The 112034-nt window shown below is 69.0% G+C and carries 109 protein-coding genes, 1 tRNA gene, 3 pseudogenes and 1 riboswitch (1 of these 114 running past the window's edge); of the genes and pseudogenes, 50 read left to right on the plus strand and 63 right to left on the minus strand.

Going from position 1 to position 112034, the window contains the following annotated elements:
• From AO398_RS13100 to AO398_RS13115, 4 genes are all read right to left on the minus strand, one after another.
• A partial coding sequence (locus AO398_RS13100) for a metallophosphoesterase (protein ID WP_058192537.1) occupies positions 1–1013 on the minus strand: 1013 nt, incomplete at its 3' end.
• Between the two features lie 20 nt (positions 1014–1033).
• Positions 1034–2359: an MFS transporter gene (locus AO398_RS13105; RefSeq protein WP_058192538.1), complete on the minus strand. Its 1326-nt coding sequence runs from the start codon at positions 2357–2359 to the stop codon at positions 1034–1036.
• A 146-nt stretch (positions 2360–2505) separates the two neighbouring features.
• Entirely contained in the window at positions 2506–3903 is a 1398-nt protein-coding gene (locus tag AO398_RS13110) for a sigma-54 dependent transcriptional regulator (protein ID WP_058192540.1), read from the minus strand.
• Positions 3888–5351 carry a HAMP domain-containing sensor histidine kinase gene (locus tag AO398_RS13115; protein ID WP_058192542.1) on the minus strand — a complete coding sequence of 488 codons (1464 nt, stop codon included), beginning with the start codon at positions 5349–5351 and terminating at the stop codon, positions 3888–3890. The genes AO398_RS13110 and AO398_RS13115 overlap by 16 nt, the downstream gene beginning before the upstream one ends.
• Before the next feature lie 172 nt (positions 5352–5523).
• On the opposite strand from AO398_RS13115, the gene AO398_RS13120 reads away from it, so the two are divergent.
• Positions 5524–5871, plus strand: coding sequence for an Hpt domain-containing protein (locus tag AO398_RS13120; RefSeq protein ID WP_201025759.1), 348 nt, complete (start codon positions 5524–5526; stop codon positions 5869–5871).
• Positions 5872–5874: 3 nt separating this feature from the next.
• Here the strand turns inward: AO398_RS13120 and AO398_RS13125 are convergent, their stop codons facing one another.
• The 10 genes from AO398_RS13125 to AO398_RS13170 all read right to left on the minus strand — a co-directional run bounded on the left by AO398_RS13125 (position 5875) and on the right by AO398_RS13170 (position 16691).
• Positions 5875–7122 (minus strand): HWE histidine kinase domain-containing protein, encoded by a 1248-nt coding sequence (locus AO398_RS13125; RefSeq protein WP_058192543.1) that lies wholly within the window; start codon positions 7120–7122, stop codon positions 5875–5877.
• A gap of 258 nt (positions 7123–7380) precedes the next feature.
• Entirely contained in the window at positions 7381–9012 is a 1632-nt protein-coding gene (locus tag AO398_RS13130) for an AarF/UbiB family protein (protein ID WP_058192740.1), read from the minus strand.
• Positions 9013–9211: 199 nt separating this feature from the next.
• On the minus strand, positions 9212–9502 hold the full coding sequence (locus AO398_RS13135; protein ID WP_058192545.1) for a type II toxin-antitoxin system RelE/ParE family toxin: 291 nt from the start codon (positions 9500–9502) through the stop codon (positions 9212–9214).
• Positions 9499–9750 (minus strand): type II toxin-antitoxin system ParD family antitoxin, encoded by a 252-nt coding sequence (locus AO398_RS13140; RefSeq protein ID WP_058192547.1) that lies wholly within the window; start codon positions 9748–9750, stop codon positions 9499–9501. Before AO398_RS13140 ends, AO398_RS13135 begins: the two co-directional genes overlap by 4 nt.
• Before the next feature lie 160 nt (positions 9751–9910).
• On the minus strand, positions 9911–11233 hold the full coding sequence (locus AO398_RS13145) for an MFS transporter (protein WP_058192548.1): 1323 nt from the start codon (positions 11231–11233) through the stop codon (positions 9911–9913).
• A gap of 152 nt (positions 11234–11385) precedes the next feature.
• Positions 11386–12087, minus strand: coding sequence for a substrate-binding domain-containing protein (locus AO398_RS13150; RefSeq protein WP_058192741.1), 702 nt, complete (start codon positions 12085–12087; stop codon positions 11386–11388).
• A 29-nt stretch (positions 12088–12116) separates the two neighbouring features.
• Positions 12117–12956, minus strand: coding sequence for an NAD(P)-dependent oxidoreductase (locus AO398_RS13155; RefSeq protein WP_058192550.1), 840 nt, complete (start codon positions 12954–12956; stop codon positions 12117–12119).
• 16 nt (positions 12957–12972) lie between these two features.
• The gene (locus tag AO398_RS13160) at positions 12973–14268 is read right to left on the minus strand and encodes an MFS transporter (RefSeq protein WP_058192552.1); all 1296 of its coding nucleotides are present in this window, start codon (positions 14266–14268) and stop codon (positions 12973–12975) included.
• Positions 14269–14308: 40 nt separating this feature from the next.
• A complete protein-coding gene (locus AO398_RS13165) occupies positions 14309–15370 on the minus strand; it encodes a lactonase family protein (RefSeq protein ID WP_058192554.1) in 1062 nt (353 codons plus the stop codon).
• A 13-nt stretch (positions 15371–15383) separates the two neighbouring features.
• Entirely contained in the window at positions 15384–16691 is a 1308-nt protein-coding gene (locus AO398_RS13170) for an alpha-hydroxy acid oxidase (protein ID WP_058192556.1), read from the minus strand.
• A 183-nt stretch (positions 16692–16874) separates the two neighbouring features.
• Between AO398_RS13170 and AO398_RS13175 the strand changes: the two genes are divergently transcribed.
• The 3 genes from AO398_RS13175 to AO398_RS13185 all read left to right on the plus strand — a co-directional run bounded on the left by AO398_RS13175 (position 16875) and on the right by AO398_RS13185 (position 19471).
• Entirely contained in the window at positions 16875–17903 is a 1029-nt protein-coding gene (locus tag AO398_RS13175) for a LacI family DNA-binding transcriptional regulator (protein WP_244498762.1), read from the plus strand.
• 95 nt (positions 17904–17998) lie between these two features.
• Positions 17999–18670, plus strand: coding sequence for an aspartate/glutamate racemase family protein (locus AO398_RS13180; protein WP_058192560.1), 672 nt, complete (start codon positions 17999–18001; stop codon positions 18668–18670).
• A gap of 3 nt (positions 18671–18673) precedes the next feature.
• Positions 18674–19471 (plus strand): TIM barrel protein, encoded by a 798-nt coding sequence (locus AO398_RS13185; protein ID WP_058192562.1) that lies wholly within the window; start codon positions 18674–18676, stop codon positions 19469–19471.
• Positions 19472–19486: 15 nt separating this feature from the next.
• Here AO398_RS13185 and AO398_RS13190 read toward each other — a convergent pair whose 3' ends face one another.
• The 3 genes from AO398_RS13190 to AO398_RS13200 all read right to left on the minus strand — a co-directional run bounded on the left by AO398_RS13190 (position 19487) and on the right by AO398_RS13200 (position 24130).
• On the minus strand, positions 19487–21589 hold the full coding sequence (locus tag AO398_RS13190; RefSeq protein WP_082643276.1) for a TonB-dependent receptor: 2103 nt from the start codon (positions 21587–21589) through the stop codon (positions 19487–19489).
• 296 nt (positions 21590–21885) lie between these two features.
• Positions 21886–22920, minus strand: coding sequence for a hydroxyacid dehydrogenase (locus AO398_RS13195; protein WP_058192563.1), 1035 nt, complete (start codon positions 22918–22920; stop codon positions 21886–21888).
• 4 nt (positions 22921–22924) lie between these two features.
• Complete coding sequence (locus AO398_RS13200; protein WP_058192565.1) at positions 22925–24130, minus strand: amino acid aminotransferase; 1206 nt, start codon at positions 24128–24130, stop codon at positions 22925–22927.
• 231 nt (positions 24131–24361) lie between these two features.
• Here AO398_RS13200 and AO398_RS13205 point away from each other — a divergent pair, with 231 nt between their 5' ends.
• From AO398_RS13205 to AO398_RS13215, 3 genes are all read left to right on the plus strand, one after another.
• Positions 24362–25501: a branched-chain amino acid ABC transporter substrate-binding protein gene (locus tag AO398_RS13205; RefSeq protein ID WP_058192567.1), complete on the plus strand. Its 1140-nt coding sequence runs from the start codon at positions 24362–24364 to the stop codon at positions 25499–25501.
• Positions 25502–25714: 213 nt separating this feature from the next.
• Positions 25715–25990, plus strand: a complete 276-nt coding sequence (infA, locus tag AO398_RS13210) for a translation initiation factor IF-1 (RefSeq protein ID WP_007561169.1) — start codon at positions 25715–25717, stop codon at positions 25988–25990.
• Positions 25987–26955: a DMT family transporter gene (locus AO398_RS13215; RefSeq protein ID WP_058192569.1), complete on the plus strand. Its 969-nt coding sequence runs from the start codon at positions 25987–25989 to the stop codon at positions 26953–26955. Before infA ends, AO398_RS13215 begins: the two co-directional genes overlap by 4 nt.
• On the opposite strand, the gene AO398_RS13220 is transcribed toward AO398_RS13215, so the two are convergent.
• Positions 26925–27230: a hypothetical protein gene (locus AO398_RS13220; RefSeq protein ID WP_058192571.1), complete on the minus strand. Its 306-nt coding sequence runs from the start codon at positions 27228–27230 to the stop codon at positions 26925–26927. The two genes, AO398_RS13215 and AO398_RS13220, sit on opposite strands and share 31 nt — an antisense overlap.
• 162 nt (positions 27231–27392) lie before the next feature.
• On the opposite strand from AO398_RS13220, the gene AO398_RS13225 reads away from it, so the two are divergent.
• A complete protein-coding gene (locus AO398_RS13225) occupies positions 27393–27998 on the plus strand; it encodes a sulfite oxidase-like oxidoreductase (protein WP_058192572.1) in 606 nt (201 codons plus the stop codon).
• Complete coding sequence (locus AO398_RS13230; protein WP_244498763.1) at positions 27973–28710, plus strand: FAD-binding oxidoreductase; 738 nt, start codon at positions 27973–27975, stop codon at positions 28708–28710. Before AO398_RS13225 ends, AO398_RS13230 begins: the two co-directional genes overlap by 26 nt.
• On the opposite strand, the gene AO398_RS13235 is transcribed toward AO398_RS13230, so the two are convergent.
• Entirely contained in the window at positions 28711–29802 is a 1092-nt protein-coding gene (locus AO398_RS13235; protein ID WP_058192744.1) for a calcium:proton antiporter, read from the minus strand. It lies immediately after the preceding gene.
• Positions 29803–29915: 113 nt separating this feature from the next.
• Between AO398_RS13235 and AO398_RS13240 the strand changes: the two genes are divergently transcribed.
• The 3 genes from AO398_RS13240 to AO398_RS13250 all read left to right on the plus strand — a co-directional run bounded on the left by AO398_RS13240 (position 29916) and on the right by AO398_RS13250 (position 32490).
• On the plus strand, positions 29916–30173 hold the full coding sequence (locus tag AO398_RS13240; RefSeq protein ID WP_058192574.1) for a type II toxin-antitoxin system prevent-host-death family antitoxin: 258 nt from the start codon (positions 29916–29918) through the stop codon (positions 30171–30173).
• On the plus strand, positions 30170–30553 hold the full coding sequence (locus AO398_RS13245) for a type II toxin-antitoxin system VapC family toxin (protein WP_058192576.1): 384 nt from the start codon (positions 30170–30172) through the stop codon (positions 30551–30553). The genes AO398_RS13240 and AO398_RS13245 overlap by 4 nt, the downstream gene beginning before the upstream one ends.
• Positions 30554–30705: 152 nt before the next feature.
• Positions 30706–32490, plus strand: coding sequence for a DEAD/DEAH box helicase (locus tag AO398_RS13250; RefSeq protein ID WP_058192578.1), 1785 nt, complete (start codon positions 30706–30708; stop codon positions 32488–32490).
• Positions 32491–32541: 51 nt separating this feature from the next.
• Here the strand turns inward: AO398_RS13250 and AO398_RS13255 are convergent, their stop codons facing one another.
• Positions 32542–33402, minus strand: coding sequence for a hypothetical protein (locus AO398_RS13255; RefSeq protein WP_058192580.1), 861 nt, complete (start codon positions 33400–33402; stop codon positions 32542–32544).
• A 259-nt stretch (positions 33403–33661) separates the two neighbouring features.
• Here AO398_RS13255 and AO398_RS13260 point away from each other — a divergent pair, with 259 nt between their 5' ends.
• The 7 genes from AO398_RS13260 to AO398_RS13290 all read left to right on the plus strand — a co-directional run bounded on the left by AO398_RS13260 (position 33662) and on the right by AO398_RS13290 (position 39027).
• The gene (locus AO398_RS13260; protein WP_058192581.1) at positions 33662–35137 is read left to right on the plus strand and encodes an ATP-binding protein; all 1476 of its coding nucleotides are present in this window, start codon (positions 33662–33664) and stop codon (positions 35135–35137) included.
• Positions 35134–35808: a response regulator transcription factor gene (locus AO398_RS13265; RefSeq protein ID WP_007561188.1), complete on the plus strand. Its 675-nt coding sequence runs from the start codon at positions 35134–35136 to the stop codon at positions 35806–35808. The genes AO398_RS13260 and AO398_RS13265 overlap by 4 nt, the downstream gene beginning before the upstream one ends.
• Before the next feature lie 25 nt (positions 35809–35833).
• Positions 35834–36520, plus strand: coding sequence for a thiaminase II (tenA, locus tag AO398_RS13270; RefSeq protein WP_058192583.1), 687 nt, complete (start codon positions 35834–35836; stop codon positions 36518–36520).
• 16 nt (positions 36521–36536) lie between these two features.
• Entirely contained in the window at positions 36537–37319 is a 783-nt protein-coding gene (locus tag AO398_RS13275; protein WP_244498764.1) for a DJ-1/PfpI family protein, read from the plus strand.
• A gap of 108 nt (positions 37320–37427) precedes the next feature.
• A complete protein-coding gene (locus tag AO398_RS13280) occupies positions 37428–37889 on the plus strand; it encodes a TerB family tellurite resistance protein (protein WP_058192584.1) in 462 nt (153 codons plus the stop codon).
• 16 nt (positions 37890–37905) lie between these two features.
• On the plus strand, positions 37906–38307 hold the full coding sequence (locus tag AO398_RS13285; RefSeq protein WP_058192586.1) for a CidA/LrgA family protein: 402 nt from the start codon (positions 37906–37908) through the stop codon (positions 38305–38307).
• Positions 38308–38310: 3 nt separating this feature from the next.
• Positions 38311–39027: an LrgB family protein gene (locus AO398_RS13290; RefSeq protein WP_058192588.1), complete on the plus strand. Its 717-nt coding sequence runs from the start codon at positions 38311–38313 to the stop codon at positions 39025–39027.
• Positions 39028–39288: 261 nt separating this feature from the next.
• Here the strand turns inward: AO398_RS13290 and AO398_RS28315 are convergent, their stop codons facing one another.
• Together AO398_RS28315 and AO398_RS13295 are read right to left on the minus strand one after the other, a co-directional pair.
• Positions 39289–40392 carry a hypothetical protein gene (locus AO398_RS28315; protein WP_152997514.1) on the minus strand — a complete coding sequence of 368 codons (1104 nt, stop codon included), beginning with the start codon at positions 40390–40392 and terminating at the stop codon, positions 39289–39291.
• Between the two features lie 465 nt (positions 40393–40857).
• Positions 40858–41955, minus strand: coding sequence for an NAD(P)/FAD-dependent oxidoreductase (locus AO398_RS13295; RefSeq protein ID WP_058192590.1), 1098 nt, complete (start codon positions 41953–41955; stop codon positions 40858–40860).
• Positions 41956–42258: 303 nt separating this feature from the next.
• On the opposite strand from AO398_RS13295, the gene AO398_RS13300 reads away from it, so the two are divergent.
• Positions 42259–42666, plus strand: a complete 408-nt coding sequence (locus AO398_RS13300) for a MucR family transcriptional regulator (RefSeq protein ID WP_058192591.1) — start codon at positions 42259–42261, stop codon at positions 42664–42666.
• A 40-nt stretch (positions 42667–42706) separates the two neighbouring features.
• Here AO398_RS13300 and AO398_RS13305 read toward each other — a convergent pair whose 3' ends face one another.
• Together AO398_RS13305 and AO398_RS13310 are read right to left on the minus strand one after the other, a co-directional pair.
• Positions 42707–45358, minus strand: coding sequence for a hypothetical protein (locus AO398_RS13305; RefSeq protein WP_058192592.1), 2652 nt, complete (start codon positions 45356–45358; stop codon positions 42707–42709).
• An 87-nt stretch (positions 45359–45445) separates the two neighbouring features.
• On the minus strand, positions 45446–46111 hold the full coding sequence (locus AO398_RS13310; RefSeq protein ID WP_058192593.1) for an HAD-IA family hydrolase: 666 nt from the start codon (positions 46109–46111) through the stop codon (positions 45446–45448).
• Positions 46112–46276: 165 nt separating this feature from the next.
• Here AO398_RS13310 and trpA point away from each other — a divergent pair, with 165 nt between their 5' ends.
• The 4 genes from trpA to AO398_RS13330 all read left to right on the plus strand — a co-directional run bounded on the left by trpA (position 46277) and on the right by AO398_RS13330 (position 50536).
• Positions 46277–47116: a tryptophan synthase subunit alpha gene (gene trpA, locus AO398_RS13315; RefSeq protein WP_058192595.1), complete on the plus strand. Its 840-nt coding sequence runs from the start codon at positions 46277–46279 to the stop codon at positions 47114–47116.
• Positions 47117–47198: 82 nt separating this feature from the next.
• Complete coding sequence (accD, locus tag AO398_RS13320; protein ID WP_058192596.1) at positions 47199–48095, plus strand: acetyl-CoA carboxylase, carboxyltransferase subunit beta; 897 nt, start codon at positions 47199–47201, stop codon at positions 48093–48095.
• Between the two features lie 9 nt (positions 48096–48104).
• A complete protein-coding gene (locus AO398_RS13325) occupies positions 48105–49430 on the plus strand; it encodes a folylpolyglutamate synthase/dihydrofolate synthase family protein (protein ID WP_058192597.1) in 1326 nt (441 codons plus the stop codon).
• Between the two features lie 206 nt (positions 49431–49636).
• Positions 49637–50536: a porin family protein gene (locus AO398_RS13330; RefSeq protein WP_058192598.1), complete on the plus strand. Its 900-nt coding sequence runs from the start codon at positions 49637–49639 to the stop codon at positions 50534–50536.
• Positions 50537–50655: 119 nt separating this feature from the next.
• Here the strand turns inward: AO398_RS13330 and trxA are convergent, their stop codons facing one another.
• Positions 50656–50979: a thioredoxin gene (gene trxA, locus AO398_RS13335; protein ID WP_007561219.1), complete on the minus strand. Its 324-nt coding sequence runs from the start codon at positions 50977–50979 to the stop codon at positions 50656–50658.
• A gap of 356 nt (positions 50980–51335) precedes the next feature.
• The gene (gene addA, locus AO398_RS13340; protein WP_058192599.1) at positions 51336–54836 is read right to left on the minus strand and encodes a double-strand break repair helicase AddA; all 3501 of its coding nucleotides are present in this window, start codon (positions 54834–54836) and stop codon (positions 51336–51338) included.
• 111 nt (positions 54837–54947) lie between these two features.
• Here addA and minC (AO398_RS13345) point away from each other — a divergent pair, with 111 nt between their 5' ends.
• From minC (AO398_RS13345) to minE, 4 genes are all read left to right on the plus strand, one after another.
• Positions 54948–55703, plus strand: coding sequence for a septum site-determining protein MinC (gene minC, locus AO398_RS13345; protein ID WP_082643269.1), 756 nt, complete (start codon positions 54948–54950; stop codon positions 55701–55703).
• A 424-nt stretch (positions 55704–56127) separates the two neighbouring features.
• The gene (gene minC / locus AO398_RS13350; protein ID WP_058192601.1) at positions 56128–56856 is read left to right on the plus strand and encodes a septum site-determining protein MinC; all 729 of its coding nucleotides are present in this window, start codon (positions 56128–56130) and stop codon (positions 56854–56856) included.
• 30 nt (positions 56857–56886) lie between these two features.
• A complete protein-coding gene (gene minD / locus AO398_RS13355; RefSeq protein WP_058192603.1) occupies positions 56887–57702 on the plus strand; it encodes a septum site-determining protein MinD in 816 nt (271 codons plus the stop codon).
• Positions 57699–58040 carry a cell division topological specificity factor MinE gene (minE, locus tag AO398_RS13360; RefSeq protein ID WP_058192605.1) on the plus strand — a complete coding sequence of 114 codons (342 nt, stop codon included), beginning with the start codon at positions 57699–57701 and terminating at the stop codon, positions 58038–58040. Before minD ends, minE begins: the two co-directional genes overlap by 4 nt.
• Positions 58041–58168: 128 nt before the next feature.
• On the opposite strand, the gene AO398_RS13365 is transcribed toward minE, so the two are convergent.
• From AO398_RS13365 to AO398_RS13375, 3 genes and pseudogenes are all read right to left on the minus strand, one after another.
• Complete coding sequence (locus tag AO398_RS13365; RefSeq protein ID WP_058192607.1) at positions 58169–59605, minus strand: cytochrome P450; 1437 nt, start codon at positions 59603–59605, stop codon at positions 58169–58171.
• Positions 59606–59689: 84 nt separating this feature from the next.
• A complete protein-coding gene (locus AO398_RS13370; protein WP_058192609.1) occupies positions 59690–62338 on the minus strand; it encodes an ABC transporter ATP-binding protein in 2649 nt (882 codons plus the stop codon).
• Positions 62339–62621: 283 nt separating this feature from the next.
• Positions 62622–63322: pseudogene (locus AO398_RS13375) on the minus strand (SDR family oxidoreductase).
• 377 nt (positions 63323–63699) lie between these two features.
• Here AO398_RS13375 and typA point away from each other — a divergent pair.
• Both typA and AO398_RS13385 read left to right on the plus strand, forming a co-directional pair.
• Positions 63700–65526 carry a translational GTPase TypA gene (typA, locus tag AO398_RS13380; RefSeq protein ID WP_058192610.1) on the plus strand — a complete coding sequence of 609 codons (1827 nt, stop codon included), beginning with the start codon at positions 63700–63702 and terminating at the stop codon, positions 65524–65526.
• A 145-nt stretch (positions 65527–65671) separates the two neighbouring features.
• Entirely contained in the window at positions 65672–65896 is a 225-nt protein-coding gene (locus AO398_RS13385) for a hypothetical protein (protein ID WP_058192612.1), read from the plus strand.
• 81 nt (positions 65897–65977) lie between these two features.
• Here AO398_RS13385 and AO398_RS29055 read toward each other — a convergent pair whose 3' ends face one another.
• From AO398_RS29055 to cysK, 5 genes are all read right to left on the minus strand, one after another.
• Positions 65978–66130, minus strand: coding sequence for a hypothetical protein (locus AO398_RS29055; protein WP_201025760.1), 153 nt, complete (start codon positions 66128–66130; stop codon positions 65978–65980).
• Positions 66127–66441, minus strand: a complete 315-nt coding sequence (locus AO398_RS13390) for a hypothetical protein (RefSeq protein ID WP_058192614.1) — start codon at positions 66439–66441, stop codon at positions 66127–66129. Before AO398_RS13390 ends, AO398_RS29055 begins: the two co-directional genes overlap by 4 nt.
• Positions 66441–66779: a hypothetical protein gene (locus AO398_RS13395; RefSeq protein WP_058192616.1), complete on the minus strand. Its 339-nt coding sequence runs from the start codon at positions 66777–66779 to the stop codon at positions 66441–66443. The genes AO398_RS13390 and AO398_RS13395 overlap by 1 nt, the downstream gene beginning before the upstream one ends.
• A gap of 119 nt (positions 66780–66898) precedes the next feature.
• Entirely contained in the window at positions 66899–67402 is a 504-nt protein-coding gene (locus AO398_RS13400) for a hypothetical protein (RefSeq protein ID WP_058192747.1), read from the minus strand.
• A gap of 397 nt (positions 67403–67799) precedes the next feature.
• Positions 67800–68774 (minus strand): cysteine synthase A, encoded by a 975-nt coding sequence (cysK, locus tag AO398_RS13405; protein WP_058192618.1) that lies wholly within the window; start codon positions 68772–68774, stop codon positions 67800–67802.
• 281 nt (positions 68775–69055) lie between these two features.
• Here cysK and AO398_RS13410 point away from each other — a divergent pair, with 281 nt between their 5' ends.
• Positions 69056–70018, plus strand: coding sequence for a TAXI family TRAP transporter solute-binding subunit (locus AO398_RS13410; RefSeq protein ID WP_058192620.1), 963 nt, complete (start codon positions 69056–69058; stop codon positions 70016–70018).
• A 10-nt stretch (positions 70019–70028) separates the two neighbouring features.
• Here the strand turns inward: AO398_RS13410 and AO398_RS13415 are convergent, their stop codons facing one another.
• Positions 70029–70559: a GcrA family cell cycle regulator gene (locus AO398_RS13415; RefSeq protein WP_082643270.1), complete on the minus strand. Its 531-nt coding sequence runs from the start codon at positions 70557–70559 to the stop codon at positions 70029–70031.
• 430 nt (positions 70560–70989) lie between these two features.
• On the opposite strand from AO398_RS13415, the gene AO398_RS13420 reads away from it, so the two are divergent.
• Positions 70990–72177 (plus strand): patatin-like phospholipase family protein, encoded by a 1188-nt coding sequence (locus AO398_RS13420; protein WP_058192622.1) that lies wholly within the window; start codon positions 70990–70992, stop codon positions 72175–72177.
• Positions 72178–72228: 51 nt separating this feature from the next.
• Here AO398_RS13420 and AO398_RS13425 read toward each other — a convergent pair whose 3' ends face one another.
• The 3 genes from AO398_RS13425 to AO398_RS13435 all read right to left on the minus strand — a co-directional run bounded on the left by AO398_RS13425 (position 72229) and on the right by AO398_RS13435 (position 74491).
• Positions 72229–72357, minus strand: a complete 129-nt coding sequence (locus AO398_RS13425; protein WP_007561257.1) for a hypothetical protein — start codon at positions 72355–72357, stop codon at positions 72229–72231.
• Positions 72358–72441: 84 nt separating this feature from the next.
• Positions 72442–73854, minus strand: coding sequence for a pyruvate kinase (gene pyk, locus AO398_RS13430; RefSeq protein ID WP_058192623.1), 1413 nt, complete (start codon positions 73852–73854; stop codon positions 72442–72444).
• A gap of 139 nt (positions 73855–73993) precedes the next feature.
• Positions 73994–74491 (minus strand): SRPBCC family protein, encoded by a 498-nt coding sequence (locus AO398_RS13435; RefSeq protein ID WP_244498765.1) that lies wholly within the window; start codon positions 74489–74491, stop codon positions 73994–73996.
• 199 nt (positions 74492–74690) lie between these two features.
• Here AO398_RS13435 and AO398_RS13440 point away from each other — a divergent pair, with 199 nt between their 5' ends.
• The gene (locus AO398_RS13440; RefSeq protein ID WP_244498766.1) at positions 74691–75974 is read left to right on the plus strand and encodes a lytic murein transglycosylase; all 1284 of its coding nucleotides are present in this window, start codon (positions 74691–74693) and stop codon (positions 75972–75974) included.
• On the opposite strand, the gene AO398_RS13445 is transcribed toward AO398_RS13440, so the two are convergent.
• The 10 genes from AO398_RS13445 to AO398_RS13490 all read right to left on the minus strand — a co-directional run bounded on the left by AO398_RS13445 (position 75975) and on the right by AO398_RS13490 (position 85535).
• Entirely contained in the window at positions 75975–76763 is a 789-nt protein-coding gene (locus AO398_RS13445) for an aldolase (protein WP_058192624.1), read from the minus strand. It abuts the gene before it with no gap.
• A gap of 103 nt (positions 76764–76866) precedes the next feature.
• Positions 76867–77883: a biotin-dependent carboxyltransferase family protein gene (locus AO398_RS13450; protein WP_058192625.1), complete on the minus strand. Its 1017-nt coding sequence runs from the start codon at positions 77881–77883 to the stop codon at positions 76867–76869.
• Entirely contained in the window at positions 77880–78617 is a 738-nt protein-coding gene (locus tag AO398_RS13455) for an allophanate hydrolase subunit 1 (RefSeq protein ID WP_058192626.1), read from the minus strand. The genes AO398_RS13450 and AO398_RS13455 overlap by 4 nt, the downstream gene beginning before the upstream one ends.
• On the minus strand, positions 78614–79375 hold the full coding sequence (locus AO398_RS13460; protein WP_082643271.1) for a 5-oxoprolinase subunit PxpA: 762 nt from the start codon (positions 79373–79375) through the stop codon (positions 78614–78616). Before AO398_RS13460 ends, AO398_RS13455 begins: the two co-directional genes overlap by 4 nt.
• Before the next feature lie 184 nt (positions 79376–79559).
• Positions 79560–79943 carry a DCC1-like thiol-disulfide oxidoreductase family protein gene (locus AO398_RS13465; protein WP_058192628.1) on the minus strand — a complete coding sequence of 128 codons (384 nt, stop codon included), beginning with the start codon at positions 79941–79943 and terminating at the stop codon, positions 79560–79562.
• The gene (locus tag AO398_RS13470; RefSeq protein WP_058192629.1) at positions 79940–81622 is read right to left on the minus strand and encodes a hypothetical protein; all 1683 of its coding nucleotides are present in this window, start codon (positions 81620–81622) and stop codon (positions 79940–79942) included. Before AO398_RS13470 ends, AO398_RS13465 begins: the two co-directional genes overlap by 4 nt.
• A gap of 551 nt (positions 81623–82173) precedes the next feature.
• Entirely contained in the window at positions 82174–82989 is an 816-nt protein-coding gene (locus AO398_RS13475; RefSeq protein WP_244498767.1) for a glycosyltransferase family 25 protein, read from the minus strand.
• A 309-nt stretch (positions 82990–83298) separates the two neighbouring features.
• Positions 83299–84615: an O-antigen ligase family protein gene (locus AO398_RS13480; protein WP_058192631.1), complete on the minus strand. Its 1317-nt coding sequence runs from the start codon at positions 84613–84615 to the stop codon at positions 83299–83301.
• Positions 84616–84940: 325 nt separating this feature from the next.
• Positions 84941–85015: transfer RNA gene (locus AO398_RS13485), tRNA-Gly, on the minus strand.
• A gap of 184 nt (positions 85016–85199) precedes the next feature.
• On the minus strand, positions 85200–85535 hold the full coding sequence (locus AO398_RS13490; protein WP_058192632.1) for a hypothetical protein: 336 nt from the start codon (positions 85533–85535) through the stop codon (positions 85200–85202).
• Between the two features lie 254 nt (positions 85536–85789).
• Between AO398_RS13490 and AO398_RS13495 the strand changes: the two genes are divergently transcribed.
• Positions 85790–86308 (plus strand): hypothetical protein, encoded by a 519-nt coding sequence (locus tag AO398_RS13495; RefSeq protein ID WP_058192633.1) that lies wholly within the window; start codon positions 85790–85792, stop codon positions 86306–86308.
• Positions 86309–86330: 22 nt separating this feature from the next.
• Here the strand turns inward: AO398_RS13495 and thiC are convergent, their stop codons facing one another.
• Complete coding sequence (gene thiC / locus AO398_RS13500; RefSeq protein ID WP_058192634.1) at positions 86331–88217, minus strand: phosphomethylpyrimidine synthase ThiC; 1887 nt, start codon at positions 88215–88217, stop codon at positions 86331–86333.
• Between the two features lie 70 nt (positions 88218–88287).
• Positions 88288–88393, minus strand: a riboswitch (TPP riboswitch).
• A gap of 210 nt (positions 88394–88603) precedes the next feature.
• On the opposite strand from thiC, the gene AO398_RS13505 reads away from it, so the two are divergent.
• The 7 genes and pseudogenes from AO398_RS13505 (at position 88604) to AO398_RS13540 (ending at position 95487) form a co-directional block, all read left to right on the plus strand.
• Positions 88604–88885: a DUF6516 family protein gene (locus AO398_RS13505; protein ID WP_058192751.1), complete on the plus strand. Its 282-nt coding sequence runs from the start codon at positions 88604–88606 to the stop codon at positions 88883–88885.
• 2 nt (positions 88886–88887) lie between these two features.
• Positions 88888–89232, plus strand: coding sequence for a hypothetical protein (locus AO398_RS13510; protein ID WP_058192635.1), 345 nt, complete (start codon positions 88888–88890; stop codon positions 89230–89232).
• A 117-nt stretch (positions 89233–89349) separates the two neighbouring features.
• Entirely contained in the window at positions 89350–90189 is an 840-nt protein-coding gene (locus AO398_RS13515; protein ID WP_058192636.1) for an alpha/beta hydrolase, read from the plus strand.
• Positions 90190–90211: 22 nt separating this feature from the next.
• Positions 90212–90586 carry a restriction endonuclease gene (locus tag AO398_RS13520; RefSeq protein ID WP_058192637.1) on the plus strand — a complete coding sequence of 125 codons (375 nt, stop codon included), beginning with the start codon at positions 90212–90214 and terminating at the stop codon, positions 90584–90586.
• A 105-nt stretch (positions 90587–90691) separates the two neighbouring features.
• Positions 90692–91714 (plus strand): annotated as a pseudogene (locus AO398_RS27510) (acyltransferase family protein); the annotation flags it as partial.
• A 1075-nt stretch (positions 91715–92789) separates the two neighbouring features.
• Positions 92790–93164 carry a hypothetical protein gene (locus AO398_RS13535; RefSeq protein ID WP_058192640.1) on the plus strand — a complete coding sequence of 125 codons (375 nt, stop codon included), beginning with the start codon at positions 92790–92792 and terminating at the stop codon, positions 93162–93164.
• Positions 93165–93306: 142 nt separating this feature from the next.
• Positions 93307–95487 (plus strand): transglycosylase domain-containing protein, encoded by a 2181-nt coding sequence (locus tag AO398_RS13540; RefSeq protein WP_058192641.1) that lies wholly within the window; start codon positions 93307–93309, stop codon positions 95485–95487.
• An 11-nt stretch (positions 95488–95498) separates the two neighbouring features.
• On the opposite strand, the gene AO398_RS13545 is transcribed toward AO398_RS13540, so the two are convergent.
• Positions 95499–95945 carry a DMT family transporter gene (locus AO398_RS13545; RefSeq protein ID WP_058192642.1) on the minus strand — a complete coding sequence of 149 codons (447 nt, stop codon included), beginning with the start codon at positions 95943–95945 and terminating at the stop codon, positions 95499–95501.
• A 99-nt stretch (positions 95946–96044) separates the two neighbouring features.
• Positions 96045–96884: an aldo/keto reductase gene (locus AO398_RS13550; RefSeq protein ID WP_058192643.1), complete on the minus strand. Its 840-nt coding sequence runs from the start codon at positions 96882–96884 to the stop codon at positions 96045–96047.
• Between the two features lie 280 nt (positions 96885–97164).
• On the opposite strand from AO398_RS13550, the gene AO398_RS13555 reads away from it, so the two are divergent.
• From AO398_RS13555 to AO398_RS13565, 3 genes are read left to right on the plus strand one after another with little or no spacing between them, the layout of a single operon-like run.
• Positions 97165–98235: an adenylate/guanylate cyclase domain-containing protein gene (locus AO398_RS13555; RefSeq protein WP_058192644.1), complete on the plus strand. Its 1071-nt coding sequence runs from the start codon at positions 97165–97167 to the stop codon at positions 98233–98235.
• Positions 98235–98438, plus strand: coding sequence for a hypothetical protein (locus tag AO398_RS13560; protein WP_058192645.1), 204 nt, complete (start codon positions 98235–98237; stop codon positions 98436–98438). Before AO398_RS13555 ends, AO398_RS13560 begins: the two co-directional genes overlap by 1 nt.
• The gene (locus AO398_RS13565; RefSeq protein WP_058192646.1) at positions 98435–98908 is read left to right on the plus strand and encodes a YaiI/YqxD family protein; all 474 of its coding nucleotides are present in this window, start codon (positions 98435–98437) and stop codon (positions 98906–98908) included. Before AO398_RS13560 ends, AO398_RS13565 begins: the two co-directional genes overlap by 4 nt.
• 11 nt (positions 98909–98919) lie before the next feature.
• Here the strand turns inward: AO398_RS13565 and AO398_RS13570 are convergent, their stop codons facing one another.
• From AO398_RS13570 to AO398_RS29800, 3 genes and pseudogenes are all read right to left on the minus strand, one after another.
• Positions 98920–99483 (minus strand): hypothetical protein, encoded by a 564-nt coding sequence (locus tag AO398_RS13570; RefSeq protein ID WP_058192647.1) that lies wholly within the window; start codon positions 99481–99483, stop codon positions 98920–98922.
• Positions 99480–100652 (minus strand): zinc-dependent alcohol dehydrogenase, encoded by a 1173-nt coding sequence (locus tag AO398_RS13575; protein WP_058192648.1) that lies wholly within the window; start codon positions 100650–100652, stop codon positions 99480–99482. Before AO398_RS13575 ends, AO398_RS13570 begins: the two co-directional genes overlap by 4 nt.
• 134 nt (positions 100653–100786) lie before the next feature.
• Positions 100787–100921: pseudogene (locus AO398_RS29800) on the minus strand (catalase); the annotation flags it as partial.
• A 367-nt stretch (positions 100922–101288) separates the two neighbouring features.
• Between AO398_RS29800 and AO398_RS13580 the strand changes: the two are divergent.
• On the plus strand, positions 101289–101837 hold the full coding sequence (locus AO398_RS13580) for a formaldehyde-activating enzyme (protein WP_058192649.1): 549 nt from the start codon (positions 101289–101291) through the stop codon (positions 101835–101837).
• Positions 101838–102041: 204 nt separating this feature from the next.
• Here AO398_RS13580 and AO398_RS13585 read toward each other — a convergent pair whose 3' ends face one another.
• The 7 genes from AO398_RS13585 to AO398_RS13615 form a co-directional block, all read right to left on the minus strand.
• Positions 102042–102305 (minus strand): BrnA antitoxin family protein, encoded by a 264-nt coding sequence (locus AO398_RS13585; protein WP_058192650.1) that lies wholly within the window; start codon positions 102303–102305, stop codon positions 102042–102044.
• A gap of 6 nt (positions 102306–102311) precedes the next feature.
• A complete protein-coding gene (locus AO398_RS13590; RefSeq protein WP_058192651.1) occupies positions 102312–102683 on the minus strand; it encodes a hypothetical protein in 372 nt (123 codons plus the stop codon).
• Between the two features lie 303 nt (positions 102684–102986).
• The gene (locus tag AO398_RS13595) at positions 102987–103973 is read right to left on the minus strand and encodes an energy transducer TonB (protein WP_058192752.1); all 987 of its coding nucleotides are present in this window, start codon (positions 103971–103973) and stop codon (positions 102987–102989) included.
• 4 nt (positions 103974–103977) lie between these two features.
• Complete coding sequence (locus tag AO398_RS13600) at positions 103978–104451, minus strand: ExbD/TolR family protein (protein ID WP_058192652.1); 474 nt, start codon at positions 104449–104451, stop codon at positions 103978–103980.
• 147 nt (positions 104452–104598) lie between these two features.
• Positions 104599–105294: a MotA/TolQ/ExbB proton channel family protein gene (locus AO398_RS13605; protein ID WP_058192653.1), complete on the minus strand. Its 696-nt coding sequence runs from the start codon at positions 105292–105294 to the stop codon at positions 104599–104601.
• Between the two features lie 122 nt (positions 105295–105416).
• Positions 105417–105893, minus strand: coding sequence for a hypothetical protein (locus tag AO398_RS13610; RefSeq protein WP_058192753.1), 477 nt, complete (start codon positions 105891–105893; stop codon positions 105417–105419).
• A gap of 61 nt (positions 105894–105954) precedes the next feature.
• Entirely contained in the window at positions 105955–106446 is a 492-nt protein-coding gene (locus AO398_RS13615; protein ID WP_058192654.1) for a hypothetical protein, read from the minus strand.
• Between the two features lie 424 nt (positions 106447–106870).
• Here AO398_RS13615 and AO398_RS13620 point away from each other — a divergent pair, with 424 nt between their 5' ends.
• Positions 106871–107299 carry an Hsp20 family protein gene (locus tag AO398_RS13620; RefSeq protein ID WP_058192754.1) on the plus strand — a complete coding sequence of 143 codons (429 nt, stop codon included), beginning with the start codon at positions 106871–106873 and terminating at the stop codon, positions 107297–107299.
• Positions 107300–107447: 148 nt separating this feature from the next.
• The gene (locus AO398_RS13625; RefSeq protein WP_058192655.1) at positions 107448–107732 is read left to right on the plus strand and encodes a DUF1150 domain-containing protein; all 285 of its coding nucleotides are present in this window, start codon (positions 107448–107450) and stop codon (positions 107730–107732) included.
• Between the two features lie 9 nt (positions 107733–107741).
• On the opposite strand, the gene AO398_RS13630 is transcribed toward AO398_RS13625, so the two are convergent.
• Positions 107742–108509 (minus strand): alpha/beta hydrolase, encoded by a 768-nt coding sequence (locus AO398_RS13630; RefSeq protein ID WP_058192656.1) that lies wholly within the window; start codon positions 108507–108509, stop codon positions 107742–107744.
• 170 nt (positions 108510–108679) lie between these two features.
• Between AO398_RS13630 and AO398_RS13635 the strand changes: the two genes are divergently transcribed.
• From AO398_RS13635 to moeB, 3 genes are all read left to right on the plus strand, one after another.
• Entirely contained in the window at positions 108680–109903 is a 1224-nt protein-coding gene (locus AO398_RS13635) for a glycosyltransferase family 4 protein (RefSeq protein WP_058192657.1), read from the plus strand.
• A gap of 239 nt (positions 109904–110142) precedes the next feature.
• Positions 110143–110664 carry a translation initiation factor IF-3 gene (gene infC / locus AO398_RS13640; RefSeq protein ID WP_243944922.1) on the plus strand — a complete coding sequence of 174 codons (522 nt, stop codon included), beginning with the start codon at positions 110143–110145 and terminating at the stop codon, positions 110662–110664.
• A gap of 97 nt (positions 110665–110761) precedes the next feature.
• Positions 110762–111547 carry a molybdopterin-synthase adenylyltransferase MoeB gene (gene moeB, locus AO398_RS13645; RefSeq protein WP_058192755.1) on the plus strand — a complete coding sequence of 262 codons (786 nt, stop codon included), beginning with the start codon at positions 110762–110764 and terminating at the stop codon, positions 111545–111547.
• Here moeB and AO398_RS13650 read toward each other — a convergent pair.
• Positions 111536–112034 carry the 3' portion of a DUF1186 domain-containing protein gene (locus tag AO398_RS13650; protein ID WP_058192659.1) on the minus strand. The gene runs 383 nt beyond the window's last position, so only the last 499 of its 882 coding nucleotides appear in the window; its start codon lies beyond the right edge, outside the window — the gene reads right to left on this strand; its stop codon occupies positions 111536–111538. The genes moeB and AO398_RS13650 overlap by 12 nt on opposite strands.

The raw sequence follows: 112034 nt of genomic DNA on the forward strand, positions 1-112034 counted from the left end.
ATCCGCAGCCAGGGTCCGGTATCGACCCGGCAATGAACGTAGTCCGGCGGCGCGTCGGACAGGACGACGGCCCCGCCGCTGATCCGCCCCTCTGCGTCGAGTTCCATGCCGCTGCTGGCGGGCGTGATCGGCCGCGTCGCGACGCGCCGGTCCGCCGGGCTGGTGATCAGCACGAAGGGCGTGGTCCGGTCGAGGGCTCGGAAGCGCCAGCTTGTCACCGGGCCATCGCTGGCGTCGACCGCGTAGCCGACCGAGCCGTCCTCGTTCTGCCCGACCGAGCGCGCGGCGGCGTAGAGGGTCCGGCCGTCCGGGGCGAGCTCGTTGTAATGGGTGTGGCCCATCTCAACGAGGCGGACCCGGGTCCCCCAGAACAGGCCGCCGATATCGAGGCGCTCGTCCGGCTCGCGCAGGTCGTCCGGATAGGCGTGCATGAACACGGCGCAGGGGATTTTCCGCGCGGCGGCGTCGGTGAGCTGCGCGCTCAGCCACTGTGTCTGCGGGCGCCCCAGCCGGAAATCGAGCCCGATCGCCTTCCGGCCGAAGCCGGGACTGATCATGTCGACGAACAGGCAGCGCACGCCCTGGATATCGGCGCTGGCGCAGTAATGCGGGATCGGCAGGATCGGCCAAGTCTCCGGGCAGCCGGAGGGCGGCTGCTCCAAATCCCAGATCATCGGCGCCGGCAGCCGGGCGCCCAGGCTCGCCGCAAAGGCATGGAAATCATCCATCCGGCCGTGCTGGCGGTCGTGATCGCCGGGGATCAATTGCACCGGCAGGTCCGGGTGACGGTCCAGCGCGGCCTTCAGGATCTGGTATTCCGCGGCGTAGCCGTTCTCGGCGAGATCGCCCGGCAGGTACACGAAGTCGAAGAGGCCGTGCGGGACCAGGGTGGCGATCTGGTCGAGGATCGCATTCAGGTCGCGGGCATTCTGAGCCTCGGCATCCTGCAGGTGCAGATCGCCGACATGCAGAAAGACGAGCGGGTCGCGCCGGTGGGCGGCGGTGTCGGACATTGGGCGCTCCCCTCCGCCTCTCAGGCGCTGGCCGGTACGGCCGGGGGCAGGCTGCTGCCGCTACCGGGGGTGCCGGTCGCAGTTTCCCCGCCCCGGGTCTCGGGCATCAGCGTCAGGTAGAGGATGAAGCCGAGCCCGGCGATCGCCGCCAGCGCCAGGAACGCCGTCGAATACCCGGCCGACACGATGATCAGGCCGGCCAAGGTGGCGCTGACCGAGGCGCCGACCCCCTGGGCCGTGGCGACGGCCCCCTGGGCGACGTTGAAGCGGCCGCCGCCCCGGGTCAGGTCGGCCACGACGATCGGGAACAGGGCGCCGTAGATGCCGGCTCCCACCCCGTCGAGGAGCTGGACGCCCACCAGCCAGAACGGGTTGTCCGAGAGGGTATAGAGCACGCCGCGCAGGGCCAGCACGGCAAAGGCCGCCAGGAAAATCGGCTTGCGCCCGATGATGTCGGCCCGGGCGCCGACGAAGACCGCCACCGGCACCATCACGCATTGCGCCGCGACGATGCACAGGGCGATCAGCGAGGTCGCGTGGTCCTTGCCGGAGAGATGGGTGAGGAGCTGCCCGACCGAGGTCAGCATCGCGGCGTTGGACAGGTGGAAGATCGCGCAGAGCACGGCGAACAGCATCAACGGCTTGTTCTGCAGCAACGTCGCAAGGCCCGAGGGCTTCTCGTCAGCCTTGGCCTCCGCCTCGGTCATGCCTCGGGCGAGGTCGTCGTCGATGGCATCCGCCGGGACCAGCAGCATGGCGCCGATCGAGAGCGCGGCCAGCACGCCCATCAGCCAGAAGACCACGATCGGGCCGAAGAAATAGGCCAGGCCGCCGGCAATGGCCGCGGACACCGCGTTGCCGGCGTGGTTGAAGCCCTCGTTGCGACCGATCCGCTTGGCAAACAGTTTCGGGCCGACCACGCCGAGGGTGATCGCGGCCAGGGCCGGCGGGAAGATCGTCCCGGCCACGCCCGCGATCGATTGCGTCGCGGTGACGAGATAGAAGTTCGCGATGAACGGCAGGATCAGGCAGCTCGCCGTCACCGCGATGGCGCCGCCGATCACCACGGCGCGCTTGTGGTTGGTGGCGTCGATCAACGCGCCGGCGGGCGTCTGCGCCACGAGGCCGAGGATGCCCGCGATGGTCATGACCAGGCCGGTGGTGGCCTCGTTCCAGCCCTGGTCCGGGCCCCGGACGGCGATCAGGTAGATGGCCAGATAGGGCCCGAGCCCGTCGCGCACGTCGGCGAGGAAGAAGTTGAGGGCGTCGAGGCCGCGCAGGGCTTTGGTGGAGGGAGTCCGGACGGTCGCGCCGCGCGCCGCCGCTCCGGTATCGGTCCTGTCCATCCTGCCCTTGCCTCCACGCGACTGCCGTCGCAACCGAACCCGATCCGGGCCGGCACGTGACGAGCTTGACGCCCGCTTAATCCATCGGTTCCCTGGAATTGTTCGAGGAGACCCGTCCCGGCACGATTATCAAGGGTGTGAGTGGTTTAACCCACGTCCGATTCGTCCGATGCGTCGGGATTTGCGACATCCACCGTCGGTTCTGCGGACAGGTCCGTGCCAGGCGCTCCGAGGCCGTAGCGCTCGATCTTGGCGTAGAGAAGTTGCCGCTGGATGCCGAGGCGGCGGGCCGCCCGGGCACGGTTGCCGTCCGCCTCCCGCAGGGCGACGGCGATCATGGTCCGCTCCAGGCGGGCGACGGCGCCGGGCAGGTCGCCGGCCAGCCAGTCCGCCGGCAAGCCGGCCTCCTCGGACCGCGAGGCCGGCCGGCCGGTGGGCAGGTCAACGGCATCGGCCGCGATCACCGCACAACGCACCAGCACGGCGGCGCGCTCGACGGTGTTGCGCAATTCGCGGACATTGCCCGGCCAGCCATAGGCCAGCAGGCGGGAGGCGGCGCCCGCGCTCAACCGCTTGCCCGAGGGCCCGAGGAAATGCTCGGCCAGGGGCACGATGTCGGCCAGGCGCTCGCGCAGGGGCGGCAGCAGGATCGGCACGACGTTGAGGCGGTAATACAGATCGGCGCGGAACCGGCCCTGGTCCACCAGCACCGGCAGATCGCGGTGGGTGGCGGCGATGAGACGGACATCGACCCGGGCCGAGCGGCCGCCGAGCGGCGTGACCATCCGGTCCTGGATCACCCGCAGGATCTTGGCCTGCATGGGCGGCGGCATGTCGCCGATCTCGTCGAGGAACAGCGTGCCGCCTTCGGCCTGGTGGAACGCGCCGGCCCGATCGCCGACGGCCCCCGTGAAGGCGCCGCGGACATGGCCGAACAGCTCGCTCTCCAAGAGGTCGGGCGGGATCGCCGCGCAATTGACCGGCACGAACGGCCGGCCCCGGCGGGCGGAATAGGCGTGCAGCGCGCGGGCGACCTCTTCCTTGCCGGTGCCGGTCTCGCCCTGGATCAGCACGGTGGAGTCCGTGTCGGCCACGAGTCCGATGGTCTTCTGGACCCGACGCATGCCGGCGCTCGACCCGATCAGCCCGCCCTCAGGGACCGTATCCCCCGGGTCCGGCCGCGCGCTCGCGAGCATCGCGTCGAGGACCGCGGCGAGGTCGGAGCGGCCGACGGGCTTGGTCAGGTGGTCATGCGCCCCCAGGCGCATCGCCTCGATGGTGTTGGCCGGGCTCGCAAAGGCGGTGAGCACCGTGACGGGGGGGCGATCCGGCAGGGCGCAGATCCGCGCCAGGGTCGCCATGCCGTCGAGGTCGCCGGGCATCCGCAGGTCGAGGAATATCGCGGCCACCGGACCCTCGCGCAGGCGCGCCAGGGCCTCGACGCCGGAGGCGGCCGGCAGGGGCGTGTGGCCGAGATCGGCCACGGTCTCGGCCAGCCCCTCCCGCAGGGCGGAATCGTCGTCGACGATCAGGATGGTCGCCATGGCAGGTCCAGCACGAAGGTGGTCTCAGGCGCGTCGTCGATGAGCCCGACCGTACCGCGATGCGCCAGCGCGATCTCGCGCACAATCGCGAGACCGAGCCCGGTCCCGTCCGGCCGGCCGGTCACGAACGGTTCGAACAGCCCGGCGCGGATCGCGGGATCGATCCCCGGGCCGGAATCCGTGACCCGCAGGTGCAGGCGCACCATTCCGTCGACCGTCACCCGCTCGGCGCCGAGACGGACCGTCCCGCCCGGGGGCGTGTGCTGAAGGGCGTTGAGCAGCAGGTTGTCCAACGCGCGGGCGACCTGGACGCCGTCGATCTGCGGACGCTCGGCCCCGGGCAATCCGTCCGCCTCGATCGCGACCCGAACGGCACGGGCCTTGGCCAGATCCTCGTGCAGATGCGCGCAGTCGGCGAGCAGGGCGGCGATGTCGGTGGGGGTACGCGCGAGCGTGCGGGCCTGGGTGAGGTTCAGGAGGTCACGCAGCAGGTGATCGACCCGGGCGATCTGGCCGAGGACGCTCTCCAGCGCCACGGTGGCGCGGGCCGGATCGCCGCTGACCAGGGCATTCTCCGCCTTGAGCCGCATCGCCGCGATCGGGTTGCGGATCTCGTGGGCGATGCTGGCCGCGAGCCGGCCGACCGCGGCCAGGCGCTCGGCGGCGACCACCCGGGCGCGGGCCTCCCGCAGGCGCCCGCCCGCGGCGTTGAGGGCGTCGACCAGACGGTCGAGTTCGCGCTCTCCGGTCGGGGCGAGGCGGGGCAGGTCTTCGCCGTCCGGCCGCGGCGCCCCCGGGGCGGCCTCGACCCGGGCAATCCGGCCCGAGAATCCGTACAGGAACCACCCGAGGAAGGCCGCCGAGCCCAGCACGGTCACGGCCAGGAAGCCGAGGCCGGCCAGGAAGCGGGTATAGGCCGGGCCGTCGTTGACGTGGGCGCGGCCCATGGTCCAGGCGGTCAGCCCGGGTTCGGGACCGTGCAGGGGGCAGCCCTGGACCAGCAGCACCTGCGTCCGGCTCGGTCGGCGGATCGCCACGGCGTGGTCGACCCGCAGGGCCTGGGCGTTCACGGCGGCGATGCTGTCGCGCTCCGCCTCGGGGAGGTCGGTCTTCGGCCCGGTGCCCTCGTAGGTGGGATACGCGTAGGCGAGCGACCCGTCCGTGGCGCTCCAGACACCGCCCTCGATGCCGGGATAGGCGTCGAGCGCCGCCGCGACGGTGGGACCGAGGTCGGCGCGCGCGATGCCGCCCACGCTGCGGCGGCCCAGGGCGGCATAGCGGTCGATGATCTCCCGGCAGGCGCGCCCGACCGCGACCTCGGCCTGGGCGACCTTGCCCGCGGTGGACTGGCTGTAGAAGCCGAACATCAGGTAGGCGGTGGCCGCCGCCGAGGCCAGCAGCAGGACCCACAGGGCGAGCAGTCGGGCGCGCAGGCTGTAGGCCGTCACGGTGCAGGTTCCTCCGAGGGCTGAGCGCAGCGCGGCCCCGGCTCAGCGGATATCCGGGTGGGCACCCTGTGGAAACGGTGGCAGAGTCCATCGGGATCGGAAACGTCGGCTGGACCGCGCGGCGATTGCGCGCTTCTGTCGAAGCGTTCTGCGTATCCGCTGCCGGAGACGGATGGTGTCACAGTCTCTCGTCGATCGGGCGACGCTCGACGAACTCGAAGGTGTCATCGGCACCGACAAGCTCACGCGCTTGGTCGATCGCTTCACGGCGAGCCTCGCCACGGCCTTCGACGGCGCGGACCGGGCCGAGGCCGATTACGCCCGCGAGGCCCATACCCTGGTGTCGATGTCCGGCATGCTGGGCTGCGCAGATCTGTCCCAGGCCTGTCGGGACTTCGAGCAGGCGGTGAAGGGCGGCGGCACCGACCTCGCGGCTCGGCTCGCGGCGCTTCGAAGCCTGCGTGACGCCACCGTCGCGGCCCTGCGGGATCTTCGCGAGGACACGCCGGCCGTCCGATAGGGCTCACCCGGCGATGACGGCGGCCAGCGGGGCTTCGAAGGTCAGCACGGCGCCGGTGGTCGGATAGCTCAGCTGCGCCGTTCCGCCGAAGCTGTGGGCGAGGCTGCGGGCGATCAGGCGCGTCCCGAACCCGGTGCGGGTGGGCGGGCTGACCGGCGGGCCGCCGACCTCCTCCCAGCGGAACCGCAGGGTGGTGCCGTCATCCGTCTCAGCCACGGTCCAGGTGATCATCACCTGCCCGTCGGGCACCGAGAGCGCGCCGTACTTCGCGGCGTTGGTGCCGAGCTCGTGCAGCATCAGCGCCAGGACCATGCCGTGGCGCGGGCCCAGCGTCACATCGGCGCCCTCGACCCGGAACCGGCCCGAGACGCCATCGCCGTGGAGCGACACCGCCCCCTCGACCAGCCCGACCAGGGAGGCCGCCGCGAAGGAGCCCTGAAGCAGCACGTCGTGGGCCTGGGCCAAAGCCAGCAGCCGGGCGGCGAGGGCCTCGCCGGCGGCCTCCAGGGAGCCGGCGTTGCGCAGGGTCTGCGCCGCCACCGCCTGGACCATGGCCAGGGTGTTCTTCATTCGGTGGGACAGCTCCTGCATCAGCAGGGTCTGGCGCGCCTCGGTGAGCTTGAGTTCGGTGATATCCCGGGATGCCGCCAGGACACGCTCCGGGTGGCCGTGCTGCCCGCCGACCGGCGTCACCGCGATGTCCCACCAGGTCGCCGACCGACCGGTCTCGAGCTTCGCCTGGAAGCGGCTCGCCCCACCGAGCCGTGCCTTGGCGAGCGCAGCGGCGACCGCGTCGCGATCCTCGTCGCGGCTCCAGATCTCGATCCAGGGGCGGCCGATCGTGCCGGCGGGATGACGGCCGCAGAGGCCGGCCGGGCCGTTCTCGCCCGCGGTGATGAGGATCCCGTCGCGATCCAGAACCTCCAGGACGTCGGCGGCCACCTGCAGCATCCCGGGGGCGATCAGCTCGCCGGCCCAGGACGGCGCGGACCAGGTCTCGACGCGGCCGGATTCCGGATGGTGGAGCGCGTGTGATGCGTGTGCCGGCGAGGGGCCGCGCCCGAGGCGGCCGGCTTCCACGCGGCTCGCGGCCTCGATGATGCGGCCGAGCCGCCGGCTGCGCTGCCGTTCCGTATCCGCCTGCCCGGTCGCCTGCATCAGCAGGGCCCGCAGGCGCATATTCTCGGCTTCGAGCGCGGCGAGGCGTCGGTCCGTCCCGTCCGCACGCGGCACCACGAGGCCCGCATCCATCCCCAGCCCCCTTCCCAGCAATCCTCCTCCGTGGCGCCCGCGCGCGACGAAAGACCCACCGAAGACGAGGTGCGGCGACGCGCTGTCGAGGCTCGGAGGCGCCGGCGGATCGAACCGCTTCTGGTGGCGCACTCCGATCGCAACCTCGCGAATCGAAGGGTGCCCGAGGCTAGCACGATATCTGCGGTAATCAAATGAACTGTGTATTCGTCATCGCCCGGCAACTAGAACGGCTGATCCAGGCGAATACGAAATACGTCACTTGTTTCGCATCAGCAGCACGAGCCAGCCGATGCCGAGGATGAAGATCACCAGCCCGATCGAGATGAAGACCGGCGTGCCCATGTCGATCAGCCGCGGCGCCAGCTGGGTGGCAAAGGCCGCCACCACCAGGGCGACCGCGACCCGGGCGGCGGCGCGCTCGATGCCGCGGGTCACCTTGTCGAGGCCCTTGATCTCGATCTCGACGGTGACGCGGCCCTGCTTGAGGCGCACCAGCATCAGGTGGATCAGGGTCGGCAATTCGGAGGCCGCGCCGTAGAGGCCGACGCCGAGCGCCTCGGCCTTCTGCTTGAGGGCGCCCAGCGAGAACTGCGTCTGCATGCTCGCCTTGACGGTCGGACCGGCCGCCGCGAACAGATCGAAATCGGGATCGAGGTGGCGCATCACGCCGTCGGCGGTCACCAGGCCCTTGAACAGGATCGCGAGATCGGTGGGCATGGCGAGATCGTTCTCGCGGGCCATGTTCATGAAGTCGGTGAGCACCAGTCCGAGATTCAGCGGAATCGAGGAATGACTCTCCACGAAGGACGTGGCCGAGACCTGAAGCTTGGTCAGGTCCGGGTTGCTGGTACCGGTCCAGTCGAGCAGCACGGCCATCAGGCCGTCCGCATCCTGCTTGAGCATGGCGCCGATCAGCACCAGCAGCTGCGAGCGCCGCCGCTGCGACAGCCGGCCGATAATGCCGAAATCGATGAAGCCGATCTTGTTACCCGGCAGGGCCAGCATGTTGCCCGGGTGCGGATCGGCGTGGAACACGCCCTCGATCAGCGCCATCTGCAGGAAGGCGTCGGTGCCCTTCTGGGCGAGCAGCTTCTTGTCGAGCCCGGCCGCGCGGAGCGCCGCATCGTCGTTGGGCGGAATGCCGTGGATGAAGTCCTGCACCAGCACCCGCTCGGAGCAATATTCCCAGTGGATCTTCGGGAAGACGATGTCGTCGCGGTCTACGAAGATCTGCGCCAGGAGCTCGCAATTGCGCGCCTCGTTCAGCAGGTCGAGCTCGCCGTTCAGGCCGTCGGCGAGGTGGCGCATCTGCTCGCGCGGCTGGTAGCGGGCCATGTCCGGCCACTCGTTCTCGACGATCCGGGCGCCATGGGCCATCAGGCGCAGATCCGCCTCGATGATCTTGCGCAGGTTCGGCCGCAGGACCTTGACGATCACGTCCTCGCCCGAGTGCAGGCGGGCCCGGTAGACCTGGGCGATCGACGCGGAGGCGATCGGGTTGGTGTCGAACTCGGCGAACACCTCGTTGGGCGGGGCGCCGATATCCTGCTCGAGCTGCGGGCCGATCTGCTCCCACGACACCGGTACGACCTGGCTGTGGAGCTTCTGCAGCTCCTCGGTCCAGGCCGGCGACAGCAGGTCCGGGCGGCTCGCCAGGACCTGACCGAACTTGATGAAGGTCGGGCCCAGGGCCTCGATCGCGCGGCGCAGGCGCTCGGGCTCGGACAGGCGGGTGACGTCGACCCGGGGTCGGCGCCGCGGCAGCAGGGGCAGGTAGCGCAGCCCGAGGCGGTCCACGACGCGGGTGACGCCGAAGCCGATCAGGATCGACGCGATCTCCGACAGCCTCTGACGGTCGCGGGCGGCAACGAAGGCTGTCTTCAGCATGAAGGGGGCGATCCGTTCGGACACGATTGGGCGTCCGGACAGCACGAGCATAAGGACTTTTTTGCGGTCGCGAAGCCCCGGATACCCCTGGCGGCGACAATAGACCCCGCGCTGAGGAAGGCCCATTGCCATTCGGCCGGAGCACGTCGCGCCGCAGCTTACAGGCATCAGGTTCGTTGCGACGGCCGCCGAACCGCTCCTAGGACAGGGCGCGCTCCCAATCCTGCCGGCCATGCAGGTCGCGAACGATCAGGATAGCCGCTCCGTCCTCGATGTAGACGATCATATGCGCCTGATAGGGATGAAGCCGCACGGGCGGCTCGAATTCGGGCCGCTCGCGCGCCATACGAGGATTCGCAGCAAGCGTCCGGAATGTGTCGAACAGACCGTTCTGATAGCGTTCGGCTTGAGGCACGCCAAAGTGAAGCGCGCCCGTTGCGTAGGCTTCGGCAATGTCCTCGTCGGCTTGCGGCGATGTCCGGAAGATCATCTCGCCTGCATGGCCGCCAATCTCTCTCGCCCAAGCTGGCGGATCTCTTCCTCCGAACGACCGCTGACGCCGCTAGCCAGGCCCTCATCGATCCGCCGTTGCAAGTCTCCGAGCTTGGCAAGCCGGTCCTGGTCCCGTCGGATCAGGTCGCGGACATAATCACTGGCATTGGCGTAGCGGCCCGTTTCGGCTTGGGCCTCGACCCACGCTTTCATGGGATCGGGGAGGGACACATTCATGGTGGCCATACCGGCACCTCCTCGGATCACGGTGCCGGACAATGACAAAGATTGTCAATTCTGTGCTTGGTGACGGGCCGGCGCCTTCGCCCGAGTCGGTCTGCGCGCGAGGTCCCGCTCTCCCCCGGTACGATAGGAGAGCCGCTGCCGGAAACCTAACGCTGGAGCGTCAGATGCGCGGAGCCGCCGGCAGGGTCGCGACGACCGCCGGCCGCCGCGCGTCGCCGAAGCGGGCATTGACCACCAGCAGCGTCACGACCACGGCCGAGAGGGCGAGCGCGGCCAGGAAGTACAGGCCGGCCTCGAAGCTGCCGGTGGCCTCGCGGATCCAGCCGACCATCGAAGGGGCGACGAAGCCGCCGAGATTGCCGATGCAGTTGATCAGCGCGATGCCGCCGGCGGCGGCGCTGCCGCTCAGGAACACCGAGGGCAGCGTCCAGAACGGCGCCTTGGCCCCGTAGAGGCCCGCGGCCGCGAGCGCCATGAACGCCACGGCCCAGAGCGAGCCGGTGGCGAAGCCGGCGAGCGCCAGCCCGGTCGCGGTCAGGCCAAGCGCCGTCGCCAGGGTGATCCGGCGGTCGTCGTAGCGATCGGAGATCCAGCCGACGGTGAGGCCGCCGACCACGCCGAACACGTAGGGGACGGCCGTCATCAGGCCGGTCTGCATGTCGGACAGGCCGGTGCTCTTCAGGATCTGCGGCAGGAAGAACGCCAGGCCGAGATTGGCGCCGGTATTGGCGAAGTAGATGAAGGACAGCGCGATCAGCCGCGGGTCCGAGAGGGCCGCCCGCAGGCTGGTCCCGTGGGCGCCGGCGACGCTGCTTTGCTCGGAATCGATCAGGGTCTGCAGCGCGGTGCGGTCCTCCGGGGCGAGCCAGAGCGCGTCCTTGGGCCGGTCCGGGATCAGCGCCAGGAACACGAAGCCGAACAGGGTGGTCGGGATGCCCTCCAGCAGGAACAGCCACTGCCACCCCTTGAGACCCAGGGTGCCGTCGAGCTGCATGATCGTGGTCGAGAGCGGGGCGCCGATCGCGAGCGAGACGGGGATGCCGACCGCGAAGGCGCCGAAGATCCGGGCGCGATACGCCTTCGGGAACCAGTAGGTCAGATAGAGGATCACGCCCGGGTAGAACCCGGCCTCGGCGGCGCCGAGCAGGAAGCGGAGGATCAGGAAGCTGGTGGCGCCCTGCACGAACATCATGGCGGCCGAGAGCAGGCCCCAGGTGATCATGATCCGGGCGATCCAGCGCCTTGCGCCGACCTTCTCCAGGATCAGGTTGCTCGGCACCTCGAAGATGAAATAGCCGATGAAGAAGATCCCGGCGCCGAGCCCGAACACCGCCGGGCCGATGCCAAGATCGGCGTTCATCCGCAGGGCCGCGAAGCCGACGTTGATCCGGTCGATATAGGCCATGACGTAGCCGACGAAGAGCAGCGGCATCAGCCTGAAGAACACCTGCCGGACGATCCGGTCCTGTTCGCTGGCGATCATGGTGTCCTCGCTGTTTTCTGGGTTCTTTTGTCTTTGCGCCGTCATCGGGAGCGTAGCGGAGCGATCCAGTGCAGCGCGCGATCTTCGAACGATGCGTGTCCCTGGTTTGCGTCGCTGCGCTCGCAATGACGGTGGAGGCGTCTCGCGCCTTCTCAGAAAGCCGGCTCGAGGCCGCTGGCACGGTAGGCGTCCGCCGCCTCCGGCGTGGTCAGCCCGGCGAGGAAGCGCAGGGCGCCGTCCCGGTCGGCGACGCCGCGCAGGATCGCGGCCGAGAAGGTCGTCACCTCCTGCACGGGCTCCGGGAACGGCCCGACCACCGCGATGCCCGGCACGACCATCAGCTCGCTGATCTGCTGGACCGCGATGTCGGCCTCGCCCGAGACCAGCTTTTCCGCCGTAAAACCCTGCGGGATGATCGTCGCCCGGGCGTTCACCGCATCGGCCAAACCGAGCCGCGGCAGCAGGCCGGCGAAGTAGATTCCGCTGGCACCGGTGCGCGAATAGGCGACGGAGCGCGCCGCGACGAGGGTCCGCTTGAGCGCCTCGACGCTTCCGATGTCCGGGTGCGCCGCCCCGGCCTTCACGGCGATGCCGTAGCGGGAGCGCACCGCGTCGACCCGGGTCTCGGGCTCGACTTTTCCCGCGGCGATCAGCCGGTCCATGGCGTCGGAGAGCACGAACACCGCATCGGCGGTCTCGCCGGCCTCCAGCGCCTTCATGATCACCGCGGTGGGCGCCCAATCGATCGCCGCCCGGCCGCCCGCCGCCGCGAAGGCGGGGACGACATGGGCGTCGAAGGCGCCCCGCACCACCAGGGCGCATTTCAGCTTCGTCGCGCGCTGCTCGTCCGCCATGCCGGCTCCCATCGTCTCGGATCCTGTGCTCACCGGGCCGGCAGCTCGGCGCGGGAATAGTCGAGGGCGGTGAAGCCGCCGCCCTGGTAGCGCTCGATCACGGGATTGCCGCTGGTCTTGGCTTCGAGCGCCGGCGCGTAGGGATCGGCGCTGTCCTGCGGCGCCCAGCCGATCACGGCGCGGCCGTCCCGGCGCCACCAGGTCATCTGGCTGTTGTGCGAGGCGCCCCAGATCGCCACCGTTCTCTTCGGCCCGAGGCTCGGGGCCAGGGTGGCGCGGGCGACCACGCGGGTCATGTCGGCGTAGGACAGCCAGGTCGCCAGCATCCGGGCGTCGGTGGGCTCCGGGAAGCAGGAGCCGATGCGCAGGAAGACGCTCTCGACCCCGTGCTTGTCCCGGTACAGGCCGCCCATCAGCTCGCCATAGGCCTTGGACAAGCCGTAATAGCCGTCCGGCGCCAGGGCGCAGTCGTCGTCCAGCACCTCGGTCCGCTCGTGGAAGCCGATCGCGTGGTTGGAGGAGGCGAACACCATCCGGGCCCCCTCCCGCCGGGCCGCCTCGTAGGCGTGGTAGAGCCCGCGGATGTTGGGGCCGATCACGGTCTCGAACGGGTGCTCCACCGAGATCCCGCCGAAATGCAGGATCGTGCCGCAGCCCTCCGCCAGCCGCAGGATCGCCGGGCCGTCCTCCAGGTCGGCGCGCTGGAAGCGCGCGCCCTCGGGCAGCGGGTCGGGGAAGGGCACCCGGTCGGTCAGGCGCAGCGTCCAGCCCTGGGCGCCGAGCGCCTTCGTCAGCACCCGCCCGAGGGCGCCGGAGGCTCCGGTGAGCAGGACGGGTTTTTGGGGGATCGCGTCGGTGGGGTCGCGCATCGAGTTCGCTCCGGGATCAGGCGGTCTTCACCGCGTTGAGGGGCGGGGCCGCCTGCGGGCTGTGCGGGCGCTTCACGAAGATCGCCATCGCGACGACACCGGCGGCCGCGATCAGGGCGGCGATGACGAAGGCGCTGGCGTAGCCGCCGAGATACTGCACGGCGAATCCCGTCGCGGTCGGCCCGATGATGCCCGAGATGTTGCTCAGCAGGTGGATGAAGCCGCTGACCCCGCCGACCCGCGCCTCCGGCACCAGCTCGTGGATCGTCGCCCAGCAGGATTGCACCGAGCTCGTCAGCATCAGCACCGCCAGCGCGATCAGGGAGACCGCCACCGTGGCGTTCGGGGCGGCGTTGACGGTGATCAGCGCGATGCCCGCGATGGCGAGCGGCACGATCGTGGTGATCTTCCGGGCCGCCAGCTTGTCGTCCATGCGCTTGTACAGCAGGTCGGCGACGATGCCGCCGCCGACATAGCCGACGAAGCCGCAGGCCCAGGGGATCGACGCCACGAACGCCATCTGCTGCACCGGCATGTGCAGGGCGTCGGTGAGGTAGCTCGGGAGCCACGAGAGGAAGATGTACAGGGTGTAGTTCACCGCGAACATGCCGAGCCCCAGCGACAGGGTGCTCGGCAGGAACAGGTAGCCGCGCAACGACCGTTCGTGGTCGGAGGCGGCGAGATGCGACACGGCCCGGCTGCGCTCGACGAGGTCGATCTCCTCCGCCGAGACCCGGGGATTGTCCCGGGGGCGGTCGGTCATCAGGATCCGCCACGCCACCACCCAGATCAGGCCGACGGCGCCGATGGCGACGAAGGCCACCCGCCAGCCGTACTGGATCGCCAGGAGCCCGACGACGGGGGCCGCGATGGCGCTGCCCACGGTCTGGCCCGAGAAGGTGAAGCCGATGGTCCGCGCCGTCTCCTCGCGGGGGAACCAGGTGGTGATGGTGCGGTTCGTGGTCGAGTTCATCGGCCCCTCGGCGAAGCCGAACAGGGCGCGGACCACGAACATCTGGGCGAAGCCAGTCACCGCGCCGGTGAGCATGCACAGGACCGACCAGGCGGTCGCCGCCCAGGTGTAGACGCTGCGCGGGCCGTAGCGGTCGGCGAGCTGTCCGCCCACGAAGGCGAACAGGGCGTAGCCGAAGAAGAACGTGCTGAAGATCACCCCCAGCTCGGAGGGCGACAGGTTGAGGTCCTGCTTGACGAAGGGCGCGGCCACGCCGAGCGCGGCGCGGTCCATGTAGTTGATGGTCCCGGCGATGAAGAGCAGAGCCGCGATCAGGAACCTGTATCGTTTGGCAAACATCGGGCTTCCTCCGGTATCGTCATGTTTTTGTTTTGTATTTTTATAGGAACGCGATCGTGCAGGGGCTCGGGCTCTGGCGTGAACCCGTCCGGGTGAGGTCGCCGCTGCCCGGGTCGATGGCGAACGCGACCAGGCTGTCGGCCTGCTCGTTGGCGACCAGCAAGTGGCGTTCATCCGGCGTGAGGGTCATGAAGCGCGGGTCCCGGCCGCCCGATGGCGTCCAGCCGGCCGGTTCGAGGCGGGCGCCCTCCACCCGGAAGCGCGCGATCCCATCCTGGCCGCGGTTCGAGGCGTAGACGAAGCGCCCGCAGGGCGTGACCACGATCGCCGCCGCGGTGCTGGCGCCGAAGAAGTCCGCCGGCAGCGTCGGCACCAGGTGGACCGGTGTGAGTGTTCCGGTCTCCGCATCCCACCGGCAGGTGGCGACGGTGGAATCCAGCTCGTTGACGAGGAAGGCGAGGGTACCGCCGGGGTGGAACGCGATGTGGCGCGGGCCGGCGCCCGGGCGCAGCACGGCCTCGGAGACGATGCCCAGGCGGTCGCCGTCGAGGCGCAGGACGAAGACACGGTCGAGGCCCTTGTCGGGCACCAGCACGTGGCCTCCCTCCGGCGAGAGGACCACGTGGTGCGGGTGGGCGCTGGCCTGCTCGGTCCGGTGCGGGCCGGGCTCGCCCGGCATCGGCAGGACCTGTGCGGCCGGCTCCAGCCTGCCATCGGGGCGCAGGGGCATCAAAGCCACCGAGCCGCTGGCGTAGTTGGCCACGATCAGGAACCGCCCGCTCGGGTCGAGCGCCGGATGGACGCTGTTGGTGCCGCCGGTCTCCGCGCTTCCGAGGCTGTGCAGGGTGCCGTCCGGCGCGACCGCGAAGGCGGTGGCCGCCGCACCGTCGCCCTGGACGGTGTAGAGCACCGAGCGGGCCGGATCGGCGACCAGGAAGGACGGGTTCTCCAGCCCGTCGACCCGGCCGAGATGGGTCCAGTCGTCGAGTTCGGCCCCGACGCGGTAGATGTCGATGCCCTGGCCCCGCGCCCGGCGGCGCGCGGTGGTGAAGCAGCCGACGAAGGCGAGGCCGAGGGGAGGGCGGGGCGCGTCGTCGGTCATGCCGGTCTCCGGGTCAGCTTCGCCGCGGGACGCGGCGCAGGAAGTCCGGGTTCAGCTCGGTCAGGCGGTTCACGCCGATCAATGCCATGTCGCGGTTGAGCTCCTCCTTGAGGATCCGCATGGCGTGCTCGACGCCCGCCGCCCCGCCGAGCGCGGCGCCGAACATGAACGGCCGGCCGAGCAGGACGAAGTCGGCGCCCAGCGCCAGGGCCTTCATCACGTCGGTGCCGCGGCGGATGCCGCTGTCGACAATGATCTTCAGGCCGCCCTTCTTGGCGGCGATCTCCGGCAGCACGTCGAGGGGCGCGATGGCGTGGTCGAGCTGGCGGCCGCCATGGGTCGACAGGATGACGCCGTCGGCGCCGCAGCCTTTCGCGATCTCGACATCCTCCGGGGCGAGCAGCCCCTTCACCAGGAGGTTGCCGGACCAGCGCTTGCGGATCGCCTCCAGGTTTTTCCAGGAGAGCTGGTCCCGGGCGATGGTGTTGCGCACCGCGCCCTGGGACATCATCGGCGGCCCGCGGGTCGCCTCGGTATTCTCGAAATGCGGGGCGCCGTGCTTCAGGAAGGTCCGCGCGACGGTGCCCAGCAGCCAGCGCGGGTGGGTCGCGCTCTGCCACGCGACCTTGGGCGTGACCTTGATCGGCATCGAGAAGCCGCTGCGGGTGTTGTGCTCGCGGTTGCCCAAGGTCGGGGTGTCGGCGGTCACCACGAAGGTCCGGTAGCCGGTGGCCGCGACCCGGTCGAGCAGGCGGTCGATCCGGGTCTGGTCGCCGGGCAGGTAGCCCTGGAACCAGGCCTGCGGGTTCTGGGCGTAGACGTCCTCCAGCTTGATCAGCGAGGAGGCGCTGAGGATCATCGGCAGGTTCATCCGCCGGGCCGCCTCGGCGAGCACGATGTCGCCCCGATAGGCGATGAACGCGGCTCCGCCCAGCGGCCCGACCCCGAAGGGCGCCGCGTAGGTGTGGCCGAACAGCTCGGTGGCGGTGTCGCGCCCCGACGTGTTGCGCATCAGCCGGGGTACCAGGGCGTAATCCGCATAGGCGCCGCGGCTATGGGCGAGCGCCGCCCCGGTCTCGGCGCCGCCGGCGACGTATTGGAAGATCATGTGCGGCAGCAGCCGGCGGGCATGGCGCTCGAAATCGTCGAGCGCCAGCAGGTCGCGGAACCGGTAGGGCGTGACCGCGTCGCTGCGCTTGAGGCTGGTGACGAGAGCCTGCGGGCCGGCGATGCCGGGCGCCACGGCATCGGCCTGATCCACGATGGCCGAGTCCCGCGCAGCTGCCCCCGGGCCGGAAGCCGGCTGGTCGAACGTCGCCATCCGCTCCTCCCTGGATACCGGCTTGGCCCGTTGGTCTCGAGCCGTGCGGTTTTTGAAAGCGCTTTCAGATAGCCAGGATCGCCGCGGAGTGTCAATATACTGCCGGTCCCGATCGTCGGACGCGGCGTGGGCGGCCATTGCCGGGGGAGTCGCATTCCAGTGTTGGACCTGCCGGGGGAGATCTTGGAACCGCTCGCGCGCAGCCCGGTGGCGCGGGACGTGGCCCATCGGGCCGGGGTCTCCACCGCGACGGTGTCCCGGGTGCTGAACGGCTCGGCCGGGGTCCGGGCCGACAAGCGCGAGGCCGTGATGCGCGCCGCCCAGGATCTCGGCTTCGTCGCCAACGGCGCCGCCCGGGCGCTCTCGACCCGCCGGTTCATGGCGGTGGGCGCGGTGGTGCCCAACATCGAGAACGAAGCCTTCGTGCGCGTCCTGTCGAGCTTCCAGGAGCGGCTGCGCCAGGCCGGCTACACCCTGGTGGCGGCCAATGCCGGCTACGATCTCGAGGACGAACTGCGCGAGGCGACCTTTCTGCTGGAGCGTGGCGTCGACGGGCTGATGCTGGTCGGCGACATCCACCATCCGGATCTCCACGCCCGCATCGCCCGGCACGGCATCCCGATGGTGCAGACCTTCAGCCTGTCGCGCGAGCGCCCCTGCGTCGGCTTCGACAACGCCGCCTCGGCGGCTCGGGCCGCGAACTACCTCGTGGATCTCGGCCATCGCCGCATCGGCGTGATCTCCGGCCTGCGCAAGGACAACGACCGCGGCGGCGCCCGCGTCACCGGCATCGCCCAGGCACTGGCGGCGCGCGGCCTGACGCTCGCCCCCGAGCACGACATCGAGATCTCCTACGGCATCGGCGGCGGCCGCGACGGCTTCCGCCAGATGCTGGCCGGAGGGGCGCCGCCCACCGCGATCATCTGCGGCACCGACCAGATCGCCTTCGGCGCCATGATCGAGGCCCGGGCTCGGGGCCTCGACGTGCCCGGTGACCTCTCGGTGATCGGCCACAACGATTCCGACTTCGCGCCCTTCCTCGACCCGGCGCTCACCACCATCCGGATCCATTCCGCCGAGATCGGCCACGCCGCAGGCGACCACCTCATCGCCCGGATGCAGGGCCGCCCGGTGGTGCGCCTCACCGAGATCGACGCCGAGCTGATCCTGCGCGCCAGCACGGCGCCGCCGCGGAAACCGGCTCGCGACTAAGGCGGATCGGAGATATCTTGCCACCGCTTTGAAATCGCTTACAAGACGCGGAACGGCGACCGGATGCCGAACCGCGACCCATCCCGGGAGACAGCATGGCCCCCCGCATCGTCCTCCTGCACGCGACGCCCGTTGCGATGGCTCCGATCCAGGCGGCCTTCGCGGAGCGCTGGCCCGAGGCCGAGACGGTCAACCTGCTGGATGACGGCCTGTCCCTCGACCGGGCCAAGGAGCCGGGGGAGATCTCCGCGGGCATGATCGACCGGTTCGTCCGCTTCGGGCGCTACGGCCACGACATGGGCGCCAATGGCATCCTGATCACCTGCTCGGCCTTCGGGCCGGCCATCGACCGGCTGATCGAGACCGTGCCGGTGCCGGTGCTCAAGCCCAACGAGGCGATGTTCCGCGCGGCCATCGCCCAAGGGCAGCGCATCGGCATGCTGGCGACCTTCGGCCCCTCGATCGGCACCATGACCGACGAGTTCGAGGAGTTCGTCGGCCAGTCCGGCCGGACCGCGACCCTGCGCACGATCATCGTCGACGACGCCATGGCGCGCCTGCGCGCCGGCGACGCCGAAACCCACAACCGGCTGATCGCCGAGCGGGCGCCGGAGCTCTCCGAGTGCGACGCGATCATGCTGGCGCATTTCTCGACCTCCCGGGCGGCCGAGGCGGTGCGCGCGGCCGTCGACGTCCCGGTCCTGACCGCGCCCCACGCGGCGGTGGACCGGATGCGCACCACGATCGAGACGGCTGAGAGGGCCTGATCCATGAAGCTCGGTGCCTTCTCAGACCGCCTCAGCGGCCATTGCGGCTTCCTGTTCACGGAGCTGCCCTTATCCGAACGGTTCGCCGCCGCCGCCAAGGCCGGGTTCCGGGCGGTGGAGCATCCGAACCTGTTCGCGACCCCGGCTGCGGAAGTCGCGGGCTGGCTCGAGCGGGCCGGCGTGCCGCTGGTCCAGACCGGCTTTCCGGCGGGTGACGCGGCGAAGGGCGAGAAGGGCTTTGCCGCCCTGCTGGACAAGGTCGCCTATTACCGCTCCACCATCGCGCCGACCCTGGACTACGTGGAGCAGCTCGGCTGCCGGATGGTCCACCCGATGGCGGGCGTCCGGCCCGCCGGGGCCGAGCCCGCGCGGCTGTGGGAGACCTATCTCGACAACCTCGCCTTCGCGGCCGATGCCGCCAAGGTCCGCGGCATGACCGTGATCATCGAGCCGATCGGCCCGGGCTCCATCGCCGATTACGTGATCGACGACCCGCTCAAGGCCGTGGAGGCGATCCGGGCGATCGGCCGGGACAACGTCAAGTTGCTGTTCGACGCCTATCACTGCGTCTGCCTGGGCCACGACCCGACGGCGCTGATCCGGGCGCACGCGCCGCTGATCGCCCATGTCCAGATCGCCGACAATCCGGGCCGCCACGAGCCCGGCACCGGCACCATTGCGTTCGACCCCATTTTTGAGGCCCTGGAGGCGGTTGGTTATGCCGGCTTCATCGGCTGCGAATACCACCCGGCCGCCGGCACCGAGGCCGGCCTCGGCTGGATGCGGGCGGCCTCGGCGTAGGGTCGATCGCGACCGTCAGAACCTTGCCGCGACGCCGCCCATGATGGTGCGCGGCTGGCCCGGGGTGGCGTAGCGGTTCTGGAAGGCGCGGTCGTAGTAGGTCTCGTCGAGCAGGTTGTCGACGTTGAGGTAGACCCGGACATCCGGCGTGATCTGATAATACGAGATCAGGTTGACGACCGTGTAGGCGGGCATCGTGAAGGTCGACAGGGCCGTTTGGGCGGCACGCTTGCCGACGACGGTGAGCCCGCCCCCGAAGCCGAGCCCCCTCAGGTCGCCGCCCTGAACCTCGTAGACCGCCTGCATGGCGAAGCTGTTGGCCGGGATGTTGGCGAGCCGGGTGCCGACCGGGATCGCATTGTCCCGCGCCACCGCCGCGTCGAGGTAGGTGTAGGTCCCGATCGCGCGCAGGCCGGGTGCCAATTCGCCGGCCACGGTCAGGTCGAAACCGCGGCTCTGCACGACGCCGGCGGCGACGCTGAAGGCGGAATCGACCGGGTCCGTGGTCGGGACATTGGTGCGGCGGATGTCGAACACGGCCGCGGTGGCGTTGAGCCGCCCGTCGAGCAGCCCGACCTTCACGCCGGCCTCGTAGCCCTCGCCCCCCTCGAAGGCGAGGGGCTGGCCACGCCGGTCCAAGGCGGTGCTGGGCTTGAACGAGCGCGCGTAGTTTCCGTAGACCGAGACCGCGTCGGACAGGTCGTAGACCAGCCCGAAGCGCGGCAGCGCCTCCGTGCCCCGCAGGTTCGTGGTGCGGTTGGTCAGGTAGGATGTCGAATCCTGTCCGACATCCTCGACCCGGACTCCGACCAGGGCGTGCAGCCGGGGCGTGATGTCGATCTGGTCCTGGACGTAGCCCGCGAAGCTCTCCGTGTGCTGCAGGAGGTTGGTGATGGCGGGCAGGCTGCGCGGCAGCGCCTGGCCGTAGCGCGGCGCCAGGACGTCGAGCAGGAAGGGATAGGCTGCGGCGTTCGAGCGATCGAAGATCTCCCGGTAGCGATAGCGATCGTATTCGAGGCCCAGCAGCAGCGTGTGGTGCAGGACGCCGGTGTCGAACTTGCCCGCGAGATTGACCTGCAGATCGGTGTCGGACCAGGTCAGGTCACGCCATTCCAGGTTCCGGCGCAGGGTGCGGCCGTCCGGCAGGAAGCCGTTGGCGGCGGCGCCGACGCCCCAGCTCTTCAGGGACCCGCCGAGCACCTGGGCGCCGGCGGTGAGCACCCAATCCGGGTCGAACCGGTGCTCGATCCGCAGCTGGCCGAGGGCGTCCTGGACCACGCTCTGCGGCAGGCCGGGCTCGCTGAGGAAGCGCGAGCGCGGCACGTTGCGCAGCCGGCCCTGCAGGGGGACGATGCCACGGTCGAAGGTCGTGCCGGTGCTGACGAAGGCGCCTTCCAGGGTGATGGTCGTGTCCGCGCTCGGCTTCCAGGCGAGGACGGGGGCGACGTGGTAGCGGTCGCCGCTCACGTAATCGCGAAAACTACCGTTGTCCTCGACCGCGCCGGTGATGCGGGCGAGCACTTGGCCGTCCGCGTCGAGCGCCCCGGTGGCGTCGAAGGTGCTGCGCTTGGCGCCGTAGCTGCCGTACTGCGTGCCGATCGCCAGCGACCGCTCCGCCAGGGGCTGCTTGGTCACGATGTTGAAGGTGCCGCCAGGATCGCCGCGGCCGTACAGGAAGGCGGACGGACCCTTGAGCACCTCGATCCGCTCGATCGCGACGACGTCCGGTACGTTCGGGTAGCCGCGACCGATCGGGAAGCCGTTGCGATAGTAGTCGAACACCGAGAAGCCGCGGATCGTGACTTCGGACAAGCCCAGCCCGCCGAAATTGTTGGAGCGGCCAACGCCGGCCAGGTCGAGGGCGGTGTCGATCCGCGTGGCGGCGGCGTCCTCCAGCACCTGACGGGTCACCGGCACCACCGTCTGCGGGACATCGCGCAGGGGCGTGTCGGTGCGGGTGGCGCTGATCGTGGTCGCGGGGGCGTAGCCCTCCGGGGCCCGGGACGGTCCGCCCTGGCCGGTGACCGAGAGCTCCTCCAGCTGGACTTCGTGATTCGCTTCGAAAGCAGGTTCCGCAAAAGCCCAATTCGGATCGGCGATGGCAGAAACGCCAATAATGATGGTGGAAGCGGTGATTCTTGCTCTCAGACGGAGCGTATTCGGTCCAGGTTTGGTAAGATTGTACGCCACGTTCTCAAGCCAAGCTGCGTCCAGGCCGCCGAGATGTTCGAGGCGAACCGACGTGGTCAAGCCTGATCGCCGGCGGAGGCGCGGCGGAAAGCTTGGAATGACTTCGATCTGAGTGCGGGGCAGCTTACGAAGAGTCGAAGCTGCTTGAAGGCGGACCCGGCGTGTTGCTGTCGCGCAACATCGCGGCGGGCCGGTTTGCCTGAGGGCTTACCGGCCTGGCGTCGCTACGCGGGGCCGAGCAGGCGCGTCCGGCGCGCCAGCACTGCCGGCCAGACTTCCGGGTTGACCAGGCGGGGCGGGGTCTCGCCCCGCAGAAGGCCGATGATCTGGTCGGCGCCCCAGGAGGCCACGTTGCGGCGCGCCTCGTGGGTGACGCCGGCGGTGTGGTAGGTCGCCACCACCGTGTCGAGCTTGAGCAGCGCCGAATCCAGGGGCGGCGGCTCCGGCGCCCAGACGTCGAGGCCGGCCCCGGCGAGATGGCCGGAAGCCAGGGCTTCGGCGAGGGCGGCTTCGTCGTGCACGCCGCCCCGGGCCGTGGTGATGAAGAGCGCACCGGGCTTCATCGCCGCGAAGGCGTTGGCGTCGAAGCTGCCGCGGGTCGTCGCGTCGAGCGGGCAGTGCAGGGAGACGATGTCGGACTCGGCGAGCAGCTGCGCCCGATCCACCGGCTCGGCGGCCCGCGCCCGGATCTCATCCGGAGAGAGCAGCGGATCGTAGGCCAGGACCCGCATGTCGAAGCCGCGGGCGAGCTTGGCGACCTCCCGGCCGGTATGGCCGATGCCGACGAGACCCAGCGTCGAGCCGCCGATCTCGTGGCCCATCAGCGATTCCCGCGAGAAGCCGCGCGCGGTCCGCAGCAACCGGTCCGAGACGCAGATCTTGCGGGAGACGGCGAGCATCAGGCCGATCGCCAGTTCCGCCACCGAGCGGGCATTGCCGCCGACCTGATTGACCACCGCGACGCCGGCTCGCGTGCAGGCGTCCGCGTCCACCGTGTCGAAGCCTGCCCCGCCCGAGGAGACCGCGAGCAGGTTCGGGCAGCCGGCCAGCAGTTCGTCCGTCACGTGCCAGCGGCGGGGCAGCTCGTCCCGTGCCGGTGAGACGTGGAAGACGTGTGCCTGCGCCAGCAGGGCGTCCAGCGTCTCCGCCGGGCCCTGCAGGTCGCCGACCTGCAGGTCGATGTCGGGCTCGGCCCTCAGCCGCGCGTCGAAGACCGGGTTGATCCAGAGATTGAACCGGCAGACGCGCTTGAGGGCCACCGGGTCAGCCCTTCACCACCGCGTCGATGGCGTCGACCACGTGGTCGATGTTGTGGGTGTTGACCGCCGCCACGCAGATCCGGCCGGTCTCCAGCGCGTAGACCTCGTGCTCCTCGCGCAGGCGCGTGGCCTCCGCGGGGGTCAGGCCCGTGTAGGAGAACATGCCCTTCTGCGCCTTGATCGCGTCGAAGCCACGCTCCGGGTGGCGCTGCTGCAGGCTGTCGGCCATGCGCACCCGCATGGACCGGATCCGCTCGCGCATCTCGGCGAGCTCCCGCTCCCAGTCGGCGCGCAGCTCCGGATCGGTCAGCACCATCTCGACGATGGCGGCGCCGTGGGTCACCGGGTTCGAGTAGCTCGCCCGCACCAGACGCTTGGCCAGGGACTCCACCTTGGTCTTCATGGCCGGATTCTCGGCCACGATCGTCAGCGCGCCGACGCGCTCGCCGTAGAGCGAGAACGACTTCGAGAACGACGAGGCGACGAAGAATTCCTGGCCGGATTCGGCGAACAGCCGCACCGGCGCGGCATCGGCGTCGAGGCCGTCGCCGAAGCCCTGGTAGGCGATGTCGAGGAACGGGATCAGGCCGCGCTCGGCCAGAAGGGGCGCGAGGTCGCTCCACGCGTCGGGCGTCAGGTCGGCGCCGGTCGGGTTGTGGCAGCAGGCGTGCAGCACCACGATCGAGCCCTTCGGCAGGTCCTGCAGGTAGGCGCGCATGGCCGGGTAATCGACGCCGCCGGTCTCGGCCGAGAAATAGGGATAGTCGACGACCGTGAAGCCGGCCTGGCTGAACAGCGCCTTGTGGTTCTCCCAGCTCGGGTTGCTCACCGCCACGGTGGCGCCGGGATTGAGCCGGGCCAGCACGTCCGCACCGGTCTTGAGCGCGCCGGTGCCGCCGATGCTCTGGAGCGTCGCGGTACGGTTCTGCGTCAGGATCGGGGCGCCCGCGCCGAACAGCAGGGCCTGGACCGCGTCGCGGAACGGCTTGGTGCCCTCGATCGGACGGTAGGTCTTCGGCAGGCCCTTCTCGATCCAGCGCTTCTCGGCGGTCTGGACGGCGCGCAGGCGCGGCACCTTGCCGTCGGCATCCGTGTAGACCCCGACCACGAGGTTGAGCTTTTTCGTGCTCGTGTCGGCGTTGAAGGCCTCGAACAGGCGCATGATCGGGTCGAGCGGCGCGTCCTGGATGCCGGCGAACAGCGAGGTCATGATCGTCAATCGTCCCAGAGGGTCTTCGATGCGGCGCGAGCGGGCGGTTCTATCCAAAGTCGCGGGCCGGCCGACGCCCTTATTTCCCACATCGCGTCCGCCCGCCAGCGCTTCTGCGCGCGGCAGCGTCCCGATCCGCTCAGGGATGAACCGGTTTTCGGGCTCGCAACCCATTTGCGAGTCTGGTGATGTACGCTTCCCGCACGGCGTGTCTGCCCATATCGTAAAGCGATGAAACAGAGCCTCGCCCTGATCGTCGCCGGTCTCCTCGTCGCGGCACCGGCCGTCGCCCAGGCGCCGGTGCGGATCGGTCTGTCGGCGCCGCTCTCGGGGCCGGATGCCGGTTTCGGCCAGGGTCTCCGACAGGGTGCCGAGCAGGCCGTCGCCGACCTGAACCGGGCCGGGGGTGGGCGGCCGAAATTCGTCCTCGTGCCGGCCGACCGCGCCGGCGACGCCAGGCAGGCTGCCGCAACCGCTAGGAAATTCGCCGCCGACGGGGTCCGCCTCGTGGTCGGGCCATTCGAATCCGTCGCGGTCGCCGCCGCGACGCCGGTCTACGAGGAAGCCGGGGCGGTGCTGGTCACGCCGGGGGCGACCTACACGCCGCTGACCAGCCGCAGTTTCTGGAACCTGTTCCGGCTGGCCCCGAGCGACGCCCAACAGGGCCGGGCCGCGGGGGTTTATCTCGCCAAGGCGTTCGCAGGGCGGCGGGTCGCCATTCTCAACGACCGCTCGACCTATGGGCGCGGCCTCGCCGAGGCGGTGGCGGCGCAGCTGAAGGAGGCTGGCGCCCCGGAGGTGCTGTTCGACGGCTTTCCGCGCGGGACCCGCGACTTCGGCGACCTCATCGGCCGTCTGAAGGCGGCTCGGGTCGAGGCGGTGTATTTCGGAGGCTTGGCGCCAGAGGCGGCCGCCCTGGTCCGCGCTCTGCGCGAGGCCAATGTCGGCGCCGCGCTGATCGCCAGCGACGGCATCCTCGATCCGGCCTTCGCCGCCTTGGGTACCCTCGGCGAGGGGACCGTGATGACCCTGCCGCCCGATCCACCGCGCCTCCCGGATCCGAAAGCCGGCAAGGTCGCGGCGCGTGCACCCGACGCCGAAAGCGTGGCGGCCTCGGGCTACGCGGCGGTGGAGCTGCTGGCCCAGGCCCTGGAGCGCGCCCGCGCCATGGATCCGAAATCGGGCCGGATCCCGGAGGGCCGCAAGATCGCCGAGGCCCTGCGCAGCGCCCCACCGCTGCGCACGATCCTCGGCCCGGTCGGGTTCGACGCCCGCGGCGACCGGTCCGGCGGCACCGTCGCCCTGCGGGTCTGGCGCCGGACGCCGGATGGGCGCCTCGATTACGCGGGCAACGAGGTCCCGGGGCCATGAATCGCCGGACATTCATGTCCATGACTCCTGCCTCATGGCCGGGCATGACTTGCCGCGGGATCGTGTGACGACTACATGCGGGCGGCGTCGCACAGCAGGCGCGGACCGTCCGTCGGATCGGATCCGCGCCCTGCGGCGTTTCCCGAGCTTGATGACAGCCGTAGAAGTTTTGCCGGAACGCCTGCTGCCGGACGGTCCGACTGGAGAAGGTGCATGGCGAAAGAAGAATTGATGCAGTTCGACGGTCTCGTGATCGAGATCTTGCCGGACGCGCGCTACCGCGTGCAGCTCGACCAGGGCCACGAGATCGTGGCCTACACGGCCGGCAAGATGAAGAAGAACCGCATCAAGACGCTGGCGGGTGACCGGGTCACGGTCGAGATGTCGCCCTACGATCTCGAGAAGGGCCGCCTCGTGTTCCGGCACAAGGACGAGCGTTCTGCAGGCCCGCGGCCCCAGGTCCGGGGCGGCCAGTTCCGCCGCCGTTGAGGCCCGCACGCGCGACCCGGGTCTCCTCGGTCGCGCCGGCCTATCTGCTCCTCACGCTTACCGCGCTGCTCTGGGCCGGAAACGCGGTCAGCAGCCGCTGGGCGCCGGGCCATGTTTCCCCCCAGGTCATCACGACCCTGCGCTGGGCGGTGGCCTGCGCGGTGCTCGCGCCGTTCGCGGCCCGCAGGCTCCTCGCGGAATGGCCGCTTCTGCGCCGGCACTGGCTGCGCATCCTGCTGATGGGTGGCCTCGGCTACACGGCTTTCAACTGCCTGTTCTATGCCGCCGGAGTTTATACCAGCGCGGTCAACCTGGCCCTGTTCCAAGGCGCGATCCCGGTCTTGGTGATCCTGCTCAACCGCTTCGCCTATCGGGTGCCGGTCACCCTCGGCCAGATGGTCGGTGTCGTGCTGACGTTGATCGGCGCTGGCTTGGCAGCGACCCACGGTGACCTCTCCGTGTTGACGCGCCTGGATTTCAACCGGGGCGACGTGCTCGTGTTCGGGGCCTGCCTGCTCTACGCGGGCTACACGATCTTCCTGCCGACCCGCCCGAAGGTCACGGCCCTGGCGTTCTTTGCCGCCATGGCGGTCGCCGCCTTCGTGACGTCGCTGCCGCCGCTCGCGGTGGAGTGGGCCACCGGGCATGCAGTCTGGCCCGGGCCGGCGGGGTGGGCGATGGTCGCCTTCGTCGGCTTGGGGCCATCGCTGCTGGCGCAGCTGTTCTTCATGCGCGGGGTCGAGCTGATCGGCCCGAACCGGGCCGGCCTGTTCGTCAATCTCGTGCCGATCTTCGGCGCGATCCTCGCCGTCCTGCTGGTCGGCGAGCCGTTCGGGGCGATCCCGGCCGTCGCCCTCGCTCTCGTGCTCGGGGGGATCGCCTGCGCCGAGCGCCTGAAGCCGGCGCTGGCTGCCGAGGCGACCCCCGAAGCCGCCTATTCGCAGACGCGGACGCGCCGGATGTAGACGTCGCCGTAGGGGTCGATGGTGCGGCGGCGCTCGAAGTGGCAGACCGGACCGTAATCCTCCTCCACGTAGACCGGCGGCGGGGCGCGGTAGACCGGGCGGCCCGGGTAGTAGCCATTGTTGGCCGACGACGCGATGGCGCCGCCGACGGCGAGGCCGCCGAGCACGCCGAGGGCTGCCGCGCCGCCGGCGCCGATCCCGTCACGGGCCTGGGCGGCTGGCGCGAGGGTGGCGAGGCTCCCGACGATGAGGCTCGTCGCGAGAAGGTACTTCATGACATTCCCCCTGAAGGATGCGATTCGGACCGAGATAGGTTGGCTACCACACCCCAGCTTTGGGGCGTTTGTTCGGCCGCACCTCGCGACTTGACGTGGGGTGTTCCGACGCACCAAACCCGGGGCGAACGCACCAAGACAACAACGAGAGCGGAGGCCGGCATGGTGACACGGGGCTTCGTCGGGCGCAGGCAGCCGCCCGAGACCGGCGCGCGCATCCCGCCCGGCCAATATCTCACCGACGACTTCCCGATCTTGCAGATCGGCCCAAACCCGACGGTGGATCTCGCCACGTGGCGGTTCACGCTGCGCGCGGGCTCGCGGCCGATCAAGGCGTGGAGCTGGGAGGAATTCGAGGCGTTGCCCCGCACCACTTGGCAGGGGGACATCCACTGCGTCACCAAATGGTCGAAGTTCGACACCGCCTGGGAGGGCGTGAGCTTCGACGATCTGCTGGCCGATGCCGGCATCGCGGCGCCGACCGGGTACCTCCTGGCGGAATCCTACGACGATTACACCACGAACGTGCCGGTGGCCGATCTCGTGAACGGCCGCGCCATGGTGGCGACCCGCTATGCCGGCCAGCCGATCCATCCGGACCATGGCGGCCCGGCGCGGCTGCTCGTACCGCATCTCTATTTCTGGAAGAGCGCCAAATGGGTGAAGGGCTTGCGCTTCACCCAGACCGATACGGCCGGCTTCTGGGAGCTGCGCGGCTACCACATGTACGGGGATCCCTGGCGTGAGCAGCGCTACACCGGTGACTGAGCCGATCGTCTTCCGCTGGCACCAGGCCGAGATCACCGCGATCACGCCCGTCACCCCGCAGGTGAAGAGCTTTCGCCTGCGCTGCGATCTGGCGAACGCCTACCGCGCCGGCCAGCACGTCGACGTCCGGCTGACCGCCGAGGACGGCTACCAGGCCCAGCGCAGCTACTCGATCGCCTCGGCGCCCGACGGCAGCGGCACCCTGGAGCTGATGGTCGAGGCGCTGCCGGACGGCGAGGTCTCGGGCTGGTTCTCGCAGGCCGCCGAGATCGGCGACCGCGTCGAGCTGCGTGGGCCGATCGGCGGTTCGTTCTCCTGGGATGGTCCCGACGGCGGTCCGCTGCTCCTGGGGGCCGGCGGCTCCGTCGTCGTGCCGCTGCTGGCGATGCTGCGCCGCCGCGCGCAAGTCGCGCCGGAGATCCCGGCCGCTCTGATCTACTCCGTTCGCACCCGCGACGAGGCGATCGCGCTGCCCGAGCTGGAGCGCCTCGCCGGTGACGGCACGGGTTTCTCCCTGCACCTCACCACCACCCGGGATGACGGCGGCCGGCGGATCGACGCCGCCCTGGTGGCCGGCGCCCTGGCGCGGGTCGGACGACCGGAGAAGGTTTTCCTGTGCGGCTCCAACCGCTTCGTCGGGGCCGCCTCGGACCTGATCCTGGAAGCGGGCGTCCCGGCGGGGGTGATCCGCACCGAGCGGTTCGGCAGCTGATCAGGGGCTGAAGATCAGCACCAGGTAGACGAAGAACACCACGAGGTGCACCGCCCCCTCCAGCACCGTCGTGCGCAGGCCGGAGAAGGTCTGCATGCTCAGGATCAGCGTCACCGCCAGCAGCGTCATCTCGGTGGGCTTGAGGCCGAGCACGACGGTCTGGCCGGTGAGCAGGCCGATGGTCAGGATCGCCGGGACGGTGAGGCCCACCGTCGAGGTGGCCGCACCCAGGCACAGGTTGATCGCCCGCTGCAGCTCGTTGCGGGCGATGGCCTTCAGCGCCGAGATCGCCTCCGGGGTGAACACGATGGCGGCGATCAGCACGCCGCCCAGCGCCGAGGGCGCGCCGAGCGCCGCGATGCCGTGATCGAGGATCGCCGCCAGGCTTTTGGCCAGCAGCACGATCGGCACGACGTTGGCGAGCAGCAGAAAGACATGCTTGGCGATGGCGCCGCCCGAGGTCGAGCCCGCGTCGGATCCACTGACCGTCTGCTCCTGCGCGTCCTTGAAGAAGTCGCTGTGGCGGCTGGTCTGGATCAGCAGGAACACGCCGTAGAGCGCCAGGGTGAAGACCGAGAAGGCCACCGCCTGAAGGGTGGTCAGCGTGCCGTCGGCGGTGGAGCTGGTGAAGTTCGGGATGATCAGCGCGATCGTGGTCAGCGGGATGATCACCGACAGGAAGGCCGAGGCCCCCTGCAGGTTGTAGCTCTGCTGGTGGTGGCGCAGGCCGCCGACCAGGAGCCCGAGGCCGACGACGCCGTTCAGCACGATCATCAGCACGGCGAACATCGTGTCGCGGCCGAGCGTCGGCGCCTCCTTGGCCGAGAGCATCACGGCGGAGATCAGCGCCACCTCGATGATCACGATGGCGAGCGTCAGCACCAGGGTGCCGAGCGGCTCGCCGAGCCGGTGCGCCAGGTCCTCCGCCTCGTGGACAACCCCGAAGGCCGACCAGACGATCACCGCCAGCAGCCACGCGAACAGGCCGCCCGCGAACCACGGCTGCGCCAGGTCGCCCAGCCAGGTCTTTCCGAACCATGCGAAGGCGAGCACCGTCGCCCACGCCACCGCCAGCCGCAGGGCTCCCGTCATGGTCTTGGTCGTCTCCGGTCGGATCGTTTTGGTGGTGCAGCGCAAGATGTTAGACTACCTCATAGGCGATTCCTGGGACGTGACCAGCGGTGGCGTCGAGATAGGGGAATGTGATGCGCATGTCGGTGTCCGATGCCAACGCGCAGCTCACGGAACTCGTCCGCCGCGCCGAGGCCGGCGACGAGGTGATCCTGACCCGGTATGGCCGGCCGGTCGTCCGCTTGGTGGCCATGGCGTCGAAGCCGGATCGGACCGCGCGCCGGGCGCTCATCGAGGCGATTCAGGTTGACGCCGCCGCCAAGCTCACTCCCGGCCCGCGCGCAGCCCACAGCCAGGATTTCCTCTACGACGCGGACGGCTTGCCCGGATGATCGCGATCGACACCTCCGCTCTTATGGCGATCCTCCAGAACGAGCCGGAGGCGGCGCGTTGCATCGCCGTCATCGAGCGCGAGGACAGGCTCGTGATGTCGGCGGCGACGGTCGCCGAAGCGTTGATCGTGTCCGAGCGCCGGAACGTCGGCGACGAGATGGGCCGCCTGATCGACGGGCTCGCCATCGAGATCGTTTCGGTCACCGTAGCCTCGGCCGGACGCCTCGCGGCGTGCTATCGGTGCTGGGGCAAGGGCCTGCATCCAGCCGGTCTGAACTTCGGAAATTGCTTCGCCTACGATGTCGCCAAGGAGCACGGCTGCCCGCTGCTCTATGTCGGCGAAGATTTCAGCCGGACCGACCTAGCCGCACCGGTCTGATGACGCGCAACCGGCCCATGCCGTGGCGGGAGTGGTCAGAAGGCCCGGTTGGCGCTACCATCTAGGGACCCGAATAAAGTCCGGTGCCTGATTCCTCCGCCGCGCGATGGCGCGCTGCCGGCCGCGGCGCGGCCGTTGAGAGTTTCCGTAACTTGCCCTTCCCGACCCTGCCCGCCCCCCTCGCGCGGGCCCTGTCCGAGCGCGGCTACGCCGATCCCACCCCGGTCCAGGCCGCGGTGCTGGAGGCGGCCGCCGGCGCCCGCGATCTTCTTGTCTCTGCCCAGACCGGCTCCGGCAAGACCGTGGCCTACGGTCTCGCCATGGCCGACATGTTCTTCGGCAAGGGTGCCGATGACGGCGCAGGCGAGGGCGAGACGCTTCCGCCGCCCGGTGCGCCGCTCGCCCTGGTGATCGCTCCGACCCGGGAGCTGGCGCTCCAGGTCCAGCGCGAACTGTTGTGGCTCTACGCCCCGGCCGGCGGGCGCGTCACCGCCTGCGTTGGCGGCATGGATCCCCGCCGCGAGGCCCGGATGCTGGCTGACGGCACCCATATCGTGGTCGGCACCCCGGGCCGCCTGCGCGATCATCTGGAGCGCCGCAACCTCGACCCGACGGCCCTGCGCGCCGTCGTGCTCGACGAGGCCGACGAGATGCTCGATCTCGGCTTCCGCGAGGATATCGAGTTCATTCTCTCGGGGACGCCCCCAGAGCGGGCGACCTACCTGTTCTCCGCGACCCTGCCGAAGGCGATCGAGTCGCTGGCCGAGCGCTACCAGCGCAACGCCCTGCGGCTGGCGATCAAGGGCGAGAGCAAGGGCCACGCCGACATCGCCTACCGGGCAGTGCGGATCATGCCCCGGGAGACCGAGCACGTGGTGCTCAACCTCCTGCGCGAGGCGGATGCGCCGACCGCGATCGTGTTCTGCAACACCCGCAACGCGGTCCGCCATCTCCAGGCGAGCCTCACCGAGCGCGGCTTCTCGGTGGTCGCCCTCTCGGGCGAACTCGGCCAGGGCGAGCGCAATGCCGCCCTCCAGGCTCTGCGTGACGGCCGGGCTCGGGTCTGCGTCGCCACGGACGTCGCCGCCCGCGGCATCGACCTGCCCGGCTTGAGCCTGGTCATCCACGCCGACCTGCCGCACGACGCCGAGGTGCTCCAGCACCGCAGCGGGCGCACCGGCCGCGCCGGCCGCAAGGGCACCTCGGTGCTCCTGATCCCGAATTCCCGGCGCCGCCGCGCCGAGCAGATGTTCGCCATCGCCAAGGTCAGCCCGGACTGGTCCGGCCCGCCCTCGGCTGACGACATCCGGAAGCTCGACGGTGAGCGCATGCTCTCCGACCCGCTCTTCTCCGAGCCCCCGGCCGAGGAGGATGTCGCGCTCGCCGGCGCCCTGCTCGCTGGCAAGACGCCGGAGGAGCTCGCCGCCCTGCTGGCCCGGGTCTACCGCACCCGCCTGCCGGCGCCCGAAGAGGTCAGCGATCCCGGCGAGGGCCGTGCGCCCCGCGGCACCAGCGAGCGGCCGCCCTACGATCCGATGAATCCCGAGCAGATCGCCGCCCTCGGGCCGGCGGTGTGGTTCCGGCTCAATCTCGGCCGGCGCGACAACGCCGATCCGCGCCGCCTGCTGCCGATGCTCACGCGCCGGGGCGGCATCGGCCGCCAGGAGATCGGGGCGATCCGGATCTTCGACCGGGAAACCAAGTTCGAGATCCGCGGCAACGCGGCGGCGCGCTTCGCCGAGTCCTTTGCCCGCAACGGCTCACCGGAGATCCAGGTCGAGGCGATTGCCGGGGATGCGGGGCCGGCCGAGCGCAAGAGTGGGCCGGGCGGCCCGAAGGGGTTCGCCAGCCCGCGGGCCGGCAAGCATCAGCGCCATGCAGAACGGTCCGGACCCCGGCCCGATGCCAAGCCCGGCCGGAACACCGGCCGCAGCTGATCGTCTGGAATCGTCTCCGGGGATATCCGTGACATCCCCGGGGTGATCATCTCAGAAGACGTTTTTGACGGCGTCACCCAATGCGTCGACGCTTTCCTTCAGCTTCCGTCCGGCGGGCGCCAGGGACGGCAGCTTGATGCCGAGCACCTCTGTCTCCTCGTCGGCCGGCTCCGCCTGCGCGACGGTCGCGGCGGCAGCGCCGGGATTGGCGGCCTCCGCGGTCTTCTTCGCCAGGGTCGGCTTGTTCGCGGCCACCGCCTTGTGGGCGGTCTTCTCGGACGACGCGGCTGGCGTCGGCGCGAGCGGCTTGGCGGCAGGGGCCGCGGCGGGAGCGGCCACGTCGCGAGCCCGAACCGTTTCGGAGGCGCGCGGCGGCTGCAGCGTCGCGGTCCGGGTCGGCGGCAGCGGGACGACCACCTGACGGGTGGCGATCGGCGTCACCGGGGTCGGCGTGGGGATCCGCTTGGTCGGGGCCTCGGGCACGGCCACGCTCTTGGCGGGAGCCGGCGGGGCGACGGGCGCAGCCTTCGCGGGGGCCGGGACGACCGGGCTCGCCGGCGCGGGGGAAACTGCGGGCGCCAGAGCGTCCGGCAGCACCGCCACGCGCAGGGCCGGCTTCTCCGGCTCCGTGGGCTTCGCCGCCACGGGAGCCGCCGGGACGATCCCGGCGACGGCCGGCAGACCATCCTTCAGTTCAGGCCAATCCGCGGCCCGGCTCATCGGCGCGCGCTTGATCGGCGCGGGGGCCGCGAGCCCGGCCATCAGGGTCGAAGCGGCGACGCCGAAGCCCGCGACGGCGCTGGCACCGACCAATCCGATCAGGACGAGCCGCAGATTGGGTTTGCGTCCGGGACGGGCCTCCGGCGACCGATGCGGTCTTGTATCGGACGGGTCCAGGGCGAGATCGATCATGGTCCGGGGTCTCTGACACGATGCACGACGCGCGCGACCGGGCCCCCACGACCGGCCACCGCTCTCCACCAATTCGGAGATGGGTCGACTCTGCCGTCGATAGAGAAACCGCAATACGGCGCAAAGATGTCGTGCCGAATTGGGTGCCCGGCCAGTCGAGGCTCGGCTATCCACAAGATAAGCCCAAGCCGCTTAAGAATCCGTAGTCGCTTTCAGCCCGGCGGGCCGGATGAACCGCTTCTCCGCACAGGGCCGAGGCATGGACTTCGGCGATAGGCCCGCTATGCGTCGGATCGTGGATACGACACCGACCCTGCTTCCGCATTCAGAGGCCCCGACCGATCGTCGTCGGGCCGGCTTCCGGCCCTGGGCCGACTGGTCGACCCGGGCGCGTCTCGTCGCCGTGGTGCTGTTCATCGACGCTTTGGCGGCGCTGGTCTCCTGCGGGGTGATCGTGCTGAACGCCCGCAACGCGGTGCGGGTCGAGACCCGTGCCTCCCTCGCCACCGTCGAGTCTCTGGTCGCCGACACGATCCGCCTGTCGGACACCGCCTCGCCCGACACGCTGCTCCAGACCCTGGACCTGCGCTTCAAGACCCTACGCCACGTCCGGGTCGCGGTCCTCGAGGCTGACGGCGATCAGGTCGGCAAGCCGATGCCGCGGCATCGGTCCGAGCGCGAGGCGCCGCGCTGGTTCGCGGACCTGATCATGCCGCCGATCGAGCGCCATACCCTGCCGATCGTTGTCAACGGCCAGACGCTGGGCACCGCCCAGATCACCACGCAGCCGATGGACGAGATCGACGAGATCTGGGGCTATGCCCGGGCCCTCTCGATGACAACGCTGGCGATCAACGCCGCGATGCTGATCGCGCTCTATCTCGCCCTCGGGCGCATCCTGGCGCCGCTGCAGCGGCTGGGCGACGGCCTGACCCAATTGGAGCACCACGACTATACGGCGCGGCTGGAGCCTCCCGGTGCCCGCGAGCTGGCGGTGATCGCCGCGCGCTTCAACAAGGTCGCCGCGGCGCTGAGCGAGGTGCGCGACGCCAATGGCCGGCTCAACCGCCAGCTGCTCACCGCACAGGACGACGAGCGGCGGCGCACCGCCCTGGAGCTGCACGACGAGTTCGGCCCCTGCCTGTTCGCCCTGGAGGCCAACGCCGCGTCGATTGCCCGGATTGCCTCTGGCGGGGCCGAGCCCAACCGCGACAAGCTCGCCGCCCGCGCCGCCGAGATCAGCGCCATCGTCGGGCAGGTCCAGACCGTCAACCGGGAGCTGCTGAACCGCCTGCGCCCGCATGGGCTCGGGCAGGCACCGCTGGCCACCTGCCTCGACCTTCTGCTGCGGGGCTTCGGCCAGCGGCATCCCGGCACCGCCTTCGTCGGTCGGTTCGACGGCCTCGCCCGCGGCTACGGCGACCTCGTGGACCTCACGGTGTTCCGCTGCGTGCAGGAGAGCGCGACCAATGCCGTGCGCCACGGCAGCGCCACCCGGGTCGAGGCCGAGGCGGCCGAAGCCGACGGTCGCCTGCGCGTTACGATCCGCGACGACGGCACCGGGATTCCGCGCGAACACCGGACTGGCCTCGGTCTGTCGGGGATGCGTGAGCGTGTCGAGGCGCTGGATGGTACCTTCGCCCTTGACAATGCCGGCCCCGGAGCAATCGTCCAGATCACGATCCCCGTTCCGCCGGAACGGGTCGACGAGAACAACAACGCGCCGAGCGCATGAACGCCATCGCCTCCCAGATCGACGCCGCCGCCACACGCTTGCCGGTCCTCGTGATCGACGATCACCCGATCGTCCTGCAGGGCTGTCGACGGGTCCTCGAGGATTCCGGGGTTGAGACCATCGCGGAGGCGACCACCGTCGTCGGCGGTTACCGGATCTTCCACCGGTTGCGGCCACCGGTGGTGATCTGCGACCTGACCTTCCAGGGCAGCGGCATGGCCGGGCTCGGCCTGATCCGCCGCATCCGCGCGGTGGCGCCGGAGACGCGCATCCTGGTCTTCAGCATGCACAACGATCCGGTCATCGTCGCGCGGGCGCTGGAGGCAGGTGCGCTCGGCTACGTGCTGAAGGATCACGCCTCGGCCGAGCTGTTCGAGGCGTTCGGCAAGGTCCGGGTCGGCGAGGTCTATCTCGACCGCCGGCTCGCCACCGAGGTGGCGATGCTGCGCGCCGATGCCCGCCGCACCCCGGAATCCCAGCTCACCCCCCGCGAGCAGCAGATCCTGGCGCGGCTCGCGCAGGGCCGTTCCTACGGGGCCATCGCGGCCGACCTGTCGGTGAGCTACAAGACCGTCACCAATGCCTGCTCGCAGATGCGCCAGAAGCTCGGTGTGCGGACGCTCGCCGAGCTGATCCACGTGGCCGTCACGCACGCCCAGCGGCAGGGTTAGCGCGCACGACCGGCAGGAGGTGCCTTTGACCGACGGTGACCGGAGCCCGCATTCCTTCTCCCGGGAGGCCTGGGCGCGCAACGCGGGCGCCTACGAGACCATCCGGACGATGGCGTTCAACGCGGAGCTCGCCGCCGGCACGCTGCCGCAGGACACGTTCCGCCACTACATTGTCCAGGACGCCCATTACCTGATCGGCTTCGGCCGGGCGCTGAGCCTCGCCGCCGCGAAGGCGCCGGACCCGGACGGGATCGTCCAGTTCTCCCGTGCCGCCCAGGATGCCATCGTGGTCGAGCGCGCGCTCCATGGCGGCTTCTTCCGCGATTACGGGATCAGCCCGGAGAGCTTCGCCGCGACCGCGCTGACGCCGGCCTGCCATCACTACGTCTCCTACCTGCTCGCCACGGCCTATGCGGAACCGTTCGAGGTGCTGTGCGCGGCCCTGCTGCCGTGCTTCTGGATCTACAAGGCGGTCGGCGACGACATCTTCGCCCGCGCGGCCCCGGACAACCGGTACCAGGCCTGGATCGACACCTATGCGGGCGCGGAGTTCGCCGAGGCCGTGGCGGGCATGATCGCCGCCACCGACCGCGCGGCGGAGCAGGCCTCGCCGGCCCTCCAGGCGCGCATGCACGACGCCTTCACGCAGGCGACGCGGCTCGAATGGCTGTTCTGGGACAGCGCCTACCGGGGCGCGGCGTGGCCGCTGTGACGCGCCCGGCCCGGGCGTGACGCCGCCGGACCTCAGCCGCCGGGCCATGATCGCGGCCGCCGCGGCTGCCGCCGCGTTCGGGGCGGCCCGGTCCGAAGCCGCCGACGCCCCGGGCTCGGTCCCGCAGGACCGCCCGACCCGGATCGCCATGATCCTCTATCCGGGCATGACCGCCCTTGATCTGGTAGGCCCGCAGGCGCTGCTGGCCGGCTTGGCCCCCGGCAGCCTGTACCTCGTCGCGCGATCCGCAGGGACCGTCGCCAGCGATACGGGCCTCAGCCTCGTGGCGACCCATGCCTTCGAGGCCTGCCCGCCCGAGCTCGACGTCCTGTTCGTCCCCGGCGGCGACGGCACGCCCGACCAGATGCGCGACGCTGCGCTGCTGGCCTTCCTGCGCGCGCACGCTGCTCGCGCCGCCTGGGTGACGAGCGTCTGCACCGGCTCGCTGATCCTCGGGGCGGCCGGCCTGCTCAAGGGCTACCGCGCGACCTCGCATTGGTGCGTGCGCGACGCCGTGCTGCCGCTGCTCGGCGCCGTGCCGGTGGCCGAGCGCGTGGTGTTCGACCGCAACCGCGTCACCGCCGCCGGCATCTCGGCCGGGCTCGATCTCGCCCTGGCGCTCGCCGCCCGCCTGCGCGGGCCCGACTATGCGCGCACGGCGCAGCTCGTCGCCGAATACGCCCCGGAGCCGCCCTTCCAGGCCGGAACGCCGGCACAGGCCGGCCCGGCGATCACCCGCGCGGCGGACGCGATCCTCGCGCCGCTGGTCGCGGGGGCGACCGAGGCCGCCCGCACCTGAGCCGTCGAAAGCGATGCAGCCGCGCCACGCTGCCCGCCGACGTGCTGTGATGTCCTTGACGGCGCGCCGCATGGACCGAACTGTGCGTCAGGAACCCCCGGAGCCGACATGTCCCTGATCGCACGCCTGCGCGCCTACGCGACCGAGGCTCTCGGGGTCGGCGCCTCCGAGCCGGTGGACGACACGCATCTCGCGGCCACCGCGCTGCTTGTGCACGTCGCCCGGGTCGACGGGATCCTGGCGCCCGCCGAGAGCGAGCGCCTGTCCCGGATCGTGCAGGGCCGCTACGCCCAGGGGCCGGACGCCGCGCGGGCGCTGATCGAGCGCGCCGCCGCCAGGGATGCCGAGACCCGCGACGTGGCGAGCCTCGTCGAGATGATCCCGCACGAGGCCAACGAGGCCGAGCGCCAGGAGTTGCTGACCATGGCCTGGTCGGTGGCCGCCGCGGACGGGACCGTCGACGAGTTCGAGGAGGCACTGGTCGAGCGCCTCGGCCGGATGCTCGGCTTCGACGAGGCGGCGGTCACTGCGGCCCGGCGGACCGGGCAGCAGGGCGTCGGCGTCGTCTGACCGCACGGCCCGGACGATGATCGCCAGCCTGGCGCTGATCCTTCTCGCCCAGCTCGTCGGCGAGGTGCTTGCCCGGGGCGCCGGGGTGCCGATCCCGGGGCCGGTGATCGGCATGGGTCTGATGTTCGGCTTCCTGCTCCTGCGCGACAGCCGCATCGGCCTGCCGCGCATCCTGCCGAAGCCGCTCGTCGACGGCACCCTCGAGACTACGGCGCGGGGGCTCCTGATGAACCTCTCGCTGATGTTCGTGCCCGCCGGCGTCGGTGTCGTCGGCCGCCTCGACCTGCTCCGGGCGCAGGGGCTCAAGCTCGCCATCGTGCTGGTAGTCTCGACCGCCCTGTCCCTTCTGGTCACCGTGCTGGTGTTCCGCGCCGTCGCGTCCCGGGTCGAGCGGCGCCGGCCCGACGGGGAGGCCTGAGCGGTGTCGGGCGACTTCTCCCTGTGGGTCTATCTCGCCGGCACGCCGCTGCTGTGGCTGACCGTGACCCTGACCTCCTACGTCCTGGCCGACCGGATCGCCGTCGCAACCGGCCGCCACCCGATCGCCAACCCTGTCCTGATCACGGTTGTTCTGGTCGGCACCGTCCTGGCCGTGACGGGCACGCCGTATCCGACCTATTTCGAGGGCGCGCAGTTCGTCCACTTCCTGCTCGGGCCGGCGACCGTGGTGCTGGCCATGCCCCTCTACGAGCGCCGCGCCACGGTGCTGCGCGCCCTGGTCCCGATGCTGGCCGCCCTGCTCGCCGGCGCCGCCACGACGCTGGCCGTCGTCATCGTGCTCGCGCGGCTCCTCGACATCCCGCAGCCGATCCTGATCTCGCTGGCGCCGAAATCCGTGACCTCGGGGGTGGCCATGGGCATCGCCGAGGCGCTGGGCGGGGACCCGACGCTGACAGCGATCCTCGTGATCCTCACCGGTATCATCGGAGCGATCCTGGTGACGCCGATGATGAACCTCCTGCGGATCCGCGACATGCGCGCCCGGGGCTTCGCAGCGGGGCTCGCGGCCCACGGCATCGGCACCGCCCGGGCCTTCCAGGTGAGTGAGACCGCCGGCACCTTCGCGGGCATCGCCATGGGGTTGAACGCGTTCCTGACCGCGATCCTCGCGCCGCTGGCGCTGCACCTGCTGTTCTGAGAACGCCGAGTTCGGCATCGACCCCTGCGGCAAAGATCGACCGCTCAGAATGCTTACGTTGTGCGAACGCCTCACGGAGTGCACGCAGCGATCGCGTGCCACAGCATGTGAAAGATGCCCCAGCTTGCCGCGCGAGAGCATATCAAGCCGGGGGCCGTACGTTGTTCCGATGACGAAGTGACCGGCGGCGTGGTCTAGGCCTTCCGGATCAATACTTAATCCGGAAGGCTGCTGCTCCTGGCGTTTCAGTGTCGGGCGCCGTCAAGCCAGTGCTTGGCTGGGACCGGTAGCGCCGGTTGTCGAGCCCGTGCCGGGCTGGGCTTGGCTGGGACCAGTGGCTCCAGTCGTCGAGCCAGTGCTCGGCGGGGTCTGGCTGGGACCGGTGGCTCCAGTTGCCAAGCCTGGGCTTGGTTGGGTTTGACCGGACGTGCCACCCGTATTGCCGGGGGGCGTGTTCGCGCCATTGTGTTTTGCGTCCCACACCGGCAGCGCCGCCTTCGCAGCCGCCATTTCGGTTTTGCTGAACAAACCATCCACATTGGTGGCGATAGCGTAAAGCGTTCCCCTGCCGAGCTTCAACAAGCCGACCTTGTTGTTCCAGTCATCGGCCGAGCGTGGCGTATCGGCAGTTTCACCGAGGCGACGATAGGCAGTATCGAGAAACTTCCGGGCGTTGGGGCCATTCTCCCAGTAGAAATTTCCGTCTACTGGTACTGTTTGGTCGGTGCCTTTCGTTGGGTTCTGGCCAGATCCAGTCGCTCCAGTGGTCGAGCCAGTGCTGGGCTGGGTCTGTCCGGCACCGGTTGCGCCGGTGGTCGAGCCAGTGCTGGGCTGGGTCTGTCCGGCACCGGTTGCGCCGGTGGTCGAGCCAGTGCTGGGCTGGGTCTGTCCGGCACCGGTTGCGCCGGTGGTCGAACCTGCGCTTGGTTGTGTCTGGCTAGGCCCGGTCGCGCCCGTGGATGAGGCGATGCTTTCTGGATCCTGGATGGACGTGGTGGCAAAACTTACCGTGTCTGCGCGCGACTGCGCCGGAAGCGATCCGTTGGATCGGTAAGTCGGGCGAATCCCGACGACTGGGCCCGACGACTGGGCCTCATCGTTTCGCACTGGTGTCGCGACGTTGACCGATACAACCGGCTCTTCCCAACCACCGCTCAAGACTTCCCAAGTCTGGACGCGCAAGTGCGACAGGGCAAGAATCGCATCCGCGGCATGCGGTGACCACACCAAAGCAGACCTGGGATCGGGAGACTGGCTTGTTGATGCTCTTTCTGCCGAATTTACGCTCGGCAGTTCGGCTCTTTTTTCATGGAAGGCTTGCAATGAAACTTCTAAACTAGAAAGCTTTGGGCTTATGGTAGGCACAGCAAACTCCTGTAAACCGTTTCAATGAGTTCGTAAGTTCGTCTGGTCTAGATTTTTATCCAGATTCCGCGAGATGAAGTACTATTTTCCCCCCACAACTTTTGAGATATAATACTGGCGCGGCGATGAAATTGATGTCTATATCGCAAATCTAGATTGTAGATCGCGCATTTCTGAAGATAAAACGCTTGCCTTCGAGAATCAAATCCATTTTTTTGACTAAATTTAAACAAATATTTGACAATAGAACGTTTTAAGATTTTTATATCCAGATAATCATGACAAATACTGGACGGTTTATGCATCGTCACGATTTAAAATCAGCCAAGAATCTGATTTGATTCGCAAATCTTGTCTTGCAAGCTGATGATTGCCTATTGGGCATAATGGTTTGTATGAGCACGATAACAACGTGTGCTCACAATTTGGCCTCGCAATTTTGGAATTGGATTCGGCCGTTAAGTCTCAATCGTCCAGTAAATCGGCCACCGTTTCCGCGAGCGACAGGCTGGACGTCAGCCCCGGGCTCTCGATCCCGAACAGGTGGACGATCCCGGGCAGGCCATGCTCGACCGGGCCGTCGATCCGAAAGTCCGCGGCCGGCTCGCCCGGGCCGGTGAGCTTCGGGCGCAGCCCGGCATAGTCCGGGTAGAGCGCCCCGTCCGGCAGAGCCGGCCAGTAGCGGCGGATCGCGCCGTAGAAGCTGTCCGCGCGCGCCGGATCGACCTGGTAGGCGAAGGTGTCGACCCATTCCACGTCGGGCCCGAACCGGGTGCGGCCGGCGAGATCGAGGGTGAGGTGGATGCCGAGCCCGCCGTCGATCCGCGGCGCCGGATAGATCAGCCGCGAGAAGGCCGGCTTGCCGGTGCAGCCGAAATAGTTGCCCCGGGCCAGGTGCAGCACCGGCACGCGCTCGGCGGGGTAGCCCTCCGTCCGGGTTGCCAGAGCGGGCGCCCCGAAGCTCGCAGCGTTGACGACGGCGTCGAAGGCCAGCTCACCCGGCTCGCTGCCGCCGAAGGCTGCCTGCCACTGGCCGTCCCGCCGGGACAGGCGCTCCACCGGCGTGCGCAACGCCAGGGCGCCGCCGTGATCCTCGATCACGCCAAGAAGCGCCAGCATCAGCGCGTGGCTGTCGACGATGCCGGTCCGGGGGGCATGCAGGGCGAGGGTACAGGCGAGGTTCGGCTCCAGGCGCCGGGCCGCGGCAGCGTCGAGCAGGTCCAGGCCCGGGACGCCGTTCGCCTCGCCCTGCCGCCGGATCGCCGCGATCGTATCGGCCTCCGCGTCGTTGCTCGCGACGATCAACTTGCCGCAGGCGCGGTGTGGCACCCCATGATTCGCGCAGAAGTTGTACAACTTGTCGGCGCCATCGACGCAGTGTCGGGCGCGTGCGGAACCGGTCGGATAGTACATGCCGCCATGGATCACCTCGGAGCTGCGGGCCGAGACGCCGGTGCCGAACGCCTCCTCGGCCTCCGCCACGACCACCGCATGGCCGCGCAGCGCGAAGGCCCGCGCCACGGCCAGCCCGACCACACCCGCACCGACGACCAGCACCTCCATGCGCACCCCTCCCGGCACCCGGACCTACAGGGCCGGTGAGTCCTCAATACCGCACCCGAGCCGTCTCGAGGGCCTGCATGTCGATTCGGCGTTGACCCTAATTATCAATTCTAAGTAGAAACAGCGGCGCAATAGATACGCGCGGTGGTTGTAAGCGTACCGAGCCGGAGCATAATGCCGTGACGTGCTGACCGAGGGCGGGCCGGATGTCTATTCCGGGTTCCAACTTCGGCGGCCGACAGCACTGCCCCCTAGCGACATGACAAAGCCGCATCTTCCGACTGGAAACCTTAGGAGATGACAATGCTGACGACCTCCCCGAGCGTCGAACTCGCCGCCAAGATCCTAAGCGCCTATGTCACCAAGAACAGCGTGCCGGCTGGCGCTCTCCCGAGCCTTCTGTCCGAAGTCCACCGTTCGATCACCGCCCTCGATACGCCGGTGGAGCGGCAGATCCAGCGGCCGACCGAGGCACAGATCCGCGCGTCGATCCGGCCGGATACGATCATGAGCTTTGAGGATGGCAAGTCCTACAAGGCCCTGCGCCGTCATCTGACCCTGCGCGGCCTCACCCCGGAGGCCTACAAGGCCAAGTGGGGCCTGCCGGTGGACTACCCGCTGGTTTCTGCGGCCTACAGTGCCCGGCGCTCGAAGATCTCGCGGGAGATCGGCCTCGGCCAGAAGCTGCGGATGCAGCAGGCGGCGGAATAACAACGGGTCACGTCATGTCGGGCAAGGCCGGCCGTGCGCGTCACGGCCGGCCTTCCGCCGTCGAGACCTCCTGGATTAGCAGGGCCACAAGCCCGGACCAGCCGGTCTGATGCGCGGCGCCGACGCCCCGGCCGGTATCGCCGTGGTAGTACTCGTAGAACAGCACCAGGTCCCGAAAATGCGGGTCCTCCTGCTCGATCCGGCTGTCTCCATAGACCGGCCGATGCCCGTCCGGGCCACGGGTCGAGAGGCCGATGAGCCGCCGCGAAAGGGTATCCGCGATCTCCCGGAGCGAGTTGGTCCGCCCCGAGCCGGTCGGCGCCTCGACGCGAAAATCCGGGCCGTAATAGGCGAAGAACTGGTTCAGCCCGGCGATCAGCAAATAATTGACTGGCATCCAGACCGGCCCGCGCCAATTGGAGTTGCCGCCGAACAGGCGGGAGCGGGATTCCGCCGGCTCATAGGCGAGCCCCAAATCCCGACCGTTCCACGGGAAGCAGAACGGCTGATCCGCATAGCTGCGTGAGACCGCCCGCAGCCCGTGCTCCGACAGGAACTCCGCCGGGTCGAGGGCGCGGTGCAGCAGCGCCTTCAGCCGGTGGCCCCGCAGCAGCGACAGCAGCACGGTCTGACCTTCACCCGGGACGCTCCAGCGCGAGACCAGGGCCGCCAGGTCCGGCCGGTTCTCCAGGAAGAACCGCATCCGGGTCCGGAGCGCGGGCAGCTTGTCCAGATCGTGCTCGCTGATCGTGGTGACCGCGAAGATCGGGATCAGCCCGACCATGGTCCGCACCCGGATCGGCAGGCGGCTGCCGTCGCGGGCCTCGATCACGTCGTAGAAGAACCCGTCCGCCTCGTCCCAGACGCCGTCGCCGGTCGCCGCCGCGATGAGCAAAAAGTGCTCGAAGAACTTTTCGGCCATGTCCTCGTAGGTCGGATCCTGGAGCGCCAGCTCGATGGCGATGCGCATCAGGTTGAGCGCGTAGGCTGCCATCCAGGCGGTCGCGTCGGACTGGGTGAGGGTGGCGCCGTCGCCGACCGGCTTCGAGCGGTCGAAGATGCCGATGTTGTCGAGCCCGAGGAAACCGCCCTGGAACAGGTTGCGGTCGTCGGAATCCTTGCGGTTCACCCACCAAGTGAAGTTCAGGGTCAGCTTGTTGAAGATCCGCTTCAGGAACACGTGGTCGGGCGTGCCGGTGAGCGCCCGGTCCAGCTCGAACACCCGCCAGGCGGCGAGCCCGTGGATCGGCGGGTTGGCGTCGCCGAACCCCCATTCATAGGCCGGCAAAGCCGCGTTCGGGTGGGCATAGGCCTCGTCCACCAGGAGCAGCAGCTGGTTCTTGGCGAAGTCCGGATCGATCAGCGCGAACACGATCGCCTGGAGCGCGAGATCCCAGGAGGCGAACCAGGGATATTCCCAGGCATCCGGCATCGAGATGATGTCGTTGGCGCGCAGATGCGTCCAGTCGGCGTTGCGGCCGTGCCGGCGCGCGGGGGAGGGGGCCGGCTGGGCCGGATCGCCGGCGAGCCACTCGCGCACGTCGTAATGGTAGAGCTGCTTCGACCACAGCATGCCGGCCAGCGCCTGCCGCTGCACGAGCCGCATCTCGGGATCGGGGATCGACGCCTGCAGGGCGGCGTAGAACGCATCCGCCTCAGCCTCACGGGTCGCGAACACCGCATCGAAATCGCCGAAGGGCTCGCCCGGGCTGGTCTCGGGGCGCAGGCGCAACCGCAGGGTGCGGGTCTCGCCCGGGCCGAGATGGAGGTCGTAGCGGGCCGCGCATTTCGTGCCGGACAGGGGATTGGCCGCCCCGGCCTCGCCCTGGACGACGCGCCGGTCGATCCCGTCCTTGTAGAAGCCGGTCTCCGCACCGCTGCCGTAGAGGCGGTGGGTGTTGGTCTCGTTCTCGGTGAACAGCAGCTCGGCCGCGTCCTCGGCGAAGAAGCGCATCGGCGGTACGCTCGGATGGCGCGCCCATACCGACCCGTCCGAGCCCGCCTCCAGCTCCGGCTTGGCGGTCCCGGCTTTCCAGGACCACAGGTTCCGGGCCCAGAGCTGCGGCAGCAGGGTGAGGTCGGCGGGCTCGGGACCGCGGTTGGTGGCGGTGACCCGCATCAGCACGTCGTCGGGACCGGCCTTGGCGTAGGCGATCTCGACGTCGAAGTAGCGGCCCTCGTCGAACAGGCCGGTGTCGAGCAGCTCGAATTCCGGGTCGTCGAGGCCGCGTCGCCGGTTCTCTTCCAGCAGGCGCTGATAGGGGAACGCGCCCTGCGGATACTTGTACAGCATCCGCATGAAGGCGTGGGTGGGGACGCCGTCGAGGTAGTAATAGAGCTCCTTGACGTCCTCGCCGTGGTTGCCCTCGGCGTTGGTCAGGCCGAACAGGCGCTCCTTCAGGATCGAGTCACGGCCGTTCCACAGGGCGAGCGCCAGGCACCAGTTCAGGTGCCGGTCGCCGAAGCCGCCGATGCCGTCCTCGCCCCAGCGATAGGCCCGCGACCGGGCGTGGTCGTGCGGCAGGGAATCCCAGGCCTCGCCGTCGGCGCTGTAATCCTCGCGGACGGTCCCCCATTGCCGGTCGCTGAGATACGGCCCCCAGCGCCGCCAGGCCGGGTCGGTCCGCGCCTGCACGAGCCGCTGCCCCTCCGCGGTGTCGAAGAGGCCCGGGACGCCGTTCGGCTTGGTCATCGGCTCGCTGTCCCGGCTCGGTGTCTGACTTCGGACCCGGATATTGCCGTGGGTTGTCGGGGAGAAGTCAACGCCGTGCGCGGGCGGTCAATCGCCGGAGACGACGCGCAGGCCCTCCGGCGCCGCATCGGCCGTCAACGCCCGGTAATCCGGGATCGTCGCGTGTCGCGTCTCGATCGGCGCATGATGGGTGGCAGTGACGACAACGACGCTGGCGCCCGCCGCCTCGCCGGCCCGGATGCCCGCCGGCGCATCCTCGAACACCAGGCAATCCGCGGTCGCGACGCTCAGGCGCCGGGCTCCCAACAGAAAACAATCCGGCGCGGGCTTGCCCTGGCCAATGTCCTCTGCGGCGATCAGCAGGGCCGGGACCGGCATGGCGGCGGCCTCCAGGCGGCGCAGGGCCAGTTCCCGGGGTGCAGAAGTCACGATCGCCCAACGCTCCGGCGGGAGGGCCCGCAGGAACGCCCGGGCGCCCGGGATCTCGACGATGTCGCCGACATCCGCGATCTCGGCGCGGGTGATCGAAGCGGCCTCGGCCTCCGGATCGACGCCGGGCAGGCCGAGCCGGCGGATCGTGTCCACCGAGCGCACGCCATGGATCGTCGGCAGGAAGGTCGCCACGTCGAGGCCGTGGGCTTGGGCCCAGCGCGTCCAGGCCCGTTCCGCCGAGGCGATCGAGCTGATGATCGTGCCGTCCATGTCGAAGAGGAACGCGGCGAAGCGGCGCGTCGGGAGGGATTCTGCGGTCATGCCTCCCGGCTACGCGGGCGGGGACGGGCGGACAACCGCGCCGCGCGCACGGCCGCTGCCCGCTCCACCGGGGGCGCCCGCTTCACGGGCCGACCCCGATGGTGTAGCGCGGATACAACCCTGGACCGGATCCGGTCCTGCACGCGTGAAAACCGTATCAGATCCATGCCGAGCCGCATCGACGCCACCTTCGCCCGCGCCCGCGCGGAGAACCGGGCCGTCCTCGTCACCTACGTGATGGCGGGCGATCCCGACCCGGAGACCTCCCTGGAGGTGCTGAAGGCGCTGCCCGGCGCCGGCGCCGACATCCTGGAATTCGGCCTGCCCTTCACCGACCCGATGGCGGACGGCCCGGCGATCCAGGCCGCGGGCCTGCGCGCCCTCAAGGCCGGCCAGGGCGTGGCCGGCACCCTCGACCTCGTGCGCCGCTTCCGCGCCGGGAACGACGGCACGCCGATCGTGCTGATGGGCTATTTCAATCCGATCCACACCTACGGGGTCGAGCGCTTCCTCGACGACGCGGTCGCGGCCGGGGTCGACGGGCTGATCGTGGTCGACCTGCCGCCGGAGGAGGATACCGAGCTGTGCCTGCCGGCTTTGGCCAAGGGGCTGGCCTTCATCCGGCTCGCGACGCCGACCACCGACGAGCAGCGGCTCCCGGCCGTGCTCGCGAACACCGCGGGTTTCGTCTATTACGTGTCGATCACCGGGATCACCGGCACGGCGACGCCGGATTTCGGCAAGGTGTCGGAGGCGGTCGCCCGCATCCGCCGCCACACCGATCTGCCCGTGGTGGTGGGCTTCGGGGTGAAGACCGGCGCCCATGCCACGGCGATCGCCAAGGGCGCCGACGGCGTCGTGGTCGGCTCGGCCCTGGTGGACACCCTGGTCCGTTCTCTGGATTCCGAGGGCCGGCCCCAGGCCGGCACGGTCCCGGCCGTGGCGGAGCTGGTGCGCGAACTCGCCGCCGGCGTCCGCGCGGGCGGCGTGGACCGGGCGGCCTGAACCGTGGATCGGCGGCCGCCCTGGCGGCGGGCAGGACGGCACCTGATATCAGCGTGAGCTCGAAGCGAACGGACGCGAGTCGATGGTCGAACCGATGAACTGGATCTCGGAGGTGGTGCGCCCCCGGATCAAGACCCTGTTCAAGCGCGAGACGCCGGAGAACCTCTGGGTCAAGTGCCCGGACACCGGCCAGATGGTGTTCCACAAGGAGGTGGAGGCCAATCACTGGGTGATCCCCGGCTCCGAGCATCACCTGAAGATGAGCGCCGCCGCGCGGCTCAAGATGATGTTCGACGAGGGCACCTGGATCGACGTGGCGCTCCCCGAGGTCGCCGTCGATCCGCTGAAGTTCCGCGACGAGAAGCGCTACGTCGACCGCCTCAAGGAGGCCCGCGCCAAGACCGGCCTGCAGGATGCGTTCAAGATCGGCTTCGGCCGGGTCGGCGGCCTGCCGATGACGCTCGCGGCGCAGGAATTCGGCTTCATGGCCGGCTCGCTGGGCATGGCCGCCGGCGAGGCCTTCGTGCGCGGCGCCGAAACGGCGCTTGAGAAGCGCACCCCCTACGTGCTGTTCTCGGCCTCCGGCGGCGCGCGCATGCAGGAGGGCATCCTGTCCCTGATGCAGATGCCCCGGACCACCGTGGCCGTGCGCCGGCTCAACGCCGCGCGCCTGCCCTATATCGTGGTGCTGACCAACCCGACCACCGGCGGCGTCACCGCCTCCTACGCCATGCTCGGCGACGTGCACCTGGCCGAGCCCGGCGCGTTGATCTGCTTCGCCGGGCCCCGGGTGATCGAGCAGACCATCCGGGAGAAGCTGCCGGACGGCTTCCAGAGAGCTGAATACTTGCGCGAGCACGGCATGGTCGACCAGGTCGTCCACCGGCACGCTTTGAAGGAGACGATCGCCCGGATCTGCGGCCTCCTGACCAACGCCGCCACGGCCGAGGCGCCGGGTCCCGCCCAGGCCGCGGCCTAGCCCGCCGCCATGGCCTCCTCCGACGCCCTCATGGCGCGATTCCTCGCGCTCCATCCGCGCACCATCGACCTGTCGCTGGGCCGGATCGAGCGGTTGCTGTCCCGGCTGAATCACCCCGAGCGGCGCCTGCCGCCGGTGATCCACGTGGCTGGAACCAACGGCAAGGGATCGACCATCGCGTTCATGCGGGCGATCCTCGAGGCCGGGAGCCTGGCCGCCCATGTCTATACCTCGCCCCATCTCGTCCGGTTCCACGAGCGGATCCGGCTTGGTGGAATTGGGGGCGGCCAGTTCGTGGACGAGGACCGGCTGGCCGACGCCTTCGCGCGCTGCGAGGCCGCCAATGCCGGCGAGCCGATCACCATGTTCGAGATCACCACGGCGGCGGCCCTGCTGCTGTTCTCGGAGAGCCGGGCGGACGTGCTGCTGCTCGAGGTCGGGCTCGGCGGCCGGCTCGACGCCACCAACGTCATCGCCCAGCCGGCCTGCTCGGTCGTGACGCCGATCGGGCGCGACCATGCCGAGTATCTCGGGGATACGGTCGAATCGGTCGCCGTCGAGAAGGCCGGGATCTTCAAGCGCGGTTGCCCGGCGGTGATCGCCGCGCAGGATTACGCCGAGGCCGACGCCGTCTTGTGCCGCCACGCCGAAGCCGTGGGCGCGACCCCGATCCTGATCGGCAACCAGGATTTCTCCGCGCACGAGGAGCGCGGCCGCATGGTCTACCAGGACGAGACCGACCTGTTCGACCTGCCCCGGCCGCGCCTCGCCGGGCGCCACCAATTGGTCAACGCCGCCACCGCGATCACGGCTTTGCGGGCGGCAGGCTTCGGCGATATCGGCAATGCCGCCCTGGAGCGCGGCCTCACCGAGGTCGATTGGCCCGGCCGGCTCCAGCGGCTCGGCCGCGGGCGGCTTGCCGCGCAGCTCGATCCCGGCGCCGAGCTGTGGCTCGACGGCGGCCACAACATCGACGGTGGCCGGATCCTCGCCGCCGCCATGGCCGATCTCGGCGAGCGCAGCGACGTGCCGCTGGTGCTGATCGTCGGGCTGCTGAGCACGAAGGACGCCGACGGCTTCCTGCGCAACTTCGTCGGCCTGGCCCGGGCGCTGATCGCGGTCCCGATCACGACCTCGATGGCGGCACGGCCGGCCGAGGAGGTGGCGCGGATCGGTGAAGGCGTCGGCTTGTCGACCCGAACGGCGCCGAGCGTCGAGGCTGCGCTGGAGCAGGTGAAGGACATCGCCTTCGAGCAGCCCCCGCGGATCCTGATCTGCGGCTCGCTCTACTTGGCCGGGCTGGTGCTGGCTGCCAACGACACACCGCCCGTCTAACCCGCACCTTACCTTTGTCTTTGGCGTTAGCTTTTTTCTTTCGTTTGGTTAGCGCCTCGATAATCGCCGTTGATTCGCCGCATTCGAGGGAGCGAATTGTCTCTAGCGGCCACGCTTTCCCTCCGCTGTGGCAGCGAAGCTACATCCCCGGAAGGCCCGATCGCCTAACTTCGGCAGCGATCGGGCTTGTGCTGGGGATCACAGTAATGAAGACGCTTCTCACCTCTCTCGCGGCATTCACGGCGCTCACCGCCGCCGCCACCGCTGCCGACCTGCCGCGCCGCGCTGCGCCGCCGCCGGTGTTCACCCCCGTTCCGGTGTTCACCTGGACCGGCTTCTACTTCGGTATCAACGCCGGCTACGCCTTCGACGCCAGCGACACCGACAGCAACCGCGGCTTCGTCCAGACCGCCGGCAGCCCGGCCGTTCTCGGCGCCGGTGGCCTCGTGCCCTACCGCGCCCTGGCGCCGCTCGGCTCGTCGCTGATCTACAACCGCAACAGCCGCGAAGGCTTCTCCGGCGGTGGTCAGATCGGCTACAACTACCAGTTCACCCCGGGCTCGGGCGTCGTGATCGGCTTCGAGGCCGACGCGCAGTACCTCGATTTCGGTGGCCGTCCGCGCTACGCCACGAACGCCGCCGCGATCAACCCGGGCTTCATCCCGGTCAACGGCACCCTGAACACGCTGGACTTCTTCGGCACCGTGCGCGGCCGTCTCGGCTACGCCTTTGACAAGACCCTCGTGTACGCCACCGGCGGTTTCGCTTACGCCACCGGCGACCAGGGCACCCAGGGCGTCGCCTTCCAGAACTTCGCTGGCCGTCGCGACGACTTCAAGACCGGCTACACCGTCGGCGGCGGCGCCGAGTTCGCGCTCCCCACCGACTCGTTCCTGAACTTCTTCCGCTCGTCGGCCGTGACGTTCAAGGTCGAAGGTCTGTACGTGAGCCTGGACCGCAACCGCACCGGCCTGCCGCTGGTCGGCGCTGCCCTCAACACCGGCGCCGTCCTGCCGGTCTACGCCGTCACCGGCAACACCAGCCGCAACACGAACGACTTCGCCGTCGTCCGCGCCGGCCTGAACTACAAGTTCGGCTCGTACTAAGACCGAACGATCGGCCCCGGGCATTGCGCCCGGGGCCACAGGGATTGGGTCCCGAAACCGAGAAAGCCCGGCCTTGCGGCCGGGCTTTCTTTTTGCGTCGCGTCGAAGGCGTCAGACGCTTACGCGACCTGCGCGCCGATCCAGCGGGAGAGATCGCCCTTGGGGGCAGCGCCGACCTTCTGATCGACCCGCTCGCCGTTCTTGAACAGCAGCAGCGTCGGAATCGAGCGGATGCCGTACTGGGCGGCGATCTGCGGGTTCTCGTCGACGTTGACCTTGGCGATCTTCACCTTGCCCTGGAGATCGGTGGCGATCTCCTCGAGCGCCGGGCCGATCTGGCGGCAAGGGCCGCACCATTCCGCCCAGAAATCGACTACGACGGGCTCGGCGGACTTGAGAACGTCCTGCTCGAAGCTCGCGTCGGTTACTTTCACCGTCGCCATAACGTCACCTTTCGGAACTGGCCACCAATCGGGCGGCCTCGGACGGGCAGGGGCCCGCGCGGTTCGACCAGAATTGGCGACGGGCCGGCGCCCGGTCAAGAAGGCCGCACGCCCATGCATGGGGGCGGCTCGAAGGGCGCATCGCAATGTGCGCTGGCGCATGCGGGGCGGGGAAGGCCGTGGGAGAAGCCCCCTCCAACGGAGGAAGCCGCGTTGCGGCTTCTATCCGCGACAGCCACGCCCCACCGTCCTAGCGAGCGCAGCGAAGCAACCCAGGGACACGCCAGCTTTCGAGATCGCGCGCCACACCGGGTTGCTTCGCTGCGCTCGCAAGGACGGCGTGGGGCGGGCGCCTCTCAGCCCTCGATTCCCGCCTGGCCCAAAGCCGCCCGGATGTCGACGCTGCTCAGGGTCCGGATCACCGGGCCGGAGGTCCAGATCAGCATCGGCCGAATCGTCCGGTCCGGATAGATCTGGCCCAGAAGCTCGGCATAGAGCGCGATCTGACCGGCTTCGGCGGGGGGCAGGGGCTCGTCCTCGGCCGGGGGGCGTCCGGTCTTGAAGTCGGCGATCCGGATCGTGTCGGCGGCCACGGCGAGGCGGTCGACGCGGCCCTGAACCACCCGCTCGCTGCCGCCGGCCCGGACGCGACCCGACAGGTTCACCTCGGCCTTTGCGTCAAGGGCGAAGAGCGGCGCCAGCTCCGGATCGTCGATGAGGCGCAGCACCGAGCGGACGATGCCGTAAGTCGCCGGGCGGGGCAGGCCGGGGGCGCGGGCCCGCACGAAGGCGAGGCCGGCCGCCTCCCGGCGTTCGGGCTCGATTCGGGGCAGGTGCTGCAACAGGGAATGGATCAGGATGCCCCGGCGGCGCGCCTGGGCATCCGCCAGGCGGGGCGGCGGCACCCGCGAGCCGTCCGCGGCCTGAAGGGCACCGGACGGGTTGAGGACCGGGATCTCCGGCTCGGCCGGTACCGGGCAGCGCAGCCAGTCGGGCTCCGGCGTGCGGACCTTCGTCGCGGCCGGCGTCTCCGGGGGGCTGAACGTCTCGGCACCGTCCCGCCACAGGGTCGCGGGTCCGTAGGGCAATTCCAGGGCCTGTCCCGCGCCGAGGGTCGCCTCCAGGCCGGCCCGGATCATCCGGCACCACGCGGCTTCGCTTTCGCGTTCGTGGCCACGGAACGGCGCGACGATCAGCCGATCGGCCGCCCGGGTCATGGCCACGTAGAGCAGACGGTTGTGCTCCTGCCGCGCCCGGGCGAGCAGTGCCGCGCGAGCCTCGCCGGTGGCGGCACAATCCTGCGTCTTCCCGCTCGACCAGACCGGCGGCAGCACCGTACCGTTCCCCGCCAGCGGCAGCAGAGGCGGGTCGTTGCGCCCGAGCGGCTCGCAGCCATCCATGACCACCACCACCGGCGCTTCGAGGCCCTTGGCCCCGTGCACGGTCATCACCCGGACCTCGTCGCGGCCCGATTCCATGTCGCGCTTGACCGTGTGACCGGCCTCGGCGCCGACGTAGCGCGCCAGGAAACCACCGAGGGACGGCGCATCCTCCCCGGTCTCGGCCTGGGCGGCGGCGGCCAGGAAGACGTCGATGGCGTCGCCGGCCTCACCACCGAGCCGGGCGACCAGCTTCGCCCGCCCGCCCTGCGGCCCGAGGAGCCGCGCATAGAAGCCGAACGGGCCGTGGAGCCCGGCCAGGGCGATCCAGGCCTCGAGCGCCGCCAGCCCACGGATCGCCGCGGCATCGCCGGCCTCGGCGTGGCGGTGCAGGGCATCCTCCAGGGTCTCCGACAGGTCGCGGCGCGCGGCGAGCCGGATCAGATCCTCGTCGGTGAGCCCGACCAGAGGCGTCTTGAGCGCGGTGGCCAATGTCAGGTCGTCGGCCGGCAGCAGCCCGGCCCGCCCGGCGGCGACGAGATCGGCCACCGCGATATGGGCGGAGACCTCCAGCCGATCCTGGCCGGCGACCGGGACGCCGAGACCCTTCAGGGCACGGATCACCTCCTCGAAGGCCGGCCCGCGCTTGCGCACCAGGATCAGCACGTCGCCGGGACGCCAGATCCGGCCGGTGGCATCGCCGTGGTTCGTCCAGGTCCGTACCGCCTGCGCCACCCGGCGGGCGGTGACGATCGCCGGGGCGCTGGTCTCGGGGGCGTCCACCGGCGCCGTCCAGGCATCGGGCTCCGGCGCCGGCTCCGGCTCGACGATCGGCCACAGCTCTACCGCTCCGGGGGCGCCGGGCCTGGCGCTGGCATGGACGGTCCGGCGGGCGGTGTCCTCGAAGGCCAGACCCTCGTTATGCGCGTCGAGGGCGAACACCGCGTCGACCGCCTGGAGGACCAGGTTGGTGGAGCGGAACGACAGGGTCAGCGGCACATCCTCGAAGGTGAGGCCGGCTGCGCGCGATTCCTGAATCCAGGCCGCGCGGGTGAGCGCGAATTCCCGCGGCTCCGCGCCCTGGAACCCGTAGATCGACTGCTTCGGGTCGCCCACCGCGAAGCGGGTCCGGGTCCCGGCCCGGGCCCCCTCGCCGGCGGCGAATTCCTGGGTGATCGCCCGCAGGATCTCCCATTGTTCCGGGTTGGTATCCTGCGCCTCGTCGACCAGCACATGGTCGATGCCGCGGTCGAGCTTGTACAGGACCCAGCCGGCCCCGACCCGGGCCAGCAGGTCGAGCGCCTTGTGGATCAGGTCGTCGAAATCCAGCGCCCCGAGCCGCGCCTTCTGCGCCTCGACCCGGCGGTGGATCTCGGCGGCGAGCTGGAACAGCGCCTGCGTCCGGGCATGGGCCCGCGCCGCGCGCAACCGGTCGAACAAGGGCTCCAGCCGGTCGCGCTCGGCGCTCAGCCTGTCCTTGACGGCCACAGGGACGCTCTTGGTGCCGAGGCTGCTGTCGGCCTTGGGCTCGTCCTTCTGGGTGAAGAACACCCCACGGTAGAGGTCGAGCGCCTCGGACCGGTCCGGCAGATCCTCCGATCGCGCCCGCTCGGCCTCGGCCGCCGCCAGCGCCTCGGCGAGCTTCTCGTCATTGGCCTTGCCGGTGCGCAACGCGCCGATCAGATCGGCCCGATCCTCGGGGCGGCAGCCCGGGGCGGCGGCGGGGATCGCGGCCTCGATCGCCTCCGCAGTCTCTTCGGCGGCAAGCCCCAAGGCGCCGTGCAAGTCTTCGAAGGACCGGTCCAATCGGGCCCGGTCGCCGATCAGACTCCGCGCGCGCATTGCGGAGCGGATCGCCGCCCGCAGGGTGTCGCCCGTCGCCTCCGGGGTGACCCGGGCCAAAGCGGCGCTGAGCGGCGTGTCGCCGTTCGACACCGCATCGGCCAAAACATTGGCCATCTCGATGTCGAAGATCTCCCGGGCCTTCGTCTCGTCCAGCACCACGAAACGCGCCGGCACGTTCGCCTCGAACGGGAACATGTGCAGGAGCCGTTCGCACAGGGCGTGCAGGGTCTCGATCTTCAGGCCCCCCGGCGTCTCCACCGCCCGGGCGAACAGCCGCCGCGCCATGCGCAGACGCTCCGCATCGGCCCGCTCGCCGGTGAGTTCGGTCAGTTCCGCCCCGAGCGCGGTATCGTCCAGGGTCACCCACCGGCCGAGCAGCCGGAACACCCGGATCGCCATGTTGGCGGCCGCCGCCTTGGTGAAGGTCAGGCACAGGATCCGGCCAGGCGGCGCCCCGTCGAGGAGCAGCCGCACCACCCGGTCGGTGAGCACCTTCGTCTTGCCGGCCCCGGCATTGGCCGAAACCCAGGCCGAGGCCCGCGGATCGGCCGCCCGGCGCTGGTTGGCCTGGGTCAGGTCGTCGACGACGAACGGTCGGGTGGCGTGAGTTCTAGAGGCTGGCGCGCTGCTCAACGGTCTCGTCCGGCTCGGCTGCGGCATCTCTCTACAACAGAAACGCCCCTGCGGGCCGAGCAAGGCGTCACACCGGGCGTTGCGGGATTGCCCCTGGCGCGGCCGCGCCGCATGGATGCAGGCATCCTCCTCGTGACACCGAAAACGCCCGTGACCCAGCCGACATCCGAGCCGGCGCGCCCGCCGATCCGCTTCCGCGGCCGCTCCTTCATGGCCACCGTCCTGGCCCCCGTGCCACCGGTGGCCGAGTGGTTCGGGGACTTGGATGCCCTGAACCGGCGCGCGCCCAACTTCTTCGCCGGCCGGCCGGTGATCCTCGACCTCGCCGGGCTGAAGCTCACCCGGGAGGATCTCGACGGTCTGCTCGCGGAGCTCGCCGCCCGGAGGATCGCGATCCTGGGCATCGAGGGCGCGCCGCCGTCGATCCACACCGCCGATCTGCCGCCGGCCCTGTCGGGCGGCCGCCCGGTGGGAGATATCGCGCCCCCGGACGCAGATGCGCTGCCCGAGCCGGCGCCCAAAGAGAGCGCCGTGCGCTCGCTGATTCTCGACGCGCCGGTGCGCTCGGGCCAGACCGTGCTGCATCTCGAGGGCGACGTGACCGTGCTGGGCGCCGTGGCCTCAGGCGCCGAGGTGATCGCCGGCGGCTCGATCCACGTCTACGGCGCCCTGCGCGGCCGGGCGGTGGCGGGTGCTGCCGGCAATCCGGGCGCGCGGATCTGGTGCCGCCGCTTCGAGCCGGAACTGGTAGCGATCGACGGCCTCTACCGCGCCGCCGACGACCTGGACCCGGCCTTCCGGGGTCAGGCCGTGGAGGTGCGGCTTGTGGAGGATGCGATCAAGCTGGGTCTGTTCGAGCGGGGGTGAGTGAACGGCCACATCGCTCTCGTGACGATCGACGTCTAAATCGCCGCTGCCCGTTGACTGGACCAACAATCCAAAACGCAAATCTTCGAAGGATTTGTTGTTTCATCGCGGACGGCGGCGCGCGTCACCGATTTCGGGATCCTGACTCCCCAAAGCGGACCCGGACAGGCGTGTCTGCTTTTTGAAAAGATTTATATCGATCAGCTACTTGGTGCGGATTTTTCCTGAGGCGGCGCGTGATCGGCTGCTATCGGCCGACAGGCACTTCGCACATGTGGGAGCAACCACGGGGCTGTGTCCTCGTGGACCTAAGGCTCCACCGATACCAGGATCCCGGCAGAATTTGCCGACCGGATCCAAAACTTAACTCTTCGGTAACCATGCCAGCCGTCAATGGTCCGGTAAGGACTCTTAACGGGCCGACATGAGCGAAACCCTCCCCGAGCCGATCGACGACCCGGAGACCGCCCCAGCGGCGGCTCCTGCGCCCCGGCCGCTCAGCCTTCGCGGGCGGGCGTTCAAGGGCCTGGCCCTCACCCCCGAGCCGCCGCTTCCGGAGTGGCTCGCGGGCCTCGACGCAGCGCTCAAGCGCTCGCCGACCCTGCTGAAAGGCCGGGCCGTGATCCTGGACTGCGCCCAGCTCAAGCCCGAGCCGGACGCGCTCGACATGTTAATGGCCGAGCTCAAGGCCCGCGGCATCGCGGTTCTGGGGATCGAAGGGATCGACGCCATTGCGTCCGGATTGCCGCCGCTGCTGGTGCAGGGGCGTCCGTCGGACACGGTCGAGATCCCGGCCGCCCCCGCCGAGCCGGAGCCGCAGGTCGTCACCTCAATCACCGTCGAGGGCTCGGTCCGCTCCGGACAGAGCGTGATCAACCCCACCGGCGACGTCACCGTGATGGGCTCCGTCTCCTCGGGGGCCGAGATCCTCGCGGGCGGCTCGATCCACGTCTACGGCGCCCTGCGGGGCCGCGCGATCGCCGGTGCGGCGCGCAACCCGCGGGCCCGAATCTACTGCCGCAAATTCGAGCCCGAGTTGCTGGGGATCGACCGCCTCGTGCGGACGGCGGAGGACATGGGCACGGCCCTGCGCGGCAAGGCCGCTCAGGTCTGGCTCGATGGCGGCAACATCCGAATGGCAAGCTTAGACTAACGCAAGCTTAGAAATCAGGGAGATCGACGCGTGGCAAAGGTTCTCGTCGTCACATCGGGCAAGGGCGGCGTCGGCAAGACGACGACGACCGCGGCCCTCGGAGCGGCCCTGGCACAGGGCGGGCAGAGCGTGTGCGTCGTCGATTTCGACGTCGGCCTGCGCAACCTCGACCTGGTCATGGGTGCCGAGCGCCGGGTGGTCTACGACCTCATCAACGTGGTCAACGGCGATGCCAAGCTGCCGCAGGCGCTGATCAAGGACAAGCGCCTCGACACCCTGCACCTCCTGCCGGCCTCGCAGACCCGCGACAAGGATGCGCTCACCGATGTCGGCGTCGCCCGAGTGATGGAAGAACTGCGCGAGCGGTTCGACTGGGTGGTGTGTGACTCGCCGGCCGGTATCGAACGCGGCGCCCAGCTCGCCATGCACCACGCCGACGTGGCTGTGGTCGTGACGAACCCCGAGGTCTCCTCGGTGCGCGACTCCGACCGGATCATCGGGCTGCTCGATTCCAAGACCGCCAAGGCGGAGAAGGGCGAGGAGATGGAGAAGCACCTGATCCTCACCCGCTACGACCCAATGCGGGCCGATCGCGGCGACATGCTCAAGACCGAAGACGTGCTCGACATCCTGTCGATCCCGCTGCTGGCGATCATCCCCGAAAGCCAGGAGGTGCTGCGCGCCTCGAACCTCGGCTGCCCGGTCACCCTCAACAATCCGCTCTGCGCCCCGGCGCGGGCCTACGCCGATGCGGCACGCCGGCTGAAGGGCGAGAACGTGCCGATGAGCATGCCGACCGAGCGCAAGTCCTTCCTCGACAAGCTGTTCATGCGGAGGGCGGCATGAGCATCCTGGGTATCTTCCAGAAGCGCAATTCCGGTGCGGTCGCGCGCGACCGCCACCACTTGATCCTCGCCCACGAGCGTGCCGAGTCGGGACGTCCCGACTTGGTGATGCAGCTCCGCGACGAGATCCTGGCGGTGATCGCCAATCATGTGTCGGTGGAAGCCGACAAGGTTAAGGTCACTCTGGAGCGGGGTGAGGGCGTCTCGACCCTGGGGCTCGACATCGAGCTTCCGCTCGGTGTCTCGGGCAAGCTCGATGCGAAGCTGGCTGCCAAGCTCGCCGAAGTCGCTGCGAACAGGGGTGGGCAGAAATCGGCGGCCTCCAAGAAGGCCGCTTGAGCCGGGCCGGGATCGTCACCGCCGGCACGAACCTGCGCGAGCCGCGCCCGCTGAGCCGGGCGCGGCTTTGCTTTTTAGGGACATGACCGACAACACGCGGCGCTTTCGTATCCGGGTGAGGAACGCGATCAGACGCCGGCCGAATGCCGCGGGATCAGCCGAAACTTGGCGAAACGCTGCGGCTGGGTGGTGACCACCGCGTGCGGCAGGATCGGCTCCCGGTCCTCAAGGACCAGTCGGAACCGCGCAAGCAGTCGCGCCAGCGACAGCACCGTCTCGATCAGCGCAAATTGCGCTCCGATGCACACCCGCGGGCCTGCCCCGAAGGGTAGGTAGGAGAAGCGGGCTGGCGGCTTGGCACCGGGCAAAAAGCGACCCGGGTCGAAGGCCTCCGGATCGGCCCAAAGCTTGCGGTGCCGGTGGAGCACCCAAGGGCTTACCATCACGACGTCGCCCCTCTTGACCGGATGGCCCGCGATGGTGTCGGCGCCGAGCGCCCGGCGGACGATGACGAAGGCCGCCGGGTAGAGGCGCAAGGTCTCGTCCACCGTCGCGCGGATCAACGGCAGCCGTCCGTCGCTCTGGCAACCGGTCGGATTGGTGAGGTCGGCGGCTTGAGCTTCGGCCGCCAGACGCTCCTGCAACTCGGGGGCGAGCGCCAGCATGTAGGCAGCCCAGAACAGCGTGCCGGCTGTGGTCTCGTGGCCGGCCAGGATCATAGTCGCGACCTGGTCGCGTAGCTCTTCGGCGCTGAAGGGGGCGCCGGTATCCGGATTGCGGGCCGTGGCGAGCAGGTCGAGCAGGTCGCCGGAATGGCCGGGTTCCCGGGTCGCCGCCTGGCGCGCTGCGATGATTCGGTCGAGGAACGGAATCCAGCGGCGCCGGAACCGCGCACGGGACCAGTCGAGCGGGACCGGCCAGCCCGGCGGCATCACGATGTCGAGGAGGTGCGGCCGGCCGATCTTGACGCTGTATGCGGCGATCAGTTCGCGGAGCTCTAGACCGTACCGGTCCATGCCGACCGAGAACATGCTGCGCCCGGCAATCTCCAGCGCAAGCCGGTGGAAGGCCGTGAACAGGTCGATTGGGCCCTCGGATGCCTCGGCGACGATCCGCTCGATCCCGTCATCCACCGCAGCGGCGATGTGGGGGACGAGCCCGTCGATCGCTCTTGGCGTGAAGGCCGGTGCCAGGGTCCGGCGCTGGTGCCGCCAGGCCGAACCCTCGCTGATCAGGAGGCCGTCGCCCAAGATCGGACGCAGGATCCGCACCGTGCCGGTGGTGCGGGCGTAATTGGCTTGGTTGTCCACCAGGAAATGGCGGATCGCCTCAGGGTCGTTCAGGACGTAGCTCGACCGGCCGAGCAGGCCGCGGCGCGTGATCGCTTCCTCAAAGGCGCTCCGGGGGAAACCGGCCAGCCCGTTGTCGCGGATCGAGCGCAGATAGGCCGAAAGCGGCAGCTCATGCTCCGCCGGAGCCGGGTGCGGTGGCACCAGGCGCGGCAGGTCGGCGAGGCTCGGATTTGTCCGACCCGAAATCGCGATCGCGTCCGTCGATACAGGCATGTGAGCCATCCTGTGCCGGAGACCGGCGACACTGTAAACTGCGGAGCGATCCCGGTCGTGTCTCGCGACATGGGGCTTCCTGGATCACTCGGCAGCGTTGCGCAGGCGCGCCTCGGTGGGGCGAAGCGGCAATCGCTGAGGGAAGCGGGCAGCGTCGCCCTCACTGGATACGCTCGCCACAAGGCTGCTGCGAGGCAGCACTGCTCCCGTCACGTCGAGCAGCGTCTCTACGCCCCGCTCCAGCTGCTCGCTCACCCGGTCCACCACCAGGATCTCCGGGTCGCGCAGCAGCGCCCGGCCCAGGCCGATCCGGACGCGCACGCGATCGGTGAGAAGCTGACCGCGATTGCCGACCTCTTTCTCCAGGCCGCGTCTCTGGATCTGGCGTTCCAACTCGAATTGGCGAAACACCGCGCGAGCCTCGCGCTGGATGATTTGCTCGCCATGCATCCGTGCCGTGTCGATACGGCCGAACAGCAGGTTGTCGAGGACGGTGCTGCGCGGATTGATCCGGTTGGGGTCGTACGATTCGATATCGCAACCGTCATGGCCGTGCATGAACGCCTGCACCACGCCGCGCGCCCCGACGATGCGGAGCTTGAGCGGCTGGTCAAGCAGGCCGAAGCGCATCCGCGGTTCGACATAGGCCAGGGCGAGCGCCAGGAACGCCACGCTGTCCGTCTCGTCCAAGCGGCCTTCCTCGGGCAGCCGGGCGAGCCGGCGCAGATATTCGGGTAGGGCGTCCGGGGTGATCAGTGAGAAGCGCCGGAACAGCGGATGGCCGGGCGGCACGTCGGCGAAGATGTCCTTGAGGTTCTGGGCGATCGCCACGCCCATGCGGTCGAGATCGTCAAGCAGCTTGGCCCGCTCCAGCGCCTCCCGGAACAGCCTCACGCCAGCGAGCCGCCTCGGATCCATCAGGGTCGGGTCGCGGGGCACTCCGAACATCAAGTTCTCCGCCACCGTGGCCTGCGCGTTGTAGCTGCCCCGGGAGAACGGGATCACCAGGTCGGCCAGCCCGCTCCGGGCGAAATGCGTGCGCAGATGTTCCCGGGCGGCGATCATGCGCTGACCCGCCGGCGTATCGTGGACCACGGTGCTGAGGGCGCCGAGACCGAAGCGATACAGGTCGTCGCCGAGATCGAGGCGGAAGAGCAGGTCGAGCAGGCGTTCGTCGAGGTCCCGGGCGTCGCGGACGCCGAACCGGGCGTAGTCGATCCACGGGTCGTCGATGCTGTCGGCGGGGTTGCCGGTCTTCACCGCTTCGTTGATCCGCGACTTGCTCAGGTCGAGGCTCTTCGTGCGCAGGGGTTTGATTCGTAGCCCGTAGAGCAGGTTGTCGCGCACCGTTCCGGGGAACAGGACCGGGTCGAGATCCGCGAAGGCGATGCGGCGGCTGCGGGCTGCCCGCGGCAGAGTCGACAGGTCATGGTCGCCGATCCGGATCGATCCGCTGGTCGGAACCCGAAGGCCGGCCAGGGTTCGAGCGAATTCCTGAGCGATCGGTCCGGGCGGGACCAGGGCGAACTGCCCCGGCAGCGCGGCCTGGATATCGCCGATCTCGATCGGCAGGCCGCCCTGCGGGTCGCGCAGCGCCAGGGCTTCGACGCGCAGCGGGCTGCCGAGCTTCGGCGGCGCTACCTGTTTCTCATGTTCCGCGGGCTGGAGGCGCTGCGGCCCGAAATGGGCTGCCACGGTCTCGTACTTCACCTCGACGTCGAGGCGCTGCTGATCCCAGTCGATCAGCTCCTTGAGCGGTGGCGGCAGGTCCCGATACGCGGCAAGAACCGCCACCAGCTGGCCGATATCGAGTTCGCCCTTGAGGGCGAACATGCCGCCGATGGCATAGAACAGGAATGGCGTGATCTGCGCGAGCAGGTTGTTGAGATACTTGACCGCGAATTTCCGCCGATAGATGCGCAGGCGCAGATCGTAGAGGCTGTAGAGCCGGCCGCCGATCTCGGCCCGCTCCCAGCGGCCAGTATCGTTCAGCGTCACCGCCGGCAGGCCGTCGAGGACCTCGGCGATCCGGCCGGCGAGGTTCCGCGAGGCGATCTGACGCTGGCGGCTGAGCAGGATGATCTGGCGGCGCAGCCGCGGGATCACGGTCATCTGCACCGCCACCATTCCGCCGGCCGCGAGGCCGAGCCACACGTTCTGCATCATGATGAAGGCCAGGGCGGTGGCCGCCTGGGTGCCGAGGAAGACCGGCACAACGATCGCGTCGCCAATGAACGAGCCGATGGGCTCGACCTCGTCGCGGATGATCGTCGCGGTCTCGGAGGACTTCACCTCGCGCTGCGCCTCCGGGGTAAAGCGCAGCATCAGCGAGAATAGCTGGAAACGCAGCCGGCGCAGCATCCGTTCGCCGAGGATGCCCTTCTGCAGATTGATGTAGAACTTGAAGGCGCCGTTGATCAGAACGAGCGCGAGGAACAGCGTCGAAAGCCCGAGCAACAGCTCGAACCGATCGAACTGAAACCCTTCGAACAGTCGTGTCGTGCCGCCGCCCAGCAGCTCCGGCCATTGGATGGTCATGTCGAGGAAGGGCACGGTGGCCTCGCCATGGGCGAAAGCCTTGCCGGTTATGGCGTCGTTGACGATGCGTTTGGGCAGATCCAGCGACGCGAAGTAGAACGGCAGCGAGGCTAGGACCACGGCGCAGATCTTGAGCTGCTCGGCCTTGGAGTAGCGCCAGATGTAGGGAAAGAGCCGCGGCTCAAGCTCGCGCATCGGGAACGTCCGGCAAAGGTCTCTCCTGGCGAAAACGAGGCCGGCTCGGTGTGTGCCCACGCACAGATCTGAGCGAAAACGTCATCGAACGATGCAGTTCCATTGCGTAAGCTTGGCGGCACCTGACGCGGTCCTGGCAGTCCCGTTGACGCGACCGTGCGATCCCGGGGCTCAACGGTCGTGTCATCGTGCCGTCATATAGGGCATGCCGGGCGTACGGCGGCACTATCCGATCACGGAATGCGGCGTTGCGCAGTTCACCATCGGGGCGTGGTTTGGCGGTTCAGAAGGAGCGGGTCAGGCCGCCATCGACGCGCAAGTTCTGACCGGTCATGTAGGCCGCGCCGTCCGAAGCGAGGAACGCGACTATGTCGGCGATCTCTTCGGCGCGGCCGTAGCGCCCCATCGGGACGCTCTGTCGGCGTTCCTCCGTGCCGGGCAAGCTGTCGATCGAGCCCAGCAGCACGTTGTTCATGCGGACATTGTCGGCGGCGCAAGGGCCGGCGAACAGCTTCGTGTAGGCCGCGAGCCCGGCCCGGAACACCGCCGAGGTCGGGACCATCGGGCTCGGCTCGAAGGCCCAGGCGGTGGAGATGTTGAAGATTGCACCGGCACGCTGCGCCTGCATGACCGGCGTCACCAGACGCACCGATCGCACGACGTTCATGAGATAGGTGTCCAGGACCGCGTGCCGTTGCGCGTCCGTGATGTCGAGTAACGGTCCCCGGGGGCCATGCCCGGCGCTGTTGACCAGAACGTCGACCCGGCCCCAGCGGGCCATCGCTCCGTCGACCAGACGCCGCAGGTCTTCCGTGGACCGGTTCGAACTGGTCGTGCCGAACCAGCCCGGTTCCTGACCGAGTGCCTCTCCTTGCCGGACGACGACAGGATTCCGATCGCGAACCCGTCCGCCGCCCGCTTCCGGGCGGCCGCGGCGTCCATGCCGCTGTCCCCCGCCGTCACGAGGGCGACTTTGTCGCTCATCGCCAACCGCTCCGCTTTTCCGGCTGTCTCACCGCCCAACAGCAGGCGGAGGGGCGGCGAATCGCCACCGCCGGCACATCATGATGGTCTACGGCGCGCGAGCGGCGATGAGCAGCAGGCATTCCGGTGGACGCCGCGATCCGAGGCGGCACGGCAGAGCGGATTACCGTCGCTCGAAGCCCGGAATTTGCTGGCACCACGTGTAGTTTAGCGGGGTATGCGCCGCGCAACGGTACACCGGCATGCGTGCGACGGCCTTGCGGGCGGACGCGCGGGCTTATATTGCGACGCAACCACCACGACTCCGTACCTCACCCGGCGCGGACGGCCGCGCCGCGCGGCCGCCAGGGAGCCGGCACAACCCGTTTCGGGCCGCCATGAATCTGCGCAACATCGCCATCATTGCCCACGTCGACCACGGCAAGACGACGCTCGTCGACAAGCTGCTGGCCCAGTCCGGCACCTTCCGCGAGAATCAGCGGGTCGAGGAGCGGGCGATGGACTCCAACGACCTGGAGAAGGAGCGTGGCATCACGATCCTGGCCAAGGCGACCTCGGTCGTTTGGGAGGACACCCGCGTCAACATCGTCGACACCCCCGGCCACGCCGATTTCGGCGGTGAGGTCGAGCGCATCCTGTCGATGGTCGACGGCGTGATCGTGCTGGTGGATGCCGCCGAGGGGCCGATGCCCCAAACCAAGTTCGTGGTCGGCAAGGCTCTGAAGATCGGCCTGAGGCCGATCGTAGCGATCAACAAGGTCGATCGCCCGGATGCGCGCATCAACGAGGTCGTGAACGAGGTGTTCGACCTGTTCGCGGCGCTCGACGCCACCGACGAGCAGCTCGACTTTCCGATCCTCTACGGCTCCGGCCGGAACGGCTGGATGGCCGATAGCCCCGAGGCCGACCCGTCGGTGGGTCTGAAGCCGCTGTTCGAGCTCGTGCTGAAGCACGTGCCGCCGGCCAAGGTCGAAGAGGGTCCGTTCCGGATGCTCGGCACGCTGCTCGAGGCCAACCCGTTCCTGGGCCGGATCATCACCGGGCGCATCGCGTCGGGCACCGTGAAGCCGAACCAGCAGATCAAGGTGCTGTCGCGGGACGGCAAGGTGGTCGAGACCGGCCGCGTCTCGAAGATCCTCGCCTTCCGGGGCCTCGAGCGCGCCCCGATCGATATCGGCGAGGCGGGCGACATCGTCTCCATCGCCGGCCTGATCAAGGGCACCGTGGCCGACACGTTCTGCGACCCGCAGGTGGACACCCCGATCCAGGCCCAGCCGATCGATCCGCCGACCGTGACCATGTCGTTCATCGTCAACGACTCGCCGCTCGCCGGCACCGAGGGCGACAAGGTCACCAGCCGGATGATCCGCGACCGCCTGTTCAAGGAGGGCGAGGGCAACGTCACGCTCAAGATCGAGGAAGCCGCCGACAAGGATTCGTTCTACGTCTCCGGTCGCGGTGAATTGCAGCTCGCCATCCTGATCGAGACCATGCGCCGCGAGGGCTTCGAGATCGCGGTTTCCCGTCCGCGGGTCGTCTACGAGAAGGACGAGAACGGCGAGCTTCTCGAGCCGATCGAAGAGGTTGTGATCGACGTCGACGAGGAGCATTCGGGCGTCGTCGTCCAGAAGATGTCAGAGCGCAAAGCCGAGATGCTGGAGATGCGGCCTTCGGGCGGCGATCGCCTGCGCCTCGTGTTCCACGCCCCCACCCGTGGCCTGATCGGCTACCAGGGCGAGCTGCTCACCGACACCCGCGGCACCGCGATCATGAACCGCCTGTTCAAGGCCTACGAGCCGTTCAAGGGCGAGATCGCCGGCCGCCGCAACGGCGTGCTGATCTCCAACGACAAGGGTGAGGCCGTGGCCTACGCCATGTGGAACCTCGAAGACCGCGGCCCGATGATGATCGAGCCCGGCTGGAAGGTCTATCAAGGCATGATCATCGGCGAGCACAACCGCGAGAACGATCTCGAGGTGAATGTCCTCAAAGGTAAGAAACTTACAAACATCCGCACCACCTCGAAGGACGAAGCCGTGCGGCTGACGCCTCCGATCCGGATGACTCTGGAGCGCTCGCTCGCCTGGATCCAGGACGACGAACTGGTCGAGGTCACGCCGAAGTCGATTCGGCTCCGCAAGACCGTCCTCGATCCCAACGACCGCAAGCGCGTCGAGCGTTCGTCGAAGGACACCGCCGCCTGAGATGAATACCGGGCAACCGGGCGCTCAGGCCCGGTTGCCGTCGAGGACGTCATTCTGATCCTCGGTTGACCCGTTAGGCCCTCGCACCAAGCCCCTTGGCTTCGTGGCGAGGCTCAACCGGGCTGCATGAAAACCCGTGATTCAGATGCCTGTCGCCTTGAACGCCAACCGGCCGGCTCGCTCGGCTGCATCTCCCTACGTCGTGGGCCAGGACGGCGAGGGCCATTGGGTCGCCTTCGAGACCGGCGGCAGGGCAGGGGGGATATTTCGCACGCGCCGGGATGCGATCCGCTACGCTTGCGTCGAGACCGGCTGCCGACCGGACGAGGTCGCACTGGCTGTCGAGCCGATCCGCTTCCGATTGTCCTGATCCGATTGCGCCGGGCGGTTGTAACCCCGGACTGACCTTGGAGCGTGTGCCCCAAGGTCAGAGGCCCATGAGACAGAGCCCTCAGCTTCCGCCGGGATCGGTCTCGTCATTCTGGGTCTTGTCGCCTTGCGGACCCATGCCGGGCTTGCCGTCGGTCTTCTCGTTCGGGTCCATCACCGCATCAGGCGCGACGTTGGCCGGCTTCTCGGGTTTCGGCTCTTCACGCTCGCTCACGTCTTGTCCTCCCGCTCGACCCGATAGTGTCCGTCGGCGACTTTCTGGTCGGCGGACGGGCCGCGCGATGCCTTCTGGTCCGAATGGCCGCCCGATGAGCCGCCGACCGCGGGCGGGGAGCGTCCGGCCTCACCGGATTGGCCCCAGCCCTCCTTGGACTCGGTCTTGGCCGCCTCGCCTGAACCCATATCGGTGATCGCCGCCTGCTCGGGGGTCTGGTGACCGCCACCCGCCGGGTGCTCGCCCTTGGAGCCGACCGTATCGTCGGGCTTGCGGGTGACAGTTCCGGAATCGCTGGTGAGCCTACCCATCAACGCTTCCCATCATCCTGACCCACCGCCGCGGTGGCGCGGTCGATCGCTTCGCCCATGCTTGAGCCCTTATCCGGAGTCTTGCCAAACTCGCCCTGAAGCTTCTTCAGGTTCTCGGGCGGGGTCTCAGCCTCGGTGGCGTCGGTGGCGTCCGAGCCCGGAGTACCGGAGGCGATCCGCGCTGCCTGGGCGTCGCCCGCCGGATCCCGCTTCAGGTCGGCCTGCGTGTTGGCCGCAACGCCAACATCGAGCGGCGAATCCTGGCCGAGATCCTGGCCATTCCGGTCGGCATTGGCATTGAAGTCCTTCAATGACGGCCGTGTTGTCTGCTCTGCCATGGCTCCTGCCTCTCCTACGTCGCGCTGTGGCGAGACAACGGGGGCGGGAGACCAGGGTTGCGTGGCAGCCGGTGATCACCCTCGCGCCGGCTCGTTCGTGCGGGATGATGTAGACGGCGTCAGGGGCCAACGATCCGAGGTGCGAGACGCTGCACCAGGGCCCGCACCGACTCCTCGGCGTGCCAGCGGCTGTCAGCCTTGGCCTGGATCGTGAGCAGGTCACCGTCGCGCAGGATCACCGCCGTCGATCCCGCACCATTCCCGAATGCATAGACCGTGAGCCACCCGATCGCCGGGCTCACGGGGAGAGTCGAAAGGCGGCAATCGGGGTTCTGCTTGATGCAGAGTGACTCGAGCTTCGCGAAGGTTGTCTCCCCGGATCGCACACGCTTCTCGGTCCCATCGGTCAGGCGTCCGAGCCGGATATCCACCACCGGCGAACCTGTGCAGGAGGCGCAGGTCATCGTGAGGTTCAATGGGGTCGCCTGTATCGAGGCTTTCGTATCGATCGCGATCCGGGCCTGATCCACTACGCTCGTGAGGTCGTGGCTCGCGAAGCCCAGCACTTGGGCCTGCGCAGCCAGCGTGAGGAAGAAGCCGAGGAGAACGAGAAGCCAGCGCATGCGGAAATGTCCGTCCAATCCCGGATCGTCGGCGGGACGACGACCCAGGAAGCAGATGACCGATGCGCGAAATTTTTCCAAGTCTTGCGTCCAGCCGCGCCGTTACGCGGAACACAGATCAAGGTTGATGCTGAAGGATGCTAGCTATAAAAGCCGAAAATTCGTTGCTTTTAAAGCAAATGACGCCATGAGCCGATCTAGATATCTAAGGCGACAATTATAAAATATCTCTAATTGGTCAGTATTTATATTGGACGAATACGATACGACCTCGAAGCGACAGCAGGATCGTACTGCTGTCGCTTCGTCACCGAAGCCGCGCCGGCTTCAAGAATACCGGCGCGATTCGAGCGGGCGGCAACGGTGAAAGAGGCGGCGCCGCCGCGATCGATCGATGCTAGCCGATTCCGTCGAACAGGGCCGACGAGATGTAGCGCTCGGCGAACGAACAGGCGATCGTCACGATCCGCTTGCCCTGGAATTCCGGCCGCTTGGCCAGTTCCAGCGCCGCCGCGACATTGCCGCCCGTCGAGATGCCGCCCGGGATGCCTTCCAGGCGGGCCAGAGCCCGAGCGGTCTCGAAGGCGGTGTCGTTGGAGACCTTCAGCACGCCGTCCAGGATGTCCGTGTGTAGATTCCCGGGGATGAAGCCCGCGCCGATGCCCTGGATCTTGTGCGGGCCAGGCTGGCCACCGGAGATCACCGGAGAATCCACCGGCTCGACCGCGAAGACCTTGAGGTTCGGAAGACGCGGCTTCAGCACCTCACCGACGCCGGTCACCGTGCCGCCGGTGCCGACGCCGGCCACGAAGGCATCGAGCTGGCCGCCGGTGTCGCTCCAGATTTCTTCCGCGGTGGTCTTGCGGTGAATCTCGGGATTGGCCGGGTTCGAGAATTGCTGCGGCATCACCGAGCCCGGGATCTCCTTCAGGAGTTCCTCGGCCTTGGCGATGGCGCCCTTCATGCCCTGCGCGCCGGGGGTGAGCGCCAGCTCGGCGCCCAGGAAGGCCAGCATCTTGCGGCGTTCCAGGGACATCGTCTCGGGCATCACCAGGATCAACCGGTAGCCGCGCGCCGCGGCCACGAAGGCCAGCGCGATGCCGGTGTTGCCGGAGGTCGGCTCGACCAACGTGCCGCCGGGCTGAAGCTTGCCCGCAGCCTCGAGGGCGTCGATCATGTTGACGCCGATGCGGTCCTTCACGCTGGCGATCGGGTTGAAGAACTCAAGCTTCAGCAGGATCTCGGCATCGACGCCGTGCTCCTTGGGCAGGCGATTGAGGCGCACCAGCGGGGTGTTGCCGATGGTCTCGGTGATCGAGCCGTAGACACGGCCGTGGCCGACCTTCGCCGGCGCGTTGAGGGAATCGGCCATCGCGGAACTCCTGCAGATCTCGGGTCGGACAGATGTCGGATCCGGACGGTCGAGGCCAAGGGGAAGCCTTGGCCGGCCGGCGGACGAGAGGCTGCGATATCGCGTCGCCGAAGCCCAGGCAATCGGGCTAAGTGTCCTGTACGAAAGTTCTTTTTACACGCCGACGGGAATATTGCCCGATGTGGAATAAGGTGACTGACACGACGCTGTTTTGTGGAATATCGTTCTCGCGCCCGGTGGAGGTGTGTAGCTGGTGCCTGATCACCGACGAGGGCTCTTCGATGAAACGCCGTCCATTCGGTGCCGCCGGTCCGACTCGCCGCGCCGCTTTGCTGGCCGCCCTCAGCCTCGTCTGCGCTCGGTCCGCCCATGCCGCGGGACCGACGCGTATCACCCTCGCCACTGCGACCCCTGGCGGCGGCTTCCCGGCTTTCGGGGATGCCTTCGCGGCGGCGATCCGGGCGGTGGATCCTGATCTCGCCGTCGAGACCCAGGCCAGCGGCGGCTCGGCGGAGAATGTCAGGCTTCTGCGGGCCGGCCGCGTTGATCTCGCACTCGTCCAGGGGGAGTACGCCTACCCGGCCCTGGCCGACGCGGGCGGTCTGACAGTCTTGACGCCGATGTATCCGACGCCCGGCCTGTTCGCCGTCCCCGCGGCAAGCCCGATCCGCACCGTGGAAGACTTGCGCGGGCGGCCGGTGGTGCTGGGAACGCACAATTCCGGCCTTACCCTGATGAGCCGCAGCGCACTCAAAGCCTCGGGGCTCGATCCCGAGCGGGACATCCGCCCGGTCCTGCTCGACAGGGCCGGGGATGGGCCATCCATGGTGCTGGATGGCCGCGCCGATGCGCTCTGGGGCGGCGGCCTTGCCTGGCCGGGCTTCTTCGCGATGGCGCAGGCGCCGGGCGGCGCACGGTTCTTCGGTCCGTCAGAGGCCGGCATCGCGCGGCTCGCGCAGGCGGGAGGCGCCCTTCAGCGCCTGACCGTGCCGCCCGGCAGCTTCCTTGGTCAATCCGCGGAAATCGAGACCGTGGGTTCCTGGAGTCTCGTTCTCGCGCGGCCGGGCTTCGAGTCCGACGTGGCCTATCGGCTCGTCCGCGCCCTGGCTCGGGCCGACATGGCTATGCGCCATCCGCAGGGTGCCGATAGCCGGCCTGAGAACCTTTCGGGACTCGTTCCGGCGACGCAGATCAATCCCGGTACGCTGCGCTACCTCGGCGAGACCGGTACTCCGGTACGCTGATGCCGAATGCCTAGCGGAACGAGGCGACGCGGCGGTCGCGCTTGCGCTCCGCGGCCGGCTGATAGGCGATCTCGGCATGGTGGGTGCAGTAGGGCAGCCCGGTGATCGAACGGTCACCGCAGAACCGGAATTCTGGCGTGGTCGGATCACCGAGCGGCCAGCGGCACATGGATTCCCGCAGGTCCATGATTGTAACGCGCTGCGAGACCGACAGCGCCACGGGCTCTGAAGCCGCCGGGGCGGGCGTCGGAAAGACGGGCGCGGGGCGATGCGACAGGATCGCTACCGGCTCGGGCGCCTGGGTCTCGACCACCGCGATGGCGGTCTCGATCTCGACGACCTTGGTTGCCTGGGGTGCGACCGGAGCCTCCTCGCCACCCCGGGCGCGACCGCCCAGGCCGAGACGATGCACCTTGCCGATCACCGCATTGCGCGTCACGCCGCCGAGTTGCGCGGCGATCTTGCTTGCGCTCTGCCCGTCTTCCCACAGCCGGCGCAGGAGCGCCACGCGATCATCCGTCCAGCTCAGGCCCGCTTCCATAATCCCCCTCCGCCCCTGCGGCCCGCGCGCTTTACCGGGTGACGGTGCGCGTTCCAGGTCGCTGAAGCCCCTCCCGGCCGTATTGCCGGTGCGGACCGCACCCGTGCGCGTCACCCATGCGCGTTGGATGCCGCACCGCGTGCGACACCCTGTCTCGCCAGGCCACGGCAGGACCCTAGCGCGCCGCTCGCGACGCTTGCAAGGGCGGCTCCCGGACCGTGACCGACCCTGTCCACCGGCAATGGGCGGTTCGCCTGGGAAGGTGGTTACTGACGGCTCCGCGGGCACCGCACATCCTGCCGGCCGTGTCGCCTGCGTCACAGGCCGACGCAATCGCACCGAATGCCCCCCATCGCCGGAACGCGGTCACGGCCAAGCTGCTTTCGTGTGGCAAAAGGGGTGGGCGTTGCTGTTATCCAGGGTGAGGACGATGGGGTACCGTCAGGGGGGGCTGCGCGCGCTGGTCGCGCTGGGGCTGGCCGGTCAGGTTGCGGCCTGTGGCAGCGTCCCGCGCACCGCCTACACCGCCGAGCAGGCGGCCTTCGCCAGCGTGCCCGCGATGCCCGGGGCGCGGGTCTACGCCGACGCGTCGGTCGACACGATCGCGGAACTCGCCGGCAATCCGCAGCGCCGCTCGGCCGGCTTCAACTATCTGGCTTTGTCGGGCGGTGGCGGCGATGGCGCCTACGGGGCCGGCGTGCTGAATGGCTGGACGGCGTCCGGCACCCGCCCGGAATTCACCCTCGTCTCGGGCGTGTCGACCGGCGCACTGATCGCGCCCTTCGCCTTCCTGGGCCCGGCCTACGATCCGTACCTCACCGAGTTCTACACCAGCGGCGTCGCCGGCGAGCTGGTCAACTCGCCCAATATCGCCAACGTCCTGTTCGGCTCCGGCCTGTTCGGGGACGGGCGCCTGCGCAACCTGATCGGCCGCTACGTCACCCCGGAACTGCTTACCGCCATCGCGGAGGAGCACGCCAAGGGCCGTCGCCTCATGGTGGTGACGACCAACCTCGATTCGCAGCGCGCCGTGATCTGGAACATGGGCGTCATCGCGTCGAGCGGCGCGCCGAACGCCCTCGATCTGTTCCGCGACGTGCTGGCTGCTTCAGCCAGCATTCCGGCGGTGTTCCCCCCGCAGATGATCGACGTGGCGGCCGCCGACACACGCTTCCAGGAGATGCATGTGGACGGCTCGGTGGTCACCCCCGTCTTCACCCTCCCGCAGACGCTGCTGCTGCGCGACGGAAAGATCCGCACGGGCGGCAAGGCCAACATCTACGTGGTGATCAACGGCCGGCTGGAACCGGATTTCGAGGTGACGAAGGACAATACCCTGTCGATCGTCGAGCGCTCGTTCACGACCGCAAGCCGCGCCCGCTCGCGCGCAACGCTGTCGGCCACCTACGCGCTCGCGCGCTCGAACGGGATGGGCTTCAACCTGACCTATATCGATGAGAACGGCCCGAAGGCCTCCGCCTCCAAGGGCTTCGATACGGGGTATATGCGGGCCCTTTACCAGGAAGGTCTGGAAAAGGGGCGAACGGGCACCTTCTGGCAGCACACTGTGCCGGCATCGCCGACGCTCAAGCAGACGGCGAACGCCGTCGCGAATTGAAGGCGTCGGATATGCGCCGCGCCCCGGACGGGGGCGCGGCGCTCGGGTCAGTTACTTGCCAAGGATCTTGGTGACCAGGCGGCCGATCGGCGTCGCGGTGCTGGCATTCCGGTCGTCGCGGTCGATGGGGCGGTTCTCGTTGCCGAGAAGCTTGGTGACGATGCGTCCGATCAGGCTCATGGGACTCTCCGCGCATTTGCGCCAAAACGGCGCAGCTTGCCCATCAACGGACGACGCGACGGGGGCGTTCCCCCGGTTTCAGCATCAGACCTGCATCAGCCGGATATTGTTGGTGTTCCCCGCGGCGTGGAACGGGATGCCGGCGGTGACGACGATGATGTCGTTGAGCTTGGCGAAGCCTTCGTCCTGCGCATGGTGACAGGCCTTGGCCGTCATTTCCTCATAGGAATCGACATCATCGGTGTGCACGCTGTGGGCACCCCAGAGCAGGCATAGGCGTCGGGAGGTGGCGAGGCTCGGGGTCAGAGCCAAGATCGACGCGCCGGGGCGCTTGCGCGCCACCCGGGCAGCCGTCGTCCCGCTGGACGTATAGGTGACGATCGCGGCAGCGTGGACGGCCTCGGCCAGATCGGCGGTGGCGGTGGCGACCGCGTGGGGCGGCGTCTCCTCCTCGCCGGGCTCGGAGGCCGCGACGATCGAGTGATAGAGCTTGTGGCTCTCCACGCTGCGGATGATCCGGTCCATCATCGATACCGCCTCGACCGGATATTTCCCGGTGGCCGATTCCGCCGACAGCATGACGGCATCGGCGCCGTCATAGATCGCGGTGGCGACGTCGGATGCCTCCGCTCGCGTCGGCGCCGGCGCGTTGACCATCGAGTCCAGCATCTGCGTTGCGACGATCACCGGCTTGACGGCGAGCCGGCACGCGCGGATCAGCTCCTTCTGCCGGCCGGGCACGTCCTCGTGCGGGATCTCCACACCGAGATCGCCGCGGGCGACCATCACGGCATCCGAAAGCCGGATGATATCGTCGATCCGCTCCAGCGCCTGCGGCTTCTCGATCTTCGACATGATGCCGGCCCGGTCGCCGATGAGCCCGCGCGCCTCGATCAGGTCAGACGGCTTTTGGACGAAGGACAGGGCGACCCAATCGACGCCGAGCTCCAGCCCGAAGGCGAGGTCGGCCCGGTCCTTCTCGGTCAAAGGCGACAGGTCGAGCAGCGTGCCCGGCAGGTTCACGCCCTTGCGGTTCAAGATCGGGCCGCCGGTTACGACCTCGGCGGTGAAGGCGGCGCGCTCGGGCCCGACGACCCGCACCCGCACCCGCCCGTCGTCGATCAGGAGCTCCTGACCCGGCACCACCGCGGCGAAGATCTCCGGGTGGTGCAGCGGGATCGCCTGCTTGTCGCCCTCGGACCCCTCCAGCACGAAGCGGATCGTCTCCCCGGCCACGAGATCCAGGCGCCCGCCCTGCAGCGTGCCGATCCGGATCTTCGGACCCTGCAGATCCTGCAGGATACCGATCGGCCGGCCGACCTCCCGCTCCAGGACGCGGATCGCCGCGTGGACCTTGGCGTGGTCCTCCTGCACCCCGTGGCTGAAGTTCAGCCGGAAGGTGTCGACCCCGGCGAGGAACAGGGCATGCAGTTGATCGGGCGCTGAGCTTGCGGGACCGACCGTGGCAACGATCTTGGCGTGGCGATGACGGCGCATGCGAGACTCTGCCATGAACAGGACCTCCGGGAATCAGCAGGCCGATCGAGCCCGCGGACGCCCCCCACATTGGTAAGGATGGAACCCGAAGCGAGCTTTTTCTGCGGGACGCGTGCCCTGCGTCGTCCGACCCTGCCGCTTACTTGGCGACCTCACGGGCGATGCCGGCGAGGCCCATATCGTAGACGCCCGTGATGTCCTTGAGGGCCTCGGTGTCGCTCATGCCCTCGGCGTCGAAGGTCGCGGTCCAGACCACCGTGGAGCCCGTACCGTTCGGGCGGACCGCCAGCGTGGCGTTATAGGCGCGTACCGGCAGCGGGCCCTGAACGAAGCTGTAGCTGTAGCTCATGGCCGCCTCGTCGCGGGCGGTCTCGACCTCGACGATGGTGCCGAGACCGCCCTTCGCCACGAGACCCCGGATCTGCGCCCGGATGCCGTCATCGTCGTCCTCGCGCGACAGGATGCAGCGCTCGACCAGTGGGTGCCACAGCCCGATGGCGCAGAAATCGCCGATCAGCGCCCAGACCGCGGCGGGGGGCGCCGGGATGTCCTGGCTGCGGGTGACTTCCAGGGCACAAGCCGGACCGGCGATGAACAAGGCTGCGATGCCGAGCGCGGCACGGGCGGATCGCTTCACGATGGGGCCTCCGCGAGATGTCGCGGGATGGAAATAGGGCGCCTGTTGGAGGAAACCCATCCGGGTCCCCGCGGCCGATCCCTGGAAACCGCCGGGCTCGACCGGTAAGACGGCCGGGTCGATCGCTCGGCCGCTCACAATAACGATGCGGCGCGCTTCGACCGGAAATCGCATGTCAAACTCTGAGCCTGAGACGCCGATGGACGATCGCATCATGTCGGCTTCCTCATCGCGGTACGGCAGGCATACGGTGTTTTACGCCCTCGGACTCGGGATCGCGGCCTTGGCACTGGCTCCGGCGCTGGCTGTGGCGGCGACCGACACGGCTCCTCCCTCCTTCGAGACCTGCCGCACCGATCTGATCGCCTGGGCGGCCGCGCACGACGTGCCGCAGGCCGTCGCGCAGGCGCAACTGGGGGCCCTGGAGCCCGACCCGGACGTGCTGGCTGCGACCCGGAACCAGGGCGAGTTCGTCTGGCCGATCTGGGACTATATCGAGGCCAGCGTCACGCCGGCCCGGATCGAGGCGGGACAGCGCAAGCTCGCCGAACTCGCGACGCCGCTCGCCGCGATCGAGACAAAGTACGGCGTCGATCGCTACACCCTGGTCGCCTTCTGGGGCGTCGAATCCACCTACGGCACCGTGCTCGACAACCTATCGGTGGTGAAGCCGGTGGTGCGCTCGCTCGCGACCTTGAGCTGCGGTGATCCCACCCGGGCGGCCTACTGGCGCGACGAGTTGACCGCCGCCCTGCAGATCCTCGCCCGCGACGAGGCGCCCCTCGACAAGATGCCCGGCGGCCTGACCGGCTCCTGGGCCGGCGCTATGGGCCATACCCAGTTCATGCCCACCGTCTACCAGCAGCACGCGGTGGATTTCGACGGCGACGGCAAGCGGGACATCTGGACCTCCGCTACCGACGCGCTCGCCTCGACGGCGAATTACCTGCGTGCCCATGGCTGGCGGTCCGGCGAAGGCTGGGGCCACGAGGTCGTGCTGCCGGAGACGTTCGACGCCGCACTCGCCGACGAGACGACACCGCGCAGTCTCGCGGCTTGGCGGGACCTCGGCGTGAAGCCCGCCCATGACCGTGCGATCGCGGATGAGTCTGCGCAGGCGACCCTGATCCTTCCGGCGGGAATCCGCGGCCCCGCCTTCCTGCTCCGACCGAACTTCGCGGTGATCCTGCGCTACAACACGGCGCTCGCCTACGCGCTGACGGTGGCGCTGCTCTCGGACCGCCTGCGCGGCGATCCGGGTCTGTCGCGCGACTGGCCGCGGGGCGACCGCGCCCTCACCGGGGACGAGCGCCGCGATCTCCAGAGCCGGCTGACCGAGCGCGGCTACGCCACCGGCGACGTCGACGGGAAGATCGGCCCGAAGACCCGGGCGGCCCTGCGCGCCTATCAGGGTTCGCAGGGGCTACCCGCTGACGGCTATGCCGATCCCGCTCTGCTGGAGCGGATCCGGGCGGCGCCCTGATCAGGCCAGGAAGGCCGGCTCGTCCCTCGCGAGCACGCGCTTGACGCTTTCCAGATGCAGCCGCGCGCTTTCTGCACGTCCGGCGGCCTCCTGAGCGGCGACGTGTTTGACGATCTCCTCGGGCACGACCTTCAGGGCGCGCCCCGTGCTCATGGCGAGCACCTGGGCCTGCGCGGCGCGCTCCAGGTAGTAGAGGTCGTCCCAGGCCTCTGCGATGGTCTCGCCCAGAACCATCACGCCGTGGTTCTTCAAGAAGACCACGTCGGCGTCGCCGGCGCTCCGGGCGATCCGCTCGCCCTCGCGGGAATCCAGCGCCAGCCCGTTGTAATCCTCGTCCACGGCGATGCGGCCGTAGAAGCGCAGGGCGATCTGCCCGGCCCAGAGCAGCGGCTGCCCTTCGAGCATGGCGAGAGCCGTGGCGTAGGGCATGTGGGTGTGGAACGCGGCCCGGGCGTTCGGCTTCAGTCGGTGCAGTTCGGCATGGATGTGGAACGCCGTCGCCTCCGGCTGGCCGTCGCCCTCGACGACGTTGCCGTGGAAGTCGCACAGGAGCAGGCTCGATGCGGTCACCTCGGCGAAGGCCAAGCCATAGGGATTGACCAGGAACAGGTCCGGCCGGTCCGGCAGCACCGCCGAGAAGTGGTTGCAGATGCCTTCTTCGAGGCCATTGCGCGCGGCCCAGCGCAGGCAGGCGGCCAGGTCGACGCGGGCGCGTCGGACGCTGTCCGCATTCAGGGGCTCGTTGCTGCGCAGGGGCGGCGTGCCCGAAGCGGTGACGGCGTGCGCCATGCAGGAAGGCTTTCTCTCGGTTCGAATCTCGGCCACCGGAATCGGGTGGCCCGGCATCTTACGCGGTCGCGCGGCGGGGCGGACCACCCCTGGACGTACGCTCTCAGCTGCGCCCATCGGTGACGCCGTCGACAAGATTGAGCCCGAGCAGGAAATCCGATGCGAAATTCGTGCGTACCACGGGATCGCGCGGCACCGGATCCCGCAGCGCATCACGCTCGGCCCGGCGCGCCGCCACCGCCTCGGCCACGCTGACGCTCCGGAACGACAGCTGGGTGCCCCCCTGCGCCTGGGCGAGCCGCCCGAGATCCGGACCGATCACGGTGGCGATCTTCGGGTAGCCGCCCGTGGATTGCCGATCGGCCATCAGGATGATCGGAAGACCATTGCCGGGCACCTGGATCGCGCCCATCGCCACACCGTCGGAGACGATGTCATGGCCCTTGGCGTGCTTGAGCGGCGTCCCGTCCAGGAAGCAGGCCATCCGGTCGCCGCGGGGCGAGACCGTCCAGGGGCCGGCCAGGAAGGCGTGGATCTGGTCGGGGGCGAAATAATCGCCCTGCGGGCCCAGAACGACCCGGACTTCTTTCGGGTCCCGATCAAGCCAGGGTGCGATCAGCCGGTGGGGCGAGACCTCGCCGGGGCGGGCTTCGGCCACCGGGAGGCGATCACCGGCGGCGAGCCCGCGCCCGTCGAGACCCCCGAGGCCGGACCGGGTGTGGGTCGCCGTCGATCCGAGCACCGGCGCCACGTCGATGCGGCCCTGCACGGCCAGATAGCCCCAGGCGCCGGTGGGGCCCGCGCGGACCGTCAGTGTCCGGCCGGGCTCCAGGGTCAACGCCACTGCGTCGGGCAGGGCTACGCCGTCGAGGTCGATCCGGAAGCTGCGCGAGACCATCGCGATCCCGAGCGGGCCGCCCTCGGCCGTGACCGTGAGGCCGCCGGTGGAGACCTCGATGGCGGTGGCGTCGAAGGGATTGCCCGCCGCCCGGTTGGCGGTGGCGTGCATCAACGGGTCCATCGGGCCCGCGGCGGTGATGCCGTAGCGCAGGTAGCCGTGCCGCCCGCCATCCTGCAGGGTGATGCCAGGGCCGGCGGCCTCCGCGACCAGGGCGGTCATGGGACGGCCTCTTCGCGCCGGGCCACGCGCTCGCCGGCCGCCTCGCGGGCGTCGAGGGCATCGAAGGTCGCGCAATCCACCGGCTCGAAGCGGATCAGGTCGCCGGCGCTGATAAAAAAGCTCTCGTCGCGCTCCGGGGCGTAGAGCCGGGCCGGGGTCGCGCCGATCACGTACCACCCGGTCGGCATCGGCACCGTCGCCACCGCGGCGAGGCCGCCGCCGATCACCACGGCGTTGCGCGGATGCGGCGGCCGGGGGCTCGCGCGCCGCGGCACCGCCAGGGTCTTGGGCAGGCCACCGAGATAGGCGAAGCCCGGGGCGAAGCCGTACATGTAGACCCGGTAGGTCGCCCCGGCATGGGTCGCCACCACGGCGTCGTGCGACAGGCCGGTGCGCTCGGCGACCTGGGCGATGTCTTCGCCGTGAGGCTGGTCGTAGCAGCAGGGCAGGGTCCAGAGGGTCGGCGTCCCGGCGCGCGCCACGGCGCCCGCGACCAACGCCCGGACCCGCTCCGCCAGCGCCTCCCGGTCGAGCACCAGCGGATCGTAATGGAGCATCAGGGAGCGGTAGGTCGGAACGCGCTCGCGCAGACCCTCGGGCGGATCGGCGCCGAGGGCATCGTCGAGGGCCAGGACCCGGTCGCTGATCGCCGGATCGACGACGCTGCCGAACTCCACCACCAGGGCCGCCTCACCGGAATCGAGGAGCCGGGGCTTGTCCTCACTCCCGCTCATGGCCGGAACGGCGCCAGCGTCACGCCGGCGCCCTCGAACCGGGTCCTTACCGCCCGAGCCGTGGCGACCGCGTGGGCGGAATCGCCGTGGACGCAGATCGAGCGGATCGGGGTCGGCAGCGCCTTGCCCTCGGCGGTGAGGATCGCACCGCCCTCGACCATGCGCAGCACGCGTTCTGCGGCCGCATCGGCCTCGGTGATCAGGGCGCCGGGCTGGTTGCGCGGGATCAGCAGGCCAACTTCGGTGTAGCCGCGATCGGCGAAGATCTCCTGGTGGACCTCCAGGCCGCAGGCCTCGCCGGCCGCCACCTGCGCGGTGAGCGCGATGGCGAGCAGCGCCAGGTCGCGGTCGACCGCCCGGACGGCCTTCGCGATGGCATCGGCGACCGCGCGATCTTCGGCGGCGAGGTTGGCAAGCGCGCCGTGGGCTTTCACATAGGTGATCCGGTGGCCGGCATAGGCGGCGAGCGCTTGGGCGGCGCCGATCTGATAGGCCACCAGTCGCTCGATCTCGGGCGGCGTGAACGGCATGCGCCGCCGTCCGAAGCCCCAGAGATCCGGAAAACCCGGATGAGCGCCCACCGCCACGCCGCGTTCCTTCGCCAAGGCGAAGGTGCTGGCCATGATCTCGGGATCGCCCGCATGCAGGCCGCAGGCGACGTTGGCGGAGGTGACGATGCCGAGGATCGCTGCATCGTCGCCGCAGGCATAGGCGCCGTAGCCCTCGCCGAGATCGGAGTTCAGGTCCACGCTGGCCAACGGGCTCGTCTCCTTCCTGCTGCGCAACGGCCCGACAGAGCAGGCGGCGCGCATCGCGACCGGATCTGCTCCTTCCACACCCGCGACGGTCAGAAGTCGAGAGCGCCATGGCGATGGCGGGGTGGACATGAGATCGGGAGCAAGGTCGATGCCGGATGGGTCTTTTTCGGATCGTGGGCCCGGGTTACGCCTGCGCGATGAGCTTGCGGCCCAGCAGGGCGAGGGTCGCGCGCCGGCCGAGCTTCATCACCGGATAGAGCAGGCGGGCGCGGGACGGGTCGCGCAGCAGCCGGGCGAGGGTTCGTCCGACAACGCCCCGATCCTCGCTGAGGGTCGAGAGCAGGACCAGGGCATCCGGGCCGTAATACAGGGTCTGTCCGTGCCGCACGACCATGCCGTTGTTGAGGTCATAGCCCCGTCGGGCGAGCTCCGCGACGATTGGGCCGCCCGCGCGGGCATCGACGAGCACCACGCTGCCGACCGACCGGCGCAGGGCCATCAGGCGGACGTAGTTGCTGCAGAACGGGCATTCGCCGTCGTAGACGACGGTGAGGGCGGGGTCGGTCATGGCTTCAGATCGATCCGATGCTCGGCTTCCGAGACCAGCCGCCGGACTGGCACACCGTCCTGCAGGCTGAGGCAGACGGATTCACGCCGGTAGATGTAGGCGACGATGTCGTGCAGAGGCACGCCGTCGAAGCTCGCCCCGTGCTGGAGCGGAACGAAGAAGTGATGCGGGTAGAAGGCGTGGGGAAACGCCCCCAGCGTGTCGACGATCCGGCTGACCAGCCGGTGATAGCCACGGATATAGGCATCGACCGCGGGCCGGTTGATCTCGTTCTTGGCGAGATCCTGCCCGGCGCCGTCCCGGGCCGTCAAAACCGGCACGTCGCAGGTCAGCGAGGCCAGCACCTTGCGGTAGACCTGCGTGCCGCCGTTCGGGTTGTCGAGGGCGAAGGCGGTCTCGGCATCCGGCGAGCCGTAGGCCATGTGGGCGAAGGGATACGAGTAGAAGGTGAAGAAGTTCGTCGGGACGTAGTGTCGGCCGCCGTCCTTATCGACCGCCAGGACGTACATCTTGTTGTTGGCCGCGGTGTCGTACCAGCCGAGCCGGGCCTGGGTCATGAAGCTGTTGTCGGTCAGGATGAACAGCACCGAGAACAGCCCGATGAGGAGCGGCGGCTTCTGATAGTGCCGGCTCACCACCACGGCGCCGATCGCCAGGTTCAGCAGGATCCACGGGGCGAAATTCGCCCCCATGACGACCACGATGGACAGATGCATCGCGTCGAAGCCGAGCAGCAGGACCACGAGCCAGCGCCGCGGCATCAGGATGCCCGCCAGTGCCGCCCCCTGTCCCAGCAGGATCAGTGCATTCGTCACCGGCCCGGCATGGCTCAGGATCGCCCGCATGCCATCCACCAGCCAGGATGAACCCGCGTAGAAGACGTGATTGTTGTCGAGGCCGACACTGAAGAGCTTTCCGGGGTCGTTGCCCATGAGCCAGGAGGTCGGGCCGGCATCCAACGTCACCTTGGCCAGGAAGGACGAGTAGTAGTTTCCCAGATGGATGCTAATCGCCGCGGCGATCAGGATTTTGGCGAACAGCGCGCAAGCCGTTGCCATGTCGTCCTTCGTGGAACAATTTACGCTTGGCCGGGCGCTCAGGCGCTCGGTCAGCGCAAGGACGGCGAGGCCGGCCAGCAGGCAGGCGCCGACCTCGGCGAGCGGCAGGACATCGATGATGTGCCCGTGCCAGAGCCCCGTCACCCGCATGACGGCATGCTTGCTCCAGACCAGATAGGCCGCCCCCACGACGCCGAGCGACGGCCAGCGCAGGCACAGGATCCCGGAGGCGACGGCTGCGACCCACAGGACGACGATGGCCCACAGCGTCACCATCACCTTGAAGCCGTGCTCGACGACCGGGAAGAGCGGGTAGTGGACGAGGGCATAAGCCCCCGAGATCACGCCGATCAGCTGCAGCAGCCGGACCGCGGCTTTGTCGAACGGCGCATAGGTCCGTCGCACCATCGCGGCGGCGAGCAGCAGCGGCGGAACGATGCCGTAGACGTTGTTCCGCTCTTCGACGACCCGGAACAGCTTGATCACCATCAGCAGAGCGATGGTCTGCGCCAGCACGATGAGATACGGCCGCGCCGCCGCGAAGGCGATCGGGCCAGCCAGCCAGGATCCCCGGAGCGAGAAGGTCGCGTTCGGACCGGTGGTTGAGAACGAGCGGATCATCGTCAGTCTTCGCTGCCTCAGGATCGTGGCGGGCGCAGCGGCAGCTCGGCGGCCGGGTGGCTCTGGATGCGTCGTTTCAACGGGACCGCCGGTGCGACCTCGATTCCTCCGCGCTTCGACAGCCAAACTGTCACGGTTCGATCCCGGTCCATGGTCAAAGACGACGGAACCCGGCTACGCCTTTCGGTTGCGGTTTGGGGTTACGTGCAGGCTCACAGCGTGGCACGCCAGAAGCTCGCCGGATGGAACGGCCTCCGCCTCGGCACGGAAAAAGCCCAGTCTTCAGTCACCCGCACTCGACGAATGGGCTCCGCGGAGTTTGCAGGTGCAAAGCTCCAAATCCCGAACGCGTGCAGCGTTTGCGAACTGAGATACGGATCTGTAGCGCACGATACCGGAAGCGACTTTGCGATGCTGTCCCTGTCTTGACGCGAAGGGTCTCGGCCGGCGTTCGGGGAAGGTTGGACTGATCGATCGAAGATGATCGCGTCGAAGGACGTGTGGACGTCGCGTCATTACATCAACGAATGCCTAGCTCTTCTGGGTCTCGGTTATTGCGGCGATAGGTTCGCGTAGGGCGAGACTTCGTCCACCAGCACCGTATTCCCCGTCATGCGTGCGGTCAGGAACCTGCGTCTGGCCGCAAGCAGGGGTTGGAGCAGACGGCTCCCTTTCATGACACTGCCGATCTTCGATCCGGACGGAAAGATCGTGGATTCGAACGGCTTGAGCGAGACCGGGTTCGGCGACATCACCCGTGCCCGCGTGAAAGCCCTGCGCTCGTAAAAATATCCCCAGTTGTCAGCGGCGGCCACCACCGGCCGGTTCGCCTTCAGGATGCCTTCCGCCGCCTGCCGGGTGATCACGTAAGCGGCCGTCGTGCCGAGACCGCCCATGCTCATGGGCAGACACAACCGGTAATCGCCAATCGAGTCGGCGTTCACGGTACTGAAGGCGGCGCGATACTGCGGACGATTGTAGAGCAGGACCACGTCGCCTCGGCGCAGCGTCGCCTCGACCCGGATGAGAATGTCGTGAATATCGGGCGGCAGCACCGCGTCGTCTTCGACGATCAGCGCCCAGGGCAGATTGCGGGCGACCACGGCCTCGTAGGCGGCCAAGTGTGACAGCGCGCAGCCGACCTGTCCGGCGCTCAGATCGGACCCGGGCGATGCGTCCCGACCCGCCACCGTGCCGTCGATGCCGATGATCTCGAAATCAGGCCCCCAGATCGTGTGGAGATGCCGTGTAATATAGGCATGTCTCTCACGGAACCGCGGGATGGATATTGCAATGCAGCACATGGTACGGACCTTTGCTGCCCGATATTGCGCAAAAAGCGAGAGTTTTACGATTAATTTGCGCATCCGAATTCAGTAGTTGCCGTACGTCCAAATTGCGAGCCCTGCGCCTCTCGGCATGCGGGTGCCGAAATCACGGAACCTAAGTTGCCGACGGTGTAGAACGAGATTTTTATTGGAGCTTTTGTTTCTAATTCAATCGATAAATATAATTGGTTTGACATAGAAAGATCTTTTCGCTGGCCGGACGTGAAACGATACTGGTAAGCCGTCCGTGGCGCTTCAGCGGTTACGATTTTCTTTCCGATTCGAGCGTCGTGGCGATTGTCGTCCCCGGCGATGCGCCCGCAATCCTGCGCCCACCCCGATCGTCCGTCAGCCGGTCTGCCGCGGCCGGAGAAGCGGCAGGCTCGCTGCCAGCAGGAGCTGATGCAGCCCATGATTCACGAAGAGCGGGCATTCGAAGCCGACGAGGAGGCTGGTCTGGGTCAGGAACAGGATCGGCCAAGCCTCGATGTAGCCCGGTGCGCGCGCGAAATGCTGGACCACCCGGCGGGCCGTATCCAGCATCACGCCCGTGAAGACGATGAGGCCGAGGATTCCGAACGCGACCGCGACGTCGATGAAGTTGTTGTGAAAGAACCAGAGCTTCTGCTGGGTGGTGAAGTGCAGGTACGGCGCGGTCGTAATCGGGCTTTCCCAATAGGCCTTGTAGCCGATGCCGATGACGGGTTCCCGCCAGAACTGATCGATACCGAACTGCCAGAGGATCGTGCGGCCGGTCAGCGTCGTGTCCTTGCCGAGATCGGAGAGGAGACGGGCCGACAGGTCTGCACCGTAGGTCGCGGCGACCAGGATGCCGATCCCGGCAAGCGAGATCGCGAAACCCAAGCAGACGCCCGTGACCAGGTTGCCCTGGCGCCACGCAATGATCACGCTGAGCGGCGCGAGCCCCAGGGCTCCGGCCACCAGGGCCGTGGCGGAATGTGAGGAGGCGAGGAGCGCCAGCGCTCCCAGGAAGGCCGCCCCCGTCAGGGCCCGCTGCCAGCCCTGAAGGAAGAGGCAGGCGGCACAGAGAAGCTGGAGGCTCATCAGACCCCCAAGCACGTTCTTATGTGAATAGACCCCCGACCATTCCCCGCTGAGTCCGCGGGTCAGTCCAGGCGCGGCCACGCCCAACACGACCGACAGGATTTGTCCGCCCAGGAGCCCCAGGAAGACGATCCGGACGATACCCGACAGTCCCATCGTGGCCCGCAGGGCGATTCCGGCCACGATCGTGGCGAGCAGCTGGACGCCGTGATAAACCGAGATGCCGGGGGTCAGAGACCAGGTTGCCGACAGGATCGCGAGGGCCGGCCAGAGCAGGATGATCGGCCGGCTTCCGAACAGCGTGCTGCCGAGATCGCGCCGCAGGACCAGGAAAGCGAGGGCGGCCAGATCGGCTCCGAGCCAGACCAGCTTTTCGAGTCCGGGCAGCTTCACCTGCTCGCCACTCACCGGCGCCAGCATGATCAGCAGGATCCAGGGGATCGCGGACAGCCCGAGTCGCGGTAGCGCGATGGTGCGGTATCGACGAACGCCGGAACGACCAAGCGGCCAGCCGGCGACCGAACCCTCGCCGCCGGGCTGAAGCCAGGCCAGCTCGGGATCCCTGGGTCCGAAGGCTGCCAGATCTCGACGCACCGCCATCGCACCCCGTCCCAGACTTCCCCAACGCCGGCTTTGCCAGATCCCAGTCAGCGAAGTCTCGAGCCAGGCTCTGCCTGCTCATCCCGATCGCCGCGAGGCTGGCAAAACTGCCGTCCGGACGTGACCACAGACCCGAGCCGCCGCCCGTCCGATTCCGCCAAACGAGGTAGGCCGGGGGGATCGGCCAGTTCCAGGCCGCAATTGGGCAGCGCGTCGACACTGCGATACCGATGGCACGCCGACCGTAGGGCCACGCGGTCGCCCTAACCCGCGAGCGCGACACGCTTCCGGGAAAGATCGGATCGACGAGTATAATGAGAGGAATTGGAGCGGGCGATCGGGATCGAACCGACGACATTCAGCTTGGGAAGCTGACGTTCTACCACTGAACTACGCCCGCGGACACGAACGGTGCGGTGGTGTCTGCGCCAGCGAGGCCGTGGCTTCGCTGGGGCTCCGTGCGCCCGTGTACGGGAGCGATCTAACAGCCGGGCGGCAACGGCGTCAAACGGCGTTTTCGGTATCGACGGGATCGCGGCGCCTGCGGGACGGGTGCGGCCGCCAAAAGGTCCGGGTGTGCGCGCTCAGGCGATCCGAGACAGATTGCCCGCGGCAGCGTGCGATTCGCGGGCGGCGTCGTAGGCTCGGTTGCGGAGGGCCGTCTCGCTCGGGAGCTGCTCCACCACGTTGCCCGAGTTCGGATCGACCACCTGGAACACGATCGCGCTGGTATCCGGATCCTGGATGTAGCGTGCCTTGTCGCCGGTTGGGGCGATGTCGAGCTTTACCGCCGGCTCCAGCGGTGGCGTTGCGGCCTGCGCCGGCGCGGTTTCCTGCGTGACGGCCGACGTCGTGGTCGCCGCGAGGGCGTCGAGACCCTGTGGCCCCGGCGTCGTCGCATTCAGCGGACGGATATCCATGGCTGATCTCCTACGATCCTGTGATTGGGGGATTCAGCGGATCTGCGGCCTAACAGCTCGTTAATGGCGCCCCCCAGCGCAGGGGATGGCCGAGCCGCGGCCGGACTCGCGATGAAGATCCTGTTACCTAAGAAGCGCGAACTTACGATTCTTCTGGTCGCTCAGGTCGCGCTTCGCGAGGGGCGGAGGCTCACGACTGCCGCCGCACCACCGGCGGAGGCGTGCGTCGGGAGGTATTCATGCGCCGGATCCGTATGGCGGCCGTGATCGTGACCACAGCTCTCCGCGCCGCCGCTCCGGCCAGTCCGCAGGCGCGCCCAGGGCTGTCGCCGCGGGAGGCGTTCTTTCTGCAGCATCGCTGCGAGGTCGTGGCGCGCCTTGAGAGGATCCATCGGCGCGGCCCGGTCGAAACGTCGCGCGACCGCTTCATCGTCGTCGCGCTGCGCGATCGGCCGATGCATTACGTTCAGTGCATCTTCCAGCCCTTCGACACGGAGATGCTGTGCGAAGCCTCGTCGGGGGCGTACGGCAGCCCTGCCTTCGAGCTCGACGCGCAGTCGCAGGCCGCGTTGCGCGCTCTCCATTACGTCCAGGAGGACCCCCGGAAGAATTTTTCCCGCACGATCTTCCTTGGAGACCCTCCGAATCTCGGCATCGCTGCGGATCTGATGCTGGCCGCGCTCTACGATGCCTACGGAGCCGAGCCCGATTCGGCGATCTCGATCACGGCGCCGCGCGGGGGCGGCGCCGGATGCGGCACGCCCACGTCCTGACCGGACGGGGCGTGCCGCGCGCTCACTCGGCGGCGTCGACGTAGAGCTTGCCGCCCTCGGCCAGAAATTCCTGCGACTTCGCCCGCATGCCGGCCTCGGCCTCCGCCTTGGACATCGCAGACGCGGCGCCGATCACCGCGCCGGCCTCCTCCATGGCCAGAACCTCGGCGCGGAGATCCTGCGTGATCTTCATCGAGCAGAATTTTGGTCCGCACATCGAGCAGAAATGCGCGACCTTGTGGGCGTCCTTGGGCAGGGTCTCGTCGTGGTAGCGGCGGGCCGTATCCGGATCGAGGCCCAGATTGAACTGGTCCTCCCAGCGGAAGTCGAACCGGGCGCGGCTGAGCGCATCGTCGCGCAGCTGGGCGGCCGGGTGGCCCTTGGCGAGATCGGCGGCGTGGGCGGCGATCTTGTAGGTGATCACGCCGGTCTTCACGTCGTCCCGGTCGGGCAGGCCGAGATGCTCCTTCGGGGTGACGTAGCAGAGCATCGCGGTGCCGAACCAGCCGATCATCGCGGCGCCGATCCCCGAGGTGATGTGGTCGTAGCCGGGGGCGATGTCCGTGGTCAGCGGGCCGAGGGTGTAGAACGGCGCCTCGCCGCATTCCCTCAGCTGCTTCTCCATGTTGACCTTGATCTTGTGCATCGGCACGTGGCCGGGGCCCTCGATCATCACTTGGCAGCCCTTGTCCCAGGCCACCTTCGTGAGCTCGCCGAGCGTCTCCAGCTCGCCGAACTGGGCCGCGTCGTTGGCGTCGGCGATCGAGCCCGGGCGCAGGCCGTCGCCGAGCGAGAACGACACGTCGTAGGCCCGCATGATGTCGCAAATCTCGTCGAAATGCTCATACAGGAACGATTCCCGGTGCCCGGCGAGGCACCAGCGCGCCATGATCGAGCCGCCGCGCGAGACGATGCCGGTGACGCGGCGGGCGGTGAGCGGCACGTGGGCCAGCCGCACGCCGGCATGGATGGTGAAGTAGTCGATGCCCTGCTCGGCCTGTTCAATCAGGGTGTCCTTGAACACCTCCCAGTCGAGCTTGAGCGGATCGCCACCGACCTTCTCGAGCGCCTGGTAGATCGGCACGGTTCCGATCGGCACCGGGCTGTTGCGGATGATCCACGAGCGGATGTTGTGGATGTTGCGGCCGGTGGACAGGTCCATGACCGTGTCGGCGCCCCAGCGGATCGACCAGACCAACTTCTCGACCTCTTCCGCCGCAGACGAGGTGACGGCCGAGTTGCCGATATTGGCGTTGATCTTGACCAGAAAATTCCGGCCGATCGCCATCGGCTCAAGCTCGGTGTGGTTGATGTTAGCCGGGATGATCGCCCGGCCGCGGGCGATCTCGTCGCGGACGAATTCGGGGGTGATGAACGGCGGCACCGAGGCGCCGAAGCTTTGGCCGTCGGCGAGCGTGGCCTCGGCACCCGCCAGCATCGCGTCGCGGCAGGCGTTTTCGCGGTGGGCGACGTAGATCATTTCCTCTGTGATGATCCCGGCCCGCGCGAACTCGTACTGCGTCACCATCTGGCCGGGGCCAGCCTTACGGATCGTGCGGGCAGCCGGGCAGGGGGCCACGAGCTTGTCGCCGGCGAAGCCGTTATCCTCGGGCTTGACCGCGCGGGGCTCGACCGCGGTGTAGCCGCGTGCCGCGATCCAGGGCTCGCGCACGCCGGGCAGGCCCTCGGTGAGATCGATGCGCGCGTCGGTCTCGGTGTAGGGGCCCGACGGATCGTAGACCCGCACCGGCTCCTCTTTCGGATCGGACAGGACGATCTCGCGATAGGGCACGCGGATGTCCGACCGCCCGGCCGGGCTCGCATAGACCTTGCGCGATCCGGTGACCGGACCCGTGGTCACGGTCTCCGGGCTGCCTTTCACGTCCTTGGGGAGAACGGGTGCGTTCATCGTGGGCCTCTCCTCGTGTTGGAGCGCTCCGGACCACGCGATGGCTGAGATGAGATCCGGCCGCACGCGTGCAGCCGCAGGTTCCCGTCCCTCCGCCGGTATGAGCCGGATCAGGTTCAAGGGTCAGGGCAGCGTGCCCAATCTCAGCCCACTACAGGGCCCCCCTCGGAACGGTTCAAGACTCGGCCGCGGCAGAGGGTTTGTCAATGCTGTGGTGCGGGGCGGGGCTGACAGGATCGCGCGGTTCGGCATGGTAGCGGGGCGGACCACCGCGCGGCCCGCCGCCGGGATCGGATCACCGCTGCCGGGATGTGGGAAAGCTCCTCTCCGAATGCCTGTTGGCACGCTTGCCAACGACCTGGTCCGTTGGCATTCTCGCCAACGTCATGGACGCCACACTGCTGTTCATGGAACGGATCGAGGTCACGGCCGATCGGTCGTTCGCCGAACTGGTCGTTTGGAGGGTGCCGTCTCCGGTTCGTGGAAGCGCCCACGGCTTCAAGTATCGGCTCGCTTTCGTGGTCGAGGGTGCTTGCGTGCTCCGCTACGACAACGAGGCCGGGAAGGGCGACCACAAGCATATCGGCGAGCGGGAAGTGCCTTACACCTTTACAAGCCCAGAGGCCCTGATGGCGGACTTCTGGGCTGATGTCGCATCCTGGAGATGACCATGAAGACCGTGACCATCGGTGTCTCCACCATCGAAGACAGCACTGTCCGGGCGCTGGCGGCTTTCCGCGGCGAGGAGCAGGGCGCCTTCATCTCGTTTCCGACGGTCGAGCGGTTGTGGACCGTCCTGACGCCCCGCCGCTGGGAGCTGATCCGGATTCTGGCCGGGCAGGAACCGATGTCGCTGCGGGCCGTGGCGCGCTTGCTGGATCGCGACGTCAAGAACACGCATGGCGACGTGCATGCGCTCCTGAACGCGGGCGTCCTGGATCGTACAGAGGACGGGCGGATCGTGTTTCCCTACGACACCGTGCATGTCGACTTCACGATCCGGAAGGCGGCTTGATGCACAGCCTGATTGAGCGCGCGCGATAGGATTGGGGCTGCCCGGCCACCAATCGGCCTCGCCTCCTCAGGCCAGCGAAACGCAGCTATCAAGGTCTTTCAACCCAATCTTCAAAAAATGCGCATCCTGCTCCTGGTGCTGGCCGGCGTGGTCCTGGTCTATCTGGCCGCGCTCGTGGCCCTCGCGGTGTTCCAGCGGCGGTTGATCTATCCGGGCGCGGCCTGGGCGGGTGAGCCGGCCCGCGACCGGTTCGCGCCGCCCGGGACCGAGGCGATCACCCTGACCACCGCGGATGGCGAGCGGCTCTTCGCCCTGTGGCGGCCGCCGCGTCCGGGATGCGGGGTGGTGGTCAGCTTCCACGGTAACGGCTCCCGGCCCGAGCCGCATGCCGCCCGCTTCGTCGCCGATCCCTGGCGGAGGGCGGGGTGGGGCGTCTTGGCGCCGGCCTATCGTGGCTATCCCGGCTCGACGGGTTCGCCGAGCGAGGCCGGGCTGATCCGCGACGGGATGGCGGCGGTGGCAGCCGCGATGGAACGCGCCTCGGGGGCGCCGATCCTGCTGCATGGCCATTCCCTCGGCGCCGCGGTGGCGGTGGCGATGGCTGGGCGCGTGTCCTCGATCGGTCTCTATCTCGAAGCGCCGTTCGATTCGCTCACCCACGCCGTGCGGCTGCATGTCCCGTTGGCCCCGCCCTGGCTCCTGCGCGACACCTTCCGCTCGGACCGGCGAATCCGCGGCGGAACCGAGCCCGTCCTGATCGTTCAGGGCACCGACGACCCGGTGGTGCCGGCGAAGCTCGCCCGGGCGCTGGCGGCGGCGGCGGGCCCCCGGGCGCGGTTCGAGCTGGTCCCGGGCGACCACGTCTCGATCTTCGGGATCCGGGACCGCGAGGCCGAGGCGGCGTTTCGCGGGCGCGTCGGGCCGGCCTGTCTCGCGGCGGACGGCGTTGTGCCCTGATCGGGATGGAAGGAGGGATCGCTTGGTCGGACGCCGCTCCCGGCGCTGGAATGCCGACGACCCGGATATGCCGGGCGCCGCCCCCCGGGCGGATCCGGTCTGTCCACTCTGCGGGCGGCCGATCCCGCCGCGCGCCCGCTCCAGCCTTCACCATCTGACGCCGAAGCTGAAGGGCGGGACCCATCAGGGCACGGTGCGGCTGCACCAGATCTGCCATTCGGCGATTCATGCCCGCTACAGCGAGGCCGAGATCGCCAAGCGGCTTGCCGATGTCGACGCCCTGCGGACCGATCCGGAGATTGCGCGCTTCCTGATTTGGATCCGTGGCAAGCCCGATGATTTCCACGCCGCCACCCGCATGACCCGCGACCGCCGGGCCGGGCGGCGCCGGGATTGAGCCGGCCGTTTACCCGGCGCTCAGCACGTCCGCAGGTTCCGCAGCCGGGCACGCATCCCCGCTAACCTTGCCGCTCCACACTCACCTCGATCGCGGAGTTGGACGATGGGTGGGGCAGGGGACGGGCGGCTGGCCTGGGTGGATGTCGCCAAGGGGATCTGCATCCTTTTGGTGGTGATGATGCATTCCGCCATCGGCACCGGCGTCGCGATGGGCGGGGAGGGGTTCCTCCACCCGGTGGTGGCCTTCGCAAAGCCGTTTCGGATCCCGGATTTCTTCCTCTTGTCCGGCCTGTTCCTGGGCCGGGTCATCGACCGCGACTGGCGCCTGTTCGCCGACCGCCGGGTGGTGCATTTCGCGTATTTCTACCTGCTCTGGCTCGTGATCCAGTCGGCGGCCCGCTACGGCAGCATCGTCGGCGACGCCGGGCCCGGGGCGTTCGCCGCCCATCTCGCCCATGCGCTGGTCGAGCCGTATTCCAGCCTGTGGTTCGTCTACCTGCTGGCCGTGTTCTCTGTGGTCACCAAGGCCCTGCGCCGATGCCCCGCGGCGCTGTTGCTCGGCGGTGCAGCGCTCCTGCAGATCGCCGACATCCGCAGCGATGCGACTTTGATCGAGGAGTTCTGCGGCCGCTACGTCTACTTCGTGGCAGGCTACCTGTTCGCGGGTCGGATCTTCGCTCTGGCCGATGGGGCGCGCCGGCATGCCGGCCTCGCGCTCTCCGGTCTCGTCGCCTGGGCTTTCCTGGAAGGCTGGCTCGCCCTGACGCAGACCGGCAGCCCGGTCTACCCGACGCTCGCCAGCCTGCCGCTGGTCAGCCTTGCCCTCGGGGCGGCCGGCGCCCTGGCGATCGTGGTCATGGCGGCCCTGATCGAACGGGCGGGCGGCGGCGTGGCCGAGGGCCTGCGGACCTGTGGCCGGCGCTCGATCGTCATCTATCTCGCCTTCTCGCTGCCGATGGCCGCGACCCGCGAAATCCTGATCCTCACCGAGCTTGTCACGGATATCGGCCTCGCCGGTCTGATCGTGATGGCTGCCGCCCTGCTGCTGCCGCTGGCGCTGGAACGGATGGTGCGGAACACGCCGCTCAAGCTGCTGTTCGTGCGCCCCAAGCTGTTCCGGCTGGTGGCCGGGCCACGCCCGCGCTCGACCCTGGCCTCGCTCGGACGAAGGACGTCAGCCCTCGAAGGCGACGCCGATCCGGCGACTTTTCCGCCACGCCACTGCGGCCGGTCGCGGATCGGCCCCGTCCGTGAGGCGGATCGGGAAGCGGTCCGGCACCGCTTGATCGCCCTCGACCTCGATCTGGGCGCCCGTCTCGGTCGCGTCCCAGACCAGGCAGCTGACCTCGCCGCAGGCGAGCAGCAACGTCCCGAACGTGAAGGCATTCTTCCGGAATGCCCCGCGGCGATCCTCCGTCATCGCAATCTCCACCCGGCTCGCGACGCCACGGCTCGCGGATTGGACGATGCCGGAGGGTGGTTAACAGCCCGGATATGGGGGTGCGACTGGTATCACCCTCGAACGATCAATATTCGTCCCGATCGTCCCGATAGCTGCGCCGCGGCGGGGCGTCGTAATCGTCATCGTAGGACCGGCGCGGCCGCGGGCGGTCGTAATCGCGGCCGTAGCGGTACTCGTCGCGCTCGCGGTAATCGTCACGTCGGCGGTCGTCGTAATCGTCGTTTCGGTCCCGGGGGGCGATTCCGCCGCCGCGGGTCTCGCTCAGGCGCGGCGCGTACCAGCAGCTCTTCGGCTGGCCAGGGGCGGGATCGCCGAAGGTCTGGCTGTTGCAGGGGACCATCCCGCCCTGTGGAAAGGGGCGACCGTTGGTTTTGCCGGGCACGCCGTAATAGACGTTCGTGGGGTAGGGCATCCGGCAGACGCCGCCATCCTGGGCGCAGGCCACCAGGTTCACCGTGTCGAGTTGCTCGACCCGCGCCGATGCCGGCCCGACCTGAACTGAACCAAGCAAGAAGCCCCCCAGGGCCACGGCAATCCTGCAACGCACGTCGTCGATCCCTCTCTCGCCGATGATCGCGGCCTCGATATCGCGGCGCGGTGGCTTCCGGCTAGGGCTCAGCCCCGGTATGGCGAACCCGTGATGGTCCGCACGCGGTCGCAGGCCGGGACCGACGTTTGTGTGACAGGGATCGGGCGCGCGCCGGGTTGTCCACCGGGACTGGCGCGCCGGGAGGAATCCATGCGGGATGCGTCGGCGCAGGAGCTCATGATCCTCAGCGCGCTGCAGGAATGCCGGCTCCAGCTCGAGACCGCGCGCCGGGACGAGGCGAGCCGGGCTGTCGTGCGACTCGAACTCGATGCGGCCCTGAAACGCGAGGCCATGCTGAAGGCGGAGATCGTGGAGGAGCGCGAGCGCACCGAGGCGGTGCGGACCGTCCTGCTGGCGCTGAATGCCAGCATCGGCCGGTTCGGCCTGCGCCGGCGCCTGTTCAAATCGCGCATCGCCCGGCTCGGCCGCGAGACCCCCGATTCCGGACCCCAATCGGTCCGGCATCCGGTTCTGCTCGCCGAGGCGCGGCGGGTGCTGGGCCAGGATCCGACAGCCACGGGTTGAGGCCCTGGCCCATCCGTCCACCCGGTTCGGGTGCTGAATGGAACGCTAACGACCCCTTAAACCGCCGCATTTAGCGTGCGGAAACGCGGTTGCACCGCAACGCACGCGCGCGTCGGTGTCGGATCGTTCGAAGACGGGATGCATGGCCAAGGGTCGGGGCAGGATGGAGCCGAATTTCGACGTGCCGGAAGGGCGCGTCCGGGATCGCGGCGAACTCGACCTGCGCCTGTCTCGGGACGACCGGGCCGGGACAGGAGAACGTGTGGGCAAGCGAGCGGACGAGACGGCGCGGCCCCCGGCCAAGACGACGGCACGCCGGACCCAGAAAAAGTCCGGCCGGCGTCGGCGGTCGTGGCTCGGCCGGATCGTCTACGGCACCGTTGTGCTCGGCCTGTGGGCGGTGATCGGCATCGCCGGCCTCATCGCCTACCACGCCTCGCAGCTGCCGCCGATCGACCAACTCGCGGTGCCCAAGCGTCCGCCCAACATCGCCATCCTGGCGAGCGACGGCTCGCTGCTTGCCAACCGGGGCGAGACCGGCGGCCGGGTGGTCTCGATCAAGGAGCTGCCGCCCTATCTGCCCCGCGCCTTCGTGGCGATCGAGGACCGGCGCTTCTACCAGCATTTCGGCGTCGATCCGGTGGGCATCCTCCGGGCGATCGGCCAGAACCTGACCCGGCGCGGCGTCGCGCAGGGCGGCTCGACGCTCACCCAGCAGCTCGCCAAGAACCTGTTCCTGACGCCTGAGCGCTCCGCCTCGCGCAAGATCCAGGAAGCGATCCTCGCCCTGTGGCTGGAGCACAAGTACAGCAAGGACGAGATCCTCGAACTGTACCTGAACCGCGTCTATTTCGGCGCCGGCGCCTACGGCGTCGAGGCCGCGGCGCAGCGCTATTTCGGCAAGCCCGCCAAGGAGGTGTCGCTGGCCCAGGCGGCGATGCTCGGCGGCCTCGTTCAGGCGCCTTCGCGGCTGGCCCCCAACCGCAACCTGCCCGCCGCCCAGGCCCGCGCCGCGCAGGTGCTGGCCGCCATGCAGGAGCTCGGCTTCGTGCCGGCGCAGGACGCCAAGGTGGCGCTCGCCCAGCCGGCCCGGCCCGCCAACGCCCGCGGCGGCGGCTCGGCCAACTACGTCGCCGACCTCGTGATGGACGTGCTCGACGATTACGTCGGCAAGTTCGACACCGACATCACGGTCCAGACCACCGTCGACACCGGCCTGCAGGGGCTCGCCGAGAAGGCGCTCACCGACGAGCTGAACGCCAAGGGCACGCGGTTCAACGTCGGCCAGGGCGCCCTAGTCTCGATGCGGCCCGACGGGGCGATCCGCGCGCTGATCGGCGGGCGCGATTACGCGCAGAGCCAGTTCAACCGGGCGACCACGGCCAAGCGCCAGCCCGGCTCCTCGTTCAAGCCGTTCGTCTACCTCGCCGCCGTGGAGCACGGGGCGACGCCCGAAACCGTGAAGGACGACGCGCCGATCCGGATCGGCACCTGGGCGCCGGAGAACTACTCCCACCGCTACGAGGGCCCGGTCACCCTGCGCACGGCGTTGGCGCATTCGCTCAACACGGTGGCGGTGCGGCTCGGCCAGGAGGTGGGTCCGAAGACCGTGGTTCAGACGGCCCAGCGCCTCGGCATCACCTCGCCGCTCCAGGCCAACGGCTCGATCGCGCTCGGCACCTCGGAGGTGACCCTGTTGGAGATGGTTGGGGCCTACGGGGCCTTTGCCAACGGCGGCACCGGCGTGATCCCCTACGTGGTCACCTCCGTGAAGAGCGCCGCCGGCAAGATGCTGTACAAGCGTTCCGACAACGGCCTCGGCCGGGTCATCGACGCCAACGCCGACGGCATGATGAACGCGATGATGCACGAGACCTTCGTGTCGGGCACCGCCAAGAAAGCCGACATCCCGGGCTGGGAGCTCGCGGGCAAGACCGGCACCACCCAGGATTTCCGCGACGCCTGGTTCATCGGTTATTCGGGCACCCTCGTCACCGGGATCTGGCTCGGCAACGACGATGGCGAGCTGACCAAGAAGGTCACCGGCGGCAACCTGCCGGCGGAGATCTGGAAGACCTACATGACCCAGGCGCTGAAGGGTCAGAACCCGGTGCCGCTGCCCGGTCTGAACCGCTGGCGCAAGCCGCCGCCCGAGACCACCGCCTCGGTGGCGAGCGCGGCGCCGAGCGCCCCGACGGACATCCTGGGCCAGATCTTCGGCGATCCGGCCGCCCAGGCGCCCCGCCAGCAGGCTCCGGCGCGCCGGGCGCCTGCCAAGGACGACCGCAACTTCGTCGAGAAGCTGTTCGGGATCGGGGAGTAAGCCGGTCCGGCTCAGCGCCGGATCAGGATGACGCCGCCGATCAGGAGCGCGACGCCGAGCGCGCGGGGCAGGTCGATCGGCCTTTGGGTCAAGCCGAGCCAGCCGTAATGGTCGAATGTCACCGACGCCAGCATCTGGCCGGTGACGAGGAGCGCCAGGAAGGTTCCGGCCCCGAGCTGCGGGACGAGCACGATCCCGAGGCCGATGAAGATCGCCCCGAACATCCCGCCGCTCCACGCCCACCAGGGGATCCGCGCCAGCACCCCGGCGGACGGGATCGGGTCGCGGGCCACGAGGGCGAAGACGACCATGCAGGCCACCCCGGCCGTGAAGCTCACGACGCCCGACAACGCCGACGAGTTGAGGGCCGTGCGCAGATTGGCGTTCAGCGCCTGCTGGATGACGATGCTGACGCCCGCCGTGAGGGCGAGCGCCGCGGGGAGGAGGAGCTTCAGCATGAAGGGCGGGTGCTTTCGGGTGGTGCTGGCATTACGCCCGCCGTATCGCGTTCCGCGACCTTCGCCACAACGTCTAACGATGCCGGCTCCGTCCGTCCCTCACAGCATCGGCAGCATCCGCGGACGCGGCCCCCGCGGGAAATGCGCGTCGATCATGGCGAGTTCGGCCGGGCCGAGATGCAGGTCGGCCGCGCCGGCATTCTCGATCGCCCGGGCGGGGCGGCCTGTCTTGGGGATCGTGAAGGTGCCGGGCAGGCGCGTCAGGAAAGCCAGGGCCACCGCGTAGGGGGTGGTGCCGTGGGCGCGGGCGATGCCGTCGAGGACGCGGCCGCCGGCGCTGGCCGGGTCGGGGAAATCGCCGCTGCCGAACGGCGAATAGCCGACCATCGCGACCCCGTGCGTCTCGCACCAGGGCAGCACCGCGTGCTCGATCGCCCGCTCGTTGAGATGGTAGAGGACTTGGTTGCAGGCGATCCGGTCCGGACCGGCGATGGCCAGCACCCGGTCGAGGTCGTCGACGTCGAAGTTGCTCAGTCCCCAGGACAGGATCTTGCCGTCCCGGCGCAGGTCCTCGAACCCCGCGATCGTCTCGGCGAGGGGATGCTGGCCGGGCCAGTGCAGAAGGTAGCTGTCGAGCCGGTCGGTCCTGAGCCGGCGGAGGGAGGCCTCGCAGGACCGCACGACGCCCCGGCGGGTGGCGTTGCCCGGGACCACCTTCGAGACGAGGAACACCTCCTCGCGGCCATCCGCGATCGCCTCGGCCACGATCGCCTCGGCGTCGCCGTACATCTCGGCGGTATCGATATGGGTCATGCCGGCATCGATGCCGGCCCGCAGGGCGCGCACGGTGTCGGCCCGGTCCGAGCCGTCGATGTGCCACGTGCCCTGGCCGATCACCGGCACCGAAACGCGCGTCGCCCCGAAGCTCCTGGCGTACATGGCAGCGCTCCCTTCCTCGCCGCGATGGCTTTTTATGTCTCGGCCGGCATGCGGATCCGAGCCCACCCGGCCTCCGCAGGGGCAGGAGGGCGCCGCCATCCGCAGGGCCGAACGTCCGCCGCGCCTTACTCGCGCCATCTTGGGGGAATGAGCAATGGGTCGTCGCCGCTCCGGTGCGAAACTTTAGTCCAGTGTCTCACGCCGCGCTCAACGAGGCCGCCAGGGGGCCTGCCAAGCCTGGGCCGCGGTGGACCGCGCCGGCCCTGTGGGAGACGCGCTGATGCTGCCGGCCCACCGGGTGTTCTGGGGTCTGATCCTGCTCGCCGCTGCCGGCGCGGGGTTGCTCTACAACGTCATCTTCGCGGATGCCGCCGCGCCGCTCGCCGGCTTGACCTACGGGCTGTGCATGGGCGCCACGGTGCTGGCCTTCGACCGCGGGCTGATCCTGGCGGGGCTGCAAGCGCGGATCCGGCGGCTGCCGGCCTGGCTCTACGTCATCGCGGCGGAACTCGCCTACGTGCTGATGATTGTCGCGGGCAACGCGCTGGGCGGCCTGATCGTCTGGAGCCTCGGCCTCACCGGCGACGAACTCGCCGTCGCGACGCGGATGACCGCCCGGGTCCTCGCCTACGCCCTGGCGGTGGCCGGCCTCCTCGTCTTCGTGATCCGGATGCGCGACCTCGTCGGAGGCGAGATCTTCGTGAACTTCATGATCGGCCGCTATCACAAGCCGGTCGCGGAGGAGCGGATCTTCCTGTTCCTCGACGTCGTCGGGTCGACCGCCTTCGCGGAGACCCATGGCGACCTGCGAGCCCAGGAATATCTCAGCGCGGTTTTCGCCACCCTGGCCGAGCCGGTGCGCCGCAACGGCGGCTCGGTGGACGACTATATCGGCGACCTCGCCATGATCACCTGGCCGATGAGCCGTGGCCTGAAGGATGCCCGCTGCGTCACCTGCGTATTCGACGTCATCGACCGGATCGAGTCCGACGTGGTCGCCTGGACCGCCCGGTTCGGCACGGTGCCGAAGCTGCGCGCGGCGCTCCATGGCGGCTCGGTGGTCACCGCGGAAGTCGGCGTCGACCGCCACAAGATCGCGTATTTCGGGGATGCCGTGAACGTCACCTCGCGGATCGAGGCCCTGTGCCGCCCGCTTGGCGTCGGCATCCTGATCTCGCAGGACCTGCTGAGCCGTCTGCCGCGCCTGCCACAGGGCGTGCGGGCGCGCTCGCTGGGGGCGCATGCGCTGCGCGGCCGTGGCGCGCCACTCGCGGTGGCGACGCTGGAGCGCGGCGCCGCCGATACTGGGATCGCCGACGAGCCGGTTCCCCGTCGGGTCGCGGCGCGCTGATGGCCTCCACCGAGACCGGCCCCTGGACCGTTTTGCTGGTCGTCAAGCTGGCGTTGCGTTTCGGGCTGCCCCTGATCGGCCTGTTCGTGATCGGACGTGCGGTCGTTCACTCGATCGGCGGCGATATCCAGCGCTGGCAGTTCGCCCTCGGGGCACTGCTGATCCTGGCGGGCTTCGTCTCCAAGCTGGTGCCCCGGCGATGAGCGCGGAGGAGACCCGGCCACCGATCTACCTCGATGCCGATGCCTGCCCGGTGAAGGACGAGACCTATCGGGTCGCCGCGCGCTACGGCCTCACGGTCTACGTCGTGGCCAACAGCGTGCTGAACCTGCCGCGGGAACCCTGGATCGTGCGCGTCGTGGTCGGCGCGGCGCTGGACGCCGCCGATGACTGGATCGCCGAGCGCGCCGGCCGCGGCAGCATCGTGCTCACCGCCGACGTGCCGCTCGCCGCCCGCTGCGTGAAGGCGGGCGCCACCGTACTGGCCTTCACCGGCAAGCCGTTCAGCGAAGCCTCGATCGGCATGACGCTGGCGACCCGCGACCTGATGCAGTCCCTGCGGGAGGCTGGCACGATCACGGGCGGCCCGCCGCCCTTCTCCCGGGCCGACCGCTCGTCGTTCCTCTCAGGGCTGGACCGGGCTGTGAACCGGATCCTGCGCGAGCGTCCCTAGACCGGGGGGATCTACATCCTGTCGGGCGGCCAAGGGCGCAGCGGCTCGGGGATGCGGAAATCGGCCGGTGGCTCGAAGTCGGAGGCTGCCCCCCGCATGGTCCGCGCGGGCCGGGGGAAGCCGCTTCGAGTGCTGTAATCGAAGGCTCCCGGGGGCGAGAGGCGCTTCTGGCCGATCAACCCCTGCGCGCAGATCACGTCGAGAACCGTCACGCCCGCCACCGCGGCGGCGGCGGCGGCGAGGTTGATCGTCTTCGGGTTGTCGTCTTCGAAGCCGGTAGCCAGCGTCGCGAGGTCGATGACATCGCCACCGACCCGGCCGAGGATCCAGGGCGTCGGGTCGTGACTCGTGAGGATCGCGACGCCAGTTGCTACCTCGCGGATGCCGTAGGCCCGGATCAGCGTCTCGCGGCCGCGGAGACCGAGCGCTCGGCACAGACCGCGCGCCGCCGTCAATTCCAGGAGTCCGAGGCCGATCGAGAACCAGCCGAGACTGCGGGCCAGTTCGTCGTGCCGGGTCGCGGCGCCCCCGCCCGGAGCGCCGCGGGGTGCAAGCGGTTGCTGTCTGGTGCTCATGGCCGGATCACCACCTTGATGCAGCCGTCCTGCTTGTCCCGGAAGACCCGGTACATCTCCGGCCCGTCCTCGAGTCCGATGGTATGGGTGATGACGAAGGACGGGTCGATCTGCCCGTCCTCGATCCGCCGCAGCAGGTCGCGGGTCCAGCGGTTGACGTGCGTCTGACCCGTGCGGACGGTCAGACCCTTGTTCATCAGCGCGCCGATCGGGAACTTGTCGATCAGGCCGCCATACACGCCAGGCACCGAGAGCACGCCCGCCGGCCGGCAGACCATGATCATCTGGCGGAGCACGTGGGCGCGGTCCGTTTCCAGCAGCATCGCCTGCTTGGCACGATCGTAGACGGCATCGACGGCCCCCATCGCATGCGCTTCGAGCCCGACTGCGTCGATGCACTTCTCCGGGCCATTGCCGTCCGTCATGTCGTTCAAGCGGCCGACGATGTTGGATTCCGTGTTGTAGTCGATCACCTCGGCCCCGCCGGCCTCGGCCATCTGCAGGCGCTCGGGGACCCGGTCGATGGCGATCACGCGCTTCGCGCCGAGCAGCAGCGCCGAGCGGATCGCCATCTGGCCGACGGCGCCGCAGCCCCAGATCGCCACCGTGTCGGTGGGTTGGATGTCGCATTGGACCGCGCCCTGCCAGCCGGTCGGGAACACGTCCGACAGGAACAGGAGTTTTTCGTCGGAGATGCCGTCGGGCACCTTGACGTGGGTCGAGTCCGCGAACGGTACGCGGAGATACTCGGCCTGACCGCCGGCATAGCCTCCGGTCAGGTGGGTATAGCCGAACAGGCCCGCGGTGGTGTGCCCGAAGGCGGTGTCGCCGAGCGCCTTGTTGCGGTTGGATCGCTCGCAGACCGAGAAATTGCCACGCCGGCACTGCTCGCACTGGCCGCAGGTAATGGTGAACGGCACGACGATCCGGTCGCCGACCTTGAGCGCCGTGTTGTCCTTGCCGACCTCCACGACCTCGCCCATCGCCTCGTGGCCGAGGATGTCGCCGGACTTCATGCCGGGCATGAAGTGATCGTAAAGATGCAGGTCGGAGCCGCAGATCGCGCAGCTCGTGACCTTGATGATGGCATCGCGGCCTTCCTCGATCACAGGATCCGGGACGGTGTCGCAGCGGATGTCCCGGGTGCCGTGCCAGACGAGTGCCTTCATGGGCGTAACCTTTCGGCTGCCATTCCACGATTGGTTGTCTTGATACCAACCGACGCTCGCGAGGATTGTTCTGTCGCTACGGCAGAACGGCGCTCCGGGTCCGGGCTGCGCACCGGTCTCGAAGCACCCCGGGCTCAGCCGATCTGCTCGGACTGGGCCGCGCTGGCCGGTCGTGCCGGACCCAGCACGGGCTCCTGGCCCATCGGCCGGTTCTGGACGATGCAGTATTGGCCCTTGCCGTCGAGGGACGAACCTTCGGTCCAGCGGCCAAGACACCGATCATCGACCGCTCGGTGTCACGACCTCTTGGTCCCCGCGGAGGGTCTACCCGGCAGTTCGGAAAAGACATTCCGACGTTCCATCATCAACGGAACGGCCGCCGTTTGGTCGGGGCTGGTCCCCCGGGATCGCCCTTCGCTTGATGACACGCCCCTACGCGGGCCCGCGCAGCGTGTGCATAGGAGCGCAGGGCACGGTGATGAGGCGCCGCCCGGTGGCCGCCCCCGTGTTAGAGGACGCGTCGCTGGCCGGGGGCGTCACGGAACACGTTGCGCGAACCCAAGACGATCATCCAGTCGATATCCATGCTGCGGGCCGCGTCGACCTTCCGGTGCCGCCCTTTAGGAGCCTACCGTTATGAGTGAACGTATCATCCTCCGCGCCGGCGAAGCCCTTGTGGCGGGTGGCCCACCCAACACGGCATCCGAGCCGGAGGTCATCATCGGTGAGCTCGACGGGCCCGTTGGTACCGCGATCGCGACGCTGACTGGCGACCAGGTTGTCGGTCACAGCCGCGTCTTCGCGCTGCTCAACACCGACATCATGGTCCGCCCGGTGACGCTGTGCGTCTCCAAGGTCAGCGTGACCGAGAGCAAGTACACGTCGATTCTCATGGGCACAGTGCAGTTCGCCATCGCCAACGGCGTCCTCGATGCCGTACGGGCGGGCTACATCCCCAAGGAAAAGGCCAACGACCTCGGCATCATCTGCTCGGTGTGGCTCAGCCCGGGCGTGATCCAGGCCGAGACGGTCGACCACAAGGCGTTGTTCGAGATCCAGCGGAAGGGTATGACCGAAGCAATCCGCAAGGCCATGACCAATGAGCCGTCGATTGATTGGCTGCTGGAGAACCAAGACAAGATCGTGCACAAATATTACACGATGGGTCTTGAAGGTAAGATCTGATCCAGGGACTTAGCATTCATATGCAAACGGCCCGTGCCAGAGCGCGGGCCGTCATGTCTGTCCTTTGCGAACAAACGTGGGGCGGAGCCGCGATGCGCTTCCCCACCACGCAGATCCCAGTTCGGCAAAAGCCGGCGCGCCGACCGAGGCGGTGGCACTGAGCGCGTCCCGGACGATCGGGGCTGGAACCCGGATGAGCCGGCCTCAATCCTCTGACGCAGGTACCAGCGCCTTCAGCGCGTCGTTGACGCGGTCCTGCCAGCCCGGCCCATCCTTCTGGAAATGGGCCAGCACGGCGCTGTCGAGACGCAGCGTGACCATTTCCCGTGCACCTGGAACCGCACTCGGGCGCGGCGCCGCTGGTGCTACCGGTGCGGCGGCGGGCTTGGCAGTCGTGGCGGCTTTGAAAGCCGCCTCGGCTGCCGTGCGCGGATCGGTGAATCGGCGGCGGTTGCGATCGTCGGCCATCGGCCCTCAGTCCTTCGCGGCAGCTTTCTTGGGCGCCGCCTTCTTGGCGGTCCCCTTGCCGGCACTCTTGGCCGCGGCCTTGGCGGCCTTCTCGGCTGCCTTGGCCTGCGCGTCTGCAGCCTTGGTCTGAGCCTCCGCGGCCTTGGTCTCGGCCTCGGCGGCCTCCTTGGCCAGGCGCAGGGAGCGGAGCTTCAGCGTGCGCTCGTCAATCGCCTTGATCGAGGCGTGATGCTCGGCCATCGCCTGCGCGCCCTCGCGGGCCATGCGCTCGGCGCGTTCCGCCCGCTCGGCGCGGTTGTCGGCCCGGGTCTTGGCTTCCGCTTCCGCGTCGCGGATATCCTCGGCCTCGTCGAGGTCGGTTTCAGTCTCGTCGCTCATCCTGTGCCTTTCGCCCCGGCCCAGCGGCACCGGATCCTGCGCGTCGGGCGCGGGATCGGCGTCTGGAGCGGGTCCGGCCTGTTCGAGGGGTGGAGGGGCAAGGCCGGAAGATCCGCCCCGCCACGCCGTCCTGCGACGACTGCTCGAGGCCATGATCACAAGATCACTAGCACGCAAGCGGGGCGGATGGCGAATCCGGCATGTCGAAGCCGCAGGACAGCGTAACGTATTCGTCCCGGATCCAGAGACGCCTGTTCAATCGAGGTCGGCGGCTCTGCCTCGTGGTGCGGCGCTTATTCCTGCTTACCGCACGCGATAGTTGAGCGGGATCGTGACCGAAAGGCTCGGTTGCGTCACCCCGGGGGGCGCCGGCCGCGTAGAGCCCCGCACCGCCGCCAAGGCGGCGCTGTCGATCTGGCCGACGCCGCTGGACCGGGCGAGGCCGGCCCCCGTCACCGCCCCCGAGCGCATCACGGTGAACCGGACCATGGCGGTGCCCCCGGCGGTGCCGGCGGCGACGCCCGGGTTCATCCGCCCGTGGATCGCTGCGCTGATCGCACCGGTCCATTGGCGCAGCGCGCTCGGATCGCTGCCCGCGGCGGCGCGACCGGCCGCATTCTGGCGCGAGGCCGAGGCCGAATTACGCGCCTCCGCGCCCTGCTGCGCCTTCGCTTGCTTCGCCTTGGCTTCGCGGGCCGCTTTCAGCTTCGCTTCGCGAATCTCCTCGAGTCGCTCCTCGCGCTTCTGCTCGCGCAGCTTCTCTTCGCGGATCTTGCGAAGCTTGGCCTCGCGCTCGGCCTTGATCTTCGCCGGATCCGGCGTCGGTTTCGGCGGCTCTTCGGTCTTGGCCACCTCGGTCGGCGGCGGCGCCAACGGCTCGGCGGTCTCGGAGGACGAGGTGATCACCTCGCTCTGGGCCTCCACCGGGACGGCTTCCTGGGGCGGCTCCACGACGGCCTGAGTCTCGTCCGGCGTGACCTCGGTCATCTCCGGGGGCGGCGGCTGCACGGCCTCATCGGGCGGCAACTCCACCGGCTTGGCCTCCGGAGGGGCCGCCTGGCTCATCTGCTGCTCGGAAGGCGCCTCGGTCGCCGCATCTGTCATCACCGGCGCCAAATCGATCGAGATCTGCTGCTCGCCGGGGGGGGCGGGCGGCGTCAGCCGGTAGAACATCACCGCCACGAGAACGAGCGCGTGTAGGGCGAACGCGACCAGGAAGGCGGCGAGTAACCCGGAGGGGCCGCGCTCGCCGGGGCCCGCCGGCAGATCCGTCGAAGTCAGCGTGCTCATCGATTCAGCGGGCGGTCTCTGCGGGAGCGGCCGGCGCTGCCGCGGCGGGTCCACCCGGCGATTGCGCGATCAGCGATACCTTCGTGAAGCCCGCCTGGCCGACCAAGCCCATCACCTGCATGATCTTGCCGTAGGGCACGTCCCGGTCGCCGCGCACCAGGATGACCTGATCCTTGTCAGCGGCCGCCATCTCACGCAGGCGCGGCACGAGGCTGTCCATGGTGAAGACCTCCTTGGCGATCGACGGGTTGCCGTCCTTGTCGACCGTCACCTCCTGAGGCTTCTTCGACTGAGCAACCTTGGCCGCCGCGGTCTTGGGCAGCTGCACCGGCACCCCGGTGGTCATCAGCGGCGCCGCGACCATGAAGATGATCAAGAGGACGAGCATCACGTCCACCATCGGCGTGACGTTGATGTCGGACATCGGCATGTCGTCGTGGTCGTCGTCGTCGCTTGCGCGGGGCGAGGCCATCGCCATTGCGGCGTCTCCGGTTGGTTGCGGTCGGCCCCGTTGGGGCCATGGGTCGGAACGCTCAGGGCCGAAGCGGCAATGGCGAGCGGGTCAGATCACGGGTTTGGCACTGGGCCCAATCGCGGGGCGACGGACCCTGGCGATGGCGAACGCCTATTCGGCCGCTGCGCGATGGTGCCCGGCTGCGGCCCGGTCACGGGCGAGGCGGTCGCCCAGTAGCGAGATGTAGGCGGTGAAGGAGCTTTGGATGCCGCCGATATCACCCGCCAGCTTGTTGTAGGCCATCACCGCGGGGATCGCCACGACGAGGCCGATGGCGGTGGCGAACAGGGCCTCCGCGATGCCCGGCGCGACGACCGCGAGCGAGGTGTCCTGGCTGCGCGCGATCGACGAGAACGAGTTCATGATGCCCCAGACCGTGCCGAAGAGGCCGACGAACGGGGCAGTGGAGCCCGAGGTGGCGAGCAGCGACAGTCCGGTGCGCAGGCGCTTCACTTCGAGGCCCAGCGCGCCACGCATGGCCCGCTCGATCCGCTCGCGCCGCTCGCCCCGGGTCTCGGTGGGATCCTGGTCGCGCCACGCATCGATGGCGGCCTTCACGACATGGCCGGTCAGGCCCTTGTGCTGGCCGTCGAGGCTGCCGCCCGAGCGCACCAGGGTCTCGAACGCCTTCGCCTGACGCCGGGCGGCCGAGAGCCGGATGATCTTCTCGAACACCACCGTCCAGCACGCGATCGAGGCGATCACCAGCAGGATCATCACGCCTTTCACGATCGGGTCGGCCTGCAGGAATAGGCCGAGGAACGAGAAGTCGTGGACGACCTCGGTCGGGGCTTGTGTCGGGTCCATCGCGGGCTCCTAGTGTCATGCGGCCCAGGGGCCGCCGTCATGTCGAGGTGCGGCGAAAGCCGCTGGCCGCCCGGCGACATTCGGCACCGGGGCGGTGTGGTCTCAGGATCCTTCAGGCCACCTCAGCGGTCGAAGGCAGGTCCGGCCTTGGACTCAGTCTCGGTGCGCTCCAGGCAGACCTCACGGGCGGCGTCGCCACCGTCACAGGCCAAAACATCGTTCAGCAGAACCCGGCCGACCTTGCCGCAGGCGATGCCGGGGAAATCGAAGATCTTTACGGTGGTCTTGCGAGCCGGCAGGGGGCCGAGCTCAACGGCCACGCGCTTCTGGGCGACGCCCTCTGGATCGAAGGCGAACAGGTCGACCTTATAGGATTTGAGGGCCGTCCCCTTGGAATTGTCGACCACCAGGGTGACCCGGCAGGCCTCGCCCGCGGTCTCCAGCTTGTTGAGCTGAAGCTTCAGCGGCGTCTTCTCGGCCGCGACGTCCTGCGCCAGTGCCGAGACGACCAGGAGCGCCGAGAGCGCCAAGCAGGCAGCGGTGTCGAGGGCGATCCGCCCGATCCGACGGCGATACAAGGGGACGCTCAAGGCAAGCACCAACCGATTTCCTCTTCTCTCGAACCCGGCCGGAACCGGACTGGCCGCTGAAGCGGCCGACCTAGTGGAGCATGGCCCTGTGGGGGCAGCTTGTGGGCGACAAGCGTTCGGCCGCCGCATCGAGGGTGGCGACAGCGGCCCGAACCGCCGCGACCAGACGGGGTGCCGCCTCGCGCCCGGTGAGCGCGGCCGCAGCGTCGTCGAGATCCGCCCAGAGGCGGCGCCGGCCCCGGCCGATCAGTGAAACCAGCGCGCATTCGTGACCGGTGACCCGGCAGCAGCTCGCCGGCATGAACGACCAATCGTCCTCGCGCTCGGCCCGCAGGGCCCGGACGATTGCGACCACGCAGGCGACGAAGCGGCATCCCTCCGTCGGGCCGAGCAGCTGCTCGGCCCCGTCGAAGGCAGCATTCCAGCAAGCCACGTCGCTGGTCATGTAGCCGGCCGCTACGAATCGGGCCACCGATAACGCCAGGATGTCGGCCTCGTCTCCGCACACGTCGACGACGCGCTGCATCGCCGCATGACTTGCCGGGGTCGAAGGCACGCTCATCGGGGCTCCGCTGCATCCCGCGAGGGTCGGGACTCGTTGGCGAGAACCCGTCGAGCCGGGCGTTCACCAATCGCGGCAGTAGCCACGCCAGCTCCCGGGATCAAGACCCGGCGCGAAAATCAGAGCAGTTCCAAACTGTTAGAGGAAAGCGTGGCTGTCTCGGCGATTGCTGAAACATCCTGTCGGAATATGCCAAAAGATCCCGTCGATCGCATGCCGGCACGATCCTCAGAGCGATTGAAAAACGAAATTAACCCGTTCCCTTGATGGGGTTGAAGGCCTTGGCCATATCTTCGTCTTACCGGCGGTGTTCCGACCGGTGGGGCGCTGTTTCGTGCGGGCTCCATGGCGTCGAGGTGCTCGGAGATCCGGGACTGCGGCTAGTCCCAGGGTCGGAGGCCTCGCTGTGAGGATGATGGCCGCGATGACTCGACCCTCGCCCTTCGGGCATCCATTCCTGCTCGGCTTCGACGAGATCGAGCAGGCGCTCGATCGGGTCGCGAAGGGCGCCAACGACGGCTATCCCCCGTACAACATCGAGCGGCTGCCCCGGACCGAGCGGGAGCCCGAGCGCCTGCGCATCACCCTGGCCGTGGCCGGGTTCACCCAGGAGCAGCTCGATGTGATGCTGGAAGACAGTCAGCTCGTGGTCCGTGGCCGTCAAATTGACGAGCGCGAGCGGCAATTCCTGCACCGCGGCATCGCGGCGCGGCAGTTCCAGCGCACGTTCCTCCTGGCCGACGGCATGGAGGTGCTGGGCGCGGATCTCGCCAACGGCCTGCTCTCGATCGACCTTGTCCGCCCCGAGCCCGATCGGATTGTACGCAAGATTGATATTGGCGCCCGCGGCTAGAGCGGGCGCGATTTCAAGGTCGATCTGGACCCTGCGCGACGATGCCATAGGTCGATTGATTGGGCGCCGGACATCCCCACATCTGGATGGAACCGCCGGTGCCTCCGGGACCGGAGGTAGACGCTCTGCCACCTCAGGAGGGCAAGACATGACGAACCTGAACACATCTCCCCTGACTCCCGCCGACCTCGACCCGGCCGAGTTCAACCCGGCGGATCTCGCCGCCCTTGGCGAGGGGCACATCGCCTACGTCCGCCCGATCCGGTCCGACGAGGTGCGCCGCCTGTTCCCGCAGGCGCCGGAGCTGATGCCAGGCCTCGATCTGTTCGCCTTGCTCTCGGCGAGCGGCGAGCCGATCATGCTGGCGGATTCCCGGGACGTGGTGCTGGCCAATGCCGTCGCCCAGGATCTCCACGCCGTCAGCTTGCACTGACTCCCTCGGTCAGGCGATTCCAGCCACCGCCGCCACGAGCCGCGCGATATCCTGCGGCCGTGACAGGCGGTGGTCGCCATCCGCGATGAGGGTGAGCACGGTGCCCTCGGCGGGCAGTCGCCCGACCGTCTTGAGGGCATGCGCGTAGGGGACATCCGGATCGCGCATGCCTTGCAGGATGTGAACCGGACAACCGGGATCGAAGGCCTGCGTGAGCAATCTGTTCCGGCGGCCATCCTCGATCAGTGCGAGGGTGATCGGATCGGGCTCGGGCGCATACTCGCTTGGCCTGCGAAGGCCCCCGTCGCGGAGCAGCGCGGCGCGCGCGGGCTCATCAAGCTGCGACCAGATCAAGTCCTCGGTAAAGTCCAGGGCCGGGGCGATCAAGACGAGCCCTGCAGTCCTCTGACCGCGCACCGCCCGGTCCCGCGCAGCGAGGCAGGCGATCCACCCGCCCATCGACGAGCCGACCAGGATCGGGGGCTCCGAAACGTACTGCGTCAGCACCGCCTGCGCGTCTTCGAGCCAGGATGAAATCGTGCAATCGGCGAACTTGCCGCCGGACGCGCCATGGCCGGCGTAATCGAACCGCACCAGGGCGCGCTTCTGCTCGGCCGCCCAGGCATCGAGGGAGGTGGCCTTGGTTGCGGTCATGTCGGAGCGGAATCCACCGAGCCACACCACGGGCGGCCCGGCACCCTCGCGCATCTGTACCGCGATCTGCCGGGCGGCATCACCGTCGCCGACGCTGATGAAGTCCGGCCCTGTATCGGTCATGGATCTCTCCGGTAGGCCTATGTCGAGCTTCAAGAAGTCCTTCCCTGACCGGGTCGGCTTCAACCTCCGTTTACCAGACCGTAAAGCGCGACCGCGATGCTGGGGCAATGGGTACGAGTATGTTGCAGATGCCGGCGGGAGGCTTGCGTCTCCTCGCTGACCGAGCGCGGATGGGTGATGTGACGCGCAGCCTGTCGAGCTTCCCGGCCGAAATCGACGTTCTCGCGGGTGCCCGCGTCCTGCAGATCATTCCAGAACTCGATGCCGGCGGCGCCGAGCGGACCACGGTCGACGTGGCCGAAGCCCTGGCGGGAGTCGGAGCCCGGGCGCTGGTCGCGACCGAGGGCGGCCGCTTGATCGGCGAGCTTCAAGCCAAGGGCGGCCACTGGCTGCGCTTTCCCGCGGCCTCGAAGAACCCCGCCCGCATGGCGCTCAACGTCGTGCGGCTGATGGCCCTGTGCCGGCGCGAGGGCGTGCAGATCGTTCATGCCCGGTCACGGGCACCCGCCTGGGTGGCGCTCGGCGCCGCCCGCCGCCTCGGCCTGCCCTTCGTGACCACCTATCACGGCAGCTATTCCGGCCGCACCGGCGTGAAGGTGCTGTACAATTCCGTGATGGCCCGGGGCGACGTGGTGATCGCCAATTCGCGCTACACCGCCGACTTGATCCACCAGCTTCATGCCGAGCAGGCGGGCGACCGGGTGCGGGTGATCCACCGGGGCACGGATCTCGCCGTGTTCAACCCGGTGGCGGTCGGGGCGGGCGGGGTCGAGGTCCTGCGCCGGGCCTGGAACGTTGCGCCGCACGAGCGAGTGATCCTGCTGGCCGCCCGGCTGACCGCCTGGAAGGGGCACCGGGTGCTGATCGACGCCGCCGCGCAGATGCGCGACCGCGGCGTCCCGGATCTTGCCGTGGTGCTCGCCGGCGATCCGCAGGGGCGTGCGTCCTACGAGCGCGAACTCGATGCCTTGATCGCCGCCCGCGGTCTCGGCGGTATCGTCCGCCGGGTCGGCCATTGCACCGACATGCCGGCCGCGTTCCGGGCGGCTTCCGTGGTGGCCGTTCCGTCCGTGGAGCCCGAGGCGTTCGGCCGCTCGGCCGTGGAGGCCCAGGCGCTCGGCACGCCCGTGGTGGTCTCGGATCTCGGGGCCGTCCCCGAGACGGTGCTGGCGCCACCGGACGTCTCGGCCAGCCAGCGGACCGGCTGGCGCGTGCCGCCCGGCGATGCGGGCGCCCTCGCCGCGGCACTGACCGAGGCCCTGTCGCTCGGCGCCAGTGCCCGGGACGCGCTGGTGCGGCGCGGCCGCGCCCACGTGGAGGCGAATTTTTCGCTGGAGCGCATGGCCGGTGATACACTGGCGGTCTACGCCCAGTTGCTCGGCCGAAACTCCTGATCGCTGTGCGGGCATCAGGGGACTGATACCCGGGACGTGAGTCAGCGTTTCAACGCGCGGCTGATTATTTCGCGCCTCGCCCCGACACCCCGTTGACTCTGGCCGGGCTTCCTCCAACGTAGTATGTCCGGAAGAGACCGGAGCGGCTGGCGGTCAGGAGATCCTGGGAACGGGTCGTCCGATCCGCCGTTTCGTCGTTGCAGCAGGAGACCGAAGCCATTCGTAGACCGATGAGAGCCATGCCGGCCCCGCAGAAGGACGGGCCGCGCGCCAACCGCGACATCCGCGGGGTGCGGGAAGTGCAGCTGATCGACGATACCGGGCAGAACCGCGGCGTCGTCCCCTTCTTCGACGCGCTGACCCTCGCTGAGGAAGCCGGCCTCGATCTCGTGGAGATTGCGCCGAACTCGGTGCCGCCCGTCTGCAAGTTGCTCGATTACGGGCGCTTCCGCTTCAACGAGCAGAAGAAGCAGAACGAGGCGCGCAAGCGTCAGAAGACGGTCGAGGTCAAGGAGATCAAGCTCCGCCCCGGCATCGACAAGCACGATTACGACACCAAGATGAAGTCGGTGCACCGCTTCTTCGAGGAAGGCGACAAGGTCAAGGTGACCCTGCGCTTCCGCGGTCGTGAGATGGCTCACCAGGATATCGGCCTGCGTCTCTTGGAGCGCGTGAAGACCGAGACCGCCGAGATCGCCAAGGTGGAGAGCGAGCCGATGCTCGAAGGCCGCCAGATGATCATGATCCTCGCGCCGCGCTGATCGATCTCCGAATTGCTGTTCACGCCGCCTCCTGACCGGGGCGGCGTTCGCATTTGTGGCGCTTCCGTCGCGAAGCGTGGGCGACTATCTCCTGTCCATGGCCCTGGCTCCCGACGAGATCGAACGCTACGCCCGCCACCTCGTCCTGGCCGAGGTCGGAGGTCCCGGACAGGCACGCCTCAAGGCCGCCCGGGTGCTGGTCATCGGGGCGGGGGGGCGCGGCGCGCCGCTGATCCAGTACCTCGCGGCGGCCGGCATCGGCACGATCGGGATCGTCGACGACGACACGGTCTCGCTCTCGAACCTCCAGCGCCAGGTGATCCACGGCACCCCGGATCTCGGGCGCCCCAAGGTCGAGAGCGCGGCCGATGCAGTGGCCCGGCTCAACCCGCACGTGGCGGTGGTCCCGCACCCGTTCCGCATCGCGCCGGACAACGCGGTCGACCTGATCGTCGGCTACGACCTCGTCGCCGACGGCTCGGACAACTTCGCCACGCGCTACGCCGTCTCGGATGCCTGCTTCCACGCGCGGCGCCCGCTGGAGACGGCGGCGATCGGCCGGTTCGACGGGACGCTCACCACCATCCGGGCGCACGAGACCGGACCCGACGGAACGCCAAACCCGACCTATCGCTGCCTGTTCCCGAACCCGCCGCCGCCGGGCAGCGTCCCCGCCTGCGCCGAGGCCGGGGTGCTCGGGGCGCTGGCCGGGGTGATGGGCTCGCTCATGGCGATGGAGGTGATCCGCGCCGTGGCGGATTTCGGCGAGCCGCTGGTCGGGCGCCTGCTGATGGTCGATGCCCGCTCGATGCGGTTCGAGACCCTGAGCTACGGCTGGGATCCGGACAACCCGCTCAGCGGCGCCGGGTCGTCAGCCCAGTGAGGCACCCGGCGGCATCCAGGGACCGTCCGCCTCCGCCTTGCCGAGGCAGCACTTCTTGAACTTCTTGCCCGAGCCGCACGGGCAGGGATCGTTGCGCCCGACATCCTTGAACGGGTTGCGCTGCGGCTCGCCTGCGCCCTCCACGGTCCAGTCGAGCGCTTCGACCGGATCGTCGAGATAGCCGTACTGGTAGGGGCCGAGCCGGTCCCGGTCGTCGGGCTTGGTCTCGGCCTTGCGCAGGGCCTCCTTGAACCAGTCGGCGTCGCTGATCTCATCGGTGATCCGCCCATCGGCTCGTGCCGCGGCGGCGCGGGGCGCGAGATCGCGGAAGCCGAGATGCGCGATCGACTCCTCCCAGCCGACCCAGGCCGGCCCCTCCTCGACCGCCGCCTTCGCGTCGTCGAACCGGACCAGCAGCGCATGCATCGCGTCGCGGTCGATCCGCCCCTCCAGGGTCAGGAAGGTGCAGGCCGACAGCAGCGCCATG

Origin of the sequence: Methylobacterium sp. GXS13, assembly GCF_001455965.1 — a bacterium.
Lineage (GTDB): Bacteria > Pseudomonadota > Alphaproteobacteria > Rhizobiales > Beijerinckiaceae > Methylobacterium.

Bases quoted from the DNA above. Each gene is read 5' to 3' on its own strand.
- AO398_RS13105 (WP_058192538.1), bottom strand. From the start codon at position 2,359: ATGGACAGGACCGATACCGGAGCGGCGGCGCGCGGCGCGACCGTCCGG.
- AO398_RS13165 (WP_058192554.1), bottom strand. From the start codon at position 15,370: ATGACCGACGACGCGCCCCGCCCTCCCCTCGGCCTCGCCTTCGTCGGC.
- AO398_RS13615 (WP_058192654.1), bottom strand. From the start codon at position 106,446: ATGAGCGTGCCTTCGACCCCGGCAAGTCATGCGGCGATGCAGCGCGTC.
- AO398_RS13600 (WP_058192652.1), bottom strand. From the start codon at position 104,451: ATGGCGATGGCCTCGCCCCGCGCAAGCGACGACGACGACCACGACGAC.
- AO398_RS13400 (WP_058192747.1), bottom strand. From the start codon at position 67,402: ATGCGCTGGCTTCTCGTTCTCCTCGGCTTCTTCCTCACGCTGGCTGCG.
- AO398_RS13260 (WP_058192581.1), top strand. From the start codon at position 33,662: ATGGACTTCGGCGATAGGCCCGCTATGCGTCGGATCGTGGATACGACA.
- AO398_RS13225 (WP_058192572.1), top strand. From the start codon at position 27,393: ATGGTGACACGGGGCTTCGTCGGGCGCAGGCAGCCGCCCGAGACCGGC.
- AO398_RS13295 (WP_058192590.1), bottom strand. From the start codon at position 41,955: ATGGAGGTGCTGGTCGTCGGTGCGGGTGTGGTCGGGCTGGCCGTGGCG.
- AO398_RS13200 (WP_058192565.1), bottom strand. From the start codon at position 24,130: ATGACCTCGCTGTTCGCCGGCATCCAGGACGCGCCGCTCGACCCGATC.
- trpA (WP_058192595.1), top strand. From the start codon at position 46,277: ATGCCGAGCCGCATCGACGCCACCTTCGCCCGCGCCCGCGCGGAGAAC.
- infC (WP_243944922.1), top strand. From the start codon at position 110,143: ATGCCGGCCCCGCAGAAGGACGGGCCGCGCGCCAACCGCGACATCCGC.
- AO398_RS13470 (WP_058192629.1), bottom strand. From the start codon at position 81,622: ATGATCCGCTCGTTCTCAACCACCGGTCCGAACGCGACCTTCTCGCTC.
- AO398_RS13120 (WP_201025759.1), top strand. From the start codon at position 5,524: ATGGTGTCACAGTCTCTCGTCGATCGGGCGACGCTCGACGAACTCGAA.
- accD (WP_058192596.1), top strand. From the start codon at position 47,199: ATGGTCGAACCGATGAACTGGATCTCGGAGGTGGTGCGCCCCCGGATC.
- AO398_RS13135 (WP_058192545.1), bottom strand. From the start codon at position 9,502: ATGATCTTCCGGACATCGCCGCAAGCCGACGAGGACATTGCCGAAGCC.
- AO398_RS13365 (WP_058192607.1), bottom strand. From the start codon at position 59,605: ATGCCTGTATCGACGGACGCGATCGCGATTTCGGGTCGGACAAATCCG.
- AO398_RS13110 (WP_058192540.1), bottom strand. From the start codon at position 3,903: ATGGCGACCATCCTGATCGTCGACGACGATTCCGCCCTGCGGGAGGGG.
- AO398_RS13125 (WP_058192543.1), bottom strand. From the start codon at position 7,122: ATGGATGCGGGCCTCGTGGTGCCGCGTGCGGACGGGACGGACCGACGC.
- AO398_RS13450 (WP_058192625.1), bottom strand. From the start codon at position 77,883: ATGACCGCCCTGGTCGCGGAGGCCGCCGGCCCTGGCATCACCCTGCAG.
- AO398_RS13585 (WP_058192650.1), bottom strand. From the start codon at position 102,305: ATGGCCGACGATCGCAACCGCCGCCGATTCACCGATCCGCGCACGGCA.
- AO398_RS13420 (WP_058192622.1), top strand. From the start codon at position 70,990: ATGGGGTACCGTCAGGGGGGGCTGCGCGCGCTGGTCGCGCTGGGGCTG.
- AO398_RS13185 (WP_058192562.1), top strand. From the start codon at position 18,674: ATGAAGCTCGGTGCCTTCTCAGACCGCCTCAGCGGCCATTGCGGCTTC.
- AO398_RS13535 (WP_058192640.1), top strand. From the start codon at position 92,790: ATGCGGGATGCGTCGGCGCAGGAGCTCATGATCCTCAGCGCGCTGCAG.
- AO398_RS13575 (WP_058192648.1), bottom strand. From the start codon at position 100,652: ATGAAGGCACTCGTCTGGCACGGCACCCGGGACATCCGCTGCGACACC.
- AO398_RS13515 (WP_058192636.1), top strand. From the start codon at position 89,350: ATGCGCATCCTGCTCCTGGTGCTGGCCGGCGTGGTCCTGGTCTATCTG.
- AO398_RS13415 (WP_082643270.1), bottom strand. From the start codon at position 70,559: ATGGAAGCGGGCCTGAGCTGGACGGATGATCGCGTGGCGCTCCTGCGC.
- AO398_RS13390 (WP_058192614.1), bottom strand. From the start codon at position 66,441: ATGGGTAGGCTCACCAGCGATTCCGGAACTGTCACCCGCAAGCCCGAC.
- AO398_RS13570 (WP_058192647.1), bottom strand. From the start codon at position 99,483: ATGAGCACCAGACAGCAACCGCTTGCACCCCGCGGCGCTCCGGGCGGG.
- AO398_RS13220 (WP_058192571.1), bottom strand. From the start codon at position 27,230: ATGAAGTACCTTCTCGCGACGAGCCTCATCGTCGGGAGCCTCGCCACC.
- AO398_RS13510 (WP_058192635.1), top strand. From the start codon at position 88,888: ATGAAGACCGTGACCATCGGTGTCTCCACCATCGAAGACAGCACTGTC.
- AO398_RS13240 (WP_058192574.1), top strand. From the start codon at position 29,916: ATGCGCATGTCGGTGTCCGATGCCAACGCGCAGCTCACGGAACTCGTC.
- AO398_RS13310 (WP_058192593.1), bottom strand. From the start codon at position 46,111: ATGACCGCAGAATCCCTCCCGACGCGCCGCTTCGCCGCGTTCCTCTTC.
- AO398_RS13160 (WP_058192552.1), bottom strand. From the start codon at position 14,268: ATGTTTGCCAAACGATACAGGTTCCTGATCGCGGCTCTGCTCTTCATC.
- trxA (WP_007561219.1), bottom strand. From the start codon at position 50,979: ATGGCGACGGTGAAAGTAACCGACGCGAGCTTCGAGCAGGACGTTCTC.
- AO398_RS13550 (WP_058192643.1), bottom strand. From the start codon at position 96,884: ATGTACGCCAGGAGCTTCGGGGCGACGCGCGTTTCGGTGCCGGTGATC.
- AO398_RS13475 (WP_244498767.1), bottom strand. From the start codon at position 82,989: ATGCGCAAATTAATCGTAAAACTCTCGCTTTTTGCGCAATATCGGGCA.
- AO398_RS13635 (WP_058192657.1), top strand. From the start codon at position 108,680: ATGGGTGATGTGACGCGCAGCCTGTCGAGCTTCCCGGCCGAAATCGAC.
- AO398_RS13245 (WP_058192576.1), top strand. From the start codon at position 30,170: ATGATCGCGATCGACACCTCCGCTCTTATGGCGATCCTCCAGAACGAG.
- AO398_RS13560 (WP_058192645.1), top strand. From the start codon at position 98,235: ATGGCCTCCACCGAGACCGGCCCCTGGACCGTTTTGCTGGTCGTCAAG.
- AO398_RS13630 (WP_058192656.1), bottom strand. From the start codon at position 108,509: ATGACCGATACAGGGCCGGACTTCATCAGCGTCGGCGACGGTGATGCC.
- AO398_RS13495 (WP_058192633.1), top strand. From the start codon at position 85,790: ATGGCGGCCGTGATCGTGACCACAGCTCTCCGCGCCGCCGCTCCGGCC.
- AO398_RS13170 (WP_058192556.1), bottom strand. From the start codon at position 16,691: ATGGCGACGTTCGACCAGCCGGCTTCCGGCCCGGGGGCAGCTGCGCGG.
- pyk (WP_058192623.1), bottom strand. From the start codon at position 73,854: ATGCGCCGTCATCGCCACGCCAAGATCGTTGCCACGGTCGGTCCCGCA.
- minC (WP_082643269.1), top strand. From the start codon at position 54,948: ATGGATGCAGGCATCCTCCTCGTGACACCGAAAACGCCCGTGACCCAG.
- minC (WP_058192601.1), top strand. From the start codon at position 56,128: ATGAGCGAAACCCTCCCCGAGCCGATCGACGACCCGGAGACCGCCCCA.
- AO398_RS13205 (WP_058192567.1), top strand. From the start codon at position 24,362: ATGAAACAGAGCCTCGCCCTGATCGTCGCCGGTCTCCTCGTCGCGGCA.
- moeB (WP_058192755.1), top strand. From the start codon at position 110,762: ATGGCCCTGGCTCCCGACGAGATCGAACGCTACGCCCGCCACCTCGTC.
- AO398_RS13285 (WP_058192586.1), top strand. From the start codon at position 37,906: ATGATCGCCAGCCTGGCGCTGATCCTTCTCGCCCAGCTCGTCGGCGAG.
- AO398_RS13325 (WP_058192597.1), top strand. From the start codon at position 48,105: ATGGCCTCCTCCGACGCCCTCATGGCGCGATTCCTCGCGCTCCATCCG.
- AO398_RS13150 (WP_058192741.1), bottom strand. From the start codon at position 12,087: ATGGCGGACGAGCAGCGCGCGACGAAGCTGAAATGCGCCCTGGTGGTG.
- AO398_RS13140 (WP_058192547.1), bottom strand. From the start codon at position 9,750: ATGGCCACCATGAATGTGTCCCTCCCCGATCCCATGAAAGCGTGGGTC.
- AO398_RS13490 (WP_058192632.1), bottom strand. From the start codon at position 85,535: ATGGATATCCGTCCGCTGAATGCGACGACGCCGGGGCCACAGGGTCTC.
- AO398_RS13425 (WP_007561257.1), bottom strand. From the start codon at position 72,357: ATGAGCCTGATCGGACGCATCGTCACCAAGCTTCTCGGCAACGAGAAC.
- AO398_RS13410 (WP_058192620.1), top strand. From the start codon at position 69,056: ATGAAACGCCGTCCATTCGGTGCCGCCGGTCCGACTCGCCGCGCCGCT.
- AO398_RS13155 (WP_058192550.1), bottom strand. From the start codon at position 12,956: ATGCGCGACCCCACCGACGCGATCCCCCAAAAACCCGTCCTGCTCACC.
- AO398_RS13505 (WP_058192751.1), top strand. From the start codon at position 88,604: ATGGACGCCACACTGCTGTTCATGGAACGGATCGAGGTCACGGCCGAT.
- AO398_RS13130 (WP_058192740.1), bottom strand. From the start codon at position 9,012: ATGCTGAAGACAGCCTTCGTTGCCGCCCGCGACCGTCAGAGGCTGTCG.
- AO398_RS13440 (WP_244498766.1), top strand. From the start codon at position 74,691: ATGGACGATCGCATCATGTCGGCTTCCTCATCGCGGTACGGCAGGCAT.
- AO398_RS13580 (WP_058192649.1), top strand. From the start codon at position 101,289: ATGAGTGAACGTATCATCCTCCGCGCCGGCGAAGCCCTTGTGGCGGGT.
- AO398_RS13300 (WP_058192591.1), top strand. From the start codon at position 42,259: ATGCTGACGACCTCCCCGAGCGTCGAACTCGCCGCCAAGATCCTAAGC.
- AO398_RS13480 (WP_058192631.1), bottom strand. From the start codon at position 84,615: ATGGCGGTGCGTCGAGATCTGGCAGCCTTCGGACCCAGGGATCCCGAG.
- AO398_RS13605 (WP_058192653.1), bottom strand. From the start codon at position 105,294: ATGGACCCGACACAAGCCCCGACCGAGGTCGTCCACGACTTCTCGTTC.
- cysK (WP_058192618.1), bottom strand. From the start codon at position 68,774: ATGGCCGATTCCCTCAACGCGCCGGCGAAGGTCGGCCACGGCCGTGTC.
- AO398_RS13255 (WP_058192580.1), bottom strand. From the start codon at position 33,402: ATGATCGATCTCGCCCTGGACCCGTCCGATACAAGACCGCATCGGTCG.
- AO398_RS13280 (WP_058192584.1), top strand. From the start codon at position 37,428: ATGTCCCTGATCGCACGCCTGCGCGCCTACGCGACCGAGGCTCTCGGG.
- AO398_RS13395 (WP_058192616.1), bottom strand. From the start codon at position 66,779: ATGGCAGAGCAGACAACACGGCCGTCATTGAAGGACTTCAATGCCAAT.
- AO398_RS13540 (WP_058192641.1), top strand. From the start codon at position 93,307: ATGGCCAAGGGTCGGGGCAGGATGGAGCCGAATTTCGACGTGCCGGAA.
- AO398_RS13555 (WP_058192644.1), top strand. From the start codon at position 97,165: ATGCTGCCGGCCCACCGGGTGTTCTGGGGTCTGATCCTGCTCGCCGCT.
- thiC (WP_058192634.1), bottom strand. From the start codon at position 88,217: ATGAACGCACCCGTTCTCCCCAAGGACGTGAAAGGCAGCCCGGAGACC.
- AO398_RS13180 (WP_058192560.1), top strand. From the start codon at position 17,999: ATGGCCCCCCGCATCGTCCTCCTGCACGCGACGCCCGTTGCGATGGCT.
- AO398_RS13545 (WP_058192642.1), bottom strand. From the start codon at position 95,945: ATGCTGAAGCTCCTCCTCCCCGCGGCGCTCGCCCTCACGGCGGGCGTC.
- AO398_RS13385 (WP_058192612.1), top strand. From the start codon at position 65,672: ATGCCTGTCGCCTTGAACGCCAACCGGCCGGCTCGCTCGGCTGCATCT.
- typA (WP_058192610.1), top strand. From the start codon at position 63,700: ATGAATCTGCGCAACATCGCCATCATTGCCCACGTCGACCACGGCAAG.
- AO398_RS13445 (WP_058192624.1), bottom strand. From the start codon at position 76,763: ATGGCGCACGCCGTCACCGCTTCGGGCACGCCGCCCCTGCGCAGCAAC.
- AO398_RS13620 (WP_058192754.1), top strand. From the start codon at position 106,871: ATGACTCGACCCTCGCCCTTCGGGCATCCATTCCTGCTCGGCTTCGAC.
- AO398_RS13265 (WP_007561188.1), top strand. From the start codon at position 35,134: ATGAACGCCATCGCCTCCCAGATCGACGCCGCCGCCACACGCTTGCCG.
- AO398_RS13370 (WP_058192609.1), bottom strand. From the start codon at position 62,338: ATGCGCGAGCTTGAGCCGCGGCTCTTTCCCTACATCTGGCGCTACTCC.
- AO398_RS13145 (WP_058192548.1), bottom strand. From the start codon at position 11,233: ATGATCGCCAGCGAACAGGACCGGATCGTCCGGCAGGTGTTCTTCAGG.
- AO398_RS13330 (WP_058192598.1), top strand. From the start codon at position 49,637: ATGAAGACGCTTCTCACCTCTCTCGCGGCATTCACGGCGCTCACCGCC.
- infA (WP_007561169.1), top strand. From the start codon at position 25,715: ATGGCGAAAGAAGAATTGATGCAGTTCGACGGTCTCGTGATCGAGATC.
- AO398_RS13625 (WP_058192655.1), top strand. From the start codon at position 107,448: ATGACGAACCTGAACACATCTCCCCTGACTCCCGCCGACCTCGACCCG.
- AO398_RS13455 (WP_058192626.1), bottom strand. From the start codon at position 78,617: ATGAGCGGGAGTGAGGACAAGCCCCGGCTCCTCGATTCCGGTGAGGCG.
- minE (WP_058192605.1), top strand. From the start codon at position 57,699: ATGAGCATCCTGGGTATCTTCCAGAAGCGCAATTCCGGTGCGGTCGCG.
- AO398_RS13565 (WP_058192646.1), top strand. From the start codon at position 98,435: ATGAGCGCGGAGGAGACCCGGCCACCGATCTACCTCGATGCCGATGCC.
- AO398_RS13595 (WP_058192752.1), bottom strand. From the start codon at position 103,973: ATGAGCACGCTGACTTCGACGGATCTGCCGGCGGGCCCCGGCGAGCGC.
- AO398_RS13465 (WP_058192628.1), bottom strand. From the start codon at position 79,943: ATGACCGACCCCGCCCTCACCGTCGTCTACGACGGCGAATGCCCGTTC.
- AO398_RS13235 (WP_058192744.1), bottom strand. From the start codon at position 29,802: ATGACGGGAGCCCTGCGGCTGGCGGTGGCGTGGGCGACGGTGCTCGCC.
- AO398_RS13305 (WP_058192592.1), bottom strand. From the start codon at position 45,358: ATGACCAAGCCGAACGGCGTCCCGGGCCTCTTCGACACCGCGGAGGGG.
- AO398_RS13590 (WP_058192651.1), bottom strand. From the start codon at position 102,683: ATGAGCGACGAGACTGAAACCGACCTCGACGAGGCCGAGGATATCCGC.